Source organism: Amycolatopsis marina, from assembly GCF_900111885.1.
Classification (GTDB): domain Bacteria; phylum Actinomycetota; class Actinomycetes; order Mycobacteriales; family Pseudonocardiaceae; genus Amycolatopsis; species Amycolatopsis marina.
Window position 1 is genome coordinate 56076 of sequence record NZ_FOKG01000006.1, and the last position, 115343, is coordinate 171418.

Here is a 115343-nt window from a genome sequence, read left to right on the forward strand (position 1 = left end):
ATAAATCACCAATAGCAGGTCGTTGACAAAGGCCGCCAAGTCTACGGATAAGCGACAATCATCTGGTCGAGATTGCCACTAAATTGGAAAGTCAAATGATCTCGCGTACTTGCCCGCGATGGAGCGGCCTGCGGGGCCCGAACTTAGGACAAGGCTCGATGATCCGAGTCAGTTGTCCTCCTCCAGGTAGCGGCGGGCGCACATCTTCAGCACGTCCTCCGGAATCTCGATCAAAGTCTCGGGTCCGGCGCAGCGCCGACATCCGCGAGCACCTGCGGGTCGGTGACCTTCCAGCCCTGAGCAATGTACGTCAGCCTGTCCGTTCGGTCGGTGGCGAACGGGTGGACGAACAGCGCCCCGCTGCTCACGCCTCGCCGGTCAGGTCAAGCACGACCTTCACGTCGTCCTCGTGCGCGGTGAACGCGGCGGCGAACTCGGCCAGCGGCACCCTTCGGCTGATCAGTCGCGACAGCCAGTCCGGGTCGGCCTTCGCCAGCGCCTCGGCGGCCATCCGGTAGTGGGTGAGATTGGCGTTCACCGACCCCAGAACGGCGTCGTTTTCCAGCACGATCTCCCGGTTCGTCGCCCCCGCGTCGAACCGCAGGGGCCGTCCAGGAGTGGAGACCCCGGTGAGGCACACGATGCCGTACGGCCCGGTGATCGTCATGGCGTCGACTACCAGCTGACCGACCCCCGTCGCCTCGATGACGATGTCCGGTTCGATCCTCGACGCGACCTCTGCCATGCCCTCGTGGTGGTAGGTCGCACCCAGTTCGGCCACCAGGCGTGGCTTGACCCCTTCGGTGACCCGGTCGAGGACGTGCACATCCAGGCCGCGCTGCACCCCGAGCAGGGCGGCGAGCAGGCCGATCGGCCCGGCACCCGTCACCAGGACCGAGCGTGGCTCGAACCAGGCGCGGGCACCGACCTTCTCGACCTGCTCCCAGGCCTTCACGACCACTGTGGTGGGCTCCATGAGCACACCGACGCCGGCGAGGGCGGGGTCGAGTTTCACCGCGTACTCCGACTCGACCAACCAGCGCTCGCTCCCGAAGCCGTTGAGCTCCTTGATTCCTCGTTCGCTGTACCGGCCGTTGCGGCACATGTCGAACTCGCCGTGCGCGCAGGCGACGCAGGGCACGGGATCCGGCCGCCGGACCACGCCGACGACCAGGTCCCCCGGCTCGAACCCACTGCCGCGAGGTGCCAGCGCCACCCGGCCGAGCGACTCGTGCCCGAGCACGAGCCGGACGCTGCCCGCGGGTGCCGCGCCGTACTCCCCGTCGGCGATCTCCTTGTCGGTGCCGCACACACCCACTGCCAGCCCGTCGACCAGCAGCTCTCCCGGCCCCGGTTCGGGCTCGGGCAGTTCCACAAGGGCCAGCGAATTCCGCTCGCCGGGTCGTACGGTCAGCGCCCGCATCTCGTCTCCTTGCCGTCCGTGCGAACTCAGCCCAGCGAGGTGACCAGCGTGTTGCAGGCCTCCTCGCAGCGACGGCACTGCTCGGCGCACACGCGGCAGTGTTCGTGCTGCGACGCGTGCTGCCCGCACTCGTCGGCGCAGGAACGGCACACGGTGGCGCAGGCCTGCAGAACCTCACGCGTGATGTTCGCGTCGTATCCCGTGTGCCGGGACAGCACGCGGGCGGTGGTCTCACACACATCCGCACAGTCCAGATTGGACCTGATGCACTTGCGCAACATCGGCAGCTGTTCGTCGCTTTCCGACAGACAGGCGTCAGCGCATGCGGTACAGGACTGCGCGCAGGCAAGGCATTCCTCGATGCACTTCACCAGTGCGTCACGATCGATCTCGCCGAGGTCGGCGGGATAGCTGCGGACCATGTCCGACACAGGCATGAACTTCTCCTCCGTCACATCGTGTTGCTGGTCGTCAGGCGTCCTCGCGGTCAGGGTTCTCCAACCGGAAAAAGTTGCTCCGCTCGCCGTCCTTGCGCTCCTCCTGGTACAGGAAGTTCAGCTTCCGTTGGTCGAACGTCTCGAACCACTCGTCCCAGCTGACTTCCTTCAGGTCGTCCCCGCCGTACCCGGGAAAGTCGAACCGGAGCACCCCGAGGTGGTCGCCGTGCTCGGTACCGGGCACGGTCGCGGGCTTGGCATCGCGTGCCTCGGCCCACTGCTTGATCACATCGTGGTTCGTGGTCGCCAGGCTCCGTCCCGCCCTCTCGGGCTGATCGTCGGGAGACTGGATCTCCTGGGCGTACTTCAGGGAATTCGACTCGTCCTTGCCCGTGTGCAGCTGGGTGTCGCTGTTCTTGGTCATTTCGAACCTCCTCGGTGCACCGACTACCCACCTCGATGCGCACCAATCGTCGAACGATCCTCACAGGTCGATCAGGGCCAGGCCGACGTTGTCGTCGAACCTGCGCACCACCTCGCGCGGTGACTCGGTGACCATGACCTCGAGCGTCGGACGGACTACGGCGCTGAGCAGGTGGCCGCCACGGCTGCTGCCGTCGCGTAGCCCCACCACCACGTGGGCATGCAGCTTCTTCCCGTTCTCCCCGGAGACGATGTTCCCGGCCAGTGTCAGCACCTCGGCCTGCTCCGGCACGGGGTTCTCCAGGTACCGCCGTTCGCCGAGGTCGAAGAATCCCAGTGTCACCGACTGGAATGCCCCGATGGCGGTGAAACTCGCCGTTTCCACGCCCGACTCCTCGGCGAACGTGCCGAGTTCGGCGAGCACGTCGTCCCCGGTGTCGAGCACCACCACGTGCGTACGGGGTGGCCCCTCCCCCAACAGCTTGTTGCGCATGGTCCGGCTCCTTCTCAAACGGTGGCAACTGCGATCACTCCGCCGGTTACCCAGCAGGGCGCACGCTTACCCCGGCCGACCCGGGCGCGGGTACGGCCCCCGCCGCAGCACGGCGTCGACCTCCGCGCCGAAGAGCACCGAGAACGACGAGAGGTAGAGCCAGAGCAGCAGCACGACGATCCCGGCCAGCGTCCCGTACGTCCCCTGGTAGCGGCCGAACCCTTCGACGTAGACCGAGAAGAGTGCGGACCCCGCGAGCCACAGCAGCAGTGCCGACACCGTGCCCGCGCTGCGCCAGCGCCAGGCCCCCTGCCCCCGGTCGGGGGCGTAGCGGTACAGCACCGCGAGTGCGGCGCCGATCAGCACGACCAGGCCGAGCCAGCGCGCCACGGCCACCATCCACCGTGAACTCTCGGGAACCCCCAGCACATCCAGGACGACCGGCAGGGCGGCGACGGCCCCGAGCGCGACGGCGACGACGAGGAGCGCGCCGACGGTGAACAGCAACGCAAGCCCCCTCAGCCTGAGGAACCCGCGCGTCTCCTCCTGGTCGAAGGCGCGGTTGATACCTGCGATGAGCGCTCGCATCGCGGTGGAGGTGCTCCACAACACCGCGACGACACTGGCCAGCAGGCCGAACGTCAGGCCACTCCTACCGAGCTCGACGGCGGACCGCAGCTGGCCGAGCAGGAGATCGCTGGCGCTTCCGGGCAGCGCCGACATGATTGGTTCGATCTGGTCCCGGACGTACTGTGTGTCCGCGACGAGGGCGAAGATCGTGAGCAGAGCGATCAGCGCGGGCACGAGTGCGAGCATGCCGAAGAACGCGATACCCGCCGCCGCCAGCGGAAGCTGGTCCTCACGAACCTCGTCCAACACCCGCTTCGCCACCGCCCGCCAGGCAGCGAGAGGCCTCGATGTCGTCGCCTCCTGCTCGCGCTCGGTCAATCCAGCTCCCCTGTTGATCGTCTGCCGGAACGATGCAGTCCTGTTCCTCTCGGGTAGCCGCTGCCGGCGGAACCAATCGCGGGGAAGGGGAACGGCGTTCAGCGGGTTCATCGTGCGCTGCGCGAGGAGCTGAGCCGTGCGCGGTCACACATCACCCGGATTCCGGGCCGGCTCACACGACCTCTCGTCGACGCGGAAGTGGCCGACCAGGCGGTCAGTCTGCTGGCCTCGGCGGACGTGGCCGCGCCGTCCCGGCAGGACGCAGCTCGCTGACCACGCCCTCCCGCCGAGGGATACGGGCGGAGGTGCCCGCGCGAGCGGCACTGCTGGTGATACCGCGGCCCATCACCGCGAACACGAGGTCGTGCAGCGGCTTCTGCAACCGCCAGTAGACACGCCCGGCAACGCCGTCCGGAGTGAACACCATCCGCTGGCGGTAACGACTACGGCCTCCTTCGGGGATGGCGGTGAGTTCGAGCACGGTTTCACCGGGCATCCGCAGGTCCGCCCGCAACACGAGGTGGCGCTGGTCGTCGTCGCGCGCCAGCACGGTCCAGAAGTCCACCACGTCACCGGGTTCGAGTTCGGCCGCCCGTCCCCGGTAAAGACCGACCCCGCCGAGGAAGTGGTCGAGTGCTCCCCGAGCGGCCCATACCAGTGGAATCGTGTGCCAGCCCTGCTTGCCACCCAGCCCGATGATCACCCGCCACACGTCGTCCGCGCTCGCGGCACACGACAGCACCCGTTCATCCACATAGGACCTGTCCGATTCACCCGTGCGTCGCGGTCCGATCGCCGTCGTCGCACGGCGGATCGCTTTGTCCACACTGAGCGGGCCATCAGCGGGAGGCGGCAGCACGTCGGCGATCGGCCGGGCGGAAGCGGCCAGGTCGTGGTCGAGGGAACAGAACAGCACCGTCGCGACCGCGGCGGGCACCGGTGTGCACACTCCCGCGACGCGTCCGGCCAGCTCGTGCGACCAGAACGGCGCCGGAACCGGTAGCCGGGTACGCAGCCCGGCCACCCGCGCGCAGCGCTGGACGAGCCGGAAGTAGCTCAGCTCCTCGGGCCCGGCCAGGTCGAACACGCCGTCCACGGGGTGGGCGCACTCGGCCGCGGCGACGAGGTAGTGCAGGACGTCGCTCACCGCGACGGGCGCACTTCGCCGGTTCATCCAGGATGGGAACGGGACGAGTGGGCTGTGAACGGTGAACCTGCGGAGGAGTTCGAAACTCGCCGAACCCGCTCCGATGATCATGGAAGCCTGGAGTCTCAGCGCCGGAACCGGCCCGCGGCCGAGAATGTCGCCGACCTCGGCCCTGGAAGCCAGATGTGCGGAGACGGCCCGACCGTCGTTCGGCCTCGGGCCGCCGACATAGACGAGCTGACGCACGTTCGCCTCCCCGGCCGCGCGTGCCACAACCGCCGCCGCTGTCCGGTCCAGTTCCGCGAAGTTCGCCACTCCCATCGAGTGCACCAGGTAGTAGACGACGTCCGCGCCGGTCACCGCGTCCCGGACGGCGATCTCGTCGGTGGCGTCGGCGAGCACCACGTCGGCGCCGTACAGCGCGGAAAGTCTGGCGTCCGGGGTTCGGGTCACCGCGGTGACCCGATGCCCCCGCCGCACGAGGGCAGGCACCAACAGCGAGCCGAGGTAACCCCGCGCTCCGAGTACGACGCACCAGCTCACGGGCTGCTCGCAGGCGGCGATCAGGATCGCTGGACGGGAACACTCCCGGTGGCAGCGGCGCGCCTGCGCTCACGACAGGTCGTGCAGACCAGCGTCTGCCCGATCACGGACCCGTCCTCGTCGATCAGCGCGGCCACGGTGAGGCTTTCGTAGCCACACCGCTCACAGGGCAGGGACGGGGCGTGCTTCTTGAACGCGATTCGGGTGTTCATCATTCTCATTTCGCCAGTCGAGAAGGGACAGACACCGCAGTGGGGTTCCCCACACCGGTGCTTCTACACCCATCGGTTCCGCCATACCACGAAAGCGGTGTTTCCGGTCCGGTTTCCCGCCGCCGACCAGCGGGTACGCCGACGGCGGAGGTGATCTCATGCATCAGACGACGGACGCCGACCGGCTCCGCGACGCGTTGACCGACGCCGACTTCCCGGCGAGCAAGGACGACCTCGTTCGGTACGCGGAGCGCGCGCAGGCGGACGCGGACACCGTACGAGCGATTCGCTCGATTCCACCGGTCGAGTACTCCAGCCTCAGCGAGGTTGTGCGGTCGGTGCCACTCGAGGAGGACCGGACGGAAGCCGACCGGGCCGCACAGCGGCAGAGCCACACCAAGCCGGGGGTCGCGGAACAGGAGAAGGACACCCCGACGAATCCGATCGTGGAGGAACTGGGCGAGAACCGCGGCAGCTGAGCCGCGGTCCCCGCCCGCCCCGCTACTCGTTCTCGACCCGCATCGCCCGCTCCTCAGGGGCACCAGACCGTTGCGTGCCCTCGGGGTAGGCGATCTCATCCTGCTCGCGGTCCGGCTCCAGCGCGTCGTTGCCGGGCATCGTGAACTGCGGCGCCACCGACTCCTCCGGGACCGCGGCCCCGGACGCACCGCCCCCGGCACGATCGGACTCCACGCCCTCTTGTTGCTCGCTGGGCCGCTCACGTTCTGCCGCCATCCCTGTACCTCCACGGATCGGTGTTCCCGCGCGGTGGCCGCGCCGGCATCGGCTCGGCTACCCGCTCCCCCGACGGCGAATCATCGCGACCAGTCGTCGAACGACGCACTTTCCCATGAAAGTGACATACCGAGCGCACGCAACTACCCCACTTTCCCGCGAAAGTGCGCGGCGAGGAGATCCCCGATCGGGCTGACGAAGGTGGCGTCGGACTAGAACATACGTTCGATCGTCAGGTATGGTGCGGGCATGCACGACGCGTTGCAGGGTTCGCTGCTCGGTGCCGGGGCGGAGGTAGGCCTCGGCCCATTGACGACGCTGCGCCGGACCATCCTGGGCGACGGCGCCTGGGTGGATGTCACGGCAGGCTGGCTGACCGGGGCGGACGCGGTGTTCGAGCGGCTGGCCGCCGAGGTCCCGTGGCAGGCCGAGCGCCGCCGGATGTACGACCGTGTCGTCGACGTCCCACGCCTGCTCAGTTTCTACGCCGAGGACGCGCCGCTGCCCGATCCGGTGCTGGAGGACGCCCGTGCGGCGCTGAACCGGCACTACTCGGACGAACTCGGCGAGCCCTTTCGCACCGCCGGCCTGTGTTTCTACCGGGACGGCAGCGACAGCGTGGCCTGGCACGGCGACACGATCGGCCGGGGCAGGACCGAGGACACGATGGTCGCGATCCTCTCCGTCGGCGCGCCCCGCCCACTGCTGCTGCGTCCCCGCTCCGGTGCGGCGGGGACGCAGCAGTACAGCCTCGGTCACGGCGACCTGATCGTGATGGGCGGCTCCTGTCAGCGAACGTGGGAGCACGCGATTCCCAAGACCCGAAAGCCGGTCGGGCCGCGCATCAGTATCCAGTTCCGGCCCGCGGGAGTGCGCTGAGCCGATGTCCCCGGCCCGGCCATGCCAGCGCTGCCCGAACTCCGTCAAGCACGCCGGAGCGCGATTTCGTAGGCTGAAGCCGTGGTGCACCACCGAGGGGAGCGACGAACGATGACGTCAGTGGTCCGTCCGGGCTCACCGGACACGTCGCCCGGAGCGTAGAGGCAAGCGGGACAGTGGACGGGCGGAGCCGCGAACGGCTGTGGCGCGAGGTCATCGCGAGCACGAGCCCTCCCGGCGAGAACGGCTGGGCGAACGCGGTGTGCAGGACGTGCGTGACGCTGATGTCCGGTGTGGACGCGGCCGCGCTGACCCTGCGTACGGAGTCCCGCGCGCAGGAACTGCTCGGCGCCAGCGACAGCTGGGCCGAGACGCTCGGCGAGCAGCAGTACACCCTCGGCGAGGGGCCGGGCGTGGACGCCTTCCGCCACGGCGGGCCGGTACTCGTTCCCGACTTCGGCGTGGACCAGGGCCGCTGGCCCGGCTTCGCCGAGGCCGCGATGTCGGCGGGCGCGGATGCGGCCTTCGCCTTCCCGTTGCAGGTCGGCGCGATCCGGCTCGGCACGCTGGAACTGTTCCGCAGGCGTGTCGGTGACCTTCCACCGCGGTCACTCACCGACGCGGCGGTGCTCGCCGACCTCGCGACCCTGGCCCTGCTCAACCGGGCCGAGAACGTGGAACCCACAGAGGAGGAGTGGACCAGGCCGGTGACGTCCTATCAGGACGTCAACATCGCCACCGGCATGCTCGCCGCACAACTGCACCTCACCCTCGACGAGGCGTTCGCCCGGCTCCGGGCCCACGCGTTCAGTGAGGGACGCTCGGTGCTGGCCGTGGCCAGGGACGTAATGGAACGGCGCGTGCAACTCGACCGCAGGACGCGCTGAGGGGGCGTGATGACTGACAAGTCGTATGCTGACGAGGTGCCCGCCACGCAGACCTCCATGGCCGACTCGCTGGCCGTGATCACCGCAAGCCTCGTGGGCGGTCACGACAGCAGCGACGTGCTCCGGCTGGTCACGTCGGCAGGTCAGGACCTACTCGGCTCGGCCGCCACCGGCGTGATGGTCGTCGACCCGCGTGGCGGACTCGAGGTCGTGGCGGCCTCGGACGAGCGAGCCCGGTTCGTGGAGCTTTTGCAGTCACACACCAAAGAGGGACCGTGCCCGGACTGCATCCGGTCCGGTGAGATCGTCCAGGTGGACGACATCACCGAGCACCGGCGCCGCTGGCCCGAGTTCACCGAGGCCGCGCGGAAGGCGGGCTACCTCGCGGTGCTCGCCGTCCCGATGAAACTCGGTGACCGAACGGTGGGCGGGTTGAATCTGCTCCACACCACCGTCACGAAGCCAGCTTCCTGGCAACTGCGCCTCGCGCAGACCCTGGCGGACCTCGTCGTGCTGAGCCTTTCCCAGGAGCGGGACCTGCGTCGCTCCAGCAGGCTCGCCGAGCAGACGCTGACCGCGCTCAACGACCGGGTGCTGGTGGCGCACGCCGTCGGGCTGATCGCCGGAACCTTGGACATCGATCCGCATCAGGCCAGGACCGCGCTGGCGGCTTACGCCGTGGGCCAGGGCCGCCCGGCTCCCGAAATCGCCCGCGCGATCGCCGAAGGGGAACTGGCTCCGGAGGAACTCACCGTGCCCGCGCGGGCCGACTGATCAGTCCCAGTCGGGATCGGCCTGCTCGTCGGCGGCGAGGTTCACCATCGCCACCACTCGCTCTGCTTCGGCATGCTGGCCGGTCCGGCCGTACTCGGCGTAGAGGTCCTTGCGGATGTCCTCGGCGGCACCGCCCTCCGCGGACTGCTGGATACCCACGTAGTCGTCCAGGTTCGCCCGGCTGTCCGCGCGGGCCAGCACCCTGCGCGCGAGTTCCTCGCGATCGCGAATACCCGGTGGAAGTGCCATACCATCCAGCGTCCTCTCCGGGCGATGCTTACGCCAGCCCAGTGAGTACATCGTCGAAAATGTCACCACCGAGTGTACTGTTCTTCCTATGCTCACCAGTGAGACGCGGGAGTCCGCGCTGGCCCGCCTCGGCCGCGCACTGGCCGACCCCACCCGCTGCCGGATCATGGTGGCGCTGCTGGACGGCGTGCACTACCCGGGAGAACTCGCCGAACAGCTCGGCCTGAGCAAGTCGAACGTGTCCAACCATTTGTCGTGCCTGCGTGGCTGCGGCATCGTCGTCGCGACCTACGAGGGCAGGCAGGTCCACTACGCCCTCGCCGACCCGCACCTCGCCCGCGCGCTCGGCGAACTGGTGCAGGTCGTTCTCGCCGTCGAGTCCGGCGAGGAGTGTCTCGACCCCGCGCTCCCCTGACTCATGGCGGTGTCACTGGCCCCTCGTACGATCCCGGGGTGACTTCCACCGAGACCGACACCGACCTGAGTGACGCACTGCGGATCCTGCGCCGGGTCTTCGGCTACGACACATTCCGTGGAGAACAGCAGGACATCATCGAGCACGTCGTCAGCGGTGGCGACGCGCTCGTCCTGATGCCGACCGGTGGCGGCAAATCGCTCTGCTACCAGATCCCCGCGCTCGTGCGCGAGGGTGTGGGCGTCGTGATCTCCCCGCTCATCGCGCTGATGCAGGACCAGGTCGACGCGTTGCGGGCGCTGGGTGTCCGCGCCGGTTTCCTCAACTCGACCCAGGACGCGCAGCAGCGGCGCGAGGTGGAGTCCGCGTTCCTCGCCGGTGAGCTCGATCTGCTCTACCTCGCACCGGAACGACTGAAGGTCGAGTCGACGGTGCAGTTGCTCGACCGCGGCACGATCTCGCTGTTCGCCATCGACGAGGCGCACTGTGTCGCCCAGTGGGGGCACGACTTCCGGCCCGACTACCTCGCGTTGTCCGGACTGCACGAACGCTGGCCGGACGTCCCCAGGATCGCCCTGACCGCCACCGCGACCGAGGCTACGCACAGCGAGATCGCCTCGCGGCTCGCGCTGCAACAGGGCCGTCACTTCGTGGCGAGCTTCGACCGGCCGAACATCCAGTACCGGATCGTGGGCAAGAACGAGCCCCGCAAGCAGCTGCTCGACCTGCTGCGCAACGAGCACGCGGGTGATGCCGGGATCGTCTACTGCCTGTCGAGAGCGTCGGTGGAGAAGACGGCGGAGTTCCTGGTACAGAACGGAATCGAGGCCGTGCCGTATCACGCGGGCCTCGACTCGCACACCCGCGCGCGCAACCAGTCCCGGTTCCTCAGGGAGGACGGGTTGATCGTGGTCGCGACGATCGCGTTCGGTATGGGCATCGACAAGCCCGACGTGCGTTTCGTGGCGCACCTGGACCTGCCCAAGTCGGTCGAGGGCTACTACCAGGAGACCGGTCGCGCAGGGCGTGACGGAATGCCATCCACGGCCTGGCTCGCCTACGGACTGCAGGACGTGGTGCAGCAGCGAAAGATGATCGACACCAGCGAGGGCGACGCCGCGCACCGGCGCAAGCTCGCCATCCACCTCGACGCCATGCTCGCGCTGTGCGAGACGGTGCGGTGCCGGCGCGTGCAACTGCTCGCCTACTTCGGCCAGGAGTCCGGCCCGTGCGGCAACTGCGACACGTGTCTTTCACCGCCGCAGACGTGGGACGGCACGATCGCCGCACAGAAGCTGCTGTCCACCGTGTTCCGGCTCAAACGCGACAGGGGGCAGAAGTTCGGCGCGGGCCAGGTGATCGACATCCTGCTCGGCAAGCGCACGCCGAAGGTGGCCCAGTTCGACCACGACTCACTGCCGGTGTTCGGCGTGGGGACCGATCTGCGGGATACGGAGTGGCGTGGGGTCGTGCGTCAGCTGCTCGCTCAGGGACTGCTGGCCGTGGAGGGGGACTACGGCGCGCTCGTGCTCACCGAGGCCAGCGGCGAGGTGCTCGGCAGGAAACGGGACGTGCTGCTGCGCAAGGAGCCCGAACGCGCGGCGCGGAGCACGCGAGCCGCGAAGACCAAGGGCGCCGCCAAGGCCGAGCTGCCCCCGGAGGCCGCGGACAGGTTCGAGCAGCTCCGCACCTGGCGGGCGGCGACCGCGAAGGAACAGGGCGTCCCGGCGTACGTGATCTTCCACGACGCGACGCTGCGGCAGATCGCGACGGATCAGCCGTCGACGCTGACCGAACTGGGAGCCGTCAGCGGTGTCGGGGAGAACAAACTGGCCAAGTACGGCCAGCAGCTTCTCGACGCCCTGTCCTGAGCGGTCAACGGCCCGCGGCGACCCGGGATCCGAGCCACGCGCCGTAGGCGGCGAACGCCGCGAACCCGAGCTTGCGGGTGCGCCGGTTCACGACCGCGAGGCCGATCGCGAGTTCGGTCGCCCCGTTGCGGTACACCCAGCTGCGGGTGTCCTCCGGGAACGCCGCGGCCGAAACCGGCTCGAACACCTGAGGTGCGGCGAAATGCGCGGCGCCGGTGGCGGCGAGCAGAAACCCGAATGTCTTGGCAGCGCTGCGGGCCATGGTGACGGTTCCCTTCACGGTCGGCGCGTGCCGCGGGGAGCCGCACGCGGAAAGTACGTGAGACCGAAGGTATACGGTACTCGTGGTACGCGATACTGCCGTGCGCAGACCGACCCCTCCAGGTGAGCGTCGTCACAGATGCCTTGGCTCCTACTTCGGGGCCAGCAGTATCCAGGCCGGGCCCTCGGCCAGCGGCAGATCGCTGCCGTCGCGGGCGGCGAACCGCGTCGGTTCGGCCGCGGATGCACGAGACCACGTACCCTCGAACCGCTTTCCGTCGCGCAGCACGGTGGCCTGCCCGCTGCCAACCGTCACCGCGACGGGCGAGAGGTTGCCCCGGACGTCGACGATCTCCCTGCCCGCGTGCACATCGACCCGCTGGACGACGACGGTGGCGGCGCCGATCCTGCCCGACTCCGTGGACACGAGCGGACTGCCGCCCATGCTCACCATCCAGCGCCGCCGCTCACCCGACCAGGTGAAGTCGTAGGTGGCGCCCCCGAAATCGACGCGGTGGCGACTGTCCGCGACTCCGCCGGGCGGCGCCCTGCCGTGCAGCAACGGTGGGTGGCCCCGGTACTTCTCCGCCTTGGGCAACCGGTCCGGGCGCACGAACAGGTTGTGCGGCATCCGGCGGCCCCCGTCCCGGAAGTACGCACCGGGCAGGTCCTCGGCCGGGGCGCGGACCAGCGCGGCGTTCCGCAGGAGGGCGTTCAGTTCGGGCGCGGAGCCGGAGTAGGCGAGCACGGGCTTTCCGTACTGCGCCAGCAGTTGGACATCGGTCTCGCGGGCACTGCGGACCGGGCCGACGACGGCAGGGAGCTTCCCGGTATAGAGCGCGACGAGCCGGGTGGCGCGGCCTTCGACCGGTTCGACATACACCGTGTCGGCGGCGGAGAGGCCGGTCTGCGGCCGTGCGGCGGGAACGTTGTCGAGCTTGACGGCCAGCACTCCTGGCCGGAGCGGGAGCTGCGGGGCAGACGAGGTCGGCGGCGTGGACTCCGGGCCCTGCGCGGCGGGCGACTGCGCGGACTGCGGGGCCGCGCGGATGAGGAACGTGGCCACCGCGGCCACCACCGCAACCAGGGCGACGGCCGCGCCTGCGGCACCGAGCTTGGCGCGTGTCTCCATCGAGCCTCCGACTCGACGCTACCCGTTACCAGCCGGATTCACCGGAGCGCGCGGGCAGTCGTTGCAGACTCTTCTCCATCGACCCCATATTGTGTCGGCGCAGCGGGAGGTGACCGGAGTTCGTGCACGGGGTCGACTACTACGAGCTGCTCGGGGTGAGCCCGAGCGCATCGCCGGCCGAGATCAAGTCGGCGTACCGGGCTCTGGCGAGAGCGATGCATCCGGACACCGGGGGCACCGCCGGTACGTTCCGGCTGTTGCAGGAGGCCTACGAGACCCTCAACGACCCGCTCCGCAGGGCCGAGTACGACCGTGGGGACGAGCTGGACGCCCTCGAGGACGAGCCGGCGGCCGGCGCGGGGGTCACGGTCACCTGGAACCGGGCGTCCAGGACGGCGTTTCGCTCCTATCAGCGGGAGCGGCGCCGTCGGTGGCGGTTCGGCGAGGACCCCGACTTCGTGCCCGCCCTTCCCGCGATCGACACCAGCCACGTCCTGTGGTGGCACTCGGTGGATCCACACGATCGGGTGCGGTGTCTGCCCCGGGCGTCCCTGGGGCACGCCCCCTCCCTGGCCGTCGCCGGATCGTTCCTCCTGCTCCTGACACCGTTCCTGCTCGGCGCGGATCCGTCGCCCGCTGTGCTGGCCCTCTGGCTGCTGATGCTGGCCGCGGCCGTGTTCGCCGCCGTCCACCTGCTGCGGAACTACCTCGCCGACGCGCGCAACGACCGGGCGTTCCTGACCGGCCCCGGCGGAGAGGCGGTCTCCGGCAGCACCAGTGCCGAACCGGAGGACTGGGGTGAACGGCTCACCGCCGAGTTGCTGGCGCGCTATCTGACCCGGCTCCCGGGAGCGCGGATCTTCCACGGCCTCTCGTTGCCGGGATCGGTGTTCGTCGACGTCCACCACGCCGTGCTGTGCGGCAACCGGCTCGTGCTCGTCGACTCAAAAATGTGGCTGCCCGGGCACTACAGCGCCGACGCCGACGGCGAGCTGTGGCGCGACAACCACCGGTTCCGCGGTGGCGGCAGCGACCTCGCCGAGTACGTCGACGCCTACCGGGATCTGCTGCCCGGCCTCGAGGTTCGTGGCGTGCTGCTCGTCTATCCCAGCCGAGCGGGCACCATCACCACCGGGGACGTGTCCGCGGTGGAGGTTCCGCCGATGACCCCGGAGGACTTTGTCCACGACATCGGCGAGTGGCTAGCCGACCAACCGGCCACAGTGGATCGAAACGCCTTCACCACACTGCTCGACCAGGTCGTGTGAGCCGGGAGTTCCGGTCCATTCCGCTCGGGTCGGCTCATCACTGCGCGGTGCGCCAGTACTGGCGCTTGCCTTCGTCGCGGACGAAGACTCCGTGCCTGGACAACTCCCGGCGCAGATCACGGAGATCTTCGGCATCGTCGTTCTCGATCGCGGTCTGGCGGGCACGAAGGATCGCGTGCGCGTCCTGGGAAAGGCCGGAGGATCCGTCGATCCAGCGCGTGAATCGTTCGCCGTACGGGTCGTGCTCGTGCCAGTCGTAGCCGTGGGCTTCGAACCCCGCCCGCAACCTGTGCGACCTGAGGTCGGTCTTCTCCCTGGCCAGCTCCTCGCCGTGCGGCCCGAGCAGTACGAGTTCCTTTCCGTCGGCGAATGCGCCGGACACCGCGGCACCGGGGAACACGGCTTCGCTGTCATTGCGTTTGACGGCGACCGAATCCTCATCGATCGTGACCGTGACGATGTCGTCGTAGGCGAGCAGCGCGACGAAGCCACCGGCGAGTACACCGGCGACGGCCAGCGCGACAGTCGTCTTCACGCCGATGACCCCGGCCAGGTCGGCGATGCTCTCCTGGTTCGGAAACCAGGGCAGGGCGGCGATCCACCCCGGTACCTGAGCCAGGACGATGCCGAGTACGGCACCACAGGCCGGGAACGCGGTCCACAGGAAGACGTGCAGACCCGTCGAGTGGCGTACCGTGCTGCGTTCGGTCGCCTCGTTCATCATGTACCGCTCCTGGTGGCTGAGATGGCGTTCACGAACAGCGAGACCCAGTCGACGGCGACCTTTCGGTGCTCCTCGAGGCCGCGTCCGCGCAGCCGGGGAAACTCCCCCATCGCGGACAGCAGGACCGACGCGAACAGAACCGGCTCGATATCGCGGAACTGCCCGTACGCCTGACCTTCCCGGATGAAGGTGACGAGTTCCGCCGTGCCTCGCTCGTGGCTCCGGGCGACCGCCGCACGCATCGTCTCGCCGCGCACCTCTCTGCGGATCTCGGTCATGGCGCTGATCTCTTCGCCGTGGGTCCAGCAGTGCTCGGCGAAACGCCGCAGCATCCCCTCCAGTGCGTCCGGGTAGGTCTCCGGCTCGTCTTCCTCAGGGGCCGCCATCGCGTCGTCGAGGCGCCCCTCGATCGTGGCGAGCACGCCACGCATCAGGCCGTCCTTGCTGTGGAAGTGATAGCTGATCAGCCCGGGGCTGATCGACGCGTGCCGCGCGATCCGGGCGAACGAGGCGGCGCCGTAGCCATGTTCGGCCAGTACGTCGATAGTCGCCTGGATGATCTGCGCCCGACGCGCCTGCTCGATGAATGAACCCGGCGCATCATCGGGCTGGACTGAATGCATGACCAGGATTCTATATGAGTGACCAGGATCGGTGAAATCCGCTGGCCGCAGGTCCGGTCATCAGCCAGAATTCACGAGGTGGAGAGCAGGTCGGCGGCACCGTGGGAGCGCGCGCTGAGGCACGTGGCCACGCTCGCCGTCGGCGACGCCCTCGACCCTTTGCCCTCGGTGACGCTGCACTTCCACCCCGACCGGCTGGTGGCCGGTACGCCGATCCTCGAAGCCATCGCCCGTGACCGCCACTACCGCTCGCAGTTCGAGACCGGTGTGAGCAACGGCGGGCTCACCGCCCATCCCGGCGGTGACCGGTGGCGCTGGGAAAGCCGGATGTTCGCGTGCGCCTACGACGACGCACCCGCGGCCCAACGTCCCAAATACGGCTCACTGAACGTTCGCCGCCGTCGCGTCGGCGGTTCCCCCAGGTTCGGATCGGCGCACCTCCGGCTCGCCCCGCATGCACTGGAGCGGACGACGTTCTGCTATCCCGACAGCGTCCTCGAACCGGCCGACTTCGGTGTCGCCACCAGGCTGTCCACCCTCGTGGCGATCGCGCTCGCCGAGCACAGGGACGCGCTGGACGACTACATCGAAGCGCACGTCCACGGTCCGCTGCGCGTCCCGGACGACGTCGAGGCGATCGTGCTCGACCCCTGCTACCGCGGGACGGACATCGAAGGCGCAGCCCACGCGCTCGGCTGCCCGGTCGAATGCCATCCCGGCTTCCGGCTCGACGTGGCCGAGTTGCGGCGCCATCCGGGCTATCGCGGGCCCGAGTACGTCGAGCTCGGCCTCTCCCTGGCCAGGGACGGCTACCTGGACCCAGGAATACTCGGCGCGGCCGCCCGCACCGGCCGCCACGACGAGCAGGCGCTCAAACGGGTATGGAACTACGTCGCCCGCTTCGGCACTCCCGAACTCGCCCGGCGGTAATTCGCTTGACCTGGCAACGGGACACCGTTGCACTGTGGCGAGCCACCACGAGTCGTGGTGCCGGGATCCGGGGAGGCAGCGGCAGCAATGGAGATCCGTCCCACGACCGACCAGGACCTCGCCGTCTTCGTCGACACGTTCCATGCCGCGCTCGGGCGCTTCCCGGAAACCCCCACAGAGGGTGCCGGAGTCTGGTGGTCGGCGCTGGAAATGGACCGCAACCTGCTCGCCATGACGACGGACGGGCGGCCGGTCGGAACCGCGGGCGCCTACTCATTCGAACTCACCCTGCCCGGCGAGATCGTCGTCCCGGCGGCCGGGGTGACCGCCGTCGGCGTCCTGCCCTCACACCGACGCCAGGGAGTGCTCAAGACGATGATGCGGCATCAGCTCAGCGAGTTGCGGGCCCGGCGGGACTTCCTCTCCGTACTGCTGGCCTCCGAGGCCCTCATCTACCGCAGGTTCGGCTACGGACCCGCGACCCACACACAGCGGCTGACAGTGCCACGTCACCGGGCCACCCTCGCTCTCCCCCGGGCGCGCGCAACGGCCGACACACCAGCGCCCGGCTCGGTCGAACTGCTGCGTCGCACCGAGTGCGACGAGATCCTGGAAGAGGTCTACGACCGGTACCGCCGCGCGCAGCCCGGCGCGCTGTCCCGGCCGCACCGCTGGTGGGCCCTGCGCGCGGGGCAGCCCCCGATCTCTCCGGCGCCGCGGTACGTCGCCGTCCACCGGGACGCCGACGGTGTCCCGGACGGATACGCCAGCTACTCGGTCGACGAGCCCGACACTCTGACGGTCGACGAGACCATCGCCCCCGACGAGGCCGTCTCCACGGCCCTGGCCCGGTTCGTGCTCGGACACGACCTGGTCAGTCAGGTCGTGTTCAAGCACGTCCCGCCGGATCACTCGCTGCGCTGGCAGCTCGCCGACTTCCGCGCGGGTCGGGTGAGTGACGACACCGATTGGCTCTGGGTTCGGCTGCTGGACGTCCCACGTGCGCTGACCGCGCGCGGCTGGTTCACCGACGGGGAGCTCGTCCTCGACGTCGACGACCCGTTCCTCGGCGAGCACGACCGCTACCTGCTGACCGTCCGCGACGGCGAGGCCGACTGCGTGCCGACAGATCGGGAGCCCGACCTGTCCCTTGACGTGAGCGACCTGGCCTCGGTCTACCTCGGCGGCACTGCCCCGAGCACGCTCGTGCGTGCCGGGCACATCCAGGCCCACCGCCAGGGCGCGGCCGGCCTCGCTGACGCCCTCTTCCACGGCGAGCGCTCCCCGCACTGCCTGCACTGGTTCTGACCGCACTCGCCGATGAGTTTTCCGCTGCGGGCTTGTCTACCCGTTCGACAACCCGAACGGACCCGAAGGAGCGGACATGACCGGCCCGGTAACCGAACTCGACTCCCGATTCAGCAGCCCCGACGCCACCGCGACACCGTGGACAGCGGCACGGGAACGGCTGGGCGACGCGGAGGTGTTCTGGCTGTCGACGGTACGGCCCGACGGCCGCCCGCATGTCACTCCCCTACTGGCCGTGTGGCTGGACGAGGCCCTGTACTTCTGCACGGGACCCGATGAGCGCAAGGCGCACAACCTCGCGCAGAACGCCAACTGCATCCTCACCACCGGTACCAGTTCACTACACAAAGGACTGGATCTTGTTGTCGAAGGTGCGGTGAGGCGCGTCAAGGACACCGCGACCCTGCGGCGGATCGCCGACGAGTACGTGGCGAAGTACGGCAGCGAGTGGACGTTCGACGTCGGCGAGGAGGCGTTCACCAACCAGGTCGGCGGCGTGGCGCTGGTGTTCGAGCTACGCCCCGACACCGCGTTCGGCTTCGCGAAGGGCGTGTACGGGCAGACCCGCTGGCGGTTTTGAGGAGCGAGGCGGCGCGGGCATTTCTCTCACGTTCCTTTCAGCCGTGCTCGCTAAAGTCGGATCTGAGCGGAAGGTCCGATCTCGCCCTCGCGCCGAAGGAGTCTCGTGCCGTCCTCGCCCGCCCTCGAAACACGCACCGCCGATCGCGGCACTCCACCCCTGCCGTTGATCGCCCTCGCCGCCCTCGCCTGCGGCGTCGTCCTGATGGGTCTGCTGCAGTTCCTGCCGCCCACCAGCGAGATCAGTCCGATCCGGCGGACGATCAGCGAGTACGCGCTGAGTGAGAACAAGTGGCTCTTCGACCTCTCGGTCGCGCTGATCGCGGCCGGTTCCGCCATCGCGATCGTGCTGCTGGTCCGGCACCGGTTGCTCCGGCCGGTGTCCCTGGCCTTCCCGCTGTTCGCCGCGTGGGTCCTCGGCCTGGTGATGATCGTGATCTTTCCCAAGACCGACTGGAGCGTGGGCCCGAGCCTCGGTGGCAGCATTCACCGCGTCGCGAGCCTCATGGCCTTCCTGTGTCTCCCGATCGCGATCATGCTCGCCGCCCGTGCCGTGTTCGCCCACGCGCCCCGGTGGCGCAGGGCCACGCAGGCACTCGGGGCCGCCGCGCTGCTGTGGTTCACCCCGATCCTGGTGGCGGTCCTGGTCATGGCGGCCGGCGGACCACCGTGGTGGCGCTCGATCCCGCTCGGCCTCGTCGAGCGCGGCCTCGCGCTCACCGAGGTGCTCGCCGTCGCGGCCCTCGCACTCGGCCTGCACCTGCGCCCCGCGCCGACCGGCCGCACCCTGGCGATCCCCCCTCGCACATGACACAGGTCACAGACTCCGGCTCGACGCGGGGAGTACGGTCCTAAGCGCTCGCTTAGAATGCTGTCGCCCACTCACACTCAGTGCCGAGCCAGAGGAGGAACACGTGACCGGATCTCCGAGCAAGGTCGCCATCGTCACCGGAGCGGGACGCGGAATCGGCGCCGCCGTCGCCGCCCGGCTCGCCCGGGACGGCTTCGCCGTCGGACTGCTCGACCTGGACGAGGCGAGCTGCGCCTCCGGTGCCGAGGCGATCACCGCGGCCGGGGGCAGGGCCATTGGCGTCGGACTCGACGTCAGCGACAGCGCCCAGGTCGACGCCGCCGTCACGCGCGTCGCCGAGGAGCTCGGCGCGCCGACGGTGTTGATCAACAATGCCGGCATCACCCGCGACAACATGCTCTTCAAGATGTCCGAGGACGACTGGGACTCGGTGATGAACGTGCATCTGCGGGGTTCGTTCCTGATGAGCCGCGCCACACAGAAGTACATGACCGAGCAGAAGTGGGGCCGTATCGTCAACCTCTCGAGCACCTCCGCACTCGGCAACCGGGGGCAGGCGAACTACTCCGCAGCGAAGGCGGGCCTGCAGGGCTTCACCAAGACCCTGGCCTTCGAGCTCGGCAAGTTCGGCGTCACGGCCAACGCGATCGCCCCCGGATTCATCGCCACCGAGATGACCGCGGCGACCGCGGAGCGGCTCGGCATCTCCTTCGAGGACATGAAGAAGGGGGCGGCACAGGAGATCCCGGTCCGCAGGGTCGGCGAGCCCGAGGACATCGCCAACGTCGCGTCCTTCCTCGTCAGCGACGAGGCCTCGTTCGTGTCCGGCCAGGTCATCTACGTGGCGGGCGGCCCGAAGGCCTGAGTGCCCGCGCGAGCAAAGGAGCTCCTCATGCGTGTCTTTTCCGGACTCGATGACTTCACGGGCGCTGTCGGCGAGGTCCTCGGCCACAGCGAATGGCACACGATCACCCAGGAACAGGTCAACACCTTCGCCGACGCCACGGGCGATCACCAGTGGATCCACATCGACACCGAGCGGGCCGCGGCGGGTCCCTTCGGCGGCACCATCGCACACGGTTATCTGACGCTCTCGCTGATCCCCATGCTGGGCAAGGAGATCTACCAGGTCGACAACCTGTCGATGGGCATCAACTACGGCCTGAACAAGGTGCGGTTCCCGCAGCCGGTCCGGGTCGGTTCCCGCGTTCGGGCCAGTGCCGAGCTGACCGAGCTGACCGACGTGCCCGGCGGCAAGCAGGCGGTCGTGCGCTGGACCATCGAGATCGACGGCGAGAGCAAGCCGGCCTGCGTCGCCGAGACCGTCGCCCGGTTGCTCGGCTGAGCGAGGGGCATGCTCCGCCGAAGCACCGGCACGACATACCGACCGGTCGGTACCATTACCGGACACTTCCGGTTCCAGCAGAGCCGTTCCTCAGGAGGGCAGATGACCGACGACGATCCCCCCGGCCTCGACCTGGCGCGCCTGCGCGAGCGACTGGACCGGGACCTGCCCGGGCTCGTCGCCGGTCCCCTGCGCGGCGAGGTGATCGCGGGCGGCCGCTCGAACCTCACCTACCGGGTCACCGACGGCACCAGCCGGTGGGTCGTCCGGCGCCCACCCCTTGGCCACGTCCTGCCCACCGCGCACGACATGTCCAGGGAGTACCGGGTGATCTCGGCGCTGAACGGCACCGGCGTGCCGGTCCCCCGCACCGTCCTGCTCTGCGACGATCCCGGCGTCGTCGGCGCCCCCTTCTATGTCATGGAGTTCGCCGAGGGGACGCCGTACCGGACCGAGGACGAGCTGCTCGCGCTCGGCCCCGAGCGCACCCGCTCGATCGGCCTCGCCCTGGTGGACACGCTCGTGGACCTGCATTCGGTCGACCCCGACGCCATCGGTCTCGCCGACTTCGGCAGGCCGGACGGGTATCTGCAGCGCCAGCTACGACGCTGGAAGAAGCAACTGGACTCCTCCCGCAGCAGGGAACTGCCCGGCATCGACGATCTGCACGACCGGCTCGCGGCCGAGGTTCCCGAATCCGGCCCGCCGGCGATCGTGCACGGCGACTACCGGCTGGACAACGTCCTGGTCGACAGCGACGACCGGATCAGCGCCGTGCTCGACTGGGAGATGTCCACCCTCGGCGACCCGCTCACCGACCTCGCCCTGCTCGTCGCGTACGCCGGGCGGGACACCACGAGCCTGGGAATCGTGTCCAACGCCAGTGACGCGCCGGGGTACCCGGACACCGAGGCGGTGGTGGCGCGCTACGCCGCGCGGTCCGGCCGCGACGTGTCCCGGCTCGACTGGTACGTCGGCTTCGCCTTCTTCAAGCTGGCGGTGATCCTCGAAGGCATCCACTACCGCTTCGACCACGGACAGACCGTCGGCGAAGGTTTCGCCGGCATCGGCAACAGCGTGCTACCGCTGGTCACGCGCGGCAACACCATCCTCGACAACGCCACCCGCCAGGAGTCTCAATGAGGAAGTCAAGCTGCTTGCGTGACCGGTTGGGTGGGGGTGAATACTCTGTTGTCACGCAGCAGCGCCCACAGCACGTTGACCCGGCGGCGGGCCAGGGCGATGACGGCCTGGACGTGTTTGAGTCCTTGGGCACGTTTTTTGAGGTAGAAGTCTCGGTTCGGCCCGTCACGGATGATGCTGGTCTGGGCGGAGAGGTAGAAGATGCGGCGCAGCCGTCGGCTGTAGCGCTTGGGCCGGTGCAGGTTCCCGGTCCGTCGCCCCGAGTCCCGAGAGACGGGTACCAGTCCGGCTGCGGAGGCGAGGTGACCGGCGTCGGCATACGCCGCCAGGTCACCGGCGGCGACGACGAATTCCGCCCCCAGGACCGGTCCGATGCCGGGCAGGGATTCGATGATCTCGGCCTGCGGGTGGGTGTGGAAGGTGTCCCGGATCTGGGTGTCGAGGCGCTTGATCTTCTCGTCCAGATCCAGGATCTGGCGTGCCAGCTCGGCCACGATGCCGGCGGCGACGTCCTGGCCGGGCAGAGTGGTGTATTGGGCCTCGGCGGCTTCCAGTGCGGTGGTCGCGACGATCTCGGAGTTGCGAACGCTGCGGCGGGCCAGCCAGGCGGTCAGTCGGGTATGGCCTCGGCGGCGCAGGGCGGCCGGGGTTTGGTATCCGGTCAGCAGCACCAGGGCGCCTTTGTGTGCCGAGTAGTCGAAAGCCCGTTCCAGGGCGGGGAAAATGCCGGTCAGAACGTCTCGCAGCCGGTTGATCATCCGGACTCTGTCAGCGATCAGATCGGCGCGGTGCGCGGTCAGCAGGCCCAAGTCCGCCGCGAGCTGGGCGGGTACCTCGATGGCGGTGAAATCTCTGCGGACCCGCGCGGTTTCGGCGATGACGTAAGCGTCCCGGGCATCGGTTTTCGCCTCACCACGATAGGCACCGGACATCCGGTTGACGGTGCGACCGGGCACGTACACGACATGCTGCCCGTGAGCGGCCAGCAGGGCCAGCAGCAACGCCGAGGACGTCCCCGAGATGTCCACCGCCCAGTGCACAGTCTGCGCCAGACCGCAGATCTCCGCGATCGCGCCCAGGATCTCGCCCTCGTCGTTGCTGATCTTTCTCGACCACACCGTGGAACCGGTCGCGTCGACCACCGCAGCCCAGTGATGGGCCTTGCCCGCGTCGATCCCAGCCCAAGCTTGTTCCAAACGCTGATTCACCCACGTCTCCCCACTGCCAGTTTGTGCCGCTGGCCCGTGGAACACCCCAATCAGCAGCCAGGGCGCCCCGAAAGACCAGGCGGCCACTCCTTGCAAGCCACTACAGGCAAGAACTGATCAGCCACACCCGGTCCTCCCGGACCGCCTAACAACTTACGGAGGACTGATGGACTTCGCGTTCGACGCCGAGACCGACGAGCTGCGCTCGCGGCTCGAGGCGTTCATGGACGAACACGTCTACCCGGCCGAGCCGGTCTTCGAGCAGCAACTCGCCGAGCGGGACGACCCGTGGTCGAGCGTGCCGATCGTGGAGGATCTCAAGACCGAGGCCCGCAGCCGTGGACTGTGGAACCTCTTTCTTCCCGGAGAACACGGGGCGGGCCTGACCAACCTGCAGTACGCCCCGCTCGCCGAGATCACCGGCCGCAGCCCGCAGCTCGCCCCGACGGTGCTCAACTGTGCGGCGCCGGACACCGGCAACATGGAAGTGCTCGCCATGTTCGGCTCGCCGAAGCACCACGAGCAGTGGCTGCGCCCACTGCTCGACGGCGAGATCCGTTCCGCGTTCGCGATGACCGAGCCGGACGTGGCCTCCTCCGACGCGCGCAACATCGAGACCAAGATCGTCCGGGACGGCGACTCCTACGTCATCTCCGGACGCAAGTGGTACATCTCCGGCGCGATGAACCCGAACTGCCGCATCTTCATCGTGATGGGCAAGACCGATCCCGATGCGGAGCCGCACCGGCAGCAGAGCATGATCCTGGTCCCCCGCGACACCCCCGGTGTCCAGGTCAAACGTGGCATGAACGTCTTCGGCTACACCGACGGCGATCACGGTGGACACGCCGAGGTCGTGTTCGACGACGTCCGGGTGCCCGCGGAGAACCTGCTGCAGGAGGAGGGCAGCGGCTTCGCCATCGCGCAGGCCCGGCTCGGTCCCGGCCGCATCCACCACTGCATGCGGCTGATCGGAATGGCCGAACGCGGTATCGAGCTGATGTGCCGCCGCACGATCTCCCGCACGGCCTTCGGCAAGCCGATCGCCCAGCAGGGGGTCGTGCAGGACTGGATCGCCGAGTCGCGGGTACGGGTGGAGCAGTTGCGACTGCTGGTGCTCAAGACCGCGTGGCTGATGGACACGGTCGGCAACCAGGGGGCGCACACCGAGATCCAGTCGATCAAGATCGCGACGCCCGCCTCGGTCGAGTGGATCCTCGACAAGGCCATCCAGGCGCACGGAGCGGGCGGGGTCAGCCAGGACTTCCCCCTAGCCGGCCTGTGGGCCGCCGCGCGCATGCTGCGGCTGGCCGACGGCCCCGACGAGGTGCACAAGCGCTCGCTGGCCCGCCGTGAACTCAAGAAGTACCTGCCGGAACGGAAATGAGCTGATGAGCACACCGAATCCTGAGACCACTGTGGACGCGGAAGGGCTACGGGATCTCGTCCGGGACCTGCTGGAGAAGCACGACCCCCAGGCCACCGACCGGCTCGAGTTCCTCCGCGCCCGATTCGACGCCGGACTTGCCTGGGTGCATTTTCCCACCGGCCTCGGCGGCCTCGACGCACCGAGGTCACTGCAGGCCGTCGTGGACGCCGAACTCGCCGCGGCCGATGCGCCGGACAACGATCCGCGGCGAATCGGCATCGGCCTCGGCATGGCCGCACCCACCATCCTCAAGTTCGGGACCGAGGAACAACGCACGCGCTTCCTTCGTCCGCTGTGGACCGGCGAGGAGGTGTGGTGCCAGCTCTTCAGCGAACCGGGCGCCGGATCGGACCTCGCCGCGCTGGGCACCAGGGCGGTGCGCGACGGCGACGACTGGGTGGTCGACGGACAGAAGGTGTGGACCTCCAGCGCCCACACCGCACGGTGGGCCATCCTGGTCACCCGGACCGATCCCGACGTGCCCAAGCACCAGGGCATGACGTACTTCGTCTGCGACATGACCGCTCCGGGAGTGGAGGTCCGTCCGCTGCGCCAGATCACCGGCGAGGCCGAGTTCAACGAGGTCTTCCTCACCGGGGTCCGGATTCCGGACGCACATCGCCTCGGCGAGATCGGCGAGGGCTGGCGGGTCGCGCAGACCACACTGATGAACGAGCGGGTGGCCATCGGGGGCACCGCGATGCCCCGTGAGGGCGGGATGACCGGCGTCCTCACCCGGACCTGGCGCGAGCGCCCCGAGCTGCGGACCCCCGAATTGCATGACCGGCTGCTCCGGCTGTGGGTGGAGGCGGAGGCGACCCGGCTGGCCGGCAGCAGACTGCGTCAGCAGCTCGCGGTCGGTTCGCCAGGCCCGGAGGGATCGGCGATGAAACTGGCGTTCGCCAGGCTCAACCAGGAGCTCTCCGGCCTCGAACTCGAACTCCTCGGCGAGGAAGGGCTGCTCTACGACGACTGGACGCTGCGCCGCCCCGACATCGTCGACTTCACCGGCCGCGGGGCCGGCTACCGCTATCTGCGCGCGAAGGGGAACTCCATCGAGGGCGGGACCTCGGAGATCCTGCGCAACATCATCGCGGAGCGGGTGCTGGGACTGCCCTCGGAACCCCGCTCCGACAAGGACGTCGCCTGGAAGGACCTCCCCCGATGACCGCACCGACGAACCGGACCGCTGATCTGTTGTACTCGGAGGTCGAGACCGACCTGCGCGCCAGTGTCCGGGATCTGCTCACCGACCGGTGCGATCCGGAGTCGGTACTGGGCCGGATCGAGACGGACCAGCCCTGCGACCTTTCGCTCTGGCGCACGCTCGCGGCAGACCTCGGAGTGGCCGGTCTGCAGGTGCCCGAGGCCCTCGGCGGCCACGGCGCCTCCGTGCGGGAGTCCGCCGTGGTGCTGGAGGAACTGGGCCGCGGTGTGGCACCGGTGCCCTTTCTCAGCAGCGCGGTGCTCGCCACGTCGGCCCTGCTCGCCGCGGACACGTCCCGCCCGGAGGTCGCGGAACCGCTGGCCAAGCTGGCCGCGGGCGAACAGGTCGGCGTCCTCGCCGTCGTGCTCTCCACCTGGCCGGGAGCGGCCTTCCCGCAGGGCGTCCGGGCCGAGGGCGACGGTGTCCTCACCGGCACGGTGGGCACCGTCGCCGACGCCGCGGCCGCGGACCTGCTGCTCGTTCCAGCCATCGGCCAGGACGGCCCGGAACTCCACGCGGTGGAGGCGTCCGCGGCCGGGGTCGCGGTGACCGGCCGCGTCTCCCTCGACCCGACCCGTCAGGTCGCCGATGTCGCCCTCGACAGGGCTCGGGGAATCCCGATCGCCACCGGCGACCACGCCACCGCGGCACTGACCACGGCACTGCGCACCGGGGCGGGCCTGCTCGCCTCCGAGCAGCTCGGGATCGCACAGTGGTGCCTGGACGAGACGGTGAGCTACGTCAAGCAGCGGTTCCAGTTCGGCAGGCCGGTCGGCTCCTTCCAGGCGCTCAAGCACCGGCTCGCCGACCTGTACCTGCAGCTGGTGTCGGCGCGCGCGGCCGCCCGCTATGCGGCCGACGTGCTCGCCTCCGACAACCCGGACGCCGCCGTGGCGGTCGCGCTGGCGCAGTCGTACTGCTCGGACATCGCGGTGCACGCGGCGGAGGAGTGTGTCCAGCTGCACGGCGGCATCGGGATGACCTGGGAGCACCCGGCGCACCTGTACCTCAAGCGCGCCAAGGCCGACCAGCTCGCACTCGGCGCCCCAGGGCGCCACCGCACCACCCTCGCCGGACTGGTGGACCTCCCGGCCTGACCCGACTTGGCACTTCCGGGCCTCCAGTTGGCACTTCCCGGGGCCGACCTTCGTCCCGTTTACGGAGAGTGTTCGCTGGTCATCGACCGATAAGTGGCAGTACCTAGCGAAACCCTGATTGCACGGCCTCCAGGTCCGTCCGAGTCTCGGACGATTCCCGGCGCACGCCGGCCGTCGCGCTGCCCGCGCGCCGGATTCCCGAAACCCGGAGGTCGCTGATGATCAGACGAATGCTCCCGCTCGCGCTCGGACTGGCCCTGCTGGGCCCGCCCGTGGTCATGAGCGGCACCGGCCAGGCCGCCGAGCCGAGGTCGCCGGAGGCACCGGCCACCACATCGTCCGCGACGTACCGCGTCGACGGTCCGGACACGCGCGAGGAACGCACCAGCGTCGCGGGGACAGGTGCCGCGATCGACGGCGTCGAATCCGACCACGTCCTGGTCTCGGCACTACCGGCCGAGGCCGACGCGATCCGCGAACTCGGCTTCACCGTGACCCCGGTCGCCACCGCCATGGACTTCCCGCCCGCGGACTCGCGCTACCACAACTACACCGAACTGCTCGACGAACTCGACCGGATGGCGGCCGAGCATCCCGATCTCGTCAAACTCGGCGACATCGGAAATTCCTACGAGGGCCGCGAACTGCCGATCATGAAGATCAGCGACAACGTCGGCACCGACGAGGCCGAGCCGGAAGTGCTGTTCACCTCGAACCAGCACGCCAGGGAGCACCTGACCGCGGAGATGGCGCTCTACATCGCCAATTTGCTGACCGACTCCTACGGCAACGACACCGAGATCACCCGGCTGGTCGACGAGCGCGAGGTGTGGATCGTGCCGATGGCCAACCCGGACGGTGTCGAGTACGACGTCGCCAGTGGCCAGTACCGCGCCTGGCGCAAGAACCGCCAGCCCGGCGGCGGGTCGGTCGGCACCGACATGAACCGGAACTGGGACTACATGTGGGGTTGCTGCGGCGGTTCGTCGAGCAATCCGGCCAGCGACACCTACCGGGGTCCCGCGCCGGAGTCCACCCCCGAGGTCAGCGCAATCGCTGACTTCGTCCGCGGCCGAGTCGTGGGCGGGCAGCAGCAGATCACCGCGCACATCGACTTCCACACCTACAGCGAGCTCGTGCTCTGGCCCATGGGCTACACCTACGACGACACCGGATCGGACATGTCCCGGGACGCGCATGACACGTTCGTGAAGATCGGCCGGGAAATGGCCGCCACCAACAACTACACCCCGCAGCAGTCCAGCGATCTCTACATCACCGACGGCTCGGTCAATGACTGGATGTGGGCGGTGCAGGACATTTTCTCGTTCACCTTCGAGATGTACCCGCGCTCGTCCAACCCCGGTTTCTACCCGCCCGACGAGGTGATCGCACGGGAGACCGCGCGCAACGAGGACGCCGTGCGTTCGCTGCTGAACTACGCGGACTGCCCCTACCGTGCCATCGGCAAGGAGGCCCAGTACTGCGGGACGGCCGGGCCCGCCGATCCGGTCGCGGAGTTCACCGAACAGTGCTCGGCGGCCGAATCGTCGTGCTCCTTCGACGCGAGTGGATCGCGGGACCCGGACGGCACGATCGAGTCCTACGCGTGGGACTTCGGTGACGGCGGGACCGGCACGGGCGTCGCGCCCGGCCACACCTACGCCGAGGCCGGCGAGTACACGGTGACGCTGACCGTGACCGACAACGACGGCAACACCGGCACCGCGACCAGGACCGTACGCGCCGGGACACCACCGGACACCGGTGAGCCGCCGTCCGCGGCGTTCACCGTGAGCTGCTACTACGACAACTGCTCCTTCGACGCGTCGCGATCCACCGATCCGGACGGCGATCTCGCGTCGTACTCGTGGAACTTCGGTGACGGCGGCTCGGGCAGCGGAGTCACCACGAGCCACCGCTACCCCGCTCGCGGGGGCAATTTCACCGCGGAACTCACGGTCACCGACCGGGCGGGGCACACCGCGACCGCCTCCAGGGCGATCCAGTGCTGGAGCTTCGGCTCCCGCGCCTACTGCTTCACCTGATCGGCCGCCGGACCGGAACTCGTCGACGGGTTCCCGTTGCCCCTCACGGACGCAGCGAGTTCAGCAGCAGGTCGGCGAAGTGGTCGCCGACCTGCTGCGCCGACCACGCGCCCTGTGGGCTGTACCAGAAACCGAGGTGGTGCACGGCACCGAAGAAGAAGTCGACGACAAGGTCGGCAGGCTGCTCCGTGCGGAACTCGCCCGCCCGCTGTCCCTCTTCGACCAGCGCACGGAACCGTTCGTGGTAGCGGCGCCGTTCGGCGCGCACGGCGCGCTGCTTCTCCGGGTTCAACTGGTGCATCGACTGCAGGAAGATCTTGGTGTCGTCGAGGTTGGCGATGCTGCTCACGACCACGTCCGACGCCGCCGACGCGAGCCGCTCGCCCACCGGAGCCTCCGTGGCGGCGAGCTTCTCCAACCGCTCGGTCTGCTCCCGCAGTATCCGGCCGTAGATCTCGTAGAGCAGATCGTCCTTCGAGTCGAAATAGTGGTACATCGCCCCCTTGGTGACGCCGGCGGCTTCCACGATCTCCTGCACCGAGGTGCGGTCGAACCCGCGCTCCGCGAACAGTCTCGTCGCGACGGACAACAGCCGTCCCGGCACACTCACGTGGTCCTCGGCGCTCCGCCCATTACCGGGTCCGGCCATGCTCTCCCCTTCACCGCGTCCACCTCTTCTCCCCCTGCGACGGGACAGGATACCGCCGGTGGTCGGGCACAGTGTGCGGCGACGCCGGGAAGACGCACTCTCAGAGCCTGTCCGCGAACTCGGGCCGCGATCGAGTCGCCAGGGCTTCGGCTCCCAGCGGCTGTCCAGTTCTGCCGCTGGGCGCCCTGCCGCCTCGATAGCGGGACTTCGTCGGCCGAGTTGCACGGATCGCCATGACCACGCAACCCGCCGTTCCCAGACGCACTCTCAGATGATCGGCCGCAACGGCGCGCTGTCCTGCGGACCGTGCCGCCGCAGCTCTGCCCAGGCCCGGCACAGCCGCTGCACGAGTTCCTCGAGTACGTCCTGCGAGTGGGTGAACGGGATCCGCAGGAAGTTCTCGTGCCCGCCGGTGTGGTCCATTGTGGATCCAGGAATCACCTCGACTCCGTGGCGCAGCGCGAGTTGGGCGAACACGTCGGCGTTGGTGTCTGGCAGCTCCACCCACAGCGACGAGCCGCCGTCCGGCCTGCGCCAGCGCCAGTCCGGCAACCTCTGCCGGAGCAGCTCCTCCAGCGCTGTGCAGCGCTCCCGCTGCCCGGCGGACCTGTTCCTGGCGAGTTCGTCGAGACGGGGCACGAGACGGGCCGCGACCGCCTGGTCGATCACCGGGCTCCCCAGATCGGCGAGCGCCTTGCGCCGGGCACACCGCTCGATCACCTCGACCGGCCCCCGCACCCAGCCGATGCGCAGCCCGCCCCAGACGGCTTTCCCCAGCGATTCGACCATCACCGACTCCACCTCGTCGCCGGCGACCGTCGCCAGGGGCGCCGGTGTCTCGAGGGCATTGTCGGACAGCCCCATTCCGGCGTAGGCGTTGTCCTCCAGGATCGGCACGTCGTACCGGGCGGCCAACTCCACCACCTGCCTGCGGCGCATCTCCGACATCAGCACCCCGGTCGGATTGTGATAGCTCGGCATGACGTAGAGCAGCGCGGGCGCGTGCTCGACGAGCGCGGCGCGCAACGCGCGCACCTCGATACCCTCGTCGTCCATCGGCACGGGCACCAGTTCGGCGCTGGCCGAGCGGAAGACGTCGAGGCAGGCGGGCCAGCTCGGCGCTTCCACCACCACGGTGGCCGCCTTGCGCAGGTAGACCTCGGCGATGACGACCAGCGCCTGGTGGGCCCCCGTGGTGACAAGGATCTGGTCGGCACACGTGGGCAGACCGTGCGCGGTGTAGTGCTCGGCGATGGCCTCGCGCAGCACCGGCAATCCGCGCGGGTGGTATCCGGGATCACCGAGCAGGGCGTCCATGTCGAGACTGAGGACGTCCTGCAGCGCCTCGGTCACCTCGTGTCCGCCCCTGTCCGCGGCGCAGGCCAATGAGATCAGTGGACCGGGCCCGTCGATGAGCCGCTGGAAGATGGTCCCCGCCCCGCCACCGCGGACCCTGCCGTCGCTCAGCGGCGCTCTGGTCGCACGGCTGATCCTGGTCCCGCTGCCCTGCCTGCGCTCGATCACCTCGCGCCCGCGGAGTTCGTCGTACGCCCCGACGACGGTGGCCCGGCTGACGGCGAGAACGCCGGCCAGCTCGCGTTCGGCGGGCAGGCGGTCCCCCGCACGCAGCGCTCCTTCCCGGACCGCCCGAGCGAGCGCGTCGGCGAGCTTGCGGTACAGCGGTCCCGGACCGGACGTCCAGTCGCCGAGGAGACTCGCCAGTGCGGCACCACGGCCAAGCGCACCCTGGTCAAAACGATCCACTTCTACTGCCATTGGCTCTACCACCATTCCATTCGCTCCTGCAGTCTGATGTAGAAGCAGGCCAATTGCAAGACTGGACCGCAATTGGACTTACTAGGAGGTGGGCCGCATGGCCGAGATGATTGCCAACACGCTGTTCCTGTTCGTTCTGGCCGGTGCCGTCGCCGGCCTCGGCCGCATGGCCCGGCTGCACGCCGGGGAGGAGCAGGCCACACTGCCTCTCCGTAGTGGACAGTACGACCTCGGGATCGACCTCACCGCGGGCCTGCGGCTGCTGTGGAACGCGGGGCAGGCACGGGCCGAGCGGCTGGACAACCAGCTGCGCGAGATGAACTCTTCCCGCACGCTAGCCCAGCACTGATCGGTACCCCTGCGCGTGGCGACGGCACTTTCCCGGGAAAGTGCGAGCCCGGGGAGCCCGTGACCAGGGACGGGAGTTTCCAGACCTCGCACTTTCCCGGGAAAGTGCGAGGTACTACGTGGTGCCGAGCGCGTCCTCGATCTTGCGCTGCAGCTTGTTCATGCCGCCGAGCCACCGCTCGGTCTGGGTGGCGCGCGCGGCGTAGTAGTCGGCGACCTCGGGATGCGGCAGCACCAGGAACCGCCCGTCGGCCACCGACTCGACGACCAGATCCGCGACCCGCTCGGCGCTGATGGCCGACTCGTCCATGAGGAGCTTGCCGCCCGGCCCCGCGTCCTCCAGCATCCGCGTGCGCACCCCCTGCGGGCACACGGCCTGAACCGTGATGCCCCGATGGCGGTACGTGGCCGAGAGCCATTCCGCGAACGCGAGGGCGCCGTGCTTGGTCACCGAGTAGGGCGCCGAACCGAGGCTGGTCAGCAGACCGGCCGCCGACACCGTGGCGATGAAATGGCCTCTTCCGCGAGCGAGCCAATCCGGGAGCAGCGCCGATGCGGCCCGCACGTGCGCCATCACGTTGACGTCCCAGGCGAGCGCCCACTGCTGCTCGGCGGCGTCGGCGCCACCAAGTGGGGCGACTCCCGCGTTCGCGCAGAACAGGTCTATCTCCCCGAGCGCGTCCCTGGCCGCGCCCAGCAGCTCCGCGACCCCCGCCTCGCTCGCGACGTCCCCGGTGACCGCGGTTCCGCCGATCTCCTCCGCCACGGTCGTGACCGCGTCGCCGTTGAGGTCGGCGACCACCACGCGGGCACCTTCGGCGGCGAACCGGCGGGCCATCGCCGCGCCGATACCGCCACCACCACCGGTGACGACGACGCCCGCGCCGTCGAGCGAGGACGGCGTGGGTCGTGAGCCGGTCACAGGCCGCCGCCGATCGTGATCCCGCCGTCGACCACGATGGTCTGGCCGGTGATCCAGCTCGCCTGCTCCGACAGCAGGAACGTCACGGCCCCGGCGACGTCCTCGGGCACACCGAGCCGCTTCATCGGGTACGGCTCCGCGACCTCGTCCTCGCGCCCCTCGTACAGCGCCGTCGCGAACTTCGTCTTCACCACGGCGGGAGCCACGGCGTTCACCCTGATGTCCGGGCCAAGCTCGCCGGCGAGTTCGAGGGTGAGCCGGATCAGCGCCGCCTTGCTGACGCCGTACATCCCGATGCCGGGCGAGGTGCGCAGGCCCGCGATCGAGGCGACGTTCACCACCGCCCCACCGTGCTCGCCCATCCACGCGTCCCGCGCGCGGCGGACCCAGCCGAGCGGGGCGAGCACGTTGACCGCGAAGATTTTCGCCGCCGCCTCCTGCTCGACGTCGAGCAGCGAGCCGTACACGGGGTTGATGCCGGTGTTGTTCACGAGCAGGTCCACGCTGCCGAACGTCTCCAGCGTCCGGCGCACCGCCTCCTCCTGGTGCGCGGGATCGTCGGCCTTGCCCGGCACCGCGAGGGCGACGGCCGCACCACCGAGCTCGCGCACGGCCTCGGCCAACGGGTCCGGCTTGCGGGCGGTGATGCACACCTTCGCGCCGCGGTCGACGAGGTCCTTCGCGATGCCGAAGCCGATGCCCCTGCTGGCGCCGGTGACGATGGCGACGCGGTCCTTGAACGAGTCCACTAGAGCGATCTCCTCCTCCGTTGAGCGAACGCTGCTAAGCGCTCGCTTACACTTTGTCGTATGACGATGTCGCTGTCCGCGGAGTTGTGGCCGGACGTCCAGCCCGACGCCGCCCGCAGGCTCATGCTCGCCGCGGTGGAATCCTTCGCCCGCAGGGGATACCACGCCACCACGACCCGGGACATCGCCGGCGCGGCGGGGATGAGTCCCGCCGCGCTGTATGTGCACTTTCCCTCCAAGGCCGCACTGCTGTTCACCATCAGCCGCAGCGGGCACGAACAGACGCTGGGCCTGGTGCAGAACGTGGTCGCGACCAGTGCCGAGCCGGCCGAGGTGATCCGCAGGGTGGTGGAGGACTTCGTCGCGTGGCACGCCCGCAGACATCTGGTCGCCAGGGTCGTGCAGTACGAACTCGCGGCGCTGCCGGAGCGGGAGTACGAGATCGTGGCGGACCTGCGCAGGCTCATCGAGAACACGGTGCGCGAGGTGATCACCGAGGGCGTGCGGGCCGGGGTGTTCCAGGTGCGCGACCCGCGGATGGCGGCACGCGCCGTGCTGTCTCTCGGCGTGGACGTGGCCCGCTGGTACACCAGCCGCAACCGGACCACCCCCGACGAACTCGGCAGGGAGTACGGAGAACTGGCCCTGCGCATGCTCGGCGCCGCGGTACCGCCCGTGGAGTAGGCGGAGCGAGTACGGCGCCGCGACACCAGCACTGCCACCTCCCACGTCGTCGAGGACCTCGGCGCGAAGCATCACACCTGGCCGTTCCCGACATACTAAGCGGTCGCTTTCCTTCGTGTCACGGTTGCCGCGGTCACGGCGACGCCTGCTTGCCACCACCGCGGCGACCGTCGAGAGTGTTGGGGTGACCACTCGTGACACCGCTGAGGCCATGCTCGCCGTCGCCCTCGAGGAGGCGGAACTCGGCGCCGCCGAGGGCGGTGTTCCCATCGGGGCCGCGCTGTTCGGTCCTGATGGGACGGTTCTCGGCCGGGGCCACAACCGGCGCGTTCAGGACGACGACCCCGCGACGCACGCGGAGACCGCCGCCTTCCGCGCGGCGGGCAGGCGGCCGCACTATCACGACACGGTGATGGTGACGACCCTCTCGCCGTGCTGGTACTGCAGTGGCCTGGTGCGCCAGTTCGGCATCGGCGAAGTGATCATCGGTGAGGCGGCCAGCTTCTCGGGCGGCCACGAGTGGCTCGCGGACAACGGCGTGCGGATCACCGTGCTGGGCGATCTTCGGTGCGCCGAACTGATGAGCGAGTTCATCGCGCGCAGACCAGACGTCTGGTTCGAGGACATCGGCGAGGCGCGGGGCGACTGACGCGGCACGGTTGCTCGTCGCCCGCTCAGCCGCTGAACGCTCAGGTGGCCTCCGGCCCGGGTCAGCTCCCGGCCGGGGCCGCCTGCGGCAGGGCAGGGGCGAGCACCTGCGCCCACTGGCGCACGATCTGCTGACGCCTGCGCGTGTCGTCGGTGAGCAGGTTGGCCAGCCCGAGCCCGCGCGCGAGGTCCAGCGTCGCCTGCACCATCTCGCGCACGCCGGGGTGCGACTCGTCCACCCCGAGCAGTTCGAGTGCGACCCGGTGGGCCTCACGGCCGACCCTGGCCTCCAGCGGCACCAGGACGGACCGCAGTGCGTCGTCGGTCGAAGCGGCCACCCACAGGTGCAGGGCGGCACGGAACATCGGTCCCGCATAGAGGTTGAACAGCATGTCCACCACCGGCTCGATCCGGGAGGACCCGGGGGGCAGGTCCGCGGAGCGGGTGCGGAGTTCGATCAGCTGAGTCTCCCCGACGAGCTCCACCGCGGCGGCGACCAGGTCCTCCCGCGCCGGGAAGTGGTGCTGCGCGGCCCCTCGGGACACTCCGGCCCGCTCCGCGATGACGGCGACGGTGATGCCGTTCCAGCCACGCTCCGCGATGCACTCCACCGCGGCCTCCACCAGCCGCCGCCGAGTGGTCCTGCTGCGTTCCTGTCGCGGTTCACGCATCACTGTCCCGGTGCCCTTCGAAGCCGCTCGGGCCTATTCGACCCAGAAGTCGAGCTGCAGGTCTTCCTCACGATCGGCCAGCCGGTACTTCGCGAAGTCGGTGACGCCCTCGGCCGTCAGCACCTCGTCGTCGATGAAGAAGTTCCCGGTGGTCTCCCGGCTCGGCCTGGTCAGGATCGCGTGCGCGGAGTCGGCCATGATCTCCGGCGTCCGGGACCTGTTGGCCAACTCGGCGCCGACGACGTTGCGGATGGCGGCGGTGTCGATCGTGGTCCGCGGCCACAGCGAGTTCGCCGCGATGCCGTCGTCCTTGAGTTCCGCCGCGAGGCCGACCGTCACCAGACTCATCGAGTACTTCGCGATGCTGTAGGCGAGGTGGCCCGCGGCGAACCACTTGGGATCGAGGCTGATCGGCGGGGACAGTGTGAGGATGTGTGGGTTGTCCGCCTTGCGCAGGTGCGGGATGGCCGTGCGCGCCAGCAGGAACGAGCCGCGGGCGTTGATGTCCTGCATCAGGTCGTAGCGCTTCATCGGGATCGACTCCGACGGCGTCAGATCGATGGCGCTGGCGTTGTTCAGCACCACGTCCAGGCCGCCGAACTGCTCCACCGTCTTGGCGACAGCGGCTTCGACGGCCTCGTCGTCCCTGATGTCGCCGACGATCGGCAGTGCCTGACCGCCCGCCTCCTCGATGGCCTTGGCGGCTGTGTAGATCGTGCCGGGCAGCTTCGGGTGCGGCTCGGTCGTCTTCGCGATCAGGGCGACGTTGGCGCCGTCCCGCGCGGCGCGGACCGCGATCGCCTCGCCGATCCCCCTGCTCCCGCCCGACATGATCAGGGTCTTTCCCGCCAACGTGCTCACATGCGCTCCTTGCTTGTTACCGGTCAGTACGACTTGGGCAGGTCGAGACTATGCTGCGCCACGAAGTTCAGCACCATCTCCCTGCTCACAGGAGCGATCCGGCCGACGCGAACGGCTCCGAGCAGCGTGCCGAGCCCGTACTCGGACGCGAGCCCGTTGCCACCGTGCACCTGAACCGCCTGGTCCACGGCCTTGATCGCGACCTCGGCCCCCGCGTACTTGGCCATGTTGGCCGCCTCCCCCGCGCCGAAGTCGTCACCGGAGTCGTAGAGCGCGGCGGCCTTCTGGGTCATCAGCTTCGCCAGCTCCAGCTCGATCTTCACCTGGGCCAGCGGATGCGCGAGTCCCTGGTGCGAACCGATCGGCGCGCCCCAGACGCTGCGCTCCTTGGCATAGCGCACCCCCTTGTCGAGGGCGTAGCGGGCGATACCGATGGAGAAGGCCGCCCCCATGATGCGTTCCGGGTTGAGCCCGGCGAACAGCTGCGCGATCGCGGCGTCCTCGGAGCCGACGAGGGCGTCCGCGGGGAGCGTGACGTCGTCGAGGAAGAGGCTGAACTGGCTGTCCGCGGAAACCAGGTCCATCGGAATCCGGGTGTACTCGAGTCCTGGCGCGTCGGTGGGCACGATGAACAGCGCGGGCTTGAGCTTGCCGGTGCGCGCGTCCTCGGTGCGACCGACCACCAGCACGGCGTCGGCCTCGTCCACTCCGGAGATGAAAACCTTGCTCCCGTTCAGGACCCAGCCACCGCCCTCCTTGCGGCGCGCGGTGGTGGTGATCTTGTGGGAGTTCGATCCTGCGTCGGGCTCGGTGATCGCGAACGACATCCGGACCCGCCCTTCGGCGAAACCGGGCAGCCAGTGCTGCTTCTGCTCGTCGGTGCCGAACCGGGCGATCACCGTGGCACAGATCGCCGGGGAGACGACCATCAGCAGCATCGGCGTACCGGCAGCGCAGAACTCCTCGCACACGGCGGCCAGATCGCCGATGCCGGCGCCACCACCGCCGTACTCCTCCGGCACCGAGACGCCGAGATAGCCGAGCCTGCCCGCCTCGTCCCAGAGGTCGTCGGTGTGTCCGCCCGCGCGGGCCCGCTCCAGGTAGTACTCGTAGCCGTAACTGCGACCCAGTTCCGCGACCGCCTTGCGCAGCGCGAGGCGCTCCTCGGGCTCGGTGAAGTTCATGGTCATTCCGACTCCTCGGTGTTCAGATCCACTACTGCCAGAACCGTTCCCAGATCGACCTGCTGGCCCACGACCACCGGCAGTTCGGCGACCACCCCGTCGGCGGGCGCCGAGACGCGGTGTTCCATCTTCATCGCCTCCAGCCACAGCAAGGGATCGCCTGCGCTGACCGAGTCCCCTTCGGACACCGCCACGCGCAGCACCGTCCCCGGCATCGGCGCGACGAGCGAGCCCGCCGCGAGTGCCGCTTCCGGATCGGCGAACCGGGGCGCAGGCGCGCAGGCGACCGACCCCAGCGGGGAGTCCACCACGACAAGGCCGGGATGGCGTCCCACGGTGAACGTGCGCCGGACGCCCGACACGGCGAGCACGACCCGATCCGGGACGGCCTCGACCAGCGCCACGTCCTCGTAGCACTCGTTGCCCTCCGCGACGAGGCCCGAGCGACCGAGACGGTAGGCGACCTCGTACTCGGTACCGGCCACCACGTACGTCTTGCGCTGCGGTGCTGAGGGCAGGTTCCGCCAGCCGCTGGGCAGCCCGCCGAGCACCCTGGCGTTCGCCCTGTTGGCCGCCGCGTCGGCCAGCGCGGCCGCCAGCACCGACAGCGTCCGTGCTCGCTCGCCTGCCAGCGGGGTGGCCAGCGCGTCCAGTCCGTGGCGGTCGAAGAACGCGGTGTCGGTGTCGCCCGCGAGGAACGCGGGATGGCGCAGGACATTCACCAGCAGGTCCCGGTTCGTGGTGACACCGTGGATTCGCGCCCTGGCCAGCGCTCCGGAGAGGGCGCGAGCGGCGGCGGTGCGATCCGGGCCCCAGGCGATCACCTTGGCCAGCATCGGGTCGTAGTGCACACCGATCACCGATCCGGCGGTGACGCCACTGTCCAGCCGGATGCCGTGCCGGTGCGGGAGCGCGAACTCCGCGACCACTCCGGGAACGTGGAAGTCGTGCAGTGTGCCGCTCTGTGGCTGCCAGCCCGCGGCGGGATCCTCGGCGTAGAGCCGGACCTCGATCGCGTGCCCGCGCGGCGCGGGCGGCTCCTGTGGCAGCCGCTCCCCCTCTGCGACGCGCAGCTGCAACGTCACCAGGTCCAGACCGGTGGTGCACTCGGTTACCGGGTGCTCGACCTGCAGCCGGGTGTTCATCTCCAGGAAGAAGAACTCTCCACTGGCGGTGGCCAGGAACTCGACCGTGCCCGCGCCGACGTAGTCGATGGCCTTGGCCGCGGTGCGCGCCGCCGCGAACAGTTCCGCCCGCATCGCGGCGTCCACCAGCGGCGATGGCGCTTCCTCGACGACCTTCTGGTGGCGGCGCTGGATGGAGCATTCGCGCTCCCCCACGGTCCACACCGTGCCGTGGGCGTCCGCCATGACCTGAACCTCGATGTGCCTGCCGGTGTCCAGATACCGCTCACAGAACACGGTCGGGTCGCCGAACGCGGATGCCGCCTCGGCCTGCGCGCTCGCCACGGCGTCGGTCAGCTCGGCGAGCGTGCGGACGATCCGCATTCCCCGGCCGCCACCGCCCGCGGACGCCTTGACGAGCACCGGCAGGTCCGCCTCGGTGACGTCGGCCGGGTCCAGTTCGGGCAGTACCGGTACCCCGGCCTCGGCCATCAGGCGTTTGGACTCCACCTTGGAGCCCATGGTCTCGATGGCCTCGGGCGCCGGGCCGACCCATGTCAGCCCGGCGTCCCGGACGGCACGGGCGAAACCGGCGTTCTCGGACAGGAAGCCGTAGCCGGGGTGCACGGCGTCGGCACCGGCCTGTGTGGCCGCCGCGATCACCAGGTCGGAACGCAGGTAGGTCTCCGACGGTGTGTTGCCCGGCAGCCGCACGGCGGCGTCCGCGGAGGTGACGTGCGGGGAGTCGGTGTCGGCGTCGGAGTACACGGCGACCGTGCCGATCCCGGCGTCCCGGCAGGAGCGGAAGACGCGCAGCGCGATCTCACCGCGGTTGGCGACGAGCAGGTTCTCGATCAATCGCATAGCAGCCCAGCTCCTACATCCCTGTCTGGAAACGCGCGTCCGTGGTCGCGTCGCCAGGGCTGACTCGGTTGGAACCAGTCCGCTCTCGCCGAACGCAGCCCTGCCGCCCCGACAACGGGCCTTCGGCGGGCGCGTTCAGTGGTGGCTTCTCGTTCAATCGCATGGCAGCCCAGCTCCTACATCCGGAAGACGCCGAAGCCGGTGCCGTCGAAACCGGCGCCGCTGACGGGGTTGTTGTGGATGGCTGACAGGCACAGTCCGAGCACGGTGCGCGTGTCCCTCGGGTCGATCACCCCGTCGTCGTAGAGCCTGCCGGACAGGAACATCGGCAGCGATTCGGCCTCGACCTGCCCCTCCACCGCCGCGCGCATGGCGGCGTCGCCGTCCTCGTCGTACTTCTGCCCCCTGCTCTCGGCCGCCGCCCTGGCCACGATCGAGAGCACGCCGGCGAGTTGCTGCGGCCCCATGACCGCGGACTTGGCGCTCGGCCAGGCGAACAGGAACCGGGGATCGTATGCCCTGCCGCACATGCCGTAGTGCCCCGCGCCGTAGGAGGCGCCGATGAGCAGCGAGAGGTGCGGCACCGTGCTGTTGGACACCGCGTTGATCATCATCGCGCCGTGCTTGATGATCCCGCCCTGTTCGTAGTTCTGCCCGACCATGTATCCGGTGGTGTTGTGCAGGAACAGCAGCGGCGTCCTCGTCTGGTTCGCCAGCTGGATGAACTGGGTCGCCTTCTGCGCCTCCTCGCTGAACAGCACCCCTCTCGCGTTGGCCAGCACGCCGATCGGATAGCCGTGCAACCGCGCCCAGCCGGTGACGAGGCTGTTGCCGTAGAGCGGTTTGAACTCGTCGAACTCGGAGCCGTCGACGACCCTCGCGAGCACCTCGCGCGGATCGAACGGAACTTTCAGCCCTTCCGGGACGACGCCGAGCAGATCCTCCTCGTCGTACCTGGGCGCGACGGCGGCCGCCGGCTCCGGTCCGTGCTTGCGCCAGTTCAGCCTGGCCACGATCCGCCGACCGAGCCGGATCGCGTCGGGTTCGTCCAGTGCGAGATAGTCGGCGAGCCCGGAGGTGCGAGCGTGCATGTCCGCACCGCCGAGGGACTCATCGTCGGCGACCTCGCCGGTCGCCATCTTGACCAGCGGCGGGCCGCCGAGAAAGACCTTGGACCGTTCGGCGATCATCACGACGTGATCGGACATGCCCGGCACGTAAGCGCCGCCCGCCGTGGAGTTGCCGAACACCAGCGCGATCGTCGGAACGCCCGCGGCCGACAACCGGGTGAGATCCCGGAACAGCCGCCCGCCGGGGATGAAGATCTCCTTCTGCGTCGGCAGGTCCGCGCCACCGGACTCGACCAGGTTGATCACCGGCAGCCGGTTCTCCAGCGCGATGTCGGAGGCGCGGAAGATCTTGCGCGTCGTCCACGGGTTACTCGCGCCGCCGCGCACCGTCGGGTCATTGCCGATGATCATGCATTCGACGCCCTCGACGACGCCGATGCCGGTGACGACGCTCGCACCGACCTGGAAGTCACTGCCCCATCCCGCGAGCGGGGACAGTTCGAGGAACGGGGCGTCCTCGTCGAGCAGCAGTTCGATGCGCTCGCGGACCAGCAGCTTTCCACGCCCCCTGTGCCGTTCCGTGTATTTCTCCCCGCCGCCTGCGACGGCCTTGGCCTGCTCGGCCTCCAGCTCGCCGAGCTTGGCGAGCATCGCGGCACGGTTGGCCTCGAACTCGGGCGACTTCGGGTCCACCACGGACCTCAGTGCGGTCATGCGGTGTACCCCAATCGCTTGGCCGCGAGCCCGGCGAGGATCTCGTCGGTGCCCCCGCCGATGCCGAGAATGCGCATGTCCCGGTAGTGCCGTTCCACCTCGGCCTCGCGCATGTAACCGAGGCCACCGTGCAACTGCACCGCCTCGTGCACCACCCATTCGCCGGTCTCCACGGCTGTGTTCTTGGCGAAGCAGGCCTCGGCGATGACCTCCGCACCAGCGACGTGCCGCAGCGCCACCTGCCGGACGTAGGTCCTGGCGACGTCGATCTTCCTGGCCATCTCGGTCAGCGTGTGCTGCACGAGCTGGCGGGAGATCAGTGGCCTGCCGAAGGTCTCGCGCATCCGGCACCAGTCCAGCGTCAGGTCGAGCGCGCGCTGGGCCGTCGCGTACGCCTGGACCGCCAGGGAGAGCCGCTCGGTGACGAACTGTGTCGCCACCTGGGCGAAACCGCTGTTCTCCGCGCCCACCAGGTTCGCCACCGGAACGCGCGCGTCCACATAGGACAACTCGGCCGTGTCCGAGCAGTGCCAGCCCATCTTCTCCAGCTTGCGGGTGACCGTGAAACCCGGCGTGTCCCGTGCTACGACCAGGAGGGAAAGCCCGTGTGCGCCGGGGTCACCGGTCCGCACGACGGTCGTGACGAAGTCCGCACGGCAGCCGGACGTGATGAACGTCTTGGCGCCGTTGACGACGAAGTGGTCGCCATCGCGGCGTGCGGTGGTCCGCACGGAGGCCACATCGGACCCGCCGTCCGGTTCGGTGACCGCCAGCGAACCGATCAGCTCACCGGCCAGCGCCGGGCGTACCCAACGGTCAACCTGGTCCGGGTCGCCTGCCATGGCGATGTGCGGAACCGCGATCCCGCAGGTGAACAACGACGCGATGAGCCCGCCGGAACCGCCCGCGTAGTGGATCTCCTCGGTCGCGGTGAGGGCGTCCAGGTAGTCGCCGCCACCGCCGCCGACCTCCTCGGGGAACGCGAGCCCGAGCAGTCCGACCTGCCCAGCCTTGCGGTGCAGCTCGCGCGGCAGTTCGCCGGCCCGCTCCCACTCGTCGAGGTGCGGCAGGACCTCGGTCTCCATGAACCTGCGGACCGTCTGGCGCAGCGCGACGCGCTCCGGGGTGGTGAACGGGTCCACCACGGGTGGTGCCGCTTCGGTCTGGGTCACAGCAGTGCCTCCGGTATGTCCAGGTGACGGGAGCGCAGCCACTCCCCGAGCGCCTTGGCCTGCGGGTCGAACCGGGCCTGGGAGGAAACACCCTCCCCCAGCAGTCCCTCGACCACGAAGTTGAGCGCGCGCAGATTGGGCAGCACGTGGCGGTGCACGGTCAGCGGCTCGGTCTCCGGCAGCAGCCGCCGGAACTCCCGAACGGTCAGGGTGTGCACGAGCCAGCGCCAGGCGTCGTCGCCGCGCGCCCACACGCCGACGTTCGCGTTGCCACCCTTGTCGCCGCTGCGCGCGCCGGCCACCGAACCGAGCGGCATCCGGCGAACCGGGCCCTCCGGCAGCGGCGACGGCAGCTCCGGATCGTCCACTTCGGTCAGCTGCTTCGTCGCGCCGGCCGGTGCGACGTCCACACGGGACCCGTCCGGGCGCACTGCGACGTGTGGCACCTCGGCGGCGTCCACATAGGCCGGTCTGTAGACGCCGTACGGGGACGCGTCCGACGGTGGCGCGGTGACGTGGAAGCCCGGGTAGCTAGCCAGTGCCAGCTCGATCGCCGCGCCGCTGAAGGCCCTGCCCACCACCTTCTGGTCCTGATCCTTCACCGCGCAGTGCAGCAGCGCGCTGGCCCGCTGCTCGGTGTCGGCATCGGGGTGGTCGGTCCTGGCAAGCGTCCACCTGACCTCGGCGGGCCCCTCGGCACCGAGCGCGTCGTCCAGCTGGGTGCGGACCAGTTCCGCCTTGCGGTCGATGTCCAGTCCGGTGAGGACGAAGGTGACCTCGTTGCGCCATCCGCCGAGGGTGTTCAGGCACACCTTCAGCTGCGGCGGTGGCGGCTCGCCGGTCACCCCGGAGATCCGCACCCTGTCCTCGCCGTCCTGCTCCAGCACGAGGGTGTCGAAACGCGCGGTGACATCGGGCCCCGCGTACCGGGCGCCGGTGATTTCGTACAACAGCTGCGCGGTGACCGTTCCCGTCGTGACGACGCCGCCGGTCCCCGGATGCTTGGTGATGACACTGGAGCCGTCGGCGTGGATCTCGGCGAGCGGAAATCCCGGAACACCGATCTCGGGATGCTCGGTGAAAAAGGCGTAGTTGCCCCCGGTGGCCTGCGTTCCGCACTCGATGACGTGCCCGGCGACCACCGCGCCCGCCAGTGCGTCGTAGTCCTGTTCGGACCAGCCGAAGTGCGCGGCAGCGGGACCGACGATCACCGAGGCGTCGGTGACGCGTCCGGTGACCACGACGTCTGCGCCCGCCCGCAGGCAGTCCGTGATTCCCCAAGCGCCGAGGTAGGCGTTGGCGGTCAGCGGCGCGCCGAGGCCGAGTTCCCCCGCCCTGGACAGCAGGTCGTCTCCCTCGACGTGGGCCACCGCGACCTCGATGCCGAGCCTCGCGGCCAGTTCTCGCAGTGCGTCGGCGAGGCCCCGTGGATTGAGTCCGCCCGCGTTGGCCACGATCTTGACGCCCTTGTCCATGGCGAGGCCGAGGTTCTCCTCGAGTTGCCGGAGGAAGGTCTTGGCGTATCCCCGGTCCGGGTTCTTCATCCGGTCGCGGCCCAGGATCAGCATGGTCAGCTCGGCCAGGTAGTCGCCGGTGAGGACGTCGAGCGGTCCCCCCGTGAGCATCTCGCGGACCGCGGAGAACCGGTCACCGTAGAAGCCTGACGCGTTGCCGATGCGCACCGGGTCACTCGGTGCCGCAGCCTGCGTGGTCACGAGAACTGCCCCGCCATCCGGCCGCTGCCCGGCGGCCCGGCGAAGGCCTGCGCGATCCCGAGCCACTCCCGCGCGGAGTCGCCGTCGGCCACGAGGTCGGTGTCGTCACGATGCCTGCGCTGGGTGACGAGCAGGCAGAAGTCGACCGCGCTGCCGGTCACCCGGTTCGCGGCGTCGCCCGGACCGAAGGTCCAGGTGCCGCCGCCCGGTGCCGCCAGCTCGACTCGGAACTCCTCGCCCGGCGGTGCCAGCGAGTTCGCGAGGAAGGCGAAGTCCCTCGTGCGCACCCCGATCCGGGCCACGTGCCACAACCGGTCGCCTGGCCGCAGCGGGACGCCGAGCGCGTCCGCGATGTCCTGCCCGTGGGCCCAGGTCTCCATGATCCGCGCGGTGGCCATCGATGCCGCACTCATGGGCGGGCCGAACCACGGCAGCTTCGTGCCCGCGGGAACGGCGGCGAGCGCCTCCGCGAGTGCGCCACGACCCGCACGCCAGGTCCGCATCAACTCCTCACGGGGCAGACCCGCCCACTCCTCTGCCACCTCGTCCACGTAGGCCGAGCCGCGGGCCACCAGGTGCTCGAGAGCCGAGGAGAAGTCGTCCGGCGAACTCGCCGCGGTCAGCGACTGCGCATCGGTCCACGCCAGGTGCCCCACCTGATGCGCGATCGTCCAGCCCGCGGCGGGTGTCGGTTGCCGCCACTGCGCGTCCGAGAGGCCGGCCACGAGGTCGTCGACCTCCTGACCCTGCGCGGCGAGGTCGTCCAAGATCGCGCCGAGGTCCGCCACGGCCACCTCCTCGTGTCGTCGGACGCCAGCCTGGCACCAGCCAAAACAAAAAGCAAGCTTGCATGATTGTTTTTCGGGATCGAGGATACCGTCGGTCTCCGGATTCGCATACCGTAGGTTTCCGGATGAGCTGAAGGAGGGCCGATGGCCGCGACGACCCCTGGGAGCGACGACTCGGCGACGCGAACCGAGTTTCCTGCGCCCAGTCCGGAGAGCGTGCGGCTGCGGCGGATGTTCGCCAGCCGCGTGCGCCCACTGGGCGACCGCAGTTCACCGCGCGGCTACCAGTTGCGTGCGCTGCGCCGCACCGCGGACAGTGCCGGGCTGAGCAGGCTGCCGCGAGGGGCCAGGGCCTGGCCCGCGAGGTACGGCACCGTTCGCGGGGTCTGGCTCCGGGCGGCGACGGCCCGTGCGGGCAGCGGCGTCCTGCTGTACCTGCACGGCGGCGGCTTCGTGTTCGGCTCACCCCGGTCGCACCGTCTGCTCGCGCACCGGCTTTCTGCGGCCTCGGGCCTGCCGGTGTTCCTGCTCGACTACCGGCGTGCGCCCGAGCATCCCTTCCCCGCGGCGGCGGACGACGCGCTCGCGGCGTACCGGGTGCTGCTGGACAAGGGCTTTCCGCCGGAACGGATCAGCGTCGCCGGCGACTCGGCGGGCGGCCAGCTGACGGCAGGCCTGCTCGCCGACATCGGCCGCGCCGGACTTCCGCTGCCCGCTCGCGCGGTACTGCTGTCACCATGGCTCGACTTCGATCTTGCCGAGATCAGGCGAAGGGACAGCGAGCAACGCGATCCCTTCATCCCACCCGCCTATGTGGAGAAGTGCGGGCAGGCTTACGCGGGAGGCGCCGACCCGGCCGACGCGCGGCTTAACGTGCTCACCGCGGACAAGTCGCACTGGCCGCCGCTGCTCATCCAGGTCGGCGACACCGAATGCCTGCTCGGCGACGCCGAACGGCTGACCGAGTCGGTGCGGACGTGCGGCGGTTCAGCCGAACTCCAGGTATGGCCCGGACAGATCCACGTGTTCCAGGCGTTCGCCGACTATCTGCCGGAGGGCAGGGCGGCGCTGCGCAGCGCAGGCGCGTTCCTCCGTGCTCATCGATGAACCCGATCCACGGCGAACTCGCGCCGTCGGCGCGCGGTAGGCGCCGAGGAGGCCCCAGGCCCCCTCGGCACCACGAGGAAGGACATCGATGACCGCCGAGGAACCGGCACGCACGTCCTACCGGACCGGTGTCCTGAGCAAGGACTCCCCCACCGAGCGGGCCAGGCTGAACTCGATCCAGTCCAGCGTCGACGTGTTCAGCACCGGGCTGCTGGCCGCGCTCGCCCCTGCCCCGTCGTGGGACTGCCTCGAACTCGGCGCGGGAGCCGGCTCCATCGCGTACTGGCTGGCCGAGCGGTGCCGGGACGGGCGCGTGGTCGCGGCGGACATAGACACGCGGTACCTGGACGCCGGCGCGGCGGGCAACCTGGAGATCGCCGAGGAGGACGTCACCGACCCCGGCTACGCGCCGGGCCGGTTCGACCTGGTGCACGCCAGGTATCTGTTCAGCCATCTGCCCGAGCGGGACGCGGTCCTCGCACGGGCGGCGAGCTGGCTGAAGCCGGGCGGCTGGCTCGTCCTCGAGGAGCCGTACCAACTGCCTGCCGAGACCTCCCCGTTCCCCGTGGTGCGGCGGATCATGGCGGCGTACCGCGACAAGTACGCCGAGCACGGGGCGGATCTGACCTGGGCGCGATCCATTCCGGCCGCGCTCGCCGGAGCCGGGCTCACCGACGTCGACTTCACCGGCAGGCTCGCGTGCATGGGCAACCTCGAACGCGACCGCTGGCGGCCGCTGATCGCACAGGTGAGCCCGTCCCTGCTGGAAGCGGGCTCGGTCACCCGGGCGGAGCTCGACGAGTTCACCGCCCTGCTCGACGACCCCACGTTCATCGACGTGCCCCAGTTCACCCTCGCCGCCTGGGGCCGCCGCCGCTGAGTGCACCGTTATTGGCAGCTTGCCAGTAGTGCTCGGCGTGGCCTAACGTCTGCCTCACCGCAGACACCGGAGGCGACGCGTGAGCGAGACGAGCGAGTACAGCGAGATCACCTATTCGGTTGTCGACCGGATCGCGACGGTCACGCTCAACCGGCCCGAGGCACACAACGGCTACACGATCACCATGTCCGACGAGCTCGCCGACGCCCTCGACCGGGCGGACGCGGACTCCGACGTGCGGGTCGTCGTCCTCACCGGCGCGGGCAAGGACTTCTCCGTCGGTGCGGACCTGTCGCAGGGCGGGTTCGACTTCGACGCCGAGCAGGGCCCCGGCGAGCACTGGCAGGAGCCGGCCGGACGCTGCTCCAAACGGATCTTCCTGATGAACAAACCCGTCATCGCCGCGATCGCGGGCGCCGCCATCGGCGGTGGCATCACGATCACCCTGTCCGCCGACTACCGGCTCGCGTCGACCGACGCCCGGTTCGGCTTCGTCTTCGTCCGTCGCGGGATCTATCCGGAGGGGGCGTCCGCCTGGTTCCTGCCCCGGCTCGTGGGACTCGGTACCGCGATGGACTGGATGATCAGCGGCCGGGTCTTCGACGCGGAGGAGGCGGCCGGTGCAGGCCTGGTGCACCGACTGCACCCGCGCGCGGAACTGCTGGACCGGGCCTACGAGCTGGCCAGGGAGATCATCGACACCACCGCGCCCGTCTCGGTTGCCGTGACCCGCCAGCTGCTCTACCGCATGTCGGCGCTGGACTCGCCACTACCGGTGCACGCACTGGACTCCAAGCTGATCGGCGGGCTCACCAGCAACGCCGACTCGGTCGAGGGTGTCGTCTCGTTCCTGCAGAAGCGGCCGCCGGAGTGGACACTGCGGGTACCGGAGGACATTCCCGGCTACCTGCCGTGGGCAGGCGAGAACCGGCACGAGGAGGAGACGTGAGCGGCCCCGAATACCCGCCGGAACCCTGGCATCTCGCGGGGCAGGGGTTCCTGTCCGCATGGCAGGTACCGGTGGGCGAACTGCCGCGCCTTCCCGCGGGCGTCCAGCCGCTGACCGTCGCCGGCCGCGCCGTTGTCACCACCGCGTGGATCGACTATCAGGACCACGGCCAGCTGGCCTATCACGAACTGCTGGCAGCCGTGGCCATCCGTGGCGGACTCACCGCGACGGCGACGATCACCGAGATCTGGGTCGACAGCGAGGTGTCGCTGGCCGGAGGGCGGCAGCTGTGGGGCATCCCGAAGGACCTCGCCGACTTCGACTTCCGGCACGGACGGAGTTTCACTGCCACGGCGTCCACCCCGCAGGACTGGATCGCGACAGCTGCGTTCACCGTCCGGGGCGGCCCGCCGGTCCCGATGGCCGGCTCCTTCACCATCGCCCAGCGGGTCGGCGACTCGATCCGGCGCAGCCCGGTCCGCTCCCGTGCCCTGCCCCGCGCGGCGAGCGCGAACTGGAACATCAATCCGGACGGCCCGCTCGGCTACCTCGCCGGGCGCACTCCGTTGCTCAACCTGCACGCTCGGGACTTCCGGTTGCGCTTCGGTGGCTGACTCCGGCCGCTGGCCGGAAATCTCGATAACCTGTCCGCCTCCGGGATGGCCCACCGGACCGGGCGGCTCTAGTGTCCCGATACAGATCGCGGACAGGACGTCCGCGGCACGCAGAGCCCGTCCGGCGGAGGTATCGATGACCCTGCAGTCCCCCACTGAACCCGTCCACACCACCGCCGTGATCGTCGGTGCCGGGTTCGGCGGGATCGCGATGGCGATCGAACTGCGCAGGGCGGGCATTCTCGACTTCGTGGTGCTGGAGCAGGCCACGGACCTCGGCGGGGTCTGGCGGGAGAACACCTATCCCGGCGCGGGCTGTGACGTTCCCTCCCCGCTGTACTCGTTCTCCTTCGAACGCAACCTGCGCTGGCCCCGCCGCTACGCGGGCCACCGCGACATCCAATCCTATTTGGACCGGACAGCACGCAAGCACGGTGTGGTCCAACACATCCGGTTCCAGAGCGAGGTCACGTCCGCGACGTTCGACGCGACCACCGCCCGTTGGCTGATCCGCACCGCGCACGGCCAGGAGTACAGTGCCGCGGCCTTCATCCCGGCCGTCGGCCAGCTCTCCAGGCCCGCGCTGCCGAACGTGCCCGGCGTCGAGCGGTTCCGGGGCACCGCGTTCCACTCCGCCCGGTGGGATCATGCCCAGCGGCTCGCGGGCAAGCGGGTCGCGGTGATCGGCACCGGCGCCAGCGCGATCCAGTTCGTACCGGAGATCCAGCCCGAGGTCGCGCGGCTCACGGTGTTCCAGCGTTCGGCGCAGTACATCATGCCGAAGCGAGACCACGCCTACACGCCACGGCACCACGCCGCGTTCCGGCGGCTGCCCGTGCTGCAGTCCCTCGATCGGCTGTCCTTCTGGCTCTACGCGGAGTTCGCCCAGCAGTGCCTCACCCGCTGGCAGCGGCTGACCCCGCTGTTCCGCCTGCAGGCGATGCGGCACCTGCGCAGCCAGGTGTCCGACCCACGACTGCGCGACGCGCTGACCCCCGACTACGAGATCGGCTGCAAGCGGGTGTTGTTCAGCAACGACTACCTGCCCGCGATCGCCCGGCCCAACGTCGATCTGGTGACGGCGCCGGTCAGCGAGATCACCGAGAACGGCGTCCGGGCCGCGGACGGCACGGAGTACCCGGTGGACGTCATCATCTACGGAACCGGGTTCCGCACCGACGACCTGCTCGACTCGGTCGACGTCACCGGGCTCGGCGGCATCACCCTGTCCAGCACGTGGGACAAGGGCGCCCGGGCCTACCTGGGGATCACCGTCCCCCGCTTTCCCAACCTGTTCCTGGTGTACGGACCGAACACGAACCTCGGCGGCAACTCGATCATCTACATGCTCGAGAGCCAGGCGCGCTACATCCGCGACGCAGTGCGGGGGCTCCGCGAACACCCGGGGCGCTATGTCGACGTCCTGCCGGAGAGCGAGCGGCACTGGGACGCCGAGGTCCAGGACCGGCTCGCCAGGTCCGTGTGGACGCGGTGCAGCAGCTGGTACCGCAACGCCCACGGAAGGGTGGTCGCCAACTGGCCCGGCCGCACGGCCGAGTACCGTCGCAGGACCCGCCGTTTCGATCTGGAGCGGTACCGCGTGGGGGTCGCGACGGACCGCGTCCCGACCAGCGCTCCGGCGTCATCCAGGTGATCGCTGGCGCCGGCGAACGGTGACTGACAGCGGCTGACTCTGTGGCTATTCACACAACGACACGCCATCATATTGGGTCCCGTGCAGAGAAGAACCACAACATGTAGGCTCTGGACACCGACAGCACGCGGGCCGGCGACGAATCGCCGTCACCCGCGGGCCGGGAGTCAGAACACCTCGTCCGGTGGTGCGTGGGAGTGGGTCGCGAGTCCTCCTCTGGACCGCCGACCTACCGCGCGGGGTGGCGGCTCCCGGCGCCGGTGACATTCGTGCAGCAGAGCATCCCGGTCCCGCCGGGATGTGAGATCCGACGCGCCCTCTTGGAGTCAGGCATGTCCTTGGAGACCAGTCAGCGACCGCCGTCCGCCCCGGACACGAACACCGGATCCGTACGGGTCATCCGGCGCGACGGCAGTGTGTCGCCGTTCGACGCGAGCAAGATCTCGGTGGCGATGACCAAGGCGTTTCTCGCGGTCGAGGGCGACGACGCCGCGGCCTCCTCACGCGTGCACCACCTGGTCGCCGAACTCACCGCGCAGGTCGAGTCCTCGCTGCTCCGGCACTCCGGCGGCGAGCCGGTCACGCTGCACATCGAGCAGATCCAGGACCAGGTCGAGCTCGCACTCATGCGCGGCGAGCACCACAAGGTCGCCCGCGCCTACGTGCTCTACCGCGAGGAGCACTCCCGCGCCAGGGCCGCCGAGGAGGCGCAGACCGGTTCCGGCGAGGCCGAGATCCACGTCCGCGCCACGGACGGAACGCTGTCGCCGCTGGACTGGGACCGCGTCGCGCACGTGGTCGGTGAGGCCGTCGCCGGACTCGCCGACGTTTCGGCAGACCCGGTGCTGACCGAGACCCGGCGCAACCTCTACGACGGCATCAGCATGGACGAGCTGGCGCTGGCGCAGATCATGGCCGCCCGCACACTCGTCGAGCAGGAGCCCAACTACTCCTACGTCAGCGCGCGGCTGCTGCTGGACAAGCTCCGCGCCGAGGCACTGAGCTATCTCGCGGGCGGAACCCGCCTGGCGAACCAGAGCGAAATGGCCACCGGATACGGCGACTACTTCCGCGACTACGTGCACCGGGCCGTCGAACTGGAGCACCTCGACCCCGAACTCGCCGCCTTCGACCTGGACCGCATCACCGCGGCGATCCGCCCCGAGCGTGACCTCGACTTCGGCTTCCTCGGCCTGCAGACCCTGTACGACCGCTACTTCCTGCACCACGACGGCATCCGGTTCGAGCTGCCGCAGGCGTTCTTCATGCGCGTCGCGATGGGCCTGGCCATCCGGGAGGACGACCGGGAAGCTCGTGCCATCGAGTTCTATGAGCTGCTGTCCTCGTTCCACTTCATGGCCTCCACCCCCACCCTGTTCAACTCCGGCACCACCCGGCCGCAGCTCTCGTCCTGCTTTCTGACCACAGTGGACGATGATCTGGACTCGATCTTCCAGGCTTACAAGAACAACGCGCTGCTCGCGAAGTACTCGGGCGGCCTCGGAAACGACTGGACCCCGGTACGCGGACTCGGCGCGCACATCAAGGGCACCAACGGCCAGTCACAGGGCGTCGTGCCGTTCCTGAAGATCGCCAACGACACCGCGGTCGCGGTGAACCAGGGCGGCAAGCGCAAGGGCGCGGCGTGCGCGTACCTGGAGACCTGGCACATCGACATCGAGGAATTCCTCGACCTGCGCAAGAACACCGGTGACGACCGCAGGCGCACCCACGACATGAACACCGCGAACTGGGTGCCCGACGAGTTCCTGCGCAGGGTCGAAGCCAACTCGCACTGGACCCTCTTCTCCCCCGACGAGACACCGGACCTGCACGACCTCTACGGCAACGCGTTCGCCGAGCGGTATCGCGAGTACGAGGCGATGGCCGAGCGCGGCGAGATCAAGGTCGCGCGGACCGTGCGCGCGGTGGACCTGTGGCGACGCATGCTGACCATGCTGTTCGAGACCGGGCACCCGTGGATCACCTTCAAGGACCCGTGCAACCTGCGTTCGCCGCAGCAGCACACCGGTGTCGTGCACTCGTCCAACCTCTGCACCGAGATCACACTGAACACCAGCACCGAAGAGGTCGCGGTCTGCAACCTCGGCTCGGTCAACCTGCTCAAGCACGTGACCCCGGCCGGGCTGGACACCGAACTGCTGGCGCGCACCGTGAAGACCGCGGTGCGGATGCTCGACAACGTGATCGACATCAACTTCTACACGATCCCCGAGGCTCGCAGGTCCAACCTGCGGCACCGGCCGATCGGGCTCGGCCTGATGGGCTTCCAGGACGCCCTGTTCGAGCAGGGCATCGCCCTGGCGAGCGAGGCGGCCGTCGAGTTCGCCGACCGGAGCATGGAGCACATCAGCTACCAGGCGATCACGGCTTCCGTCGAACTGGCCGAGGAGCGCGGACAGTACGCCTCCTTCGAGGGATCGCTGTGGAGCAAGGGCATTCTCCCGATCGACTCGCTGGCGCTGCTCGCCGACGCGCGCAAGGGCGACGCCCTCGACGTCGACACGTCGTCCACTCTGGACTGGGAGACCCTGCGCGGGCGGGTGCGCTCCAGTGGGATGCGCAACTCCAACGTGATGGCGATCGCGCCCACCGCGACCATCTCCAACATCTGCGGTGTCGGTCAGTCGATCGAGCCGCAGTTCCGCAACCTGTTCGTCAAGTCGAACATGTCCGGTGACTTCACCGTGGTGAACCCGCATCTGGTCGCGAGCCTCAAGGCGCGCGGTCTCTGGGACGAGGTCATGGTGTCGGATCTGAAGTACTTCGACGGCAGCCTCGGCGAGATCGACCGGGTGCCCGAGGACCTGAAGGCCCTCTTCGCCACGGCCTTCGAGGTGGACAGCCGCTGGCTGGTGGACGCCGCGTCCCGCAGGCAGAAGTGGATCGACCAGGCGCAGTCACTCAACCTGTACATCGCCGCGCCGAGCGGGCGCAAGCTCGACGAGCTCTACCGGTACGCCTGGCACAAGGGTCTGAAGACCACGTACTACCTGCGGGCGCAGTCGGCCACGCACGTGGAGAAAAGCACCCTGCGCGGCACCGACGGCAAGCTCAACGCCGTCTCGGCCACGCCCCCGCCCGCCGCCGTACCCGCCGCGGCTCCCGCGCCCTCCCCTGCTCCCGCTCCCGCACCGGACGTCGACGTGGACTTCTCCGCGACCGACGGTGCGGCCTGCCGGATCGACGATCCGGACTGCGAGGCCTGCCAGTGACGATCGGCCGCAGCGGACAGGCAACACTCACGACCCGGAACGGACTCCCATGACCAACCTGGAAACGCCGAAGTCCCTCGACGCCACCGGCCTCGGCGCGATCGAGCGCGGGGCCCAGCGGGTCAGCGTCGACGACAAGGCGATGATCAACGCCCGCGCGGACGTCAACCAGCTCCTGCCGCTGAAGTACGGCTGGGCCTGGGAGAAGTACCTCGCGGGCTGCAACAACCACTGGATGCCCACCGAGGTCGCCATGCAGGCCGACATCGCGCTGTGGAAGTCGGCCGACGGCCTGACCGAGGACGAGCGCCTGATGCTCAAGCGCAACCTCGGCTTCTTCGCCACGGCGGAGTCACTGGTGGCCAACAACATCGTGCTCGCGGTGTACCGGCACATCACCAACCCCGAGTGCAGGCAGTACCTGTTGCGCCAGGCGTTCGAGGAGGCCGTGCACACGCACACCTTCCAGTACATCTGCGAAAGCCTCGGCCTGGTCGAGGGCGAGCTGTTCAACATGTACCGCGAGGTGCCCTCGATCGCGGACAAGGACGCGTGGGCGCTGAAGTACACGCAGAACCTGGAGAACCCGGAGTTCGAGACCGGCACGACAGAGGCCGACCAGAACTTCCTGCGGGACCTCGTCGCGTTCTACGTGATCTTCGAGGGCATGTGGTTCTACACGGGCTTCGTGCAGATCCTCTCCCTCGGCAGGCGCAACAAGATGGTGGGCATCGCCGAGCAGTACCAGTACATCCTGCGCGACGAGTCGATCCACCTGAACTTCGGCATCGACTGCATCAACCAGATCAAGATCGAGAACCCGCACCTGTGGACACAGGAGTTCCAGGACGAGGTGCGCGGCATGCTGATCGAGGCCTGCGAGCTCGAGGTCGCCTACGCCCGCGACACCATGCCGCGCGGCATGCTCGGGCTCTCGGCCGCGCTCTGTGAGCAGTACATGCACTTCATCACCGACCGCAGGGCACAGCAGATCGGCCTCGCCCCGATCTTCGGGCAGGAGGAGAACCCCTTCCCCTGGATGTCGGAGGCGATGGATCTGAAGAAGGAGAAGAACTTCTTCGAGACCAGGGTCATCGAGTACCAGTCCGGCGGCGCCCTCGACTGGGACTGACATGGAACGCGGGCCACCGAGATCGGCGCGCGGCACAACGCCCGTCGATCTCGGTGGCCCCGGACGCTGTGCTCCGAGATCAGGGCTGACGGCGTGCGAAAAGGATGGCTTGTGGAACATCCTCCTCCGGGGCCAGCAGCAGCTGGGCCTCGACAGTGAGTCCGGATTCGCGCAGCCAGGCTGCCACTTGACCAGGCTGGCGACGGTGGACGTGCACCTTCATCGGGTGGCCGCCATAGCCTTGCGTCTTCAGCCGCGATTCGTTGCCGACGTGGAAGCCGAGCGCCAGCAGTCCGCCAGGACGTAACGCCCGGCGGAAGTGCGCGAGAGCCGTGGAAACCGCTTCGTCGGGGACATGAATCAACGACCACCACGCGAGCAAGCCGGTAATCGAGCCGTCGGCAAGGGCCAGGTCCGTCATCGAGCCCACCTCGAACCGCAGCCCGGGATGGTCGCGCAGGGCCACATCGATCATGACTGGTGAAAGGTCGATTCCGAACGCGTCGATACCCAGTTCGTGCAAGTGAGCGGTGACGTGCCCCGGCCCGCAGCCCACGTCCGCCACGGAACCGCCGCCGGCGGTACGCACCATGTCGGCGAACAACGCCAGGGCTGCCCGCAAGTACGGCTGTTCGGCCACGGCGCCGCGCATCTGGTCGGCATAGCTGACCGCGACTGTGTCGTAGGAGGTTCGCGTGTCTGTCAGCCAACCGTCCTCGTTCACGTCCGACACGGTAGGCGATGACCACGACAGTTCGGAGAATCCTGCGTCAGACGCCCTTCAGAACACGATCAAGCGCCGCCCGGCCTGCAGGTCCCCAGTTCGGCTTGCCGCCGGGAAGGCCCCGATCTCCGTCCTGCCCCATGAGCATCAGGAAGTCCGGAGGCGGCCCCCTCTTGTCAGAGTGCCAATAGTGCGGGACGGTAGGAGCCGGTACTGCTCTCGACGAGGAGAGGACCACCATGACGACCGCCGTCGGCAAGATGACCGGAGCGCTGCGCGAGCGCATGCCGCCACTCACCGCGATTCCGCTGCCCAGGGCCGTGGACCAGCGGCTGCTCGAGAAGCGGTGGCCGGTCCGCGAACTGGCCACGCCGCCCGCGGGCAGCGGCCTCAAGCCGGTGCTCGGGGACGCGGGCGCTCCACTCATCGGTCACTCCCTCGACTTCATGCGCTTCGGCGTCGAATACGCACTGCGGCGGTACGACGACTACGGCCCCGTCTCCTGGATGGGCGCCTTCGGCAAGCGGATCGTGACCCTGTCCGGTCCGGACGCCACCCAGATAGCACTGGTCAACAAGGACAAGGCGTTCTCGCAGGCCGGCTGGGAGTTCTTCATCGAGAAGTTCTTCCACCGCGGTCTGATGCTGCTGGACTTCGGCGAGCACCACATGCACCGCCGGATCATGCAGCAGGCCTTCAGCCGGGACCGGCTGCGTGGCTATGTGGACCAGATGGGACCGGCCCTGCGGTCGGGGGTCACCGCCTGGGCGGGCAAGCCGAACCCCCGCCTGTACTGGTCGCTCAAACAGCTCACCCTGGACGTCGCGACCCGGGTCTTCATGGGCATGCCGGGCGACGGCGGCAGCGCCGAGGCACAGCGGATCAACCGCGCCTTTGTGAACTCGGTACGAGCGGGTACGGCGCTCGTGCGCTACCCCGTGCCGGGCGGCCGGTGGTCGGCGGGCCTCGCCGGACGCAGGGTGCTGGAGAACTACTTCGGCGGCAACCTCCCGGCGAAACGTGCGGGCGGCGGGGACGACCTGTTCGCCGCGCTGTGCCAGGCGTCCACCGAGGACGGCGAGCGGTTCGACGACGCCGATGTCGTCAACCACATGATCTTCCTGATGATGGCCGCCCACGACACCAGCACGATCACCAGCACGGCCGTGGCGTACTACCTGGCCAAACATCCCGAGTGGCAGGAAAGGGCCCGCGCGGAGTCGCTGGCTCTCGGCGAGGACGTTCCCGACATCGAGGCTCTCGAGCAACTGCACACGCTCGACCTGGTGATCAAGGAGGCACTGCGACTGGTGGCGCCCGTGCCCACCATGGCTCGCAAGACGGTGCGCGACACCGAGGTGCTCGGGCACTTCCTGCCCGAGGGCACACTCGTCGGCGTCTCCCCCACGGCCAATCACTTCCTCCCCGAGTACTGGACCGAGCCGCACCGATTCGATCCGGAACGGTTCTCGGCGGAACGCAGGGAGGACAAGTCCCACCGCTTCGCCTGGATGCCGTTCGGCGGCGGCGCGCACAAGTGCATCGGCCTGCATTTCGGCACACTGGAGGTCAAGGCACTCCTGCATGAGATGCTGCGGACGTTCCGCTGGACGGTGCCGGAGAGTTACGAGGTGCGCTGGGATTACGTGTCGCTGCCCGTTCCGGTGGACGGTTTACCGGTTCGGCTCAGTCCTCGATGAATTCCACCCTGGACCGGCCGATCAATAACCACAGAGAGTGCTCACCGATGCACAGATGATCACCCTTTCAGCCGGTAGACACGCAGGGTAATGCGTGATGCCGTTGCAGGGCTCTCGGCTAGCTTGGACCCGTTGCTCGGCGGGCGGCCCGCATCCGCGGGCTGAGCTGGCCTTCGCTCTGGCATGAAGAGGTGGACTGTGCCTGAACCTGGTGCGGAACCAGGGCTGGTGGAGATCGCCCAGCGGTGGGCGAACACACTGGCAGACACGAAAGGAGTATCGCTTCCCTCGAAAGAACTGGAATCGATACTGCTCGATGTCGCCCGTGACGTCCACGAGCGCTACGAACGTGTCCGGGACGCGGCGGTGCTGCGGTTCACCGCCCTGTACTCCGCATCACCGGTGGGCATCGCCCTCGCCGACCCCGGCGGGGTCATCGTGGAGACGAACCCGGCGCTCGTCCGGATACTCGGCCGGAAGGCCGAGACCCTGCGTGGCCTGTCCATTCCGGGCCTGGGCGCCACGGAACGCGATGTCGAGTCCCTGCGCGACGGCGTGGCCGAACTGGCGGACCACGAGGTGTCCCGCTTCAGGGAACGGATAAAGCTGGAACACACCGACGGTCCACTGTGGGTACACGTCACGCTCGCCCGGCTGCCGGGCGACGGCGAGGGCACGGTCTTTCCGGTGCTGATGATCGAGGACGTCAACGAGGTCCACCTGCTGCAGGAGACCCTGCGGCACCAGAACCTGCACGACCCACTGACCGGGCTGCCCAACGCCTCACAGTTCGACGCGAAGCTGGAGACCACGCTGTCGGTCGGCGCGGACGAGCAACTCGGTCTGGTCTACCTCGACATCGACGGCTTCAAGGTGATCAACGACGGCCTCGGCGCGGGCGTGGGCGATCAGGTGCTGCGCAAGGTGGCGGGCAAGCTCGCCTCGGTGTTCACCCGGCACGACGCCTTCGTCGCCCGCCTCACCGGCGACGGGTTCGCGGTGCTGATGCACGGCCACTTCACACCGACCGACATCATCGCCATGGTCGAGGAGGCCCTCGAGGAACTCGGCGAACCCATCTATCTGGAGGGCCAGGGCATCGGGGTCAGCGCGAGCGCCGGAATCGTGGTCAAGCCGGCGTCGGACGCCCGCGGCGAACTGCTGCGCGCCGCCGAGATCGCGCTGCACCGGGCCAAGGAGGCGGGCAAGGCGCAGTGGATGCTGTTCGATCCGGAGCTCGACGCGCGGGATCGCAGCCGGTACCGGCTCGGCGCGGTGATCGCGGGAGCGCTGGAGAACGGCGAGTTCTCCCTCATCTACCAGCCGACCGTGAAGCTGAACGAGCCGAACCGGATCGCCGCGGTCAACGCGGGCCTGCGGTGGAACCACCCGGAGATGGGTGAGCTCGACTCCGACGAGTTCTATCCACTGGCCGCGATCACCGGTATGACCATCCCGCTGGGCAAGTGGCTGCTCACCGAGTCGCTGGCCGCCACGGCGCGCTGGCGGGAACGCTTCGGCGACGCCGCGCCCGATGTCTGCGTGCGGCTGCCCAACCGGCTCGCGATCGATCCGGACCTGGTCCTGCTGGTCAAGGAGCAGCTGGATCGCAATCAGCTGCCGGGCAAGGCACTGCGGCTGTGCACCGACGGAACCTCGGTCCTCGACCCGCGCGGCGAGGTCGTCGACTCGCTGGCGATACTCGCCGATCTCGGCGCGACGATGGTGCTGACCGTCACCGGAACCGCGGACCTCGAACTGATCACCTCACACCGCTTGCCGGTCCAGCACATCATCCTGAGCGGCCACGTCGTCGACGCACTCGCGGAGGACCAGGACGAGGTCGCGGCCCGCCATCTGCGCCACCTGATCGCCCGCGGCCGCGAGCTGGGCCTGCGGATCGGCGCGGAGGGCGTGCGGACCGCCGAGCACGCCGAACGGCTGCGCGGACTGGGTGTCATCGCCGCCCGTGGCGCGTTCGTCGCCGAGTCCGCCACCGGCGACGACATCGACGAACTGATCGAACGGCACGCCAACTGACCCTGGTCCGGCCCCGGTGAGGCACGATGGGCAGCAGCCGATCGAAAGGACACGTTCATGAAGCAGGGTGATCTCGTCGAGGACTTCACGCTCTCCGACGAGAAGGGACAGCGGCGGTCGCTGACGGAGTTCCTGGAGACCGGCCCGGTGGTGCTGTTCTTCTACCCAGCTGCGATGACCACCGGCTGCACGGCCGAGAGCTGCCACTTCCGCGACCTCGCGGCGGAGTTCGCCGAGGTCGGCGCGCACCGGATCGGGATCAGTCCGGACGCGGTGGACAAGCAGGAGCAGTTCGCCAGCACGCACGGCTTCGACTTCCCCCTGCTGTCGGACCCGGACGGCACGGTGGCCGACGCGTTCGGGGTGCGGCGGAAGTTCGGCCCGCTGCTCACTCGCAGGCACACGTTCGTCATCGACACGGACCGCCGCGTCCTCGAGGTGATCAAGAGCGAGCTGCGCATGGGCGTGCACGCCGACAAGGCACTGGAAGTGCTGCGCACCCGCAAGGCCGCCTGACCGGCGAGCGTCGCACTTTCCCGGGAAAGTGCGGGAGGAAACCTCGCACTTTCCCGGGAAAGTGTCAGTTGACGATGACGCTGTCCGGTACCGGCTTGTCAGTGCGCAGCGCGTCGAAGAGCTGCTCGCTCTTCTGCTCGTCCCAGTTCTCCGCCGATGACGACGTCACCGGCACGGTCGTGGTCACGACCCCGCCCGAGGAGATGCCGCGCATGGCGAGGGCGAGCCCGACCAGGTGGTGCAGGTGGTCGCCGGAGTCCATGGTGAGCGCGTCCGGGGCGGCCGAGAGCAGCGGGAACAGGTGGAACGGGTTGAGCAGTGTGCCGGGGCTGGCCATCTCGCCTACCATCGCGCCGATGAACTTGCGCTGATTGGCCACCCGGTCCAGGTCCGACCGCGGGGTCGCCTCGCTGTAGCGCATACGGACGAAGCCGAGCGCCTGCGCCCCGTCCAACTCCTGCACTCCCGCGGGGATGACCACGCCGGTCTTGGTGTCGCGCATCTCGTTGGGGATGTCCATCTCCACTCCGCCGATGGCGTCCACGACATTGGCGAAGCCGCCGAAGCCGATCTCGGCGTAGTGGTCGATACGCAGACCCGTGGCCTGCTCGATGGTCTGCGCGAGCAGGGGCGCCCCGCCGAAGGAGAACGCGGCGTTGATCTTGTTGGTGCCATGACCCGGGATCTCCACCCGCGAGTCCCTCGGCAGGCTCAGCAGGGTCGGCGCGGTGTCGTTGTCCGGGACGTGCGCGAGCATGATGGTGTCCGTTCGCTGTCCACCGGTGTTTCCGGTGACCAGCCGCTCCTCCTCCTCGGGCGTGAGGCCCTCTCGGGAGTCGGAGCCGACGATCAGCCAGTTCGTGCCCTCACCGGCGGCCGGCTTGCCGTCGTAGTCCGGCAGCGCGTCGATCCGGTTGATGGAGAACTCCAGGTAAAGCCACGTCGCGCCGAGGAACAGCAGGAACACCGTGACCAGCGCCGTGAGCACCCGGCCGAAGCCCCATCGCCTGCGTTTGGGCGGCCGTGGCGGCGGTCCGCCCTGCGGCCTGCGCGGTGGCTGCTGCCCCGGCGGCGGGCCCTGGCGGGGTGGGCGAGGGCCCTGCTGCGGGCGTCGCTGCTGCTCCCGGCCCGGAATCGGCATCATCTGGGCAGACTGGTGCTGCCGTGGGCCGCGCGGCGGCTGACGGGGACCCGTAGGTGGCCGACGCCCGCCATAGTCTCCGCCGTAGGTCATTGGCTGTCCCATCGTTTCGGTGCCGGATGCGGTGTCCACTAAACCGCACCCTCTGCACGACCAGACGTGCGACACCCCCTTCAGGTTGTGCGCCGCCCACTCCAGCGACCCCCGGCCCCCACCCACCCCACCCACCCAGCGCCGGATGGGGCGCCTGCAAGTACTACCAAGCAAGATCATCTTCATCGCAAACCGCTACCAACCGGGCAGGTACGCGGACGCGCTTGGTAGCGGTTGACGACGTAGTCGATCTTGCTTGGGCGTACTTGCAGACATACCTACCCGGGGGCGGGAGGGGTGGGTCGGGATGGGCCCCGACGGTCAGGCGAAGGAGAACTGGTGGACCTTGAGGTAGCCGGAGCGGAAGCCCGCTGCGCGGCGGCCAGGTCGTCGCCGGGCGCGAACAGCGCGGAGGAGTACGTCATCGTCTCGTCGAGGAACGTCGAGAACAACTCGTTGGAGAGGTCGTAGTGCCGGTGGACGTTCGACCTGGCCCCCTCCACGGTGTTCTCCTCCTGCGCAGGGTGCCCGCGGTCCACGAATCGCCGGAACCGCTGCAGCGCGGGCGGGATCAGTGTGGCCATCCGCTCGGCGAACGGGGCCAGCACGTCGGCGAGCGCGTCCGAGGTGTCGACGCTCCAGTCCCCCGCCATGTACGACTCGCCGAAGCCGATCTTGGCGTCCACGCCCCAGCCGGTGGAAGAACGCGGCGGGCCGGTGCAGGCGCAACTGTGGCGTTCCCGGCCCGCCCGCGCCGAGAATCGTCCCGTCCGGCAGGCTCACCCGCACGTCCAGTGGGCGAACCGCCCTGCGGAACAGGGACTCCGCGATTCGTGCGCGCCAGGGTGAGTGCGGTGGTGTGTGCAGTCCCGGCCGATCGCGGCCGACCAGATGCGGCTCATCGGCAGGCCTGGATGTCTTGTCGATGCTCGAGCTGGTCAAGGCAATCCCTCCCGCCGGTGCGGCACCGGCCGGTGCATCAGTGCTTCTGCTACACCGGGATTCGGAGCCGCTCGCCGGGCGGTTTGCTCCAGACTGCCCGCAACAGATCGTCGGGCGGGGCGAGACCGAGGGTTTCCAGGACGAACGAGCGCACCAGCCGGCTCCACACCGCGGACCGGCGTAGCATCGCGTGGCCCTCGTCGGCCACTTCGAAGCGTGCGAGTCGGCTCGCACCGGGCAGGGCCCGTTCGCCGAACGCACGCGAAGCGGCGGGTGGGGTGATCCGATCATTCGTGCCGTGCACGATCAGCACCGCCTTGCCGGACACGGCCCGCACCGGCTCGGCCTTCGGCGTCCAGGGCGCCAGCGCGCAGACGCCCCGTACCGCCGGGTCGTCGGCGACCCGCAGTGCGACCCTGCCGCCCATCGAGTGGCCGACGAGCACGATCGGCTGCCCCGGGTGCTCCTCGGCGATCCGGCCCAGCGCCCATCGGGCATCCTGTACGGCGTCCAGACCCGGCTCGTTCCACCCGCGAACGCGGTTGCGCAGCAGCGCGACGTGCAGTCCCTCCGCCCTGCCCGCGCCGGCGAGGTCACGGGCCAGCGGCACCATCCGGAGGTAGGCGAGCCGCCACGGCCGGACCACCGCCACGCCGTGCTCGGCACCTCCGTGCAGCACGAGGGCGACGCCTCGCGCCGGTTCCGGGGACCGCCACGTCGACAGGCTCGGTTCGTCCATGCCCGTCATCCAACCTCCCTCGACGACAGGCTCATGCGGCGGAACCCTGTTCGGCGAACTGGGTGCGGTGCAGTTCCGCGTACCGCCCGCCCGCGGCCAGCAGATCCTCGTGCGTGCCGCGCTCGGCGATCACGCCGTCCTCGACGACGAGGATGAGGTCCGCGGCTCGCACGGTGGACAGCCGGTGGGCGATCACCAACGCGGTACGCCCCTGCAGCGCGTCGTTGAGCGCCTCGCTGACCGCCACCTCCGACTCCGAGTCCAGGTGTGCGGTGGCCTCGTCCAGGATCACCACGCGCGGCTGGGCCAGCAGCAGCCTGGCGATCGTGAGCCGCTGCCGTTCGCCACCGGAGAGCCGGTAGCCGCGTTCGCCGATCACGGTGTCCAACTGGTCTGGCAGCGATCGGACCAGCGCCGCGAGGCGCGCCTTCTCCAGCGCCTGCCAGATCTCGTCGTCGTTCGCGCCCGGGGCAGCGTACGCGAGATTCGCCCTGATGGTGTCGTGGAACAGGTGGCCGTCCTGGGTCACCACCCCGACCGACTCCCGAAGCGACGCGAACGTCAGATCCCGGATGTCCACTCCGGACAACCGAACCGAGCCGCTGTCCACGTCGTACAACCGGGGCAACAATGAGGCGATCGTGGACTTGCCTGCGCCGGACGAGCCGACGAGCGCGACCATTTGCCCTGGCTCGGCACGGAAACTCACGCCGTGCAGCACCTCTTCTCCGCCCCGGTTGTCCACTGTGGCCACGTCTTCCAGGGAAGCGAGCGAGTACCGGCTCGCGGACGGGTAGGCGAACCGTACGTCGTCGAACTCCACCGAGACGCCGCCCGACGGCAGGGTGCGGGCGTCGGGGCGTTCGGTGATCATCAGGTCCAGATCGAGCACCTCGAAGACGCGCTCGAACGACACCAGCGCCGTCATCACGTCGACCCGGACGTTGGCCAGTGCCGTGAGCGGCGTGTAGAGCCGGGTCAGCAGCAGCGCGAGCGCGACGACCGTGCCCGCGTCGAGTTCTCCGCGCAGGGCCATCAGGCCGCCGAGTCCGTAGACCAGGGCGGTGGCCAGCGCCGACACCAGCGTGAGGCTGGTCATGAACCAGCGCGTCAGCATCGCCGTGCGCACACCGATGTCACGCACCCTGGACGCCCGCTCGCCGAACTCGGCCGACTCCTCGTCCGGCCTGCCGAACAGCTTCACGAGCGTGGCTCCCGGCGCGGAGAACCGCTCGGTCATCTGGGTCGTCATCGAGGCGTTGAGCTGCGCGGACTCACGCTGCAACTCAGCCATCCGCCTGCCGACACGGCGTGCCGGGATCACGAAGACCGGCAGCAGCACCAGCGCGAGCAGGGTGATCCGCCAGGACAGCGTCAGCATCACCGCGAGCGACAGCACCAGCTGGATCACGTTGGTGACCAGTCCGGACAGGGTCGCGGTAAATGTCCGCTGCGCGCCGATCACGTCGTTGTTGAGCCTGCTGACCAGCGCGCCGGTCCTGGTGCGGGTGAAGAAGGCGATCGGCATCCGCTGCACGTGCTCGAACACCGCCCGCCGCAGGTCCAGGATCAGCCCCTCACCGATCCGGGTGGACTGCCAGCGTTCGGCGAGGCCGAGAGCCGCGTCCGCGATCGCCAGTCCGGCGATCGCGACGGCCAGCCAGACGATGACCGAGGCGGCCGAGGAGTTGACGATGGCGTCGACGACCCGGCCTGCGAGCAGTGGGGTGCTCACCGCCAGCACCGCGGAGACCACGGTCAGCGCGAGGAAGATCCACAGCCTGCGCCAGTGCGGCCTGGCGAACGAGGCGACGCGTCGCACGGTCCCCCTGCGCAGGCCGCGTGGTGTCTCTGGGGCACGCATCGCGCCCCGCATCAGCGACCAGCTGTTGTCCACCGCTTCCGCCTTCCAAAATATCTCGATATTACTCGAACTAACGTACGCAGATGACCTGCACAACACCGGGGACGCCCAGTTCCTTCCCGTCCTCGGCTCGGGCCGCCCGGCGTTCGGCGGCACCCTGGCATGCTCTACTCTGCGTTTTCTCGGATCCGATGGAGGAGGCGGACCACCGTGACCGTGCCTGTCGCACCACAACTCCCGGAGAGCCTGCGACGGGCGTGGCAGGATCGCCCGCTACCGCTTGACCTGTTCTTCTACACGGTGTCGCTGGCCTACGCGCTCGGCATCGCGCTGACCGCCGAGTTCTACGGCTACCGCATGTGGGGCAACTTCGCCTCCGCCGGGTACGGTCTGGCCGCGCTGCACACCCTCTGGTTGCTGCTCGCCGCCCCCGAAACGCTGCGCAGGGCTGGGCGCTGGACGTCCCGCTGGGTGGGTGTCGCGCTCGTCGGCGCCATTGGCATGGTGCTCCCGCTCGGGGTGCTGGTGGTCCGCAGGCTCACCGGCCGGGACTGGCTCGACACCCCCTTCAGCTGGAGCGCACAGCCCGAGGTCTGGGTCATCGAGCGCTCGGCCGACCTGTTCCTGCGCGACGGCACGCCCTACGTGGACGTGCACGCGCTGGGCCGCCCGCCCGTCGTCAACGACTACACCCCCTACGGCCCGGTCATGCCGGTGTTCGGGTTGCCCAAGACACTACTCGGCGGCACTCCGCTGACCGACGCGCTCACCGATGCCCGGCTGGTGTTCGTCCTGGTCGCCGCCGGGTGTGTCTGGCTCACGCTGCGGCTGCTGGGCAGGCCCCCGGTACCCGTGCGCGCGGCCCAGCTCGCGGCCGTCGTCCCGGTCACGGCCCTGACATTCGCCACCGCGGCACCTGACCTGGCCATTCTCGGCCTGCTCGTCCTGACCTGCGCCCTCGCCGCCACCGACCGCCCGCTCGCCGCGGGAGCGGTGCTGGCGCTGGTGGGCAGTGCGAAACTGATCGCGCTGCTGGCCGCGCCGGTACTCGTGGCCCTGCTGGTGGCGAGGCTGGACTGGCGGGCGGCGGGCCGCTTCGGTCTGGTGCTACTCGGTGGCACGGTGCTGCTCAACATCGGCGCGGTGCTGGTCGCCCCCGGCGCCTTCGTCGAGCACGTCCTCAAGTTCCCCGCAGGGCTCGGCGCCGTGACCTCGCCGGCCGCGAGTCCGCTGCCCGGCTATCTGATCGCCAGCACCGGCGCCGCAGGCAAGGTCATCGCCTTCGCCCTGCTGGGCGTGGCGGCGCTGGCGATCGCGGCCTGGCTGATCGCCCGGCCGCCGGCCACCGGCTCGGACGCGCTGCTGCGCATCGCCGTCGGTCTCGGCGCATTCACACTGCTGACGCCGGCCACCAGATTCGGCTACCTGGTGTATCCATTTGTGTTGCTGGGAGCAATGGTGTGTTTCCGTGCCGCGGAATCCGCCCGCACCGAGCGCGTGGAAACTACTTCTTCTTGACCCGCGTCGCACCGCCACGGCCACGCAGCTGCACGCCCGACTCCGAGAGCACGCGGTGCACGAAACCGTACGAGCGACCGGTCGACTCCGCGAGAGCTCGGATGCTGGCGCCCTTCTCGTACTTCTTCTTGAGGTCAGCGGCCAGCTTGTCGCGCGTGTTCCCGGTGATCCGCGCGCCCTTCTTGAGGTCAGCCACGTCTATCCGCCTTCCGCCCCGAGAGTGTTCTGGGCCACATTAGGCCCCTGTCGCCGCAATGATCGAACACTGAGCGCCGGAATGCCAGACGAGCGGCGAAAAACTCTCGAATGGACGCCGATATTGGGCCATTCCAGTGTTTGCGCAGCATCAACTAACGAGATCAACTACAAGTCGGACGGTTTTCGCCAATCGGAAAACCGCCCGATGTGTCCGCCCGTCAGGCGAGCTGGACGAGATCGAGGTAATCGGCGGACCAGTGGTCCTCGGTGCCGTCGGGCAGCAGGATCACCCGCTCCGGTTCCAGCGCCTCGACGGCGCCCGGATCGTGCGTCACCAGCACCACGGCACCGTCGAACGAACGCAGCGCGTCCAGCACCTGCTCGCGGCTCGCCGGGTCCAGGTTGTTCGTCGGCTCGTCGAGCAGCAGCACGTTGGCCGCGCTGGACACCAGACTGGCGAGCGCGAGCCTGGTCTTCTCACCGCCGGAGAGCGTGCCGGTGGGCTGCTCCAGCTGCTCCCCGGTGAACAGGAACGAGCCGAGCAGGTTGCGCAACTCCTGTGCGCCGGTGTCCGGCGAGAGATGGCGGATGTTCTCCCAGACCGTCGCGTCGTGATCGAGGGTCTCGTGCTCCTGGGCGTAGTAGCCGAGGCGCAGGCCGTGGCCGGGGACAACGCTGCCCGTGTCGGCGGGTTCCATCCCGCCGAGCAGTCGCAGCAGCGTGGTCTTGCCCGCGCCGTTGAGCCCCAGCACCACGACCTTCGACCCGCGGTCGATCGCGAGGTCGACGCCGGTGAAGATCTCCAGCGAACCGTAGCTCTTGGACAGTCCCTCCGCGGTCAGCGGCGTCTTTCCGCAAGACGCGGGCGCGGGGAACTTGATCTTCGCCACGCGGTCGGCCTGACGGGTGTCGTCCAGGTCGGCGAGCATCTGGTCGGCCCGGCGGGCCATGTTCTTCGCCGCGACCGCCTTGGTGGCCTTCGCTCCCAGCTTGGCGGCCTGCTGGTGCAGGGCCGACGCCTTCTTCTCCGCATTGGCCCGTTCGCGCCTGCGCCGCTTCTCATCGGTCGCCCGCGCATCCAGGTAGCGCTGCCAGCTCATGTTGTAGTGGTCCAGCTCGCCCCGGGTGGCGTCGAGGAACCAGACCTTGTTGACCACCTCGCCGAGCAGTTCCACGTCGTGGCTGATCACCACGAGGCCACCTTCGTGCGACTTCAGGAAGCCGCGCAGCCAGGTGATCGAGTCCGCGTCGAGGTGGTTGGTGGGCTCGTCGAGCAGCAGGATCGTGTCGGACTTCCCGCCCGCGCCTGCCTCGGAGGCGGCGAACAGGATGCGGGCCAGTTCCACGCGGCGACGCTGGCCACCGGAGAGGGTGCCCATCGGCTGCGCCAGGATGCGGTCGGCGAGCCCGAGGTTCGCGCAGATCCGCGCCGCCTCGCTCTCCGCGGCGTAGCCGCCGAGGGAGGAGAAGCGCTCCTCCAGCCTGCCGTAGCGGTTGATCGCCTTGTCCCGCGCCGCGTCGTCGACCAGCTCGGACATCGCGGTCTGCGCCTTCTCCATGTCGCGCACCAGCACGTCGAGTCCGCGCGCGGACAGCACACGGTCCTTGGCCGAGACGGACAGATCGCCCTCACGCGGGTCCTGGGGCAGGTAGCCGAGGTCGGAACCGTGTCGGACCTCGCCGGTGTAGGGCTCGCCCTCGCCGGCGAGCACCTTGAGCGTGGTGGTCTTTCCGGCGCCGTTCCGGCCGACGAGGCCGATCCGGTCGCCCTGCTGGATGCGCAGCGTGGTGTCGGCCAGCAGGATGCGCGAGCCGGCGCGCAGCTCCAGGTTGGAAGCGGTGATCACAGGAAAACTCCATGGAACGAAAAGCGTGGACGTGGGCAGCCGCTGCGTCAGCGAGCCCGGACAACGGGCGCGACGCACTCACCACGGGAGCTACTCCAGCAGAACGACCACACCTCAAGTGTACGGGTCGATGTCCAGCTTTTTCCGTTCCGGTGTCGACTCTCACCACCGGCGGATCGGGACTCGCAGGTCAGGGCGGGTCCCGCAAGACGATCTCGACCGCTCGCACCCGCTCGGCTGCGTCGTCCAGCACGGCCCGCCGGGGCTCCCCCACATCCAGCACCCACGGCTGGGCCTTGGCGAACACCGGCGCGAGCCTGCGGTCCTCCCGCAGCTCGTCCAGCGCGCGGCGATCACCGCCGAGCACGACCGCGTCCAGCTCGCCCACCTCGGGCACCAGGACCTCCAGCACGTCCTTTGCCGCGGCCTGCAGCGCCTGGCGGGCCTGCCCCTCCCTGCGCCGGGCGAACCGGTGCTGCGACCACCCGCCCGCGGCGCTGCGACCGTGCACCAGGCGCCGGTCGGTGCGGGAGCGGATGATCTTGCCGTCTGCAGCGACCCCCAGGCTGTGGCCGCCGAGGCGGACGAGCAGCAGGCCGACACGACGGGGCCGGGACACGTGCTCGATCAGCGCGGCGACGTCGAGACCAGGACGCTCGGGCTCCCCTTCGACGTCCAGTGGCGCGAACGGCACCGCGACCGTCGCCGTCGTTCCGTCCCCGCCGTGCACGACGACCTCGGCGGAAGTCAGCGTCGTGGCGCGCACACCGTCGTTGCGTTCGGCGAACCGGTCGAACCAGCGGGCCAGCCGGTCGGCCCCCACCTCGACAGCCCTGCCGCCGCCACTGACGTCGCGCTGCCTGCTCATCCCGTCAGGGTACGAACTTTCACGTTGCCCCGGCGGCAAGTGGTGCCGCCTTCGGGTGGAGCCGGGCGGAAACACGGCTCGGGTGCCGCTTTTCGTCGCTCCGCACAGCAGCATGGCCCGCATGACCGAACCGGACCCCACCGTGCGCGGACAGGAACTCGGCGAGGCGTTGCGCGGCCTGCGCGAGCGCGCCGGACTCAGCCTGGCCGACGCCGCCAAGCGGATCGACGCCTCGGCCAGCAAGCTGAGCAGGCTGGAGAACGGCAAGCGCGCTGCGCCGATCGAGGACGTCGCCGCGCTGCTGGCCGTGTACGGAACGACCGGACGGCCGCGCACCCAGCTGCTCGGCCTCGCACGTGAGGTCGGCGAGCGGGGCTGGTGGCAGCGCAACCGGCCGAGTTTCGCCGAGCGGCAGAACACGCTGGTCTCGCTGGAGTCCCGCGCGCTGACGATCACGAACTTCGAGGGCATGACCGTGCCGGGGCTGTTGCAGACCGGCGAGTACACGCGTTCGCTGATGATCGAGTGCGGGCATGTGCCGGAGAACGAGGTCGAGGCGCGCATGGTCACGCGGTTGCGCAGGCACTCGATCCTGCGGCGGCAGTCGCCGCCGGGGCTCGTCGCGATCATCGACGAACTCGCCCTGCACCGGCTCATCGGCGGGCCCGACGTGCTGCGCAGGCAACTCGACCATCTCGTGGAGCTGGCGACCTACCCGAACATCGAACTGCGGGTCGTGCCCAACGACGGCAGCGCGCACGCGGGCATCAACGGCGCGTTCACGGTGCTCCGGCGGCCGGAGGGCACGCCCGTGGTGTTCCTGGAGAACCTGACCTCGAGCCTCTTCCTTGAGGAGCGCCACGAGATCGCCAGGTACGAGTACGCGACGCGCGAACTGCTCGCCCGCGCCCTCGATGCGGCACAATCGGTGCGGCGCATTGCCATGCTGGCAAGGCGGCTCGACGCGGGAGGGCGACAGCAGGTGGACGACGTCACGGCACTGAACTGGCGGAAGAGCAGCTACAGCGGCAGCCAGGAGAACTGTGTGGAGGCCGCCCACACGAGCCGGGGGGTACTGCTGCGCGACTCCAAGAACCCCGAGGGCGGACACCTCACAGTATCTCCCCGAACCCTGCGAAATTTGCCGAATCAGCAACATTAGTTGTCAGATTCGCCGCGGTGGGCGGAGAGTGGACAGCATGAGCGAAAACAGCGTCGACGAGCGCTTCACCAAGCCGTACTGGGACGAACGCTACGGCTCGGCCACGCGCATGTGGAGTGGCAACCCGAACCCCCAACTTGTCCGCGAGGTCGCCGATCTCGAACCGGGCACCGCGCTGGAAGCGGGCTGCGGCGAGGGCGCGGACGCGCACTGGCTGGCCCGGCAGGGCTGGCGGGTGACCGCGATGGACGTCTCCAGCGTCGCCATCGAGCGGGGCGCGGCCCACGCGGAGCCGGAGATCGCCGACCGCATCACCTGGCGCCAGGCGGACCTGACGAGCTGGACCGCCGAGGACACGTACGACCTGGTGAGCGCCCAGTTCATCCACTTCCCGCAGCCGTTGCGCGAGCGGGTGTACACGCAGCTCGCGGCGGCGGTCGCCCCCGGCGGCACGCTGCTCGTCGTCGCCCACCATCCGCACGACATGCACACCGCGAAGGACCACCGCCCGCAGGAGCCGGACCTGTTCTTCACCGCCGAGGAACTCGCGGAGTCCCTCGACCCCAAGGAGTGGGAGATCGTGACGACGGACGCGCGACCGCGCGTCGCGACCACCCCGGATGGCAACGAGATATCCATCCGCGACACGGTTCTGCGAGCCCGCCGCCGTTCCTGAGTCGGTTGGTGCGTGCGCGGGGCGCCGGGATGGAGCGCCTGCAAGTACCACCAAGCAAGATCCACAGCGTCGCCAACCACCCCCATCCGCACTTTCCCGGGAAAGTGCGGATGGGGGTGGCGGAGCACCGTTCATGAGCGCGGACGGTTACCTGAGAGGTTATCGCCACGGAGCCGAGCGCTCGCCAGAATGATGATCACGGCCGTGTCAGGGGAACGCGGACCTCGACCGGAGGGAACATCATGACCACAGCCATCTCGACCACCACCCGTGCCGTCGTGGAGGAGCTGTTACGGCGAATCGGGGCGGGCGACCCCGAGCGCGTGGCCGAGCTGTACGCCGAGCCGAGCGACTGGAAACTGAACTGGCCGGAGTCCGAGCACGGGCGGACGGCCACGCCGTGGATCCGCCACCGGGCGAGCCGCGCCGACGCGGCGGCACATTTCCGCGAGATCGGCGAGCACCACCTGCCGGAGGAAGCGGACACCCGGATCGAACGAATCCTCGTCGACGGCGAGGAAGCGGTGGTGCTGGGCGAAATCCGCCAGACAGCGCGCTCCACCGGCCGCCCCTACCGAGCGAGATTCGCCCTGCACCTCACGGTGGAGAACGGCCAGATCACCCGTCATCACATCTACGAGGACAGCCTGTCGGTAGCCAAGGCCTTCACCCCGTAAACGCACCTCACCTCCAAGGATGATGCGCCTGCAAGTACCACCAAGCAAGATCACCACCACCGCCAACTACCCCCAACCGCACTTTCCCGGGAAAGTGCTAGTCCACTCACGACACTTTCTCGGGAAAGTGCTTGGCGTGCAGGAGAAACTGCTTGCCTTGTGCCGCTCATCGAACCAGAGTGACCCTTTGCCGACAGCACGTTCTCCTAGAACTGGTGTTCGAGTAGCGTCGGCGGCGTGGACGTTGACGAGCAGGTGATACCCGCGTGGCAGCTCTCCGAGGGGGAGCTGCTTGGTGGGCTGCTTGGCTGGACCCGGAGCAACGGCCACTCCGCAACACCGCGCATCATCCACCCAATCGACGCAGGCCGGACATACCCCGCCAACGCCAGCCAACCTCAACACCCGCACCCGTGCAGGGCGGCTACATGCTGCTGATGACGGCAAGTACTTTAAGGATGCTAAAGTACTTGCGAGACATCGAGTTACCACTGGGGAGGCGGCACCATGACCGACCACACCACGTCCGACGCGCATGCCGCTCTGCGCGGTGCATCGCGGGCCGAGCGCCGGACCAGGGCAGCGAGCCGCTGGTTCTCGCGCTACCTGCTGCTCATGGGAGCACTCGCTATCGGGCATATCGTGTCGGTCGAGGTCTACTTCACCTCGGGTGCCGCTCGGGTAGCCGCGGCGGCCTGCTGGGCGCTGGCGGTGGTGGCGCTCGGCCTGTGGGCGGAGACCCACGACGTCTTCCCCGAACGGGCGGGCCGACATGTCGTCATCGCGGTGGCGGTGTGGTACGGGTGCTACCTGGTCGCGCTCGGCCCGATCGTTCGCTGGCAGGCCGGGACGTCGCTGGGCTGGTGGACGGCCGCCGCGGTGGTGCTGGCCGCGCCGTTCTTCGTCGCCGCCTGGCGCGTGTGGCGGCGCTCGTGACACACCCTCGTCACCGTCTCGACAGCGTCATCCACTCCCCCGCCCGGTTCTCGATCATGGCGGCGCTGCTGGCGGCGGACAAGGTCGAGTTCCGGTTCGTCCGCGACACGGTCGAGCTCAGCGACTCCGCCCTCTCCCAGCATGTCACCACGCTCGAGCAGGCCGGATACGTCAAGGTCACGAAGGGGCAGGCCGGACGCAGGCCGCGTACCTGGCTGTCCGCCACGAAGGCAGGCCGGACCGCGTTCCGCGACCATCTCGCCCTCCTCAACGAACTCGCGGGCTCCGGGGAGCAATAGGGTCGCCGCATGCTCCTGTGGATCAACGGCCCCTTCGGCGGTGGGAAGACACAGACCGCGCACGAGCTCCGGCGTCGCCTTCCCGGCAGCGTCATCTGCGATCCCGAACATCCCGGCTTCGGGCTGCACCGGATGACTCCGCCGGCACTGCGCGGCGACTTCCAGGACCTCCCCGCCTGGCGGCAGGGCGTCTTCGAAGTACTGGACAAGGTGCTCACCGAGCATCCCGGCACCGCGATCGCGCCGATGACCGTCGTGGAACCCGCCTACCTCGACGAGACCGTGGGACGACTGCGGGAGCGTGGGCACGACGTCCGGCACTTCGCGCTGCTGGCCGAGCGCGAGACGGTCCTGCGACGACTGCGTGAACGCAACTTCGGTCACGTCCTCGGGTTCGTCTCCGGTGCGAACTCGCCGCTGTTCCGGAACAGTTTCGCCCTGTCCAAACTGGATCTGTGCCTGGAACGGTTGCGCGGCACCGAGTTCGCCGAGCAGCTGCGGACCGACCACCTGACCGTTCCGCAGGTCGCCGATCGCATCGCCGCCTCGGCCGGACTTACGCTCACCTCCAACACCGACAGCCCGCTCCAGGGGCGCTTGCGCCGGGCGTGGACCGGAATCAAGCACATCCGGTTCGACTGAGGACGAGCGCTGATAGCCGGAAACTACCGCACCGTCAGTGGCGTGGCGCGCTGGTCGAAGAACAGCCGCGCGACGAGGTCACCGCGGGAGCCGGTGCCGGTCTTGGAGAAGATCGACTTCAGATGGTCCTGGACGGTGTAGGTCGACATCCGAAGCCGGTTCGCGATCTGCCTGGTCGGCAGGCCTTGTGCGACACACTCGGTGACCCGTCGCTCCTGACGGGTGAGGCCATACAGATCGGCCAGCAGCGGCGCCATCTCCGCCGGACGTACCGCTTCGAGTAGGACCGCGACGGGCGCCGTCTCGTCCTCGCCCAGCAGTGAGGCCCGCACGATCACCCAACGGCCGGCCTTGGTTCGCACACGTGCTCTGGCCAGCCCGGTGCTCACCTCGGCCGGCTGCCCGTCCTCCCGGCCACCGACGGCACGGGCCTTCCTGGCAACGGCGCGAATCACCAGCGGGAGCGTCGTGCCCGCCCGTGCGCCGGTGCCGAGTTCGTCGACCCACTGCTCGGCCACCTGATTGGCGAGGTCGACGCCGTCACCGGGGTCCAGCACGAGCATTCCGGCCTCGTCGCGGTCGGCACAGGCTTCCTCCAGCAACAGCGACCGGCGCAGGCCGTCCGAGATCAAACCGGTCAGCGACGCGACGAGCCGTACCTCGGACGAGGAAAAGTTCGGGCGGTCCTTCTCCCGGAACACGGTCAGCGCACCCCAGGTGCCGGTGCCGCTGGACAGGAGGACCCGGAGCTCGTCGGAATACCCTCCGGGACGCCGGACCTCTCGGTGTCGGCGGCTGAGGTCGAGCTGACTGGCGGTGACGTCGCTGAGGCTGGCCGCGGCTCTGCCGACGCGCGCCATGTCGACCCACTTGAGGTAGTCGGGCTCGCGCAACTCGATCTCGACAAGCCGGCTAATGGCGTCCGCGGGCATCCCGTTCTCGACGTACTCCGCGGTCGGCAGCATCGTGGCCGGGTCCATCGTCATCAAGCACGAGCCTTCCGACGGCACAGCGCCGTCCAGCGCATCGCTCACCGCGCGCCAGTAGTCCTCCACGCCGAGCCCGCGGTGGACCAGCCGCGAAAGGGTGTCGCGGAGCCGGTCGTGCATCGCCAGGGCGGTCGCCATGCCTCAACTTAACCGAACCCCCAGAAATGTGGGATAGCCGTTGGACCCACGGTGGCAGCACGCTGAGCACCAGCCAACAGGCCAGGTGAAAGGGAATCCGATGCGTAGAACCCCAATCCGGCTTTACATGTCCACGTCGGTCGACGGGTACATCGCCGGGCCGGACGACCGGCCGGGTCAGGAACTCGGCCGTGGCGGCGGACGGCTGTTCAACTGGCTCGACGACCGGATGTCCGAGGGGATCAACGGGCAGGTGTACGCCGAGGCCGTGTCGACCGGCGCCGTGATATCCGGACGCCGCACGTACGAGCTGGCGGGTCGATGGCAGGGAGACCACCACGACGGCGTGCCGATCCACGTGCTCACACACCACATCGACCCGGCCGACGAGCCACCGGGCAGCGTGAAGTACTACACCGACGTCAACGCGTGTGCCGCCGAAGCCAGGGAAGCAGCGGGAGATCGAGCCGTGATGGTCCACGGCGCGAGTGCGGCGCAGGCCTTACTGGCAGCCAATCAGCTCGACGAACTCGAACTGCACCTCGTCCCCGTACTGCTGGGTGGCGGACGGCGGCTGTTCGAGCCGACCGGACTCGGCCCCACCGATCTGGAACTCGTCCGTCGGCTCGAAGGTCGCGACGCCACACACCTTCGTTACCGCATAATCCGTCGAGCGGGAAAACCCACGGGGACTGACGGCGAGCACGACGAGCACTAGAGCACGAACGACTCCGACCAGGGTTGCGTACTCCGACCGGAAAGGGCGTCCAGCAAGGTCACCGCCTGCCGGTCGGTCAGCGACGCGACGAAGTCCACGACCGCCCTTCCCCTGGCCAGTTCGTGCACGGCGTCGGCTCCGCTCACCGGTTCCCCGGTCGCGCCGACGAGCAGCTCCGGCGCGTGCGCCGCCAGCGCGGCGTACTCCTCGTGCGCCAGCTCCACCAGGTCGTGCAGCCTGCGCGGGAGCCGGGACGCCTCGTCCCGGTCCACCAGCCAAGCGTCCAGCGCGTCCACCAGCGTCGACAACAGGCTAGCCTGTCCGCGCTGGTGCAGTGCCAGGTCGGGGCGCAACAGCACGAACCTGCGGTGGACGAACTTGAGCACCTGCACCTCGTGCCACTGCGCTCTCGCCAACAGCACATGCCCCGACCGCGTGGACACCGACGGGGCCACCTGAACGCCCTCGACCAACCGCGACATCCATCTGGCCGAGAAACTCGCCATCGCCTGCTCTGCCTCGATCGAGCCGTCGAACGGCCCCGCCAGCAGATCGTCCACCAACTCGTTGCGGACCCGGTGGACCGCCTGGATGAACGCCTCGTCGTCGACGATCCAGCCGTCCTTCGCGTGCATCCTGCGGCGCAGTCGTTCCAGCGAGTATCCCGGCCTGCGCCGGTCGGTCCCCAGCTCCGAAGTATCCAAAGAGGACAACGTGGCGATGTCGGCCGTCCAGCGGCCGAACTCCGTCGCGACCGACGCGTGCTGCAGCACCCCGATCCGGTGGAAGTCCTGCAGATCGTGGATCGCGTAGGCGATGTCGTCCGCGGTGTCCATCACCGAGGCCTCCACCGTCTGCTGCCACGCCTCGATCCGGCCGCCGTACGGGGCCCTCGCCTGCACCAGATCGTCGAGTTCCGTGCTGTACGCGGAGAACTTGGCCGATCCGGTGCCCGGACCGTCCTCCGGCTCTCCCGCCCCCCTCGGCGGGATCGGCAGCTCACCGGGGTGCGGACTGGGAAAATGCAGCCGCAGCCACGGGTACTTCAGCACCGCCGCCCGCACCGCCGCGGTCAGGTCCAGCCCCACGGCCGAGGGTCCCCGGACGTCCGTGGTCGTCATGATCCGGAACGACTGCGCGTTGCCCTCGAACCCGTCGGCGAGACCGTAGCGGTGCCGGGCGATCCGGTCCAGCACCCGCTCGCCGAGGTGACCGAACGGCGGGTGGCCGAGATCGTGCGCCAGCGCCGCCGCCTCGGCGACGTCCGGATCACAGCCGCCCAGCTTGGCCGCGAGCTCACGGGTGTCGGGCTCGGCCTGGATCCGTTCCGCGATCGAGCGGGCCACCTGGGCCACCTTGAGGCTGTGCGTCAGCCGGTTGTGCAGCAACCCCGAGCCGCCCGCGCTCACCACCTGCGTCACCCCGCCGAGGCGGGCGAAGAACGGCGAGGCCACGATTCGGTCCCGGTCCATCCGGAACGGACTGGTGGCAAGGTCGGAGTAGCCGCCTTCGGCTCCCGTCTGCTCCTTGGCACCGTCGCGCCGGGCGGTGCGCGGATCGGCGTCGGCCCCGCGGATCTGGCGCCGGTCGTGTTCGTTCATGGCCCTCACCGTATCCCCCGATCGGAGCACGGACACCGAAGACGGAGTTCACCTGCATGTCGGCCAGGTGAACTCCCGGCCACACCTGTGTCGGAACGGTCGCGGGGAGGGCACTATTCGTGCGTGGTCGTGTCGAATGGGATCGAATCGCTGCAGACCGTTCGCTTCGCGTTCCAGCCGCTGTACAGCCTGCACACCGGCGGTGTCGTCGCTCTCGAGGCACTGGCCCGCCCGCAGTCGGGCGAGGTGCCGGAACTGCTGACCGGTGCACTGCGGGCAGGCAAGCTGGTCGAGGTCGACGTCGGACTCGCCGCGCGCGCGGTCGAGGAGGAGGCCCGGCACAACACCCTCCTGCCGCTGCATCTCAACCTGACCGCAGCTTCGGCCGCAGCCGCGCCCGGCGACCTCGGTCCGCTGCTCGACGCCCTGTCGCGCAGCGGACGGCGGCCGAGGGAGGTCGTGCTGGAGATCGGCCCGCCGTTCCGGCCTGCGGGCACGCACAACCTCGTGTCCGGTCTGCGGCGGCTCGCCGAACTGGGATTCCGGATCGCCTTCGACGGGCTCGGCTCCGGTGACCTCGCGCTCGACCTGCTCACCTGTGCCCCGGTGGACATGCTGAAGCTGGACCGCGGCCTGCTCGGGCGCCTGCCCGGCGACCAGGCCACGGCCGCCGCCATCGAGGCGATGGCCCACTTCGCGTCCCGCGCCGACCTGCGCCTGGTGGCGACCGGTGTCGAGACCCGCGAACAGCTCGAGGCGGCCCGGCGGCTCGGCATCCGGATCGCCCAGGGCAAGCTGTTCGCCCCCGCACGCCATTCGGACATCTGGACGGGCACCCTCAGCCCGGCGATGCCGGACCCGGACGGACAGTCCTCGGTGCTCCCGGTGCCCGCCGCCCCCAAGGTCGCCGACTTCCTCCGGCCCGCGACCACCCTGGACGCCGAGGCGACCTGCGACGAGGTCCGCGAGGTGCTCGCCGCAGGGGACGCACCGACCGGCATCGTGGGACTGGACTCCGAGGGCAGGCCCAGCTGGTCGATCGACCGCAGCCGCTTCCTGCTCGCCGTGACCGGCCGGTACGGCCACGCCCTGCACGCGAAGCGGCCCGCCGCCAGGCTCGCCGACCACCCGCACACGATCCACGCGGACGCGGGCGCGCTCGAGCTCCTCGATCTGGTCAACGACGCCGACTGGGGCCGCACCGGCGACGACGTCGTGGTCGTCGACGACGATGGGCGATGCCTCGGCGTCGTGCTGGTCACCGAGATCGTCCGCGGCGTTGCCGAGACCAAGATCGAGGAGGCCGCCGCGCTGAGCCCGCTCACCCGGCTGCCGGGCAGCGACACGATCGCGCGCGACGTCGACCGCAGACTCGCGGTGCGGGAAGCACTCGTCGTCGCCTGGCTCGACGTCGACTCCTTCAAGACGATCAACGACACGGTGGGCTTCGCCGCGGGCGATGACCTCATCCGCGAACTCGGCCGCACTCTCACCGACCTGTCGGCCGAACTGCCCAGGATGACCGTGAGCCACGTGGGAGGCGACGACTTCCTCATCGCCTGTGACATGGACGAGATCGCCACCGTGGCGGCCACCCTGCTGGACACGTCCTGGTCGGCGGAGGGCATGCCGGTCACCGTCTCGCTGGCGACGCTGGTGTGCGCCAGCGGCGCGGTCGGCTCCTACCGCGAGGTCTCCCGGCTGCTCGCTCCGTTGAAGCAGCGCGCCAAGGACGTGTCCGGATCAAGCTGGGTACTCGGCCGACCGGGCTCGGACCGGGTCGAGGTGCTGCGGGGCCTCGCCAACGGACAGCTGGCCACTCACCGCTCCGCCAGCTGAGCGTCCCGGATCAGCCCGCCACCGGGATGAAGCCGGATTCGTAGGCCCTGATCACCGCCTGGGTGCGGTCGCGCGCGCCCAGTTTGCCGAGCACGTTGCCCACGTGCGTCTTGACCGTCTGCACGCCGAGGAACAGTTCCCCGGCGATTTCCACATTGGACAGACCGGTCGCCATCAGCCGCAGCACCTCGGCCTCACGAGCGGTCAGTCCGGCGCCTGCCAGCCTGTCCCCACCCCTGCCGGCGGCGTGCCGGTCGGCCAGCCTGCGGATCGCGGCGGGAAACAGCAGCGTGTCGCCCGCGGCGACCGTGCGCACGGCAGCGACGATCTCCTCCGGCCGCGCCCGCTTGAGCAGGAAGCCACTCGCCCCCGCCCGCAGCGCCTCGTAGACGTACTCGTCGTTCTCGAATGTCGTCACCACAAGCACCTTCGGTGGCGAGTCCATCGTGGACAGCAGATGCCCGGTTGCCCTGATCCCGTCCACCGCGGGCATGCGGACGTCCATCAGGACGATATCCGGGAGGAGTCTGGACACCAGGCCGGGAACCTCGGCACCGTCCGCCGCCTCGCCGAGCACCTCGAGATCCGGCTCGGAATCCAGGATCGCCCGCAGCCCGGCCCTGATCAGGTCCTCGTCGTCGACCAGGAGCACACCGATCCGTGGAGCCGCACTCATGTCCCGTTCACCCGCTTCTCCCCCACCACGCCATGTCCGCCGAACGGCAACCGCACCAGAACCTCCCAAAGCCCGTCAGTCCGTCCGGCCCTCACCTCGCCGCGCAGCACCTCGACCCGCTCCCGGACACCCCGCAGTCCACGACCGCCCCGTGGCCGGTCCCTGACTCGCCCTTCCGGTGATTCCACCCGGTTCGTCACCGACAGCTCCAACAGCTCGCCCCCGGCCTCGAGCCGCACGGCGATGGGAACCTTACCGGCGTGCCGCAGCGCGTTGGTCAGGCATTCCTGCAGGATGCGGTAGGCCTCCCTGGACACCGTCGGCGGCACGCCGGACAAGTCGCCGCGCACCTCGGCTTCGACGACGGCTCCGGTGGCCCGTGTCGCGTCGAGCAGCGCCGACATGTCGGCCAGGTCCGACTGTGGGGCTCTGGCGGCGGGTTCGTCGCGCAGCAGCCCCAGCACGTAGTCGAGATCGTCCAGCGCCGCCCTCGCCGAGTCCTCGATAGCCAGCAGCGCGCGCTCGGCCAACTCCGGGTCGCGGCGCAACGTGCGCCGCGCCGCGCCCGACTGGATCGTGACGACGCTGAGCGCGTGCCCCACGGAGTCGTGCAGTTCCCTGGCAAGGCGGTTGCGCTCGCTGAGCCTGTCCGCCCGGCGTTCCAGTTCCGCGATCCGGTCCGCCGCGGACGTCCCCAGCAGCGCGGCGGCCGCACGGGTGAGCAGCGCGCCCGTAACGGCCACGAGGTAGATCAGCAGGATCAGCGACAGTCCGAAAGCGGCAGGCAACCAGGCTCCCGCCCAGCCGCGTGGGACCTCGATGCCGTTGACCGTGCCGACTCCCAGATTGCCGGTGAACGGGCCGGCAAGCGACAACACGAAGAACACCGGCAGAACCAGGCTGAGCAGACTCACCAGCGCACCGGCGAGGACGTGCAGCAGGAACACGGCGCTGGAGCGCAGCCTGGCCTCCGTCGTGGCCGCGGGCCCGAAGACGGCCGTGGGCACGGGATCGTCGAGCAGTTCCCGGATCGCGGTGCCCTCGAGCACGCGCACGGCGGGAATGAACGAGGTCGCGACCATCACCAGCAGCGCCACCACCCCGCCGACTCCCACGGCGGCGCCCTCGCCGAGAGCGACCGGAACGATCGACGGGATCGCGATCGCGGCGACGAGCAGGTACGGCACCACCAGTGCGCCGCCGAGGATGAGATAGACCCAGCGCTGGTACGTGGATCGCCGCACCAGCACCGCGAGCAGCCGCCGAATGGTCACGGACAGATCGTGACAGAGCCGGCCGTGGGCGGCGCCGCCCGTACCTGCCTCACTCTGACGGCGCAGCAGTATCCGCCGATTGGCTACCCCGTGCGGGGGTCGATTCGCCCGAATCTCTTATTTCCCCGGGTACCAGCCTGCGCGTAGAGTAGCTGCCTGCACTCGAACGAACACAGAGAGTCCCTTTCGGACGAGTGCAGGCAAGGAGGTGGGTCGTGTCGGCGGATCCCGGTGGGCTCCGCAGTAGCCCGCTCGAGGAGATCTTCCGGACGAGGACAGGGCTGCTGCTCCTGACCCTGGTGGTGGTGGCGGGTGCCTGCCTGGCACTGGCCAGCGCGATGCAGGCAGGTACCGCGCGGACCTTCATCGAAGCCGTCGGCACCGGAACCCTGATCTCGGCGGTCGTCGGGTTCGGCCAGACCATGCTGACGGCGAACGCGACCCGCAGGGCACTGGTCGCACCGGTGATCGAGGAGAGCAAGCGCACGCTGCAGGAGCTCAGCAGCGAGTACCGCGCGCTGAACAACGAGTTCTTCCCCACGCACATCTTCGCGGCGAGCAGCAGACCCGATCCGACCTTCAACCAGTTGATGATGCGGGACCTGCGGGAGACGAGGCAGTACTTCTTCCGGGGGTTCTCCGGAAGGCATGCGGCCGCGCGACTGCTGCTGTCGCAGGCGGAACGGGAGATCCATGTCGTCATCGCCGACCCACGGGTCAACACCGGAGCCGGGGGCAGAGCGCGGTACCTGCTGCGCCACGAGGGGGCCGATGCCGACTCGGACGCGGTGCGGCGACAGCTCAGGGACGAGACCTGGATCGGGCTGGTCGGCCTGTATCTCGCGCGCAACCGGTGTGCGGGCGTCGAGATCACGGTGCTCGCGGACCCACCGCTGGACCGTGTCGAAATGTTCGACGGGAGCGTGTGGGTGACGCTGTACAGCGATCCGGGACAGGGGCGGACGCTCTACCCGAGAACCCTGCGGTTCTCGGAGGGTTCGTTCATCTACGGAATGGAGCGCGCCGAGTTCCTCCGCCTCGGAACCTCGGGTACCGAGCGGCACTTCCGGCTGACCCCCGCCTCGACCAGGTCCGACTTCATCGGTGTGTTCGAAGAGATCACCGGTAACGCACTGGCCGACGAGCAATTCCACCAACTCAGAGACCGGTTCCACACCTTTCGGCAGAAGTTCACCGTTGCCGCCGAACTCGGAAGCTGACATCGATGCTGACCCAGTTGCCCCTGCTCACCGATCTCGCGAACGAACTGCGCCGCGCGGACTTTCCGCTCATCGAGCGCTGGCGGACCGTCGAGGAGTGGTTTCAGCGCCGGACCACGCGTACCGGTCTGCGAGCCGACCTGGGTTCGTACCTGCGCGGGCTGCCGCCGGAGGAGGCGACCATCGTCGCCGAGCGCTCACGGGAGACGACGACCCATTTCGCGTGGTGTCTGCTCGATGAGCCGAGCGACCCGTTCTCGTTCTGGTTGCACGAGTACAAACCGCAGCGGGACTGGCGCAGCGGGTACGCGGATTCGGTGCACAACCACCGCTACCACTTCTGCACCACGATCCTGCAGGGCGGATACGAACACGAACGCTTCGACGCGACCGTGGACCCGATCAGCCAGTTGATCAGTTCGGCGGAGTTGCGCCGCCGTGCCGACTGCACGGCAGGCGCCACGGGCGCGATGCTCGCGCACGAGTTCCATCGGATTCCCAGAGCCGAGGACAACACGCTCACCTTCCTCGTCAAATCCCGTCCCGTGAGTCCCTGGAGCCTCTCCTATGACCCAGAGACCCACACGAGCCACCGGCATGTTCCGGTGGAGACTCGATTGGGGGAGTTAACCGAGCGAATTTAGAACAGGACGACGCGATCGCCACTACGATCACTCCACCCGCCCGTAAAGCAGGCCGGGATCGGAGAGGCTCATGCGCGTCCACGAACAGACCAACGCACCCTTCACGAGCACGGGTCAGCTCACCGTCTCCGACGCCGCATTGGCGGTCGTCGAACGCAGAGTGCGGCAGCTGTGCATGAAGTATGCCGAACGGCTGCCCTTCCACGGGTGGCACCACGTCGACTTCGTCCGGACCAAAGCGGTCGAGTTCGCCGGGTACAACGGCGCCGAAAGCACCGTGGTGGAGAGCGCCGCCCTCGTGCACGACGTCAACTACCTCGTGCTCCGCAACTCCCCCGCCGCGGCGGGCCGGGATCTGCGGCTCGGCATCCTCACCGACGCCGGGGTGTCGCCCACGACGGCGCGGTGGATCGACGAGATCATCGACGAGGCCGAGATGGCCGCAAGGGACAGGCACATCAGCCTGGAAGCGCAGGCGCTCAGCGACGCCGACACCTTGTTCAAGGCACTGCCCGTGACCCCGGTGGTCCTGGCCCACCGGTATCTCCGCGAGAACGGGATCAGCCTCAGGGAACTCGCCGACAAGATCGTCGGCGAGCAGTGCGAGGTCCACGACGAGGGCTACTACTTCTACAACCCGGTGGCCGCGCGCACCTACTCCCGCTGGGCGCTGGCCAACCTCGAGCTGTGGCAGTGCATCAAGGAGTCACTGGACGACCCGACAGTGGAGCAACTGCTCCACGCCGTGAACGGCGCGGAAGGGAGTGACGACGCCGACGGCGTGGCCGTATAGGCCGTTATACGGCAAGCGAGATGTCCCCAACGTGGCATTGGGGACGTTCAAGTTCCCCAATGCCACATTGGGGGCGAATCCGAGGCGGGTCAGACGGTGAAGCCGAGGGCGCGGAGCTGCTCGCGGCCGTCGTCGGTGATCTTCTCCGGGCCCCACGGCGGCATCCAGACCCAGTTGATCCGGAAGTCCTTCACCAGTCCCGCGCCACCGACGAGGGCCGACGCCGTCTGGTCCTCGATCACGTCGGTCAGCGGGCAGGCCGCCGAAGTCAGGGTCATGTCGATCGTCGCGGAGTTGTCGTCCTCGACGTGGATGCCGTACACCAGTCCCAGGTCGACGACGTTGATGCCCAGCTCGGGATCCACGACGTCACGCATGGCCTCCTCGACGTCCTCGACCTTGGCGACGTCAGCGGCCGGCTTGGTCTGCTCGGGCAGGTCCGCGGCGGTCCGGCCCTCGCGGTGGTCGGAGTCCTCGGTGCGGGTCTCGGTCTGCTGCTCACTCATCGGGTTTCCGCTCCGTTCGAGGTCACTGAGTTCGAACTCGCCGAGCCGTTGGTCCTGCCCAGCGCGTCCTTGAACGCCATCCAGCCGAGCAGGGCGCACTTGACCCGCGCCGGGTACTTGGCGACGCCGGCGAAGGCGATGCCGTCGTCCAGCACGTCCTCGTCCGGCTCGACCCGGCCACGTCCCTGCATCAGCTCGACGAACGCGTCCATTTTCGTCATCGCTTCGTCCACCGTATGCCCAACGACGAGATCCGTCAGCACGGACGTCGATGCCTGGCTGATGGAGCAGCCCTGCCCCTCGTACGAGACGTCGGAGACGGTGTCCCCGTCGAGCCGGACGCGCAGGGTCACCTCGTCGCCGCAGGTCGGGTTGACCTGGAACGACTCACCGTCGTACGGGTCCCGCAGCCCACGGCCGTGCGGGTTCTTGTAGTGGTCCAGGATGATCTCCTGGTACATGCTCTCCAGGTTCATCGTCTCACGCCACCCCGAAGAATCTCTGTGCCTCACGGACTCCGCTCACCAGGGCGTCCACTTCAGACAGATCGTTGTACAGGTAGAACGAGGCACGCACCGTCGCGGGAACACCGAGCCTGCGGTGCAGTGGCCAGGCGCAGTGATGCCCGACGCGGACCGCGATCCCCAGGCCGTCGAGCACCTGGCTGGCGTCGTGTGGGTGCACCCCGTCGATCACGAACGAGACCGCGCCACCGCGGTCCACCGTGTCGGTGGGCCCGACGATGCGCACGCCCGGCACCTGCTGCAGGGTCTCCAGCGCCGCGGCGGTCAGCATGTGCTCGTGCTCGGCGATCCGGTCCATCCCGATGGCCGAGAGGTAGTCCACCGCCGCGCCGAGTCCCACCGCCTGGGAGGTCATCGGCACACCGGCCTCGAACCGCTGCGGTGGCGGCGCGAACGTCGAGCCTTCCATCCGCACCAGCTCGATCATCGAGCCGCCGGTCAGGAACGGCGGCATCGCCTCGAGCAGTTCACGGCGTCCGTAGAGCACGCCGATGCCCGAGGGCGCGAGCATTTTGTGCCCGGAGAACACCGCGAAATCCACACCCAGCTCGGTGAAGTTCACCGGCGAGTGCGGCACCGACTGGCACGCGTCCAGCAGGGTCAGCGCGCCCACCTCGCGCGCCCTGCGGACGATCGCGTCGACGGGGTTTACCGTTCCGAGCACATTGGACTGGTGCGTGAAGGCGACCAGCTTGGTGCGCTCGGTGATCAGCTCGTCCATATCGGAAAGGTCGAGCCTGCCCTCGTCGGTCACGCCGAACCACCGCAGCGTCGCACCGGTGCGCTGACAGACCTGTTGCCAGGGCACCAGGTTCGCGTGGTGCTCCATCTCGGTGATCACGACCTCGTCACCGGGGCCGAGCGTGAACCGCTCCATCTCCGGCCCCGCCGTCGAGGCATTGCTCAGCGCGTAGGCGACGAGGTTCACGCCCTCGGTGGCGTTCTTGGTGAAGACCAGCTCGCCGGGGGTGGCGCCGACGAACTCCGCGATCTTCGCGCGGGCGTCCTCGTAGGCGTCGGTCGCCTCCTCGGCGAGCTGGTGCGCGCCGCGGTGCACCGCGGCGTTGGCGGTCTCGAGAAAGCGCCGCTCGGCGTCCAGCACCTGGGTCGGACGCTGTGACGTAGCCCCGGAGTCCAGGTACACCAAGGGTTTACCGTCGCGCACCGTGCGCGACAGGATGGGAAAGTCGGCGCGCAGCGCGGCGACGTCCAGCGGCAGTGAGTCAGCCTGACGGGACCCCGCGTTCTGGGATGCAGTGGTGGTCATCGCGCCAACTCCTCTCGGTGTCTCGTTCGGGCTCAGTGGTTCCGCCGGTCCGGCCTGGCTCAGAGGCTGGCGGGCTCGGGCTTGCCGACGTACTTGACGTAGCCGCTCTCCTCGAGCTCGTTCGCCAGCTCGACACCGCCGGACTCGACGATGCGGCCACCGGCGAACACATGCACGAAGTTGGGCGTGATGTGCTTGAGGATCCGGGTGTAGTGCGTGATCAGCAGGACGCCCGCGTCGTTGTTCGACGAGTAGGTGTTCACGCCCTCGGAGACCACGCGCAGCGCGTCGACGTCGAGACCCGAGTCGGTCTCGTCGAGGATCGCGAACTTCGGCTTGAGCAGCGACAGCTGCAGGATCTCGTGCCGCTTCTTCTCACCACCGGAGAAGCCCTCGTTCACGCTGCGCTCGGCGAACTCGGCGGAGATGTCCAGGTTGGCCATCTCCTGCTTGACCTCCTTGACCCAGTGCCGCAGCTTCGGGGCCTCGCCACGAACCGAAGTCGCGGCGGTGCGCAGGAAGTTCGACATCGAGACGCCGGGCACCTCGACTGGGTACTGCATCGCGAGGAACAGCCCGGCACGGGCACGCTCGTCGACGCTCATCTCGAGCACGTTCTCGCCGTCCAGCAGCACCTCGCCGGAGGTCACCTCGTACTTCGGGTGACCGGCGATCGCGTAGGACAGGGTCGACTTGCCGGAACCGTTCGGGCCCATGATCGCGTGGATCTCGCCCGAGCGGATCGTCAGGTTGACGCCCTTGAGGATTTCCTTGGGGCCCTCGTCCGTGGTGACCGCGGCGTGCAGGTCCTTGATTTCCAGGGTTGCCATGTCTCTTCGTTTCTCTAGTTCAGTTGCGGGAAGTTGACTCGGTGGCGGGCGCCGGGCTCAGGAGCCCACCGCCTCCAGCTCTGCCTCGATCGCGGTCTGCAGGCGCTCGCGCACCTCCGGGATGTCGATCTTCATCAGGATCTCGTGGAAGAACCCGCGCACGACCAGCCTGCGCGCCTCTTCCTCCGCGATTCCCCGCGACTGCAGATAGAACAACTGCTCGTCGTCGAACCTTCCCGTGGCACTGGCGTGACCGGCTCCGGCGATCTCCCCGGTCTCGATCTCCAGGTTCGGCACCGAGTCCGCACGCGCGCCCTCGGTGAGCACCAGGTTCCGGTTCAGCTCGTAGGTCTGGGTGCCCTCGGCAGCCGCGCGGATCAGCACGTCGCCGATCCACACCCCGTGCGCGCCCTCGCCCTGCAGCGCGCCCTTGTACATCACGTTGGACTTGCAGTTCGCGACCGCGTGGTCCACGAACAGCCGGTGCTCCTGGTGCTGGCCCGCGTCCGCGAAGTAGAGCCCGAGCATCTCGACGTCGCCGCCCGCGTCGGCGAAGGTGGCCGTGGGGCTCACCCGCACCAGGTCACCGCCGAGCGTGACGACGATGTGCTTGAGCGTGGCGTCGCGGCCGAGCCGCAGGTGCTGCTCGGAGACGTGCACCGCGTCGTCGGCCCAGTCCTGGACGCTGACCACCGTGAGCTTCGCGCCGTCGCCGATGACGAACTCGACGTTGTCGGCGTACGTGCCCGAACCGACGTGGTCGAGCACGATCGCGGCCTCCGCGAACTGCTCGGCACGCACCTGGACGTGGCCGTAGGCCGTCGCGCCGGCACCTGGGCCGTGCAGCCGGATGACCGTCGGCTTCGAGGCCTTGGTCTCCTTCGGCACCGTCACGACCGTGGCCGAGGTGAACGACGAGTAGGCCTGCGCGGCGATACGGTCGCTGGGAGCGCCCGCCTCACCGAGGCGTGCGTCGTCGCGACCGACGGTCTCCACTGTCACCTCGTCGGCGGTGTCCGCCTCCACGGTGATCTCCCCGGTGGCGACCGCGGAACCGTCGTGCAGTCCCCGCAGCCGCTTCATCGGCGTGAAGCGCCAGTTCTCCTCGCGCCCGCCAGGGACCTCGAAGGCCTCGACGTCGTAGCCGGAGAACCGCTCCGCGCGGGAGGCTGCCGGAATGACAGCCTCCCCCGCGACGGCGGTGTTGAGCGTGTTGCTGTCTGTCTTGCCTGCCGTAGCCGTCATCTCAGCCGACGGATCCTTCCATCTGCAGCTCGATCAGCCGGTTCAGTTCGAGGGCGTACTCCATCGGCAGTTCCCTGGCGATCGGCTCGACGAACCCGCGGACCACCATCGCCATGGCCTCTTCCTCGGTGAGGCCGCGCGACATCAGGTAGAACAGCTGATCCTCGCTGACCTTGGACACCGTGGCCTCGTGGCCCATCGACACGTCGTCGTTGCGGATGTCGACGTACGGGTAGGTGTCCGAGCGGGAGATGGTGTCCACCAGCAGGGCGTCACACACCACGCTTGAGCGCGAGTGGTGCGCCCGCTTGGCGACCTTCACCAGACCGCGGTACGAGGTCCGGCCACCACCGCGCGCCACCGACTTCGACACGATCGTCGAGGACGTGTACGGCGCGAGGTGCTCCATCTTGGCGCCCGCGTCCTGGTGCTGGCCCTCGCCGGCGAACGCGACCGAGAGCACCTCACCCTTGGCGTGCTCGCCCATCAGGAAGACCGACGGGTACTTCATCGTCACCTTGGAGCCGATGTTGCCGTCGACCCACTCCATGGTCGCGCCCTCTTCGCACTTGGTGCGCTTGGTGACCAGGTTGTAGACGTTGTTCGACCAGTTCTGGATCGTCGTGTAGCGGCAGCGGCCGCCCTTCTTCACGATGATCTCCACGACCGCGGAGTGCAGCGAGTCCGAGTTGTAGATCGGCGCGGTGCAGCCCTCGACGTAGTGCACGTAGGCACCCTCGTCGACGATGATCAGCGTGCGCTCGAACTGGCCCATGTTCTCGGTGTTGATCCGGAAGTAGGCCTGCAAGGGGATGTCCACGTGCACGCCCGGCGGCACGTAGATGAACGACCCGCCCGACCACACGGCGGTGTTCAGCGCGGAGAACTTGTTGTCCCCGGCCGGAATCACCGAACCGAAGTACTCCTTGAAGATCTCCGGGTGCTCCCGCAGCGCGGTGTCGGTGTCGAGGAAGAGAACGCCCTGCTCCTCCAGGTCCTCGCGGATCTGGTGGTAGACGACCTCGGACTCGTACTGCGCCGCGACGCCGGCGACGAGGCGCTGCTTCTCCGCCTCGGGAATGCCCAGCTTGTCGTAGGTCCGCTTGATGTCCTCGGGCAACTCTTCCCAGCTGGTCGCCTGCTTCTCGGTGGAGCGGACGAAGTACTTAATGTTGTCGAAGTCGATCCCCGACAGGTCGGCGCCCCAGCTGGGCATCGGCTTGCGGTGGAACAACTTCAGCGCCTTCAGGCGCGCCTCGCGCATCCACTCCGGCTCGGACTTCTTCTCCGAGATGTCAGTGACGACATCCTCGTTCAGCCCGCGGCGGGCGCTGGCGCCCGCGGCATCGGAGTCGGCCCAACCGAACGCGTAGTTACCCAGTGACTCGATGGTCTCTTCCTGGGAAAGGGGCGCTGTGGTGGGAGTGCGCTGCTCGGCAGCGGCAGTCATGCGGGTTGCCCTCCATTCGCGGATACTGCATCTCGGCCCTCGTCCGGCCGCACGGTGTGCGCGTCCGGTGACGGCTGTGTGCTCCCCGGCTCGGTGGCCGCCGGGTGACCCGCCGAGGAGGCGGGTACGTGTGTGGTGCACGCGGCGTCGCCGCGAGCGATGGTCGCCAGTCGCTGCACGTGCGTGCCGAGCAGCTCGGCGAACGCCTCGGTCTCGGCCTCGCACAGCTGCGGGAACTCCGCGGCGACGTGCGCGACCGGGCAGTGGTGCTGGCAGAGCTGCGCACCGGCGAGTCCGGCACCCGAGGCCGACGACGTCGGTGAGTTCTTGTCCACCACGCCGATCTGCCGGGCTGACGCAGCGTATCCCTCCCTGGTCAGGGCAGCGGCGAGGGCCTCCGCCCTGGCGGCGGGATCGCTGGCGCGGGTGATCTCCTCGCGGTGCGGCTCGACCAGCGCGGCCACCCTTCGCTCGGCGAACGCGCGCACGGCGTCCTCGCCCCCGTGCTCGGCGAGAAACCGGATCGCCGCGACGGCGAGGTCGTCGTAGGCGTGCCCGAACCGGGCCCGGCCGGACTCGGTCAGCAGGAACTGCCGCGCCGGCCTGCCCCTGCCGCGTGGCCCGCGGCGTGGCGCGCTGCGCGGCTCGGCCTCTCCGTCGGCGAGCAGTGCGTCCAGGTGCCTGCGCACCGCCGTGGGACTGATTCCGAGTTCGTCGGCGACCGCGACAGCGGACAGCGGCCCCCGCTCCAGGAGCAGGCGCGCCACCTCGTGCCGGGTACGGCCCTCCGCGGTGATCTGCACAGGCACGGCACCGGCAGCGGCGCCGGGCACCGGAACGTGCCGTGCGCCGCCTTCCCGCTGCTCAGAGGTGCCGATGTTTTTCACAACATCAGTGTGTCGTATTTACCGGGCGATGGCAAAGCGCCACGGTCGGGCCGTGACGGGACTCACCTTTCGCGCTCGCCAGGTGTTCACCTGACGGTGTTCCGCCGGGTTCACCGGGTGCGGTCCAGCCGCGGCCACAGCGCCGATAGTCTCTGTGCCGTGGCAGACGACGGCAGCGATCCGGAGACCGGCGGCCGCGTCGTGTCCGCTGATCAGGGCGCGGCCGCATCCCCCGTGCGACCCCGCCCCGCCGAGCGGCTGGACGCGCAGGAACATCATGCCCTGCGGGTCATCCGGGCCCTCGGCACACTCGGTGCGCTGCTGATCGCCTTCGGGGCGCTCGGCGCGGGAGCCGCGCCTGTGCTGAATCCCGTGTTCGACATCCCCGTCCTGCGGTTGTTCCCCCGCATCCCGACGGTCTCACTGGCGATCGCCTTCAGCGGCATGGGCATGATGGTGATCGGCTGGCTGCTGCTCGGCCGGTTCGCCAGACCGACAAGGCCCCGCCTGGCCACCCCGCGCCAACTGCATCGCACGATCGTCCTCTGGGCCGCGCCGCTGGTGGTCATTCCGCCGTTGTTCTCCAGGGACGTCTACAGCTACCTCGCGCAGAGCGAGATCGTGCAACGCGGGATGGACCCGTACGCGCTCGGCCCCGGGGAGGCGCTCGGCATCTCCGACCCGCTGACCATGGGCGTCTCCAACATGTGGAAGGACACCCCCGCGCCCTACGGCCCGCTGTTCCTCAAGGTCGGCAGCTGGATCGCGTCGGTCGTCGGCAACAACATCGCCGCCGGAGTGCTGCTGCAGCGTGCGCTGGCGCTGGTGGGCGTCGGCCTGATCATCTGGGCGCTGCCCCGGCTCGCCAGCCGGTTCGGTGTGCAGCCCGCCACCGCACTGTGGCTCGGGGCCGCGAACCCGCTCGTGCTGTTCCACCTGGTCGCGGGCGCGCACAACGAGGCGCTGGGCATCGGGCTGATGATCGCCGGGCTGGAACTCGGGATCCGCAGGCTGCCGATCCGGGTGGCAGGCGACTCGCCCCCTCCGCTGGCCAGGGGAGAGTTGCAGTTCATCCTGCTCGGCGCCACCGTGATCACCCTGGGCGCGATGATCAAGATCCACGCCATCGTCGCGCTGGGCTTCTTCGGGGTGATGATCGCGCGCCGCTGGCACGGCAGGATCACCGACCTGCTCCGGGCGGGCGCGCTGATGTCACTGGTCTTCGCGGTGGTCACCGTCGCGGTCTGCCTCGGCACGGGACTCGGGTTCGGCTGGGTCGGCGCGCTCGGCACCCCCGGGATGGTGTGGAGCTGGATCTCCCCGGTGACCGAACTCGCCAATCTCGGCGGGCTCCTCGGTATCGCACTCGGCCTCGGCAACCACACCGGTTCCCTGATCGCCATCCTCGGCCTGCTCGGTTATGCCGTGGCGGGCGCGATCACCGTGAAGTTCCTCTGGGACAGCTTCCGCTGGCGCTACCGGCCGATGATCGGCCTCGGTGTCTCACTCGGCGCGTTCATGATGCTGCACGTCGCGATGCAGCCGTGGTGGCTGCTGTGGGCCGTGATCCCGCTGGCGGCCTCGGCGGGGACCTCCCGGTTCCGGGTGGTGGCGACGGTGGTGAGCGCGGTGCTGGCGCTGCTCATCCCGCCGACGGGCAGCACCTTCGACGGGCGCGCCTACATCCTGCCCCAGGCCTACTTCGCGGGCGCGATCGTGATCGCGCTCGCACTGCTGGTGGTCCGGCACCAGGCGCCGACGGTGTTCCGGCGCGACCCGCCGGCGACCAGACAGCCCGCGGGGAACCCCGGCTGAACAGGGTCCGTATCCTCGTCACTTGTGAGTGCACCCGCCGTCGAGATCACCGGGCTGGTGAAGCGATTCGGATCCGTCACCGCCGTCGACGGCGTCGACCTGCGGCTCCCCCGCGGCGCCCTGCTGGCGCTGCTCGGGCCCAACGGGGCAGGCAAGACCACCACGGTCGAGATCTGTGAGGGATTCGTCCGGCCGGACGCCGGAACCGTGCGCGTGCTCGGACTCGATCCCGCGCGCGAGTCCGGAGCCCTGCGCCCACGGATCGGGGTGATGCCGCAGGGCGGTGGCGCCTATCCCGGTGTGCGGGCCGAGGAGATGCTGCGGCTCGTGGCCACCTGTGCCGCGCGGCCGCTGGACCCGGCCTGGCTGCTCGACGTGCTCGGGCTCGGCTCCGCCCGCCGCATCCCGTTCAAGCGGCTGTCCGGCGGACAGCAGCAACGCCTCTCGCTGGCCTGCGCGCTCGTGGGACGCCCCGAACTGGTCTTCCTGGACGAGCCGACCTCCGGCATGGACCCGCAGGCGCGGCGCCTGGTGTGGGAACTGCTGGGCGCCCTGCGCGCCGACGGCGTGAGCGTGCTGCTCACCACACATCTGATGGAGGAGGCCGAGGCCCTCGCCGACACGGTCGTCATCGTCGACAACGGGAAGGTCATCGCGCAGGGCTCGCCGACGTCTCTGACGGCCGAGCAGGCCGACGCCGCCCAGTTGCGGTTCCGCGCCCGCTCGGGCCTGGACACCCAACTGCTCGCCGCCGCGCTGCCGGAGGGCTACCTGGTCCGCGAGTCCGCACCCGGCGCGTACCGCGTCGAGGGCCTCGTCGATCCGCAGGTGGTGTCGACGGTCACCGCCTGGTGCGCGCAGCACGGCGTACTGGCCGAGGAGATGCACGTCGGCAGGCGTGACCTCGAGGAGGTCTTTCTCGAGCTGACCGGACGGGAGCTGCGGACGTGACCACGACACGGGACACGAACCAGCCGAGGTTCGCGCCGGGCACGTTCACCCCGGCACCGGGGCGGGGCGGTCTCGGCCGGATGCTACTGGCCCACGCCCGCCTCGAAACGGCCATGACGCTGCGCCACGGTGAGCAGATCCTGCTCACCCTGCTCATCCCGATCGCCCTGCTGGTCGGCCTCAGCGTGCTGGACATCCTGCCGATGCGCGACCTCGGCTCGACCGCGAAGGTGGACTGGGTGACCCCGCGCATCCTGGCGCTCGCGGTCATGTCGTCGGCCTTCACCGGGCAGGCCATCGCACTGGGCTTCGACCGGCGCTACGGGGTGCTCAAGCGGCTGTCCGCCACCGCGCTGCCCCGGTGGCTGCTCGTGGCGGGCCGGGTGCTCGCGGCGCTGGTGGTGGTCGCCCTGCAGGTCGTGGTGCTCGGTGTGCTCGCGGCCCTGCTGGGCTGGTCGCCCTCCGGCGCCGGGCTGCTCTACGGCGTGCTGCTGCTGGTGGCGGGCACACTGAGCTTCGGCGCGCTCGGTGTCCTGCTCGGCGGCTCGCTGCGCGCCGAGGCCGTGCTCGCGCTGGCCAACGTCGTGTGGTTCGTCCTGCTGCTGGCAGGCGGCATCCTGCTGGCTCCCGCGTCCTTGCCTGGAGTCGCCGGGGATCTCGTGGCGTTGCTCCCGTCCGGCGCACTGGCCGAGGGACTGCGTGCGGCGCTCGTGGACGGTGCCTTCGAATGGCAGCCACTTGCGGTGCTCCTGGCCTGGGCGGCGGGAGCCGCCGCACTCGCCGCGAAAACGACCCGTCTGACGTGAGAACCGCTGGCACAAATACAATCTGCCGGTGCCCGTCAGTTCATTGATCGCCCGCCTGCCCTATCCGTCCGCGTCGACGCAGCGGGCACTGGCGATCGCCGCGATCATCACCCAGGGTGGTATCGGCGTCACCGGTTCGGTGGTGCGGGTGACCGGCTCCGGGCTCGGCTGCCCGACCTGGCCGCAGTGTTTCGAAGGCAGCATGTTCCCGGTCGAGCACCCGGAGTACGACACCCTCAACCAGTGGATCGAGTTCGGCAACCGGCTGCTCACCGGTGTCGTCGTGCTCGTGGCCGCGCTGTGTGTCCTCGCCGCGTGGCGGATCTACCTCACCCACCCTGGCCGCAAGCGGCTGCTGGTGCTGGCCTGGACGATGCCCGGCGGTGTCGTCGCGCAGGCCGCGATCGGCGGGCTCACCGTGCTCACCGGGCTGCTGTGGTGGACGGTCGCGATCCACTTCCTTGCCTCCACGATCCTCGTCTGGCTCGCGGTAATGCTGCTGCACGCCTTCGCCGAAGGGGACGAACCGCCGCGCTGGCAGATCTCCGCCGGCGGACGCAAACTGCTGGTCGCGCTCGTGGTCGCGCTGGCCGGGGTGCTGATCGCCGGGACGACGGTCACCGGGGCGGGCCCGCACGGCGGCGATCCGGACACGCCTCGGTTGCAGGCACCGATCGAGGCCCTCGCGACCGTCCACGGTGCGCTGCTCGTGATCTACCTCGCGGTGCTGGCGGCGCTGGGACTGCACCTGCTGCGCGGCGGCGCCACGCGGCGACTGTGGCGGCGCTACGGCATCGTCTGGGCAGTCGCGCTGGCCCAGGGCGGGCTCGGCACGCTGCAGTACGAACTCGGAGTTCCCGAAGCGCTGGTCTCGTTCCACGTCCTCGGATCGGCCGTGGTGATCGTGGCCACCGCGGCCCTGTGGTGTGCCGCACGGGACCGTGGCCCTTCGGTGTCGTTCCACGCGGCTCCTTCGGTGGCACAGGACATCTCCTCCACCGACCGGCGCAAGCCGACTGTCACGCGCTCGTAATGCTCGAGTGGCACGTTCTTCTGAGGCAGAGGTTAGGCTGAATCGGCCGGACATGTGCCCACAATTGCGTGTTTTGCCCGGTTTTTTTCCTGTTTCCCGTCCCCCGATTCGAGGTAACCCCGCGACATGAGCACCGCACCAGCACAACCCGACCAGCGGTCACAGTCCAAACCGATCATCTCCGGACAGCGCTCCACGACCGAGATGATCGTGCTCAAGGCCTTTCTGCTGATCCCGTTCCTGGCGCTGCTGGCCGCCGTCCCCTTCGCCTGGGGATGGGGACTCAACTGGGTCGACGTGGGACTTGCCGTGACCTTCTACACCGTCGGCACCCTCGGCGTGACGGTCGGCTACCACCGGTACTTCACCCACGGTGCGTTCAAGACCAACCGGGTCCTCCGGGTCGCGCTCGCCATCGCGGGCAGCATGGCTGTGCAGGGCTCGGTCATCTTCTGGGTCGCCAGCCACCGCAGACACCATGCCTTCGCCGACCGCGAGGGCGACCCGCACTCACCGTGGCTCTTCGGCACCTCCCCCTCGGCGCTGCTGCGCGGTTTCTGGCACGCCCACATGGGCTGGATGTTCAAGCGTGAGGTGACCAACTACGACAGGTTCGCCCCGGATCTCGTCGCGGACGAGGACCTGCGAGTGGTCAACCGCTTCTTCTGGCTCTGGATCACCCTCAGCCTCGCCCTGCCCGCGATCCTCGGTGGCCTGCTCACCTGGTCGCTGTGGGGCGCGGTGACCGCGTTCTTCTGGGCAGGCCTGGTCCGGATCGCCTTTCTGCACCACGTCACCTGGTCGGTCAACTCGATCTGCCACATGGTCGGTTCGCGCCCGTTCACCAGCCGCGACAAGGCAGCCAACTTCTGGCCGCTGGCGATCCTGTCCATGGGCGAGTCCTGGCACAACTCGCACCACGCCGACCCGACCTGCGCCCGCCACGGTGTCCTGCGCGGCCAGGTCGACATCTCGGCGCGAGTCATCTGGGCGTTCGAGAAGCTCGGCTGGGCGCACAACGTGCGCTGGCCCAAGCCCGAACGCCTCGCCGCGAAGCGCGCCACGCCCGCCTGAGCTGATGTCCCCAATGCCACATTGGGGACGTACGCCGGGCATGAACGCCCGGAATATGTGCGGACCTTGCCGGGGTTAGCTTGGTATCAAGTAACTTGATGGCAAGCTAATTCTGGAGGGACGTCATGGGCGGATTCGCCGAGGCTTTCATCTTCCTGCAGGCCGGCTCGGACCCGGTGAAGGACCGAGTCGTGCATGAGCACTCCGGCGACAGGACGCTCCTGGTCTGGGTGCCGGACGGGCAGGCAGCCGCACGTGTCTCGGCCGAACTGGCCGAAGCGGGTGTCCGGTTGATCGAGCTGTACCGGGGATTCGGTCTGGACGCGGCGGCACAGGTCATGACCGCGGTGGCAGGCCGCGCACCGGTAGGAGTGGCGGGCTTCGCGTTCGGCTCGCCCCCGGTGCCGGAACCCGGGCACTCCGTGACCATCTACGCCGCCCCGGACGCGGATCCGGCGGTGGACCGCGTCGTGCGAACCCACGCCGACGGTGGCAGCACGACCGTCGTCGGCGCGCCGGACGGCGCCGCCGCGGCCGCGGTGGCCGTCGAACTCGTCGGGCAGGGCGCAGACCTCGTGGAGATCTGCGGCGGGACCCCGCTCACTGCGGCAGGCGAGGTGGCGGCGGCACTGGACCACCGGGTGCCGGTGAGCCTGGTCAGCTGGCCGTTCGAATCCATCGACGGAGCTGCCGCCTACAAGGCCGCGTTCGAGGCCACGTCCGGATAACCGCGGTCACCGGGCCTCATCCTGCGCGAGTAGCTGTTTGAGGGTGGCTGTCAGCGTGTCGCGCTGTGCGCCGTCGATCGGTTCGAGAAACTCCTCGTCGGCCGCCAGCACCGCGGTGAGGGCGTGCTCGGCGAGCTGTTCCCCGCGCTCGGTGAGCCGGACGAGCACACCCCGGCGGTCACCGGGGTCGCCGCGCCGTTCGACGAGGCCCAGCCGTTCCAGGCGGTCGAGACGCGTCGTCATCGCGCCGGAGGTGATGAGCGCCGACCTGGCGAGGTCCTTCGGGTTGGTGCCGTCGGCCTGACCCAGGCGCCGCAGCGTGTTCACCACGTCGAAGTCGCCGTAGCTCAGCCCGAGCGGGCGCAGGGCGGACACCAGCTTGCGCTGGATGTGTTCGGCGGTCAGCAGCAACCGGCCGATGACGTGCAGTGCGCTCGCGTCCAGGTCCGGATCCCGCCGGGCCCATTCGGCGATCATCCGGTCAACGGCGTCACCGACGTCGGCGGGGTTCTCACGCTCGCCGGGTTCGTCGTGTTCGGCAGGCATGGTTCGCTACCCGCCGAGCCGGGCGCGGACCGCGGAGGCGAACCGCGGCGCCGCGGCCGGTTCGGCGTGCCGGAAGCCGAGCGAGGGTTCGGTGAGTTCCAGTTCCAGCAGCGCGGGGCGACCGTCGTCGGCGATGACGAGGTCCACCCGGGCGTACAGCAGATCCGAGCGACGCAGGCGGAGCAGCCCGGCCGCCGCGTCGAGCGCGTCCTCGGCCAGCTTTCGCCGTGCCGGGTCCGGCGTGGCGACGCCCAGCCGTTCCGACACGAAGAGCCCGGTCCCGTCCACCTCGCTCCCGGTGAGCATGGCGCCTTTGGTGAAGGCGTGCGAGAAGACTCCGCCGAGGAACACCAGCGCGGTCTCGCCCTCGCTGTCCACAGCGGATTGGTACGGCTGCAGCAGCACGGTGTGGCCCGCGCCGTGCAGGACCTCGAGGTGTGCCCTGGCCGCGTCGAAGGACGCCGCCGCGAATCTCGCCGCACCGATCGAGCCGACGCCCACGGCAGGCTTCAGCACGAACTCGGTGTCCGGCCAGTGTGGCGTGCTTCCCGGCGACAGCAGCTCGGTCGGCACGATCGACACCCCGGCCCCGGCCAGCTCGGCGAGGTAGGTCTTGTCGGTGTTCCAACGCGCGACCGGTGCCGGGTTGCACAGGCCTGGGACCGAGTCGCACCAGTCGAGAAACTCCGTGCGCCGGTCCGGATAGTCCCAGGTCGCGCGCAGCACCACGAGGTCGGCCGCCGCGAAGTCGATGTGCGGATCGTCCCAGCGCGCCCATTCGGCGGTCACGCCCAGTTCGCGTAGTGCCGCCACGGCGGCGGACTCGTCGCCGTCGCCCTCGGGGAGCTTCGCGCAGCCCGCGAGGACGACCTTCGGGGTCGCGGCCGTCACTGGCGCAGCAGGGAGCGACCCATTTTGCGGCGGTGCTCCGAACTGATCCGGGTGGCGTTCACCGTCTCCGGGTCCCATTCGGCGGACTCCAGGTCGTCCACCGCCGCCACCAGCGCCTCACCCGCGCTGACACTGGGCACCACGACGTCACCGAGCGCGCCGTCCGCACCGACCAGCACCACACGGGCACCGGCGCGGCCGAGGTACTCCACCACGGCCTTCGACGGCTTGCCGTGTTCGGCGACGAAGTTCTTGGCCGCCGAAAGGTGCCCCGGCCGGAACGTGGTCTGGATCTTGGTCTGCTCGGTCTGCTCGCTCTGTTCAGCCACGTACCGGAGTGTAGAGGTCCAGCCCCTGGGAGGTGGAACATCGTGGTCGCGGCCATAGTTGTACGCGGTGTCCTAATTGAAAACTCAGCATGATCGGTGCTTGTCAGAAGACAACGAGGAGGACGTATGCCCACTGCGGTACAGGTTCGGCAGACCGGCGGACCCGAGGTGCTGGAGGCCGGCGAGGTCGAGGTCGGCGACCCCGGGCAGGGGCAGTTGCTGATCGAGGTGGCCGCCGCGGGCGTCAACTACATCGACACCTACCAGCGTTCCGGGCTCTACCCGCTCGACCTGCCGACCGTGCTCGGCCTCGAGGGCGCGGGCTCCGTCGTCGCCGTGGGCGAGGGTGTCACGGACTTCTCGGCGGGCGATCGGGTCGCGTGGCAGGGAGTGCCCGGTAGCTACGCGCAGCGCGTCCTGGTGCCCGCCGCCTCGGCCGTCCGGGTGCCCGACGGCGTCACCGACGAGGTCGCGGCGGCCACCCTGCTGCAGGGCATCACCGCGCACTATCTCGCCGCCTCCACCCACCCCGTTCAGGACGGGGACACGGTGCTGGTGCACGCGGCGGCGGGCGGGGTCGGGCTGCTGCTCACCCAGTTGGCGAAGGCCAGGGGCGCGCGAGTCATCGGCACGGTGTCGACGGCGGAGAAGGAGTCGCTGGCCAGGGAGGCGGGCGCGGACGAGGTCATCCGCTACACCGAGACCGACTTCGCGGAACGGACCCGCGAGCTGACCGAAGGCGATGGCGTCGCGGCGGTCTACGACGGGGTCGGGCAGTCCACCTTCGACGGCAGCCTGGCGAGCCTGCGGCCACGCGGAGTGCTGGCGCTGTTCGGCGCGGCCAGCGGTCCGGTGCCACCGGTCGACCCGCAACGGCTCAACGCGGCCGGTTCGGTCTACCTGACCCGGCCGTCGATCGGCGCCTACACCCGCACCCGGGAGGAACTCGACTGGCGCGCGGGCGAACTGTTCGGCGCGATCACCGAGGGCACGCTGAAGATTCGCATCGGCGGCACATACCCGCTGGCCGAAGCCCGCCGCGCGCACGAGGACCTCGAGGGCCGACGCACCACGGGCAAGCTCCTTCTGCTGCCATGAACGGGGAATGCTGAACCAGAGCGTCACGTGAAAGAAAGGCGGTGCAGCGTGTCGCACGCTGCACCGCCGATCGTGTACTGGCTCAGGCGGGCGTGACCTTCACGGCGTCGACGACGAAGACGAGCGTCTCGTTGGCCGCGATGCCCTGTCCGCCTTCACCGTAAGCCAGGTCCGGCGGGATGACGAGCAGTCGGCGACTGCCCTCGGTGATGCCGATCAGGCCCTGGTTCCAGCCGTCGATGACCGGGGACTGACCCAGGTTCTCCAGGGGGAAGGTCTCACCACGCTCGAACGAGTTGTCCTTGACCTCGCCGTCGGACCAGGTCTTGAGCTTGTAGTTCACCTCGACGGTGCTGCCCTCGGTGGCCTCGGGGCCGTCACCCTCGCTGAGGTCCTCGGAGATCAGCTCCTGCGGCGGTGCGCAGTCGTCGGGGATGGTGATCTCCGGCTCCTGCCCGAAGTCACCGGTCACCTCGATGTCCTCCGCCTTGCACGCCGGTCCCTGTGCCTGCGAACTGGACGGGCTGGTGCTCGCCGATGCCGAGGCCTGCTGACTGGGCGTGGGGTCGGTGCCCGGGGGAAGGTCCGAGGGCTCCTCGTTGTTCGGGGAACAGGCGCCCAACGCGGCAGCCGCCGCCGTCACCACGATGATCTTGCCAACTCTGCGCATGGCGACCACCTTAACCGGGCGCGGCACCATCCTTCGCCGGACCCGACAGCGCGGGCAGCACCTCGCCCGTGTGCACTATCCCGAGCCGCTTCGTCGCCCGCGTCAGCGCGACGTAGAGGTCGTTGAGTCCCCTCGGTGACTCGGCGACGACCTCGTCCGGGCCGATCACCACCACCGAGTCGAACTCCAGGCCCTTGGCCAGCTCCACGGTCAGCAGCGACACCCGCGACTGCTCCCCCGACAGCTCGTCGGACAGCAGCCCGTCCAGCGCGCCGGCGAGACCGTCGAGCTGTCCATGCGGGGCCAGCACCGCGACCGTGCCACCGTCCACCGCGCTCAGTTCGCCGTCGACCAGCTCACGGACGCGGCCGGGCGCCTCGGCCCGGCCCACCTCGATCTGCCACGGATCGACCCCCGCCTCCCGGACGGAGGTCGGTGCCGACAGGTCCGGGTTCGCCTCGGCGAGCACCCGGCCCGCGACGGCCATGATCTCGGCGGGCGTTCGGTAGTTGACCGTCAGCTCGCGCAGCCGCCAGCGGTCGTCCACGTACGGGCCGAGCACGTCGTGCCAGGATGACGTGCCCGCTTCCGAGCCCGTCTGCGCCACGTCGCCGACCACCGTCATCGACCGGCTCGGGCAGCGGCGCATCAGCGAGCGCCAGTCCATCGCGGACAGTTCCTGCGCCTCGTCGATGATCACGTGCCCGAACGTCCAGCCGCGGTCCTGCGCGGCCCGCTGCGCGGCGGTGAGGTCGCTGCGCCGGTCCTGCCGCTCGGCCAGCAGTTCGGCGTCGAGGATGTCGCCGACCCGCAGCACCTCCTCGTCGATGATCTCCTCGTCCTGTTCGAGGATGTGCAGCACGCCCTCGGCGTACGCCTTCTGCTCGCGCTCCTGCCGCGCCTGCTCGGCGCGTTCCTCGGTGTCGTCCTCGCCGAGGAGTTCGGCCAGCTCGTCGAGCAGCGGCACGTCCGACGGCGTCCACGGCGAACCCGGCTCCCGCAGCAGCAGCGCCCGCTCGGCGGGTTCCAGCACAGACCCGGCCGCGCTCGCCAGCCGCTCGGCGGAGCTCAGCAGGTCGCTCAGTGTCTCCTCGGGAGTCAGCATCGGCCACAGCGTGTCCAGGGCCGCCCGCACCTTCTTGTCCTCGGCCAGTTCGGCCCGGATGGCGGCACGGTCACGGGCGTCGAGCACCTCGGCATCCGCCCGCTCGTCGGCGGCGAGCGGGATCTCGGGCAGCCCGTCGAAGACGTCACCCTCGGTGCGGGACACGGACTGGTCGGTGAGCGCGTCGAGCATACGGTCCAGGAAGATCCGTCTGGCTACGTTGTGCGGACGCTGTGAACGCCGCGCCTTGTCCCGTGCGCGCTCGGCCATCTCCCGGTGGATCGCCAGCGTCTCGCCCTCGACGTCGACCTCCAGCGGATCGTCCGGAACCACCTGCCGGTCGCGCACGGCGTCGGCCAGCACCTGGACCATGACGTCGCGGCCCTTGATCTCGGTCGCGCCCGCCGGCTCGGTGCCGTCCGCCCTGAGGCCGGGCAGCAGCGTGCCCATCGTCTTGAGCAGCACGCCGGTCTCCCCCAGCGACGGCAGCACCTGGCCGATGTAGCGCAGGAACGTCGGATTGGGCCCGACGACGAGCACGCCACGGGTGCTGAGCTGACGCCGGTACGTGTAGAGCAGGTATGCCGCCCGGTGCAGCGCGACGGCGGTCTTGCCGGTGCCGGGGCCACCCTGCACCACGAAGACGCCGCTGAGGTCCGCACGGATGATGCGGTCCTGCTCGGCCTGGATCGTGGCGACGATGTCGGCCATCTCGCCGGTCCGCCTGCGCTCCAACGCGGCCAGCAGCGCGGCCTCCCCCGCGAGGCCGAGGTCGTGACCCTGGTCGGCGGCCGAGAGGTCCAGGATCTCGTCGTCCACACCGACCACGCGCCTGCTGAGCGTGCGGATGTGCCTGCGGCGCACCACGCCGTCCGGCGAGGCCGCGGTGGCGAGGTAGAAGGGGCGCGCCACGGGGGCACGCCAGTCCACCAGCAGCGGGTTGTACTCGTCGTCCTCGTCGAACAGGCCGAGCCTGCCCACGTAGAACTGTTCACCGTCGCGCAGGTTCAGGCGCCCGAAGCACAGCCCCTGCTCGACGGAGCCGAGCTGGGCGATTCGCTCGGTGTACATCGAGGTGGAGGCTTCACGTTCGGCGCGAGCCTGCGGTGTTCCCCCGGTCTGCTCCAGTGCTGTGGTCAGCCTGCGCGACGCGACCTCCCGTTCGGCGTCGAGCTTGCGGTAGAGCAGCGAGAGATACTCCTGCTCCGCGGCGATCTCGGAGTTGTCTGGTTCCCGGTCATGCGGGGACACGGACAAGGGCAGCCCACTTTCAAATCAGAGTGTCGATCGGCCCAGGGACCAACGACAGCGAGCCCGCCGTTGTTCCTGCCCTGCGGGAATTCGTCGACGAATTCCGGCGGGCAGAGATCAGAACGGGAGGCCGAGAACCGGGAGGCCGATCGCCGCGTCGACGGCGAGAGCGCAGAACACGATCATCAGATACGTGTTCGAGCGGTGGAACAGCGCCATCGGCTTGGTCTCGACGCCACGGCCGACAGCGGCGCGCAGCCGGTGCGCGTAGAAGAGGAACCAGGCGCCCGCCACCACGGCGAAGGTGGTGTAGAGCCAACTCGTCGCCGGGGCGAGCAGCAGCGTCCAGCCCACCATCACCCACGAGTAGATGACGATCTGCTTCGCGACGTGCTCCGGTGTGGCCACGACCGGCAGCATCGGCACGCCTGCGCGCTCGTAGTCCTCGCGGTACTTCATCGCCAGCGCCCACGTGTGCGGCGGCGTCCAGAAGAAGATCACGCCGAACATCACCAGCGCGGGCCATTCCACCGTCCCGGAGACGGCGGACCAGCCGATGACGACCGGCATGCATCCGGCGGCGCCGCCCCACACCACGTTCTGCGGCGTGCGGCGCTTGAGCACCAGTGTGTAGACGAAGATGTAGAACAGGATCGTCGCGACCGCGAGGATCGCCGACAACAGGTTCACCGTCAGCGCGAGCACCGCGAACGAGGCCGCCCCGAGTGCGAGGCCGAAGATCAGCGCGCCGCGCTGCGGCACCGAGTCCCGCACCAGCGGCCTGCGCTTGGTGCGCTTCATCACCTTGTCGATATCGGTGTCGATCACACAGTTCAGCGCGTTCGCACTGCCGGCGGCCATCGTGCCGCCGACGAGCGTGGCCAGCACCAGCCATGGCGACGGAATCTCCCTGCCCGCGAGGAACATCGCGGGGATGGTGGTCACCAGCAGGAGCTCGATCACCCGTGGCTTGGCCAGCGCCGCATACGCACCCACCACCTGCCGGACACCACGCCTGCCGGGTGTCTCGGCGACGGAAGGTGCGTCAGCGCCAGTGCTGTCACCGCGGCCGTGCGCGGCGTCCACCAACGACATTTCGCTCCCAGCAGTCAGATCGGGTCGAGCCCAGCCCCGCCGCAGCAGCGTCGGGGGCGTGGTGTCGCCCGCCGCTAGAGGGGGTCGGTGCTCCTGGTGATCGTAGTTGGGGGGTTTGGCCGACACGCTCGCGGGGCAGCCAACACCGGGGTGGCCGAGTGCCCACCCGTCGCCTCCGGCGAGCGGGGACACACAGACCTACTAGGCTGGCCGCGTCGAGTCGCGACGTGCTGAAACACGCGGCGCGAAGGACGAGCGAGCCCGCTTCGGGATCGATTAAGGTGTGTGGCGTACGGCCCCCGGCCCTCCAGCCCCGGCCGCGCGACCACAGTGTGACGATGATGACGTTCTAGCAGACCAGGAGTGCGAGTTCAGTGTCCGACACCGTCTCTACCAGCGAGAACAATCCACTTCTGCGGCGCAATGTTCCCGCTGACTGGACCGACCTGGACACCCGCGCTGTGGACACGGTCCGGGTGCTCGCCGCCGATGCGGTGGAGAACTGTGGCAGTGGCCACCCCGGCACGGCGATGAGCCTCGCCCCGGCGGCCTACTCCCTGTTCCAGCGCATCATGCGCCACGACCCGGCAGACCCGGAGTGGCCCGCTCGCGACCGGTTCATCCTGTCCGCGGGCCACAGCAGTCTCACCCTCTACATCCAGCTGTTCCTCGCCGGCTACGGCCTGGAGCTGGAGGACCTCAAGCAGCTGCGCAAGTGGGACTCCAAGACCCCGGGCCACCCCGAATACCGGCACACCCGCGGCGTCGAGACCACGACGGGACCGCTGGGCCAGGGCCTGGCAAACGGTGTCGGCATGGCGATGGCCGCCCGTCGCGAGCGCGGCCTGCTGGACCCCTCGCCCGCGCAGGGCGAGAGCCTGTTCGACCACTTCGTCTACGTGATCGCCTCCGACGGTGACATCGAGGAGGGCGTCACCTCCGAGGCCTCCTCCATCGCCGGACGGCAGGAACTCGGCAACCTGGTGGTGATCTACGACGACAACGAGATCTCCATCGAGGACGACACCGCCATCGCGCTGTCGGAGGACACGGCCAAGCGCTACGAGGCCTACGGCTGGCACGTGCAGACCGTCGAGGGCGGCGAGGACGTCGTGGCCTTCGAGGACGCGATCGCGGCGGCCAAGGCCGAGACGACCCGCCCCTCGTTCATCCGGCTGCGGACGGTCATCGGCTATCCCGCGCCGACGAAGATGAACACCGGCAAGGCCCACGGTGCCGCCCTCGGCGCGGACGAGGTCGCCGGGGTGAAGAAGGCGCTCGGGTTCGACCCCGAGCAGAACTTCGCCGTGGAGGACGAGGTCCTCGCCCACACTCGCAAGGCGGTGGACCGGGGCAAGCAGGCTCGCGCCGAGTGGCAGGAGCGCTTCGACGCGTGGGCCTCGGCCAACCCGGAGCGCAAGGAACTCGCCGACCGGCTGCGTACCCGCTCCCTTCCCGAGGGCTGGGCGGAGAAGCTGCCCAGCTGGGACGCCGACGCCAAGGGCATCGCCACCCGCAAGGCCTCCGGCGAGGTCATCAACGCCATCGCCGACGTGCTGCCCGAGCTGTGGGGCGGCTCGGCCGACCTGGCGGAGAGCAACAACACGATCGTCAAGAACGCCGAGTCCTTCGGCCCGGCGAGCGCGTCGACCGACATGTTCACCACCAACCCGTTCGGGCGCAACCTCCACTTCGGTGTGCGCGAGCACGCGATGGGCTCGATCCTCAACGGCATCGCGCTGCACGGCGGAACTCGCCCCTACGGCGCGACGTTCCTCATCTTCAGCGACTACATGCGGCCCGCCGTGCGCCTCGCCGCGCTGATGAAGGCGCCGGTCACCTACGTGTGGACGCACGACTCGATCGGCCTCGGCGAGGACGGCCCGACGCACCAGCCGATCGAGCAACTGTCCGCGCTGCGGGCGATCCCCGGCCTGAACGTGGTTCGCCCCGCTGACGCCAACGAGACCGCTGCGGCCTGGAAGGCGGCGCTTGAGGACATCCACGCACCGTCCGGACTCGCACTCACCCGGCAGAACGTGCCGGTGCTCGAGGGCACGCGGGAGAAGGCCGCCGAGGGCGTCGCCCGCGGCGGGTACGTGCTGGCCGACACCGAGGGCACGCCGGACGTGGTGCTCATCGGCACCGGATCCGAGGTCCAGCTGGCCGTGGAGGCACGGAACACGCTGGCCGCCGAGGGCGTTGCCGCCCGTGTGGTGTCCATGCCGTGTGTCGAGTGGTTCGACGCCCAGGACGAGGCCTACCGCGAGTCGGTGATCCCGTCCGGGGTGAAGGCCAGGGTGGCCGTCGAGGCCGGGATCGCGCAGTCCTGGCACCGGTTCGTCGGCGACGCGGGCGAGATCGTCTCCATCGAGCACTTCGGCGCCTCGGCCGACTACCAGACCCTCTACCGCGAGTTCGGCATCACGGCGGACGCCGTCGCCGACGCGGCGCGGCGCTCGATCGGCACGGCAGGCAGCAACTAAGAGAGCTCCACAACCCGACGTGAAGGGGATGACGTCATGAGCACCACCGATCGGCTGGGCCGGCTGTCCGAGGCCGGTGTCTCGATCTGGCTCGACGACCTGTCCAGGGAGCGACTGAACTCCGGCAACCTCGCGGAGCTCATCCGGGACAAGCACGTCGTCGGAGTCACCACCAACCCCACGATCTTCGCGGGTGCGTTGTCCGCGGGAGACGCCTACAACGACCAGGTCCGTGCGCTCGCCGAGCGCGACGCCGACCTGCACGCGGCCGTGCGGGAACTGACCACCACCGACGTCCGCAATGCCGCCGACCTCTTCCGGGACGTCTACAACGCCACCAACGGCGTCGACGGCCGGGTTTCCATCGAGGTGGACCCCGGCCTCGCGAAGGACACCGAGAAGACGGTGGCCGAGGCACAGGACCTGTGGAAGACGGTCGACCGGCCGAACATCTTCGTGAAGATCCCGGCCACCGAAGAGGGCCTGCCCGCGATCACCAGGACACTGGCCGAGGGCATCAGCGTGAACGTGACGCTGATCTTCTCCGTCGAGCGCTACCGCGCGGTCATCGACGCCTTCTTCGCCGGGCTCGAGCAGGCCAAGGCCAACGGCCACGACCTGCGCGGGATCCAGTCGGTGGCGTCGTTCTTCGTGTCCCGTGTGGACGCCGAGGTCGACAAGCGGCTGGAGGCCATCGGCACCGAGGAAGCCCTCGCCCTGCGTGGCGAGGCGGCGATCGCGAACGCCCGGCTGGCATACGCGGCCTACGAGGAACTGTTCGCCACCGAGCGGTGGCAGGCGCTGCAGGCGCAGGGCGCGAGCCCGCAGCGTCCGCTGTGGGCGTCCACCGGTGTGAAGAACCCGGAGTACTCCGACACCCGCTACGTCGACCAGCTCGTGGTCGCGAACACGGTGAACACGATGCCGGAGAAGACCCTCTTCGCGGCGGCCGACCACGCCGAGATCAGTGGCGACACGGTGAGCGGCACCGCGGGGCGGGCCCAGGAGATCTTCGACAAGCTCGAAGCCGCGGGGATCGACGTCACCGACGTCTTCCTGACCCTGGAGAACGAGGGCGTGGAGAAGTTCGACAAGTCGTGGGCCGAACTGCTGGACACGGTCAACGGCCAGCTCGAGCAGGCCAGGAGCTGACGCCCCAGATGACACAGCCGCAACCGCAGGACACAAGCCTGACCGTCGACCTCGGTGACTCCGGAGCCGGTGGCGCGGTCGGCGAGCTGATCGCCAAGCTGGTGGCGGACCGGGTGGCGAGCAAACTCGCGGGACAGGACTCCACGCTGTGGGGGCCTGCTGCCGAGTCGGAAGCGTCGATCCGGTTGTCCTGGACGACACTGCACAAGACCTCGCGCCCGCTGATCGGTGAGATCGACGCGCTGCGCGAGGAACTGCGCGGCGAGGGCGTCGACCGGGTGGTGCTCGCCGGGATGGGCGGTTCGTCCCTGGCGCCCGAGGTGATCACGGCGACCGAGGGCGTCCCGCTGACCGTGCTCGACACGACCGACCCCGGCCAGGTCGGCGACGCGCTCGCCGGTGACCTGGACCGTACGGTCATCGTGGTGTCGTCCAAGTCCGGCGGCACCGTGGAGACCGACAGTCACCGGCGGATCTTCGCCAAGGCGTTCACCGAGGCCGGGATCGACCCCGGCAGAAGGATCGTGGTGGTCACCGACCCGGGATCGCCCCTCGCGGAACTGGCCGAGTCGGAGGGTTACCGGAAGCTGTTCCTCGCCGATCCGAACGTCGGTGGGCGCTACTCTGCGCTCACGGCGTTCGGCCTCGTTCCCGCGGGCCTGGCCGGCGCGGACGTAGCCAGGCTGCTGGACCAGGCGGCGGCCGCCGCGGGTGAGCTGTCGGTGGACTCCGACGGCAATCCCGGGCTCCGGCTGGCGGCGGCGCTCGGCGCGGCGCATGAAGCCGGCGCGGAGAAGGTCGTGCTGGCGAACAGTGACACCGGCAGCCCGGAGACACTGACCGGCTTCGGCGACTGGGCGGAACAGCTGATCGCGGAGTCGACCGGCAAGCAGGGCACCGGCCTGCTGCCGGTGGTGGTCGAGGGTCCGGACTCCCCCGGTTTCGCGGATGCGGACAGCGATGCCACCACGGTGGCCATCGGTCCGCGTGTCTCGACGGCGGACCTGGCCGTGCGGGGCCCACTCGGCGGGCAGTTCCTGCTGTGGGAGTACGCCACGGCCGTCATCGGCAGGCTCCTGGGGATCAACCCCTTCGACCAGCCGGACGTGGAGGCCGCGAAGAACGCGGCCCGGTCGCTGCTGGACGAACCGGAGTCACTCGGCGGCGAGCAAGAGCCGTCCACAGTGGATGGTCCGGTCGAGGTGTTCGCCTCGGCGGGCGTGTCCGGTGACGGTGGCCTCGGCGATGTGCTCCAGGAGTTCCTGCGCACCGTGCCGGAGCACGGGTATGTAGCGGTGCAGGCCTACCTGGACCGGCTCGACGACGCCTCGGCCACGCTGCTGCGCGGCGAGCTCGCGAAGCGCTGCGGCGTGCAGGTGACGTTCGGCTGGGGCCCGAGGTTCCTGCACTCCACCGGCCAGTACCACAAGGGCGGCCACCAGAACGGGGTCTTCCTGCAGATCACCGGCGCCGCGGACAACGACATCGAGGTCCCGGACCGGCCGTACACTCTCGCCACGCTCCAACTGGCCCAGGCACTGGGTGACGGAGCGGTGCTGCGCGAGCACGGCAGGCCGGTGCTGCGGCTGCACCTGACCGACCGGGCCGCCGGACTGGCGGAGATCGTTCGAGCACTACAGGAATTGCAGACATGAGCCGTAGGTGGAACAACCCGCTCCGCGACGCACGGGACAAGCGGCTGCCGAGGATTGCCGGGCCGTCCAGCCTGGTGATCTTCGGTGTCACCGGAGACCTCTCCCGCAAGAAGCTGATGCCGGCGATCTACGACCTCGCCAACCGGGGCCTGCTGCCCGCGGGTTTCTCCCTCATCGGGTTCGCCCGCAGGGAGTGGGAGCACCAGGACTTCGGGCAGGTCGTGCACGACGCCGTCGCCGAGCACGCGCGAACCCCGTTCCGGGAGTCGGTGTGGCAGCGCCTCGCCGAGGGAATCCGGTTCGTGCAGGGAAGTTTCGACGACGACGACGCCTTCGACCAGCTGGCCCAGACGGTCCGGGACCTGAGCGATGAACGCGGAACCGGTGGCAACACGGCGTTCTATCTCTCGATCCCGCCGTGGGCGTTTCCGGTGGTGACGAAGCAGCTCGCCCGCTGCGGGCTCGCCGAGGCGGATGCCGAGACCTGGCGCCGGGTGGTGATCGAGAAGCCGTTCGGCCACGACCTGGAGAGCGCCAGGGAACTCAACGCCATCGTCAACGACGTCTTCCCCGAGGAGTCGGTGTTCCGCATCGACCACTATCTCGGCAAGGAGACCGTGCAGAACATCCTGGCTCTGCGGTTCGCCAACCAGATGTTCGAGCCGATCTGGAACGCCAACTACGTCGACCACGTGCAGATCACGATGGCCGAGGACATCGGTCTCGGCGGGCGCGCGGGGTACTACGACGGCATCGGCGCGGCCCGCGACGTCATCCAGAACCACCTGCTCCAGCTCCTCGCGCTGACCGCGATGGAGGAACCTGTTTCGTTCCAGCCGAGGGCGCTGCGGGCGGAGAAGGTCAAGGTGCTCGCCGCCACCAAGGCGGTGGAGCCGTTCGAAGAGACGACGGCGCGCGGCCAGTACGGCGGAGGCTGGCAGGGCGGCACGAAGGTGCCCGGCCTGTTGCAGGAGGAGGGCTTCGCCAAGGACTCCACGACGGAGACCTACGCGGCGGTGACGCTGGAGGTGCAGAACCGGCGCTGGGCCGGCGTTCCCTTCTACGTGCGTACCGGAAAGCGGCTCGGCAGGCGGGTCACGGAGATCGCGATCGTCTTCAAGCGGGCACCGCACCTGCCGTTCGACTCGACGTCGACGGAGGAGCTCGGCGAGAACGCGCTCGTCATCCGGGTGCAGCCGGACGAGGGCATCACCATGCGGTTCGGCTCCAAGGTGCCGGGTACGACGATGGAGGTCCGCGACGTCACGATGGACTTCGGCTACGGCCACTCGTTCACCGAGACGTCGCCCGAGGCCTACGAGCGGCTGATCCTGGACGTGCTGCTCGGGGAGCCGTCGCTGTTCCCGGTGAACGAGGAGGTCGAGCTCTCCTGGGAGATCCTGGATCCGGTGCTGGAGCACTGGGCCAAGCACGGCGCTCCCGAGGTGTACCAGCCGGGCACGTGGGGGCCGCCGTCGGCGGAAGAGCTGCTTGGACGCAGTGGAAGGCACTGGAGGCGCCCGTGAGCGACGCTTCTTCACTTGCGCTCGCGGGGGCCGACCGGGTGCGGGTGTCCCGCAAGACACTGGAGGCGCCCGTGAGCGACGCTTCTTCATCCGCACACGGGGGCCGACCGGGTGCGGGTGTCCCGCAAAAACACTGGAGGCGCCCGTGATTATCGACCTGCCCTCGACGACGACCTCGCAGGTGAACCAGAAGATGGTGGAGCTGCGGGAGCGTGGCGGCGCCGTCGCGCTCGGCCGGGTGCTCACACTGGTGATCGCGGCCGAGGATGACGACCGACTGGAAGACGCCATCGACGCGGCCAACGACGCCAGCCGGGAACACCCGTCCAGGGTGATCGTGGTGGCCAAGGGGTCGCGGACGGCGGCGGCCCGGATCGACGGCCAGATCCGCGTCGGCGGGGACGCCGGGGCGAGCGAGGTCATCGTGCTCCGGCTCTACGGCGCGCTCGCCTCGCAGGGGCAGAGCGCGGTGGTGCCGCTGCTGCTGCCGGACGCCCCGATCGTCACCTGGTGGCCGGGCACCGGCCCGAAGGCTCCGGCGCAGGACCCGCTCGGACAGCTGGCCCAGCGGCGGATCACCGATTCGGCGGCTGCCCGCAACCCGGTCCGGACGTTGGCGACCCGGGCGAAGTCGTACGAACCGGGCGACACCGACCTTGCGTGGACCAGGCTCACCCACTGGCGGGCGCAGCTGGTGTCGGCCCTCGACCTGCCGCCGTACGAGAAGCTCAGCGGCGCGACGGTGACCGGCGAGGGTGACTCGCCGTCGACGGAACTGCTGGCGGGCTGGCTGGCCGAGTACCTGAACGTGCCGGTGAAGCGGGTCAAGACCACGAGTGCGCAAGGGATCGTCTCGGTTTCGCTGGAGCGTCGCTCGGGCTCGATCGAACTGCACCGCCCGGACGGCAAGGTCGGCACGCTCACCGCCCCCGGCCAGCCGAGCCGCCGGGTGGCGCTGCAGCGCCGCAACACGACGGACTGCCTGATCGAGGAGTTGCGCAGGCTCGACCCCGACGAGGTGTACGAGGGGGCGCTGCGGGGCCTGGGCAAACTGGCCGCCAAGACGAAGAAGACGGCCGCAACGACGTCGAAGACCACCCGCAAGCCCGCGGCGAAGCAGACGGAAGCGGTCTCATGAGCGCGGCCGAAGTCGTGGTCCACCGCGATGCCGACCTGCTCGCCGCGGCGACGGCGGCCAGGCTGATCACCCGGATCGCGGACGTGCAGGCGGAACAGGGCAGCGCCTCGGTCGTGCTGACCGGCGGCGGCACCGGCATCGCCATTCTCGAGCAGGTACGGCACTCCCCCGCCCGCGACGCGATCGACTGGGCCAAGCTGGACCTGTACTGGGGTGACGAGCGGTTCCTGCCCGCGGCGGACGACGAGCGCAACGAGAAGCAGGCCAGGGAGGCACTGCTCGACCACGTGCCACTCGATCCGGCCAGGGTGCATCCCATGGCTCCGGCCGACGGCGAGTTCGGCGCCGACCCCGACGCCGCGGCGGACGCGTACGCCCGGCTGCTGGCGGGCTCGGCGTCCGACGGGTGGGTGCCCGTCTTCGACATCACCCTGCTGGGCCTCGGCGGCGAGGGGCACACGGCCTCGGTGTTTCCCGACTCACCCGCGGTTCATGAGCGGGAACGTTCGGTCATCGCCGTGCGGGACTCCCCGAAGCCACCGCCGACCCGGGTCTCCCTGACGCTGCCCGCCATCCGGCGGTCGGCGGAGGTGTGGCTGGTGACCGGCGGTGCGGCGAAGGCGGACGCCGTGGCCCTCGCCGTGGCCGGCGCACCAGAGGCGCAACTGCCGGTGGCGGGAGCGCGGGGTGCCCGTCGCACCCTGTGGCTGCTCGACGAGGCCGCTGCGGCCGCCCTCCCCCGCACCCGCCCATAACGTCGTCCTCGAGGCCCATTTTCCAGATGTCCCCAATGCCACATCAGGGACGTTCAAGTTCCCCAATGTGGCATTGGAGACATCATCGCGGTAATCCAAACCATGGAATAATCGCGCTCTTAGCATCCGCACATTTGTTCGGGGTCAAGCGTCCTAAATCGGTCATCGGTACCTCTCTCTTGTAAGTCCACAAGACGAGAGGTCCAAGCCATGACCACAGAGGGACTCTCCTTCCTCAGGATTTCGGTCGGCGGCCCCGGCGCGGGGGCCGCCGACCGAACGCGGCGACCGGCCGACGCAGCAGGACGAGCTCATTGGTTCGCCGCTCCGGCACTCCGCTCGCTCGCGGTCGACGCCGCGGTCATCGTGATTGCCGTGCTCGATTTCTGGCTCGTGTTTCCCGAGCAGGCCGAGCCGTACTCGTACGTGCTCTCGGCCGCCGCCTGTGTCGCACTCGTGGCCCGACGCTGGTTCCCGTTCCTGGTCGTCCTCGCGACCTTCCCCGGCTTCCTCGCGGGCTGGTCCCAGCTCGCCGCCATGATCGCGCTGGGGCTGCTCGCCACCCGAAAGCAGCAGCACTGGCAGGTCTGGTTCGGTGCCGGTCTGGTGTGGGTCGGCAGGTTCGTGCAGTGGCCGCTGGAGGACTTTGTCGCACGGAGCTGGCGAGAGCACGGCCTTGCCGCCATCTACGGGGTGATCGTGGCCGGCATGCCCGTCGCGATCGGCCTGCTGATCGGTGCCCGCAAGCAACTCTCCGCCCGCCTCGTCGAACTCGCCGCCAGCCGGGACCGGGAGCAACAACTGCACGCACAGGCGGTGCGCGCGGAGGAACGGGCCCGCCTGGCCAGGGAGATGCACGACGTGGTGTCGCACGACATCACCCTGATCGCCATGCAGGCGGGTGTGCTGTCGGTGTCCAACACCTCGGCCGAGGCCCAGCAGACAGCACAGACGATCCGACAACTCAGCAGGCACACGCTCGAAGAACTCCGGTCACTGGTCGGTGTGCTGCGATCCGGGGTCGAGGACGACGGTCCCCGCCCGGGAATCAGCGAGCTCGACCAGCTCGTGCGCAACACCGACGTGCCGGTTCAGCTGACCGTTGAACGAGTGCCGGACGAACTGTGCTCGAAGATCTCCGCCGCCGCCTACCGCACGGTCCAGGAATGCCTGACGAACGTGCACAAGCACGCTCCAGGAGCCAAGGCGGTCGTGCGAGTTCTCGGCGCCGCGGACGGGTTGCACATCGAAGTGCGGAACGAACCGGCGCGCGAACCCGTCAGCGGGCTGCCCTCCGGTGGCCACGGGCTGACCGGACTGGCCGAACGGGCCCGTCTACTCGGCGGCACGTTCGAGACCAGCTCAACCGACGACGGCGGCTTCCTGGTACAGGCCCACTACCCGATGCGCCTGATGAGCGACGAGGAGGACACGGCCGAGATCGCCATCGAACAACCGTCCAAGGTCTGAACGCCCGTTTCCGGTTCCGTCCACGCGGTCGGCGCCGGAAACGGAACCGGGGGAACTTTCCCTACGAAAGTTCCCCCGCGAACCGCTCAGATCTGGCGTCGCTGCCGCAGTCGTTCGAGCGCGTCGGCGAGAATGGCCTCGCCGTCGGCGTCGCTGCGCCGCTCTTTCACGTAGGCCAGGTGCGTCTTGTACGGCTCGGTCCGGGGCGCGGCAGGCGGGTTCTGCTCATCCTGCCCGCCGGGCAGTCCGCACCGCGGACAGTCCCACTCCTCCGGGATGTCCGCGTCCATCGAGAACGATGGCTGCGACTCGTGGCCGTTGGCGCACCAGTAGGAAATTCGGCGCCGTGGCGCGGATTCCCCGCGCTCGGACTCGCCGATCGGACCGGCACCGACCCTGGTGCCGCGAATTGCATTACCGCCAACCATGAATCCTCACAGTTATGACATCGGCGGCGCACCCCCCATAGGCACGCCCGTGCACTCGGCACCACCGGAAGCGCGGCAAGAGGCCCCCGGTGCTGCCGTCAAACCTTCAGCAGCAGGCCGAGACCCACGATGCTGATCAACCAGATCGAGCCAAGGAGCAGCGTGATCCGATCGAGGTTCTTCTCTGCGACACTCGAGCCGGAAAGGCTCGACTGCATGCCTCCACCGAACAGGGACGACAGGCCGCCGCCCCGGCCACGGTGCAACAGCACGGCCCCGATCAGCAGCACGCTGGAGGTGATCAACAGGATCTGCAGGAACAGCTTCATCTCATCCTCGTCAGTGCGGCGGCCGAAGGTCCAGACTACTGGGCGGCCGCCGGGTTACGGCAGCGGCCCACCGGCAGCGAGCGCGCAGAGTTTGGTGAATTCGTCGGCGTTCAGGCTTGCCCCACCCACCAGCGCACCATCAACGTTGTCGCACGCGACCAGGTCGGCGATGTTACCGGATTTCACCGAGCCGCCGTAGAGCACACGGACTCCGTCAGCGACCTCGGCACCGTACTTCTCGGTGAGCGCCCCCCGCAGGGCCGCGCACACCTCCTCGGCGTCGCTGGGCGTGGCGACCCTGCCCGTGCCGATGGCCCAGACGGGCTCGTAGGCGACGACGACCTCGGCCACCTGCTCGGTCTTGAGCCCCTTCAGCCCCGCGATCAGCTGCCCCGTGGTGTGCTCGATGTGACCACCGGCCTCGCGGATGTCCAGTTGCTCACCGACGCACAGAATCGGCGTCAGCCCGTGCTTGACGGCGGCCCGCACCTTCTTGTTGACCGTCTCGTCGGTCTCGGCGTGGTACTCACGCCGCTCGGAGTGCCCCACCGTGACGTAGGTGCAGCCGAGCTTGGCCAGCATCGCGCCCGAAACGTCCCCGGTGTAGGCGCCGGAGTCGTGCGGGGACAGGTCCTGGGCGCCGTGGCCGAGAAGCAGCTTGTCGCCGTCGATGAGCGTCTGCACGCTGCGGATGTCGGTGAACGGCGGCAACACGGCCACGTCCACCTTGGCGTAGTACTTCTCCGGCAGGGAGAACGCGATCTTCTGCACCAGAGCGATGGCCTCGAGGTGATTGAGGTTCATCTTCCAGTTGCCGGCGATCAGCACCTTGCGGGTCATCGGACACCCTCCTCCAGCACCGCGACGCCGGGTAGTTCCTTGCCTTCGAGGTATTCCAGCGAAGCTCCGCCACCGGTGGAGATGTGGGAGAAGCCGTCCTCCGGCAGACCGAGCAGCCGCACGGCGGCGGCCGAGTCGCCGCCACCGACCACGCTGAACGCGGCCGAGTCGGCGATGGCCTGCGCGACTCCCCTGGTGCCCTCGGCGAAGGGCGCCATCTCGAACACGCCCATCGGTCCGTTCCAGAAGGTGGTCCCCGCGCCTTCGAGTGCGCCCGCGAACGCGCGCACACTGTCCGGGCCGATGTCCAGGCCCATCCAGCCGTCCTCGATCGCGTCGGCGGCCACGGTGCGCGTGGCGGCATCGGCGGAGAACGCGTCGGCCACCACCACGTCCGAGGGCAGCACGAGCTTGTCACCCGCGTCGGCCAGCAGCTGCTTGCAGGTGTCGATCATGTCCGACTCCAGCAGCGAGTTGCCCACCGCGTGGCCCTTGGCCGCGAGGAACGTGAAGCACATGCCGCCGCCGACCAGCAGGTTGTCCACCTTCGGCAGGAGCGCCTCGATCACCGCGAGTTTGTCCGAGACCTTCGATCCGCCCAGTACGACGGCATAGGGCCTGCGCGGTTCGCCGGTGAGGGTGCTGAGCACCTCCAGCTCCGCCAGCACGAGACCGCCGGCGTAGGCGGGCAGGGTCTCGGCCACCTCGTAGACCGAGGCCTGCTTGCGGTGCACCACGCCGAAGCCGTCGGAGACGAAAGCTCCGCCGGACCCCGTGAGCGCGGCCAGCTCGGCCGCGAAGGCCGCCCGCTCGCCCGCGTCCTTACTGGTCTCCCTCGGGTCGAACCGCACGTTCTCCAGCAGCGCGACCCCGCCGTCGGCGAGGGCGGCCACCGTCTGCCGCGCGGAGTCGCCGGTCACATCCGCGGC

At 69.3% G+C, this 115343-nt stretch carries 112 protein-coding genes and 1 pseudogene (1 of these 113 only partly in view); 57 read left to right on the forward strand and 56 right to left on the reverse strand.

The annotated features are described in order from the left end of the window. Positions 1-230 precede the first annotated feature (230 nt). From BM199_RS11600 to BM199_RS11635, 8 genes are all read right to left on the reverse strand, one after another. Positions 231-368 carry a hypothetical protein gene (locus tag BM199_RS11600; RefSeq protein ID WP_245788304.1) on the reverse strand — a complete coding sequence of 46 codons (138 nt, stop codon included), beginning with the start codon at positions 366-368 and terminating at the stop codon, positions 231-233. Next, positions 365-1423, reverse strand: a complete 1059-nt coding sequence (locus tag BM199_RS11605; protein ID WP_091672815.1) for a glucose 1-dehydrogenase — start codon at positions 1421-1423, stop codon at positions 365-367. The genes BM199_RS11600 and BM199_RS11605 overlap by 4 nt, the downstream gene beginning before the upstream one ends. A 26-nt stretch (positions 1424-1449) precedes the next feature. Further along, entirely contained in the window at positions 1450-1860 is a 411-nt protein-coding gene (locus tag BM199_RS11610) for a four-helix bundle copper-binding protein (RefSeq protein ID WP_091673185.1), read from the reverse strand. 34 nt (positions 1861-1894) lie between these two features. Continuing rightward, positions 1895-2284, reverse strand: coding sequence for a hypothetical protein (locus BM199_RS11615; protein ID WP_091672817.1), 390 nt, complete (start codon positions 2282-2284; stop codon positions 1895-1897). Between the two features lie 60 nt (positions 2285-2344). Further along, positions 2345-2776 (reverse strand): PPC domain-containing DNA-binding protein, encoded by a 432-nt coding sequence (locus tag BM199_RS11620; RefSeq protein WP_091672819.1) that lies wholly within the window; start codon positions 2774-2776, stop codon positions 2345-2347. A 66-nt stretch (positions 2777-2842) separates the two neighbouring features. After that, positions 2843-3724, reverse strand: a complete 882-nt coding sequence (locus BM199_RS11625; RefSeq protein ID WP_177242578.1) for a YihY/virulence factor BrkB family protein — start codon at positions 3722-3724, stop codon at positions 2843-2845. 214 nt (positions 3725-3938) lie between these two features. After that, positions 3939-5414, reverse strand: a complete 1476-nt coding sequence (locus tag BM199_RS11630; RefSeq protein ID WP_091672822.1) for a DUF2867 domain-containing protein — start codon at positions 5412-5414, stop codon at positions 3939-3941. Between the two features lie 20 nt (positions 5415-5434). Further along, on the reverse strand, positions 5435-5626 hold the full coding sequence (locus BM199_RS11635) for a hypothetical protein (protein WP_091672824.1): 192 nt from the start codon (positions 5624-5626) through the stop codon (positions 5435-5437). A gap of 158 nt (positions 5627-5784) precedes the next feature. Between BM199_RS11635 and BM199_RS11640 the strand changes: the two genes are divergently transcribed. Further along, entirely contained in the window at positions 5785-6105 is a 321-nt protein-coding gene (locus BM199_RS11640; RefSeq protein WP_091672825.1) for a DUF2795 domain-containing protein, read from the forward strand. 22 nt (positions 6106-6127) lie between these two features. Here BM199_RS11640 and BM199_RS11645 read toward each other — a convergent pair whose 3' ends face one another. Next, a complete protein-coding gene (locus BM199_RS11645) occupies positions 6128-6361 on the reverse strand; it encodes a hypothetical protein (RefSeq protein ID WP_091672827.1) in 234 nt (77 codons plus the stop codon). A 249-nt stretch (positions 6362-6610) separates the two neighbouring features. Between BM199_RS11645 and BM199_RS11650 the strand changes: the two genes are divergently transcribed. The 3 genes from BM199_RS11650 (at position 6611) to BM199_RS11660 (ending at position 8901) form a co-directional block, all read left to right on the forward strand. Beyond that, on the forward strand, positions 6611-7240 hold the full coding sequence (locus tag BM199_RS11650) for an alpha-ketoglutarate-dependent dioxygenase AlkB (RefSeq protein ID WP_091672829.1): 630 nt from the start codon (positions 6611-6613) through the stop codon (positions 7238-7240). Positions 7241-7416: 176 nt separating this feature from the next. Beyond that, positions 7417-8127: an ANTAR domain-containing protein gene (locus BM199_RS11655; protein WP_245788305.1), complete on the forward strand. Its 711-nt coding sequence runs from the start codon at positions 7417-7419 to the stop codon at positions 8125-8127. Between the two features lie 9 nt (positions 8128-8136). Further along, positions 8137-8901: a GAF and ANTAR domain-containing protein gene (locus BM199_RS11660; protein WP_245788306.1), complete on the forward strand. Its 765-nt coding sequence runs from the start codon at positions 8137-8139 to the stop codon at positions 8899-8901. Here BM199_RS11660 and BM199_RS11665 read toward each other — a convergent pair whose 3' ends face one another. Next, a complete protein-coding gene (locus tag BM199_RS11665; protein ID WP_091672831.1) occupies positions 8902-9150 on the reverse strand; it encodes a hypothetical protein in 249 nt (82 codons plus the stop codon). Between the two features lie 88 nt (positions 9151-9238). On the opposite strand from BM199_RS11665, the gene cmtR reads away from it, so the two are divergent. Together cmtR and recQ are read left to right on the forward strand one after the other, a co-directional pair. After that, positions 9239-9565 (forward strand): Cd(II)/Pb(II)-sensing metalloregulatory transcriptional regulator CmtR, encoded by a 327-nt coding sequence (gene cmtR / locus BM199_RS11670; RefSeq protein ID WP_091672833.1) that lies wholly within the window; start codon positions 9239-9241, stop codon positions 9563-9565. Positions 9566-9603: 38 nt separating this feature from the next. Then, complete coding sequence (recQ, locus tag BM199_RS11675) at positions 9604-11436, forward strand: DNA helicase RecQ (RefSeq protein WP_218160335.1); 1833 nt, start codon at positions 9604-9606, stop codon at positions 11434-11436. Between the two features lie 4 nt (positions 11437-11440). Here recQ and BM199_RS11680 read toward each other — a convergent pair whose 3' ends face one another. Both BM199_RS11680 and BM199_RS11685 read right to left on the reverse strand, forming a co-directional pair. After that, the gene (locus BM199_RS11680; RefSeq protein WP_091672835.1) at positions 11441-11698 is read right to left on the reverse strand and encodes a hypothetical protein; all 258 of its coding nucleotides are present in this window, start codon (positions 11696-11698) and stop codon (positions 11441-11443) included. A 150-nt stretch (positions 11699-11848) separates the two neighbouring features. Next, positions 11849-12829, reverse strand: coding sequence for a DUF3048 domain-containing protein (locus tag BM199_RS11685; protein ID WP_091672837.1), 981 nt, complete (start codon positions 12827-12829; stop codon positions 11849-11851). A 122-nt stretch (positions 12830-12951) separates the two neighbouring features. On the opposite strand from BM199_RS11685, the gene BM199_RS11690 reads away from it, so the two are divergent. Next, on the forward strand, positions 12952-14097 hold the full coding sequence (locus BM199_RS11690) for a J domain-containing protein (RefSeq protein WP_091672840.1): 1146 nt from the start codon (positions 12952-12954) through the stop codon (positions 14095-14097). A gap of 37 nt (positions 14098-14134) precedes the next feature. Here the strand turns inward: BM199_RS11690 and BM199_RS11695 are convergent, their stop codons facing one another. Both BM199_RS11695 and BM199_RS11700 read right to left on the reverse strand, forming a co-directional pair. After that, positions 14135-14821, reverse strand: a complete 687-nt coding sequence (locus tag BM199_RS11695) for a YqeB family protein (RefSeq protein ID WP_091672841.1) — start codon at positions 14819-14821, stop codon at positions 14135-14137. Beyond that, positions 14818-15444 carry a TetR/AcrR family transcriptional regulator gene (locus BM199_RS11700; RefSeq protein ID WP_091672843.1) on the reverse strand — a complete coding sequence of 209 codons (627 nt, stop codon included), beginning with the start codon at positions 15442-15444 and terminating at the stop codon, positions 14818-14820. Before BM199_RS11700 ends, BM199_RS11695 begins: the two co-directional genes overlap by 4 nt. A gap of 114 nt (positions 15445-15558) precedes the next feature. Between BM199_RS11700 and BM199_RS11705 the strand changes: the two genes are divergently transcribed. The 7 genes from BM199_RS11705 (at position 15559) to BM199_RS11735 (ending at position 21560) form a co-directional block, all read left to right on the forward strand. Beyond that, on the forward strand, positions 15559-16374 hold the full coding sequence (locus BM199_RS11705; RefSeq protein WP_425425520.1) for a DUF3626 domain-containing protein: 816 nt from the start codon (positions 15559-15561) through the stop codon (positions 16372-16374). Positions 16375-16461: 87 nt separating this feature from the next. Next, on the forward strand, positions 16462-17682 hold the full coding sequence (locus tag BM199_RS11710) for a GNAT family N-acetyltransferase (RefSeq protein ID WP_091672845.1): 1221 nt from the start codon (positions 16462-16464) through the stop codon (positions 17680-17682). Between the two features lie 76 nt (positions 17683-17758). Continuing rightward, positions 17759-18262, forward strand: coding sequence for a pyridoxamine 5'-phosphate oxidase family protein (locus BM199_RS11715; RefSeq protein WP_091672847.1), 504 nt, complete (start codon positions 17759-17761; stop codon positions 18260-18262). A gap of 105 nt (positions 18263-18367) precedes the next feature. Next, a complete protein-coding gene (locus BM199_RS11720; protein WP_245788307.1) occupies positions 18368-19072 on the forward strand; it encodes a DUF998 domain-containing protein in 705 nt (234 codons plus the stop codon). A 103-nt stretch (positions 19073-19175) separates the two neighbouring features. Further along, positions 19176-19937 carry a 3-oxoacyl-ACP reductase FabG gene (gene fabG / locus BM199_RS11725; protein WP_091672849.1) on the forward strand — a complete coding sequence of 254 codons (762 nt, stop codon included), beginning with the start codon at positions 19176-19178 and terminating at the stop codon, positions 19935-19937. A gap of 27 nt (positions 19938-19964) precedes the next feature. Next, entirely contained in the window at positions 19965-20417 is a 453-nt protein-coding gene (locus tag BM199_RS11730) for a MaoC family dehydratase (RefSeq protein ID WP_091672850.1), read from the forward strand. 102 nt (positions 20418-20519) lie between these two features. Further along, a complete protein-coding gene (locus BM199_RS11735; RefSeq protein WP_091672852.1) occupies positions 20520-21560 on the forward strand; it encodes a phosphotransferase family protein in 1041 nt (346 codons plus the stop codon). A 5-nt stretch (positions 21561-21565) separates the two neighbouring features. On the opposite strand, the gene BM199_RS11740 is transcribed toward BM199_RS11735, so the two are convergent. Further along, complete coding sequence (locus BM199_RS11740; protein ID WP_091672853.1) at positions 21566-22768, reverse strand: IS110 family RNA-guided transposase; 1203 nt, start codon at positions 22766-22768, stop codon at positions 21566-21568. Positions 22769-22934: 166 nt separating this feature from the next. Between BM199_RS11740 and BM199_RS11745 the strand changes: the two genes are divergently transcribed. The 4 genes from BM199_RS11745 (at position 22935) to BM199_RS11760 (ending at position 28549) form a co-directional block, all read left to right on the forward strand. Continuing rightward, positions 22935-24155: an acyl-CoA dehydrogenase family protein gene (locus tag BM199_RS11745; RefSeq protein WP_091672855.1), complete on the forward strand. Its 1221-nt coding sequence runs from the start codon at positions 22935-22937 to the stop codon at positions 24153-24155. Positions 24156-24159: 4 nt separating this feature from the next. After that, the gene (locus tag BM199_RS11750) at positions 24160-25365 is read left to right on the forward strand and encodes an acyl-CoA dehydrogenase family protein (RefSeq protein WP_091672857.1); all 1206 of its coding nucleotides are present in this window, start codon (positions 24160-24162) and stop codon (positions 25363-25365) included. Beyond that, entirely contained in the window at positions 25362-26501 is a 1140-nt protein-coding gene (locus BM199_RS11755; protein ID WP_091672858.1) for an acyl-CoA dehydrogenase family protein, read from the forward strand. The genes BM199_RS11750 and BM199_RS11755 overlap by 4 nt, the downstream gene beginning before the upstream one ends. Before the next feature lie 218 nt (positions 26502-26719). Next, entirely contained in the window at positions 26720-28549 is a 1830-nt protein-coding gene (locus BM199_RS11760) for a M14 family zinc carboxypeptidase (protein WP_091672860.1), read from the forward strand. A 43-nt stretch (positions 28550-28592) separates the two neighbouring features. On the opposite strand, the gene BM199_RS11765 is transcribed toward BM199_RS11760, so the two are convergent. Both BM199_RS11765 and BM199_RS11770 read right to left on the reverse strand, forming a co-directional pair. Then, a complete protein-coding gene (locus tag BM199_RS11765; RefSeq protein WP_091672861.1) occupies positions 28593-29198 on the reverse strand; it encodes a TetR/AcrR family transcriptional regulator in 606 nt (201 codons plus the stop codon). 267 nt (positions 29199-29465) lie between these two features. After that, positions 29466-30974 carry an aminotransferase-like domain-containing protein gene (locus BM199_RS11770; protein WP_091672863.1) on the reverse strand — a complete coding sequence of 503 codons (1509 nt, stop codon included), beginning with the start codon at positions 30972-30974 and terminating at the stop codon, positions 29466-29468. A 97-nt stretch (positions 30975-31071) separates the two neighbouring features. Between BM199_RS11770 and BM199_RS11775 the strand changes: the two genes are divergently transcribed. Further along, the gene (locus tag BM199_RS11775) at positions 31072-31323 is read left to right on the forward strand and encodes a hypothetical protein (RefSeq protein ID WP_091672865.1); all 252 of its coding nucleotides are present in this window, start codon (positions 31072-31074) and stop codon (positions 31321-31323) included. 114 nt (positions 31324-31437) lie between these two features. On the opposite strand, the gene BM199_RS11780 is transcribed toward BM199_RS11775, so the two are convergent. Together BM199_RS11780 and BM199_RS11785 are read right to left on the reverse strand one after the other, a co-directional pair. Next, positions 31438-32244 (reverse strand): SDR family oxidoreductase, encoded by an 807-nt coding sequence (locus BM199_RS11780; protein WP_281245690.1) that lies wholly within the window; start codon positions 32242-32244, stop codon positions 31438-31440. Continuing rightward, positions 32241-32993 carry an SDR family oxidoreductase gene (locus tag BM199_RS11785; protein WP_091672867.1) on the reverse strand — a complete coding sequence of 251 codons (753 nt, stop codon included), beginning with the start codon at positions 32991-32993 and terminating at the stop codon, positions 32241-32243. The genes BM199_RS11780 and BM199_RS11785 overlap by 4 nt, the downstream gene beginning before the upstream one ends. Before the next feature lie 60 nt (positions 32994-33053). On the opposite strand from BM199_RS11785, the gene BM199_RS11790 reads away from it, so the two are divergent. Then, on the forward strand, positions 33054-33677 hold the full coding sequence (locus BM199_RS11790; protein WP_091672868.1) for a TetR/AcrR family transcriptional regulator: 624 nt from the start codon (positions 33054-33056) through the stop codon (positions 33675-33677). A gap of 211 nt (positions 33678-33888) precedes the next feature. After that, positions 33889-34326, forward strand: a complete 438-nt coding sequence (locus tag BM199_RS11795; protein WP_091673196.1) for a nucleoside deaminase — start codon at positions 33889-33891, stop codon at positions 34324-34326. A 61-nt stretch (positions 34327-34387) separates the two neighbouring features. On the opposite strand, the gene BM199_RS11800 is transcribed toward BM199_RS11795, so the two are convergent. From BM199_RS11800 to BM199_RS11835, 8 genes are all read right to left on the reverse strand, one after another. Further along, a complete protein-coding gene (locus BM199_RS11800) occupies positions 34388-34996 on the reverse strand; it encodes a TetR/AcrR family transcriptional regulator (RefSeq protein ID WP_091672870.1) in 609 nt (202 codons plus the stop codon). A gap of 33 nt (positions 34997-35029) precedes the next feature. After that, positions 35030-35857, reverse strand: a complete 828-nt coding sequence (locus tag BM199_RS11805; protein ID WP_091672871.1) for an SDR family oxidoreductase — start codon at positions 35855-35857, stop codon at positions 35030-35032. Between the two features lie 23 nt (positions 35858-35880). Then, on the reverse strand, positions 35881-37041 hold the full coding sequence (locus BM199_RS11810; protein ID WP_091673198.1) for an acyl-CoA dehydrogenase family protein: 1161 nt from the start codon (positions 37039-37041) through the stop codon (positions 35881-35883). Between the two features lie 2 nt (positions 37042-37043). Beyond that, positions 37044-39023, reverse strand: coding sequence for an ATP-binding protein (locus BM199_RS11815; RefSeq protein ID WP_091673200.1), 1980 nt, complete (start codon positions 39021-39023; stop codon positions 37044-37046). A 182-nt stretch (positions 39024-39205) separates the two neighbouring features. Beyond that, the gene (locus BM199_RS11820) at positions 39206-40813 is read right to left on the reverse strand and encodes an acyl-CoA carboxylase subunit beta (protein WP_091672873.1); all 1608 of its coding nucleotides are present in this window, start codon (positions 40811-40813) and stop codon (positions 39206-39208) included. After that, positions 40810-41958, reverse strand: coding sequence for an acyl-CoA dehydrogenase family protein (locus tag BM199_RS11825; RefSeq protein WP_091673202.1), 1149 nt, complete (start codon positions 41956-41958; stop codon positions 40810-40812). Before BM199_RS11825 ends, BM199_RS11820 begins: the two co-directional genes overlap by 4 nt. 23 nt (positions 41959-41981) lie before the next feature. Further along, complete coding sequence (locus tag BM199_RS11830) at positions 41982-43700, reverse strand: acyclic terpene utilization AtuA family protein (protein ID WP_177242579.1); 1719 nt, start codon at positions 43698-43700, stop codon at positions 41982-41984. Then, entirely contained in the window at positions 43697-44488 is a 792-nt protein-coding gene (locus tag BM199_RS11835; RefSeq protein ID WP_091672875.1) for a TIGR03084 family metal-binding protein, read from the reverse strand. The genes BM199_RS11830 and BM199_RS11835 overlap by 4 nt, the downstream gene beginning before the upstream one ends. A 144-nt stretch (positions 44489-44632) precedes the next feature. On the opposite strand from BM199_RS11835, the gene BM199_RS11840 reads away from it, so the two are divergent. From BM199_RS11840 to BM199_RS11870, 7 genes are all read left to right on the forward strand, one after another. Next, positions 44633-45595 carry an alpha/beta hydrolase gene (locus tag BM199_RS11840; RefSeq protein WP_091672877.1) on the forward strand — a complete coding sequence of 321 codons (963 nt, stop codon included), beginning with the start codon at positions 44633-44635 and terminating at the stop codon, positions 45593-45595. An 88-nt stretch (positions 45596-45683) separates the two neighbouring features. Continuing rightward, on the forward strand, positions 45684-46475 hold the full coding sequence (locus tag BM199_RS11845; RefSeq protein WP_091672879.1) for a class I SAM-dependent methyltransferase: 792 nt from the start codon (positions 45684-45686) through the stop codon (positions 46473-46475). 79 nt (positions 46476-46554) lie between these two features. Continuing rightward, positions 46555-47424 (forward strand): enoyl-CoA hydratase-related protein, encoded by an 870-nt coding sequence (locus tag BM199_RS11850; protein ID WP_091672880.1) that lies wholly within the window; start codon positions 46555-46557, stop codon positions 47422-47424. Continuing rightward, positions 47421-48038 (forward strand): acetoacetate decarboxylase family protein, encoded by a 618-nt coding sequence (locus BM199_RS11855; RefSeq protein ID WP_091672884.1) that lies wholly within the window; start codon positions 47421-47423, stop codon positions 48036-48038. The genes BM199_RS11850 and BM199_RS11855 overlap by 4 nt, the downstream gene beginning before the upstream one ends. 136 nt (positions 48039-48174) lie before the next feature. Further along, positions 48175-49692 (forward strand): flavin-containing monooxygenase, encoded by a 1518-nt coding sequence (locus BM199_RS11860; RefSeq protein ID WP_091672887.1) that lies wholly within the window; start codon positions 48175-48177, stop codon positions 49690-49692. Positions 49693-50024: 332 nt separating this feature from the next. Continuing rightward, positions 50025-52928, forward strand: coding sequence for a ribonucleoside-diphosphate reductase subunit alpha (locus BM199_RS11865; protein WP_091672890.1), 2904 nt, complete (start codon positions 50025-50027; stop codon positions 52926-52928). A gap of 49 nt (positions 52929-52977) precedes the next feature. Further along, a complete protein-coding gene (locus tag BM199_RS11870) occupies positions 52978-54060 on the forward strand; it encodes a ribonucleotide-diphosphate reductase subunit beta (RefSeq protein ID WP_091672892.1) in 1083 nt (360 codons plus the stop codon). Between the two features lie 79 nt (positions 54061-54139). Here the strand turns inward: BM199_RS11870 and BM199_RS11875 are convergent, their stop codons facing one another. After that, positions 54140-54784 carry a class I SAM-dependent DNA methyltransferase gene (locus BM199_RS11875; RefSeq protein ID WP_091673206.1) on the reverse strand — a complete coding sequence of 215 codons (645 nt, stop codon included), beginning with the start codon at positions 54782-54784 and terminating at the stop codon, positions 54140-54142. Positions 54785-55023: 239 nt separating this feature from the next. Here BM199_RS11875 and BM199_RS11885 point away from each other — a divergent pair, with 239 nt between their 5' ends. The 3 genes from BM199_RS11885 (at position 55024) to BM199_RS11895 (ending at position 59040) form a co-directional block, all read left to right on the forward strand. Further along, complete coding sequence (locus BM199_RS11885) at positions 55024-56484, forward strand: cytochrome P450 (RefSeq protein WP_091672897.1); 1461 nt, start codon at positions 55024-55026, stop codon at positions 56482-56484. Between the two features lie 234 nt (positions 56485-56718). After that, a complete protein-coding gene (locus BM199_RS11890; protein WP_091673208.1) occupies positions 56719-58524 on the forward strand; it encodes a diguanylate cyclase domain-containing protein in 1806 nt (601 codons plus the stop codon). A 57-nt stretch (positions 58525-58581) separates the two neighbouring features. Further along, the gene (locus BM199_RS11895) at positions 58582-59040 is read left to right on the forward strand and encodes a peroxiredoxin (RefSeq protein WP_091672900.1); all 459 of its coding nucleotides are present in this window, start codon (positions 58582-58584) and stop codon (positions 59038-59040) included. Positions 59041-59104: 64 nt separating this feature from the next. On the opposite strand, the gene BM199_RS11900 is transcribed toward BM199_RS11895, so the two are convergent. The 4 genes and pseudogenes from BM199_RS11900 to BM199_RS11915 form a co-directional block, all read right to left on the reverse strand. Next, entirely contained in the window at positions 59105-60274 is a 1170-nt protein-coding gene (locus tag BM199_RS11900) for an LCP family protein (RefSeq protein WP_091672902.1), read from the reverse strand. Between the two features lie 371 nt (positions 60275-60645). After that, positions 60646-61216 (reverse strand): annotated as a pseudogene (locus BM199_RS11905) (class I SAM-dependent methyltransferase); the annotation flags it as partial. A 49-nt stretch (positions 61217-61265) separates the two neighbouring features. After that, complete coding sequence (locus tag BM199_RS11910; protein WP_091673210.1) at positions 61266-61955, reverse strand: alpha/beta hydrolase; 690 nt, start codon at positions 61953-61955, stop codon at positions 61266-61268. 31 nt (positions 61956-61986) lie between these two features. After that, positions 61987-63852: an ABC transporter ATP-binding protein gene (locus BM199_RS11915; RefSeq protein WP_091672905.1), complete on the reverse strand. Its 1866-nt coding sequence runs from the start codon at positions 63850-63852 to the stop codon at positions 61987-61989. Positions 63853-63981: 129 nt separating this feature from the next. Between BM199_RS11915 and BM199_RS11920 the strand changes: the two genes are divergently transcribed. Beyond that, the gene (locus BM199_RS11920) at positions 63982-65337 is read left to right on the forward strand and encodes a glycosyltransferase 87 family protein (protein WP_091672907.1); all 1356 of its coding nucleotides are present in this window, start codon (positions 63982-63984) and stop codon (positions 65335-65337) included. On the opposite strand, the gene BM199_RS11925 is transcribed toward BM199_RS11920, so the two are convergent. From BM199_RS11925 to BM199_RS11935, 3 genes are all read right to left on the reverse strand, one after another. Continuing rightward, positions 65324-65533 (reverse strand): helix-turn-helix domain-containing protein, encoded by a 210-nt coding sequence (locus tag BM199_RS11925; RefSeq protein WP_005437638.1) that lies wholly within the window; start codon positions 65531-65533, stop codon positions 65324-65326. The two genes, BM199_RS11920 and BM199_RS11925, sit on opposite strands and share 14 nt — an antisense overlap. 220 nt (positions 65534-65753) lie before the next feature. Further along, a complete protein-coding gene (locus tag BM199_RS11930; protein ID WP_091672909.1) occupies positions 65754-67382 on the reverse strand; it encodes an ABC-F family ATP-binding cassette domain-containing protein in 1629 nt (542 codons plus the stop codon). Positions 67383-67572: 190 nt separating this feature from the next. After that, positions 67573-68250, reverse strand: coding sequence for an acVLRF1 family peptidyl-tRNA hydrolase (locus BM199_RS11935; protein WP_091672912.1), 678 nt, complete (start codon positions 68248-68250; stop codon positions 67573-67575). A gap of 121 nt (positions 68251-68371) precedes the next feature. Here BM199_RS11935 and BM199_RS11940 point away from each other — a divergent pair, with 121 nt between their 5' ends. The 6 genes from BM199_RS11940 to BM199_RS11965 all read left to right on the forward strand — a co-directional run bounded on the left by BM199_RS11940 (position 68372) and on the right by BM199_RS11965 (position 72642). After that, positions 68372-69412 (forward strand): Scr1 family TA system antitoxin-like transcriptional regulator, encoded by a 1041-nt coding sequence (locus BM199_RS11940; RefSeq protein ID WP_177242581.1) that lies wholly within the window; start codon positions 68372-68374, stop codon positions 69410-69412. 37 nt (positions 69413-69449) lie between these two features. After that, the gene (locus BM199_RS11945) at positions 69450-70088 is read left to right on the forward strand and encodes a class I SAM-dependent methyltransferase (RefSeq protein WP_091672914.1); all 639 of its coding nucleotides are present in this window, start codon (positions 69450-69452) and stop codon (positions 70086-70088) included. Between the two features lie 242 nt (positions 70089-70330). Beyond that, the gene (locus BM199_RS11950) at positions 70331-70765 is read left to right on the forward strand and encodes a nuclear transport factor 2 family protein (RefSeq protein ID WP_091672915.1); all 435 of its coding nucleotides are present in this window, start codon (positions 70331-70333) and stop codon (positions 70763-70765) included. A gap of 507 nt (positions 70766-71272) precedes the next feature. Beyond that, a complete protein-coding gene (locus BM199_RS11955) occupies positions 71273-71701 on the forward strand; it encodes a hypothetical protein (RefSeq protein ID WP_091672917.1) in 429 nt (142 codons plus the stop codon). Next, a complete protein-coding gene (locus BM199_RS11960; RefSeq protein ID WP_091673212.1) occupies positions 71698-72000 on the forward strand; it encodes a winged helix-turn-helix domain-containing protein in 303 nt (100 codons plus the stop codon). The genes BM199_RS11955 and BM199_RS11960 overlap by 4 nt, the downstream gene beginning before the upstream one ends. 9 nt (positions 72001-72009) lie before the next feature. Continuing rightward, a complete protein-coding gene (locus tag BM199_RS11965) occupies positions 72010-72642 on the forward strand; it encodes an AAA family ATPase (RefSeq protein WP_091672918.1) in 633 nt (210 codons plus the stop codon). A 23-nt stretch (positions 72643-72665) separates the two neighbouring features. Here the strand turns inward: BM199_RS11965 and BM199_RS11970 are convergent, their stop codons facing one another. Continuing rightward, entirely contained in the window at positions 72666-73769 is a 1104-nt protein-coding gene (locus BM199_RS11970) for a helix-turn-helix transcriptional regulator (RefSeq protein ID WP_091672920.1), read from the reverse strand. 100 nt (positions 73770-73869) lie between these two features. Here BM199_RS11970 and BM199_RS11975 point away from each other — a divergent pair, with 100 nt between their 5' ends. Further along, positions 73870-74487 carry a dihydrofolate reductase family protein gene (locus BM199_RS11975; protein WP_091672921.1) on the forward strand — a complete coding sequence of 206 codons (618 nt, stop codon included), beginning with the start codon at positions 73870-73872 and terminating at the stop codon, positions 74485-74487. Here BM199_RS11975 and BM199_RS11980 read toward each other — a convergent pair. Continuing rightward, entirely contained in the window at positions 74484-76088 is a 1605-nt protein-coding gene (locus tag BM199_RS11980) for a deoxyguanosinetriphosphate triphosphohydrolase family protein (RefSeq protein WP_091672923.1), read from the reverse strand. The genes BM199_RS11975 and BM199_RS11980 overlap by 4 nt on opposite strands. A 141-nt stretch (positions 76089-76229) precedes the next feature. Between BM199_RS11980 and BM199_RS11985 the strand changes: the two genes are divergently transcribed. After that, positions 76230-77927, forward strand: coding sequence for a GGDEF domain-containing protein (locus tag BM199_RS11985; RefSeq protein ID WP_091673214.1), 1698 nt, complete (start codon positions 76230-76232; stop codon positions 77925-77927). Between the two features lie 10 nt (positions 77928-77937). Here the strand turns inward: BM199_RS11985 and BM199_RS11990 are convergent, their stop codons facing one another. Next, complete coding sequence (locus BM199_RS11990; protein WP_091672925.1) at positions 77938-78603, reverse strand: response regulator transcription factor; 666 nt, start codon at positions 78601-78603, stop codon at positions 77938-77940. Further along, positions 78600-79877: a sensor histidine kinase gene (locus tag BM199_RS11995; protein WP_091672927.1), complete on the reverse strand. Its 1278-nt coding sequence runs from the start codon at positions 79875-79877 to the stop codon at positions 78600-78602. Before BM199_RS11995 ends, BM199_RS11990 begins: the two co-directional genes overlap by 4 nt. Before the next feature lie 215 nt (positions 79878-80092). Between BM199_RS11995 and BM199_RS12000 the strand changes: the two genes are divergently transcribed. From BM199_RS12000 to BM199_RS12010, 3 genes are all read left to right on the forward strand, one after another. Next, a complete protein-coding gene (locus BM199_RS12000) occupies positions 80093-81097 on the forward strand; it encodes a hypothetical protein (RefSeq protein ID WP_177242582.1) in 1005 nt (334 codons plus the stop codon). 5 nt (positions 81098-81102) lie between these two features. Further along, positions 81103-81741, forward strand: a complete 639-nt coding sequence (locus tag BM199_RS12005) for a hypothetical protein (protein ID WP_091672929.1) — start codon at positions 81103-81105, stop codon at positions 81739-81741. A 175-nt stretch (positions 81742-81916) separates the two neighbouring features. After that, positions 81917-82534 (forward strand): HD domain-containing protein, encoded by a 618-nt coding sequence (locus tag BM199_RS12010; protein WP_245788321.1) that lies wholly within the window; start codon positions 81917-81919, stop codon positions 82532-82534. Positions 82535-82623: 89 nt separating this feature from the next. On the opposite strand, the gene BM199_RS12015 is transcribed toward BM199_RS12010, so the two are convergent. Genes BM199_RS12015 through BM199_RS12045 form a run of 7 tightly spaced genes read right to left on the reverse strand, consistent with a single transcriptional unit; the run spans position 82624 to position 89243 of the window. Continuing rightward, complete coding sequence (locus BM199_RS12015; protein ID WP_091672931.1) at positions 82624-83040, reverse strand: metal-sulfur cluster assembly factor; 417 nt, start codon at positions 83038-83040, stop codon at positions 82624-82626. Then, the gene (gene sufU, locus BM199_RS12020; RefSeq protein WP_091672933.1) at positions 83037-83516 is read right to left on the reverse strand and encodes a Fe-S cluster assembly sulfur transfer protein SufU; all 480 of its coding nucleotides are present in this window, start codon (positions 83514-83516) and stop codon (positions 83037-83039) included. Before sufU ends, BM199_RS12015 begins: the two co-directional genes overlap by 4 nt. Positions 83517-83520: 4 nt before the next feature. Then, the gene (locus tag BM199_RS12025) at positions 83521-84831 is read right to left on the reverse strand and encodes a cysteine desulfurase (protein WP_091672935.1); all 1311 of its coding nucleotides are present in this window, start codon (positions 84829-84831) and stop codon (positions 83521-83523) included. A gap of 59 nt (positions 84832-84890) precedes the next feature. After that, positions 84891-85661, reverse strand: a complete 771-nt coding sequence (gene sufC / locus BM199_RS12030) for a Fe-S cluster assembly ATPase SufC (protein WP_091672937.1) — start codon at positions 85659-85661, stop codon at positions 84891-84893. A gap of 57 nt (positions 85662-85718) precedes the next feature. Further along, positions 85719-86906 carry a Fe-S cluster assembly protein SufD gene (gene sufD, locus BM199_RS12035; protein WP_091672939.1) on the reverse strand — a complete coding sequence of 396 codons (1188 nt, stop codon included), beginning with the start codon at positions 86904-86906 and terminating at the stop codon, positions 85719-85721. Position 86907: 1 nt separating this feature from the next. Beyond that, the gene (gene sufB / locus BM199_RS12040; protein ID WP_091672940.1) at positions 86908-88356 is read right to left on the reverse strand and encodes a Fe-S cluster assembly protein SufB; all 1449 of its coding nucleotides are present in this window, start codon (positions 88354-88356) and stop codon (positions 86908-86910) included. Further along, complete coding sequence (locus tag BM199_RS12045; RefSeq protein WP_177242583.1) at positions 88353-89243, reverse strand: helix-turn-helix transcriptional regulator; 891 nt, start codon at positions 89241-89243, stop codon at positions 88353-88355. The genes sufB and BM199_RS12045 overlap by 4 nt, the downstream gene beginning before the upstream one ends. Before the next feature lie 201 nt (positions 89244-89444). Between BM199_RS12045 and mptB the strand changes: the two genes are divergently transcribed. The 6 genes from mptB to BM199_RS12075 all read left to right on the forward strand — a co-directional run bounded on the left by mptB (position 89445) and on the right by BM199_RS12075 (position 95650). Then, positions 89445-91058, forward strand: coding sequence for a polyprenol phosphomannose-dependent alpha 1,6 mannosyltransferase MptB (gene mptB / locus BM199_RS12050; RefSeq protein WP_091673219.1), 1614 nt, complete (start codon positions 89445-89447; stop codon positions 91056-91058). Positions 91059-91082: 24 nt separating this feature from the next. Further along, a complete protein-coding gene (locus BM199_RS12055; RefSeq protein WP_091672944.1) occupies positions 91083-92009 on the forward strand; it encodes an ABC transporter ATP-binding protein in 927 nt (308 codons plus the stop codon). After that, the gene (locus BM199_RS12060) at positions 92006-92815 is read left to right on the forward strand and encodes an ABC transporter permease (RefSeq protein ID WP_245788309.1); all 810 of its coding nucleotides are present in this window, start codon (positions 92006-92008) and stop codon (positions 92813-92815) included. Before BM199_RS12055 ends, BM199_RS12060 begins: the two co-directional genes overlap by 4 nt. Positions 92816-92843: 28 nt before the next feature. Next, positions 92844-93848 (forward strand): COX15/CtaA family protein, encoded by a 1005-nt coding sequence (locus BM199_RS12065; protein ID WP_091672946.1) that lies wholly within the window; start codon positions 92844-92846, stop codon positions 93846-93848. A gap of 126 nt (positions 93849-93974) precedes the next feature. Next, positions 93975-94922 (forward strand): acyl-CoA desaturase, encoded by a 948-nt coding sequence (locus tag BM199_RS12070; RefSeq protein WP_091672948.1) that lies wholly within the window; start codon positions 93975-93977, stop codon positions 94920-94922. A gap of 125 nt (positions 94923-95047) precedes the next feature. Then, entirely contained in the window at positions 95048-95650 is a 603-nt protein-coding gene (locus BM199_RS12075; RefSeq protein ID WP_091672949.1) for a DUF6506 family protein, read from the forward strand. 6 nt (positions 95651-95656) lie between these two features. On the opposite strand, the gene BM199_RS12080 is transcribed toward BM199_RS12075, so the two are convergent. The 3 genes from BM199_RS12080 to BM199_RS12090 are packed head-to-tail and all read right to left on the reverse strand — an operon-like array spanning position 95657 to position 97416. After that, on the reverse strand, positions 95657-96196 hold the full coding sequence (locus tag BM199_RS12080) for a MarR family winged helix-turn-helix transcriptional regulator (protein ID WP_281245691.1): 540 nt from the start codon (positions 96194-96196) through the stop codon (positions 95657-95659). Between the two features lie 6 nt (positions 96197-96202). Continuing rightward, positions 96203-97087 (reverse strand): ATP-grasp domain-containing protein, encoded by an 885-nt coding sequence (locus BM199_RS12085; protein WP_091672951.1) that lies wholly within the window; start codon positions 97085-97087, stop codon positions 96203-96205. Further along, positions 97084-97416, reverse strand: coding sequence for a hypothetical protein (locus BM199_RS12090; protein WP_245788310.1), 333 nt, complete (start codon positions 97414-97416; stop codon positions 97084-97086). Before BM199_RS12090 ends, BM199_RS12085 begins: the two co-directional genes overlap by 4 nt. 126 nt (positions 97417-97542) lie before the next feature. Between BM199_RS12090 and BM199_RS12095 the strand changes: the two genes are divergently transcribed. Beyond that, positions 97543-98514, forward strand: coding sequence for a quinone oxidoreductase family protein (locus BM199_RS12095; RefSeq protein WP_091672953.1), 972 nt, complete (start codon positions 97543-97545; stop codon positions 98512-98514). An 82-nt stretch (positions 98515-98596) separates the two neighbouring features. Here BM199_RS12095 and BM199_RS12100 read toward each other — a convergent pair whose 3' ends face one another. From BM199_RS12100 to BM199_RS12110, 3 genes are all read right to left on the reverse strand, one after another. Further along, entirely contained in the window at positions 98597-99184 is a 588-nt protein-coding gene (locus tag BM199_RS12100) for an FKBP-type peptidyl-prolyl cis-trans isomerase (RefSeq protein WP_091673226.1), read from the reverse strand. Between the two features lie 10 nt (positions 99185-99194). Further along, positions 99195-101546 carry an ATP-binding domain-containing protein gene (locus BM199_RS12105; protein WP_091672954.1) on the reverse strand — a complete coding sequence of 784 codons (2352 nt, stop codon included), beginning with the start codon at positions 101544-101546 and terminating at the stop codon, positions 99195-99197. 111 nt (positions 101547-101657) lie between these two features. After that, positions 101658-102635, reverse strand: coding sequence for a heme o synthase (locus BM199_RS12110; protein WP_091672956.1), 978 nt, complete (start codon positions 102633-102635; stop codon positions 101658-101660). A 374-nt stretch (positions 102636-103009) separates the two neighbouring features. On the opposite strand from BM199_RS12110, the gene tkt reads away from it, so the two are divergent. The 7 genes from tkt (at position 103010) to BM199_RS12145 (ending at position 112817) form a co-directional block, all read left to right on the forward strand. Further along, positions 103010-105121, forward strand: coding sequence for a transketolase (tkt, locus tag BM199_RS12115; protein ID WP_091672957.1), 2112 nt, complete (start codon positions 103010-103012; stop codon positions 105119-105121). A gap of 36 nt (positions 105122-105157) precedes the next feature. Next, positions 105158-106273, forward strand: coding sequence for a transaldolase (gene tal, locus BM199_RS12120; RefSeq protein WP_091672959.1), 1116 nt, complete (start codon positions 105158-105160; stop codon positions 106271-106273). 8 nt (positions 106274-106281) lie between these two features. Further along, a complete protein-coding gene (locus BM199_RS12125; RefSeq protein ID WP_143101822.1) occupies positions 106282-107928 on the forward strand; it encodes a glucose-6-phosphate isomerase in 1647 nt (548 codons plus the stop codon). Further along, a complete protein-coding gene (gene zwf, locus BM199_RS12130) occupies positions 107925-109454 on the forward strand; it encodes a glucose-6-phosphate dehydrogenase (RefSeq protein WP_091672961.1) in 1530 nt (509 codons plus the stop codon). Before BM199_RS12125 ends, zwf begins: the two co-directional genes overlap by 4 nt. Before the next feature lie 145 nt (positions 109455-109599). Continuing rightward, positions 109600-110592, forward strand: a complete 993-nt coding sequence (gene opcA, locus BM199_RS12135) for a glucose-6-phosphate dehydrogenase assembly protein OpcA (protein WP_091672962.1) — start codon at positions 109600-109602, stop codon at positions 110590-110592. Next, positions 110589-111347 carry a 6-phosphogluconolactonase gene (pgl, locus tag BM199_RS12140; RefSeq protein ID WP_091672964.1) on the forward strand — a complete coding sequence of 253 codons (759 nt, stop codon included), beginning with the start codon at positions 110589-110591 and terminating at the stop codon, positions 111345-111347. Before opcA ends, pgl begins: the two co-directional genes overlap by 4 nt. 210 nt (positions 111348-111557) lie before the next feature. After that, positions 111558-112817 carry a sensor histidine kinase gene (locus tag BM199_RS12145; protein ID WP_091672965.1) on the forward strand — a complete coding sequence of 420 codons (1260 nt, stop codon included), beginning with the start codon at positions 111558-111560 and terminating at the stop codon, positions 112815-112817. 86 nt (positions 112818-112903) lie between these two features. Here BM199_RS12145 and BM199_RS12150 read toward each other — a convergent pair whose 3' ends face one another. The 4 genes from BM199_RS12150 to BM199_RS12165 form a co-directional block, all read right to left on the reverse strand. Next, entirely contained in the window at positions 112904-113245 is a 342-nt protein-coding gene (locus BM199_RS12150) for an RNA polymerase-binding protein RbpA (RefSeq protein WP_091672967.1), read from the reverse strand. A gap of 98 nt (positions 113246-113343) precedes the next feature. Beyond that, positions 113344-113574, reverse strand: coding sequence for a preprotein translocase subunit SecG (gene secG / locus BM199_RS12155; protein WP_091672969.1), 231 nt, complete (start codon positions 113572-113574; stop codon positions 113344-113346). A 54-nt stretch (positions 113575-113628) separates the two neighbouring features. Beyond that, positions 113629-114414 (reverse strand): triose-phosphate isomerase, encoded by a 786-nt coding sequence (gene tpiA, locus BM199_RS12160; RefSeq protein WP_091672970.1) that lies wholly within the window; start codon positions 114412-114414, stop codon positions 113629-113631. After that, positions 114411-115343: the 3' portion of a phosphoglycerate kinase gene (locus tag BM199_RS12165; protein ID WP_091672972.1), read on the reverse strand. It continues 279 nt past the right edge of the window; 933 of the gene's 1212 nt are visible here — the last part of the coding sequence; its start codon lies beyond the right edge, outside the window — the gene reads right to left on this strand; it ends in the stop codon at positions 114411-114413. Before BM199_RS12165 ends, tpiA begins: the two co-directional genes overlap by 4 nt.

Coding starts and splice junctions, on each gene's coding strand:
- BM199_RS11605 (WP_091672815.1), bottom strand. CDS start 1,423: ATGCGGGCGCTGACCGTACGACCCGGCGAGCGGAATTCGCTGGCCCTT.
- BM199_RS11610 (WP_091673185.1), bottom strand. CDS start 1,860: ATGCCTGTGTCGGACATGGTCCGCAGCTATCCCGCCGACCTCGGCGAG.
- BM199_RS11615 (WP_091672817.1), bottom strand. CDS start 2,284: ATGACCAAGAACAGCGACACCCAGCTGCACACGGGCAAGGACGAGTCG.
- BM199_RS11620 (WP_091672819.1), bottom strand. CDS start 2,776: ATGCGCAACAAGCTGTTGGGGGAGGGGCCACCCCGTACGCACGTGGTG.
- BM199_RS11635 (WP_091672824.1), bottom strand. CDS start 5,626: ATGAACACCCGAATCGCGTTCAAGAAGCACGCCCCGTCCCTGCCCTGT.
- BM199_RS11640 (WP_091672825.1), top strand. CDS start 5,785: ATGCATCAGACGACGGACGCCGACCGGCTCCGCGACGCGTTGACCGAC.
- BM199_RS11645 (WP_091672827.1), bottom strand. CDS start 6,361: ATGGCGGCAGAACGTGAGCGGCCCAGCGAGCAACAAGAGGGCGTGGAG.
- BM199_RS11650 (WP_091672829.1), top strand. CDS start 6,611: ATGCACGACGCGTTGCAGGGTTCGCTGCTCGGTGCCGGGGCGGAGGTA.
- BM199_RS11660 (WP_245788306.1), top strand. CDS start 8,137: ATGACTGACAAGTCGTATGCTGACGAGGTGCCCGCCACGCAGACCTCC.
- BM199_RS11665 (WP_091672831.1), bottom strand. CDS start 9,150: ATGGCACTTCCACCGGGTATTCGCGATCGCGAGGAACTCGCGCGCAGG.
- cmtR (WP_091672833.1), top strand. CDS start 9,239: ATGCTCACCAGTGAGACGCGGGAGTCCGCGCTGGCCCGCCTCGGCCGC.
- BM199_RS11680 (WP_091672835.1), bottom strand. CDS start 11,698: ATGGCCCGCAGCGCTGCCAAGACATTCGGGTTTCTGCTCGCCGCCACC.
- BM199_RS11685 (WP_091672837.1), bottom strand. CDS start 12,829: ATGGAGACACGCGCCAAGCTCGGTGCCGCAGGCGCGGCCGTCGCCCTG.
- BM199_RS11695 (WP_091672841.1), bottom strand. CDS start 14,821: ATGATGAACGAGGCGACCGAACGCAGCACGGTACGCCACTCGACGGGT.
- BM199_RS11700 (WP_091672843.1), bottom strand. CDS start 15,444: ATGCATTCAGTCCAGCCCGATGATGCGCCGGGTTCATTCATCGAGCAG.
- BM199_RS11710 (WP_091672845.1), top strand. CDS start 16,462: ATGGAGATCCGTCCCACGACCGACCAGGACCTCGCCGTCTTCGTCGAC.
- BM199_RS11715 (WP_091672847.1), top strand. CDS start 17,759: ATGACCGGCCCGGTAACCGAACTCGACTCCCGATTCAGCAGCCCCGAC.
- BM199_RS11730 (WP_091672850.1), top strand. CDS start 19,965: ATGCGTGTCTTTTCCGGACTCGATGACTTCACGGGCGCTGTCGGCGAG.
- BM199_RS11735 (WP_091672852.1), top strand. CDS start 20,520: ATGACCGACGACGATCCCCCCGGCCTCGACCTGGCGCGCCTGCGCGAG.
- BM199_RS11745 (WP_091672855.1), top strand. CDS start 22,935: ATGGACTTCGCGTTCGACGCCGAGACCGACGAGCTGCGCTCGCGGCTC.
- BM199_RS11750 (WP_091672857.1), top strand. CDS start 24,160: ATGAGCACACCGAATCCTGAGACCACTGTGGACGCGGAAGGGCTACGG.
- BM199_RS11755 (WP_091672858.1), top strand. CDS start 25,362: ATGACCGCACCGACGAACCGGACCGCTGATCTGTTGTACTCGGAGGTC.
- BM199_RS11760 (WP_091672860.1), top strand. CDS start 26,720: ATGATCAGACGAATGCTCCCGCTCGCGCTCGGACTGGCCCTGCTGGGC.
- BM199_RS11765 (WP_091672861.1), bottom strand. CDS start 29,198: ATGGCCGGACCCGGTAATGGGCGGAGCGCCGAGGACCACGTGAGTGTG.
- BM199_RS11770 (WP_091672863.1), bottom strand. CDS start 30,974: ATGGCAGTAGAAGTGGATCGTTTTGACCAGGGTGCGCTTGGCCGTGGT.
- BM199_RS11775 (WP_091672865.1), top strand. CDS start 31,072: ATGGCCGAGATGATTGCCAACACGCTGTTCCTGTTCGTTCTGGCCGGT.
- BM199_RS11790 (WP_091672868.1), top strand. CDS start 33,054: ATGACGATGTCGCTGTCCGCGGAGTTGTGGCCGGACGTCCAGCCCGAC.
- BM199_RS11795 (WP_091673196.1), top strand. CDS start 33,889: ATGCTCGCCGTCGCCCTCGAGGAGGCGGAACTCGGCGCCGCCGAGGGC.
- BM199_RS11800 (WP_091672870.1), bottom strand. CDS start 34,996: ATGCGTGAACCGCGACAGGAACGCAGCAGGACCACTCGGCGGCGGCTG.
- BM199_RS11810 (WP_091673198.1), bottom strand. CDS start 37,041: ATGAACTTCACCGAGCCCGAGGAGCGCCTCGCGCTGCGCAAGGCGGTC.
- BM199_RS11820 (WP_091672873.1), bottom strand. CDS start 40,813: ATGACCGCACTGAGGTCCGTGGTGGACCCGAAGTCGCCCGAGTTCGAG.
- BM199_RS11840 (WP_091672877.1), top strand. CDS start 44,633: ATGGCCGCGACGACCCCTGGGAGCGACGACTCGGCGACGCGAACCGAG.
- BM199_RS11845 (WP_091672879.1), top strand. CDS start 45,684: ATGACCGCCGAGGAACCGGCACGCACGTCCTACCGGACCGGTGTCCTG.
- BM199_RS11860 (WP_091672887.1), top strand. CDS start 48,175: ATGACCCTGCAGTCCCCCACTGAACCCGTCCACACCACCGCCGTGATC.
- BM199_RS11865 (WP_091672890.1), top strand. CDS start 50,025: ATGTCCTTGGAGACCAGTCAGCGACCGCCGTCCGCCCCGGACACGAAC.
- BM199_RS11870 (WP_091672892.1), top strand. CDS start 52,978: ATGACCAACCTGGAAACGCCGAAGTCCCTCGACGCCACCGGCCTCGGC.
- BM199_RS11885 (WP_091672897.1), top strand. CDS start 55,024: ATGACGACCGCCGTCGGCAAGATGACCGGAGCGCTGCGCGAGCGCATG.
- BM199_RS11895 (WP_091672900.1), top strand. CDS start 58,582: ATGAAGCAGGGTGATCTCGTCGAGGACTTCACGCTCTCCGACGAGAAG.
- BM199_RS11900 (WP_091672902.1), bottom strand. CDS start 60,274: ATGACCTACGGCGGAGACTATGGCGGGCGTCGGCCACCTACGGGTCCC.
- BM199_RS11910 (WP_091673210.1), bottom strand. CDS start 61,955: ATGGACGAACCGAGCCTGTCGACGTGGCGGTCCCCGGAACCGGCGCGA.
- BM199_RS11920 (WP_091672907.1), top strand. CDS start 63,982: ATGCTCTACTCTGCGTTTTCTCGGATCCGATGGAGGAGGCGGACCACC.
- BM199_RS11935 (WP_091672912.1), bottom strand. CDS start 68,250: ATGAGCAGGCAGCGCGACGTCAGTGGCGGCGGCAGGGCTGTCGAGGTG.
- BM199_RS11940 (WP_177242581.1), top strand. CDS start 68,372: ATGACCGAACCGGACCCCACCGTGCGCGGACAGGAACTCGGCGAGGCG.
- BM199_RS11945 (WP_091672914.1), top strand. CDS start 69,450: ATGAGCGAAAACAGCGTCGACGAGCGCTTCACCAAGCCGTACTGGGAC.
- BM199_RS11950 (WP_091672915.1), top strand. CDS start 70,331: ATGACCACAGCCATCTCGACCACCACCCGTGCCGTCGTGGAGGAGCTG.
- BM199_RS11955 (WP_091672917.1), top strand. CDS start 71,273: ATGACCGACCACACCACGTCCGACGCGCATGCCGCTCTGCGCGGTGCA.
- BM199_RS11965 (WP_091672918.1), top strand. CDS start 72,010: ATGCTCCTGTGGATCAACGGCCCCTTCGGCGGTGGGAAGACACAGACC.
- BM199_RS11970 (WP_091672920.1), bottom strand. CDS start 73,769: ATGGCGACCGCCCTGGCGATGCACGACCGGCTCCGCGACACCCTTTCG.
- BM199_RS11975 (WP_091672921.1), top strand. CDS start 73,870: ATGCGTAGAACCCCAATCCGGCTTTACATGTCCACGTCGGTCGACGGG.
- BM199_RS11980 (WP_091672923.1), bottom strand. CDS start 76,088: ATGAACGAACACGACCGGCGCCAGATCCGCGGGGCCGACGCCGATCCG.
- BM199_RS11990 (WP_091672925.1), bottom strand. CDS start 78,603: ATGAGTGCGGCTCCACGGATCGGTGTGCTCCTGGTCGACGACGAGGAC.
- BM199_RS12005 (WP_091672929.1), top strand. CDS start 81,103: ATGCTGACCCAGTTGCCCCTGCTCACCGATCTCGCGAACGAACTGCGC.
- BM199_RS12010 (WP_245788321.1), top strand. CDS start 81,917: ATGAAGTATGCCGAACGGCTGCCCTTCCACGGGTGGCACCACGTCGAC.
- BM199_RS12015 (WP_091672931.1), bottom strand. CDS start 83,040: ATGAGTGAGCAGCAGACCGAGACCCGCACCGAGGACTCCGACCACCGC.
- sufU (WP_091672933.1), bottom strand. CDS start 83,516: ATGAACCTGGAGAGCATGTACCAGGAGATCATCCTGGACCACTACAAG.
- BM199_RS12025 (WP_091672935.1), bottom strand. CDS start 84,831: ATGACCACCACTGCATCCCAGAACGCGGGGTCCCGTCAGGCTGACTCA.
- sufC (WP_091672937.1), bottom strand. CDS start 85,661: ATGGCAACCCTGGAAATCAAGGACCTGCACGCCGCGGTCACCACGGAC.
- sufD (WP_091672939.1), bottom strand. CDS start 86,906: ATGACGGCTACGGCAGGCAAGACAGACAGCAACACGCTCAACACCGCC.
- sufB (WP_091672940.1), bottom strand. CDS start 88,356: ATGACTGCCGCTGCCGAGCAGCGCACTCCCACCACAGCGCCCCTTTCC.
- BM199_RS12070 (WP_091672948.1), top strand. CDS start 93,975: ATGAGCACCGCACCAGCACAACCCGACCAGCGGTCACAGTCCAAACCG.
- BM199_RS12075 (WP_091672949.1), top strand. CDS start 95,048: ATGGGCGGATTCGCCGAGGCTTTCATCTTCCTGCAGGCCGGCTCGGAC.
- BM199_RS12080 (WP_281245691.1), bottom strand. CDS start 96,196: ATGCCTGCCGAACACGACGAACCCGGCGAGCGTGAGAACCCCGCCGAC.
- BM199_RS12095 (WP_091672953.1), top strand. CDS start 97,543: ATGCCCACTGCGGTACAGGTTCGGCAGACCGGCGGACCCGAGGTGCTG.
- BM199_RS12100 (WP_091673226.1), bottom strand. CDS start 99,184: ATGCGCAGAGTTGGCAAGATCATCGTGGTGACGGCGGCGGCTGCCGCG.
- BM199_RS12110 (WP_091672956.1), bottom strand. CDS start 102,635: ATGTCGTTGGTGGACGCCGCGCACGGCCGCGGTGACAGCACTGGCGCT.
- tal (WP_091672959.1), top strand. CDS start 105,158: ATGAGCACCACCGATCGGCTGGGCCGGCTGTCCGAGGCCGGTGTCTCG.
- BM199_RS12125 (WP_143101822.1), top strand. CDS start 106,282: ATGACACAGCCGCAACCGCAGGACACAAGCCTGACCGTCGACCTCGGT.
- zwf (WP_091672961.1), top strand. CDS start 107,925: ATGAGCCGTAGGTGGAACAACCCGCTCCGCGACGCACGGGACAAGCGG.
- pgl (WP_091672964.1), top strand. CDS start 110,589: ATGAGCGCGGCCGAAGTCGTGGTCCACCGCGATGCCGACCTGCTCGCC.
- BM199_RS12145 (WP_091672965.1), top strand. CDS start 111,558: ATGACCACAGAGGGACTCTCCTTCCTCAGGATTTCGGTCGGCGGCCCC.
- BM199_RS12150 (WP_091672967.1), bottom strand. CDS start 113,245: ATGGTTGGCGGTAATGCAATTCGCGGCACCAGGGTCGGTGCCGGTCCG.
- secG (WP_091672969.1), bottom strand. CDS start 113,574: ATGAAGCTGTTCCTGCAGATCCTGTTGATCACCTCCAGCGTGCTGCTG.
- tpiA (WP_091672970.1), bottom strand. CDS start 114,414: ATGACCCGCAAGGTGCTGATCGCCGGCAACTGGAAGATGAACCTCAAT.